The sequence below is a fragment of the Sporosarcina sp. P20a genome (assembly GCF_002743175.1).
Classification (GTDB): domain Bacteria; phylum Bacillota; class Bacilli; order Bacillales_A; family Planococcaceae; genus Sporosarcina.
Genome location: NZ_PDYT01000001.1, coordinates 57,672 through 173,014, shown reverse-complemented (window position 1 = coordinate 173,014; position 115,343 = coordinate 57,672). Strand labels below are relative to the sequence as shown.

Annotated in this window: 112 protein-coding genes (2 of these 112 cut by a window edge); 9 read left to right on the top strand and 103 right to left on the bottom strand. The window is 40.4% G+C overall.

Annotated elements, in window-relative coordinates:
- Both CSV72_RS00845 and CSV72_RS00840 read right to left on the bottom strand, forming a co-directional pair.
- On the bottom strand, nt 1-592 hold the 5' portion of the coding sequence (locus tag CSV72_RS00845; protein WP_099676715.1) for a pseudouridine-5'-phosphate glycosidase. Its footprint begins 320 nt before the window's first position; 592 of the gene's 912 nt are visible here — the first part of the coding sequence; its start codon is at nt 590-592; its stop codon lies off the left edge, out of view.
- Between the two features lie 64 nt (nt 593-656).
- Complete coding sequence (locus tag CSV72_RS00840) at nt 657-1,781, bottom strand: NAD(P)/FAD-dependent oxidoreductase (protein WP_099676714.1); 1,125 nt, start codon at nt 1,779-1,781, stop codon at nt 657-659.
- Between the two features lie 136 nt (nt 1,782-1,917).
- Here CSV72_RS00840 and CSV72_RS00835 point away from each other — a divergent pair, with 136 nt between their 5' ends.
- Nucleotides 1,918-3,012: a branched-chain amino acid aminotransferase gene (locus tag CSV72_RS00835; RefSeq protein WP_099676713.1), complete on the top strand. Its 1,095-nt coding sequence runs from the start codon at nt 1,918-1,920 to the stop codon at nt 3,010-3,012.
- Between the two features lie 51 nt (nt 3,013-3,063).
- On the opposite strand, the gene CSV72_RS00830 is transcribed toward CSV72_RS00835, so the two are convergent.
- The 9 genes from CSV72_RS00830 to CSV72_RS00790 all read right to left on the bottom strand — a co-directional run bounded on the left by CSV72_RS00830 (nt 3,064) and on the right by CSV72_RS00790 (nt 13,343).
- A complete protein-coding gene (locus tag CSV72_RS00830; protein ID WP_099676712.1) occupies nt 3,064-3,861 on the bottom strand; it encodes an ABC transporter ATP-binding protein in 798 nt (265 codons plus the stop codon).
- On the bottom strand, nt 3,836-4,879 hold the full coding sequence (locus CSV72_RS00825; protein ID WP_099676711.1) for an ABC transporter permease: 1,044 nt from the start codon (nt 4,877-4,879) through the stop codon (nt 3,836-3,838). Before CSV72_RS00825 ends, CSV72_RS00830 begins: the two co-directional genes overlap by 26 nt.
- Nucleotides 4,880-4,902: 23 nt before the next feature.
- Nucleotides 4,903-5,913, bottom strand: a complete 1,011-nt coding sequence (locus tag CSV72_RS00820; RefSeq protein ID WP_099676710.1) for an ABC transporter substrate-binding protein — start codon at nt 5,911-5,913, stop codon at nt 4,903-4,905.
- 243 nt (nt 5,914-6,156) lie between these two features.
- Nucleotides 6,157-6,906: an amino acid ABC transporter ATP-binding protein gene (locus CSV72_RS00815; protein WP_099676709.1), complete on the bottom strand. Its 750-nt coding sequence runs from the start codon at nt 6,904-6,906 to the stop codon at nt 6,157-6,159.
- A 12-nt stretch (nt 6,907-6,918) separates the two neighbouring features.
- Nucleotides 6,919-7,578, bottom strand: coding sequence for an amino acid ABC transporter permease (locus CSV72_RS00810; RefSeq protein ID WP_099633265.1), 660 nt, complete (start codon nt 7,576-7,578; stop codon nt 6,919-6,921).
- Between the two features lie 109 nt (nt 7,579-7,687).
- Complete coding sequence (locus CSV72_RS00805) at nt 7,688-8,491, bottom strand: amino acid ABC transporter substrate-binding protein (protein ID WP_099676708.1); 804 nt, start codon at nt 8,489-8,491, stop codon at nt 7,688-7,690.
- A gap of 168 nt (nt 8,492-8,659) precedes the next feature.
- Nucleotides 8,660-10,057: a SpoVR family protein gene (locus CSV72_RS00800; RefSeq protein WP_099676707.1), complete on the bottom strand. Its 1,398-nt coding sequence runs from the start codon at nt 10,055-10,057 to the stop codon at nt 8,660-8,662.
- A complete protein-coding gene (yhbH, locus tag CSV72_RS00795) occupies nt 10,048-11,208 on the bottom strand; it encodes a sporulation protein YhbH (protein WP_099676706.1) in 1,161 nt (386 codons plus the stop codon). Before yhbH ends, CSV72_RS00800 begins: the two co-directional genes overlap by 10 nt.
- Nucleotides 11,209-11,444: 236 nt before the next feature.
- Entirely contained in the window at nt 11,445-13,343 is a 1,899-nt protein-coding gene (locus CSV72_RS00790; RefSeq protein ID WP_369802869.1) for a PrkA family serine protein kinase, read from the bottom strand.
- Nucleotides 13,344-13,504: 161 nt separating this feature from the next.
- Between CSV72_RS00790 and CSV72_RS00785 the strand changes: the two genes are divergently transcribed.
- Complete coding sequence (locus CSV72_RS00785) at nt 13,505-14,368, top strand: YitT family protein (RefSeq protein ID WP_099633260.1); 864 nt, start codon at nt 13,505-13,507, stop codon at nt 14,366-14,368.
- A gap of 38 nt (nt 14,369-14,406) precedes the next feature.
- Here the strand turns inward: CSV72_RS00785 and purU are convergent, their stop codons facing one another.
- The 3 genes from purU to fdhF form a co-directional block, all read right to left on the bottom strand.
- Nucleotides 14,407-15,315, bottom strand: coding sequence for a formyltetrahydrofolate deformylase (gene purU, locus CSV72_RS00780; RefSeq protein WP_099633259.1), 909 nt, complete (start codon nt 15,313-15,315; stop codon nt 14,407-14,409).
- Nucleotides 15,316-15,433: 118 nt separating this feature from the next.
- Complete coding sequence (locus CSV72_RS00775; protein WP_143561138.1) at nt 15,434-15,922, bottom strand: helical membrane plugin domain-containing protein; 489 nt, start codon at nt 15,920-15,922, stop codon at nt 15,434-15,436.
- Between the two features lie 18 nt (nt 15,923-15,940).
- Nucleotides 15,941-18,865, bottom strand: coding sequence for a formate dehydrogenase subunit alpha (fdhF, locus tag CSV72_RS00770; RefSeq protein WP_099676703.1), 2,925 nt, complete (start codon nt 18,863-18,865; stop codon nt 15,941-15,943).
- A 261-nt stretch (nt 18,866-19,126) separates the two neighbouring features.
- Here fdhF and CSV72_RS00765 point away from each other — a divergent pair, with 261 nt between their 5' ends.
- From CSV72_RS00765 to CSV72_RS00755, 3 genes are all read left to right on the top strand, one after another.
- Entirely contained in the window at nt 19,127-19,468 is a 342-nt protein-coding gene (locus CSV72_RS00765; RefSeq protein WP_099633256.1) for a Na-translocating system protein MpsC family protein, read from the top strand.
- Nucleotides 19,469-19,483: 15 nt separating this feature from the next.
- Nucleotides 19,484-20,329, top strand: a complete 846-nt coding sequence (gene fdhD, locus CSV72_RS00760; RefSeq protein ID WP_099633255.1) for a formate dehydrogenase accessory sulfurtransferase FdhD — start codon at nt 19,484-19,486, stop codon at nt 20,327-20,329.
- 178 nt (nt 20,330-20,507) lie between these two features.
- Nucleotides 20,508-21,788, top strand: a complete 1,281-nt coding sequence (locus CSV72_RS00755; protein ID WP_099633254.1) for an L-lactate MFS transporter — start codon at nt 20,508-20,510, stop codon at nt 21,786-21,788.
- Nucleotides 21,789-21,835: 47 nt separating this feature from the next.
- On the opposite strand, the gene ypfJ is transcribed toward CSV72_RS00755, so the two are convergent.
- On the bottom strand, nt 21,836-22,681 hold the full coding sequence (gene ypfJ, locus CSV72_RS00750) for a KPN_02809 family neutral zinc metallopeptidase (protein WP_099676702.1): 846 nt from the start codon (nt 22,679-22,681) through the stop codon (nt 21,836-21,838).
- A 214-nt stretch (nt 22,682-22,895) separates the two neighbouring features.
- Here ypfJ and serC point away from each other — a divergent pair, with 214 nt between their 5' ends.
- Nucleotides 22,896-23,993: a 3-phosphoserine/phosphohydroxythreonine transaminase gene (gene serC, locus CSV72_RS00745; RefSeq protein WP_099676701.1), complete on the top strand. Its 1,098-nt coding sequence runs from the start codon at nt 22,896-22,898 to the stop codon at nt 23,991-23,993.
- A 38-nt stretch (nt 23,994-24,031) separates the two neighbouring features.
- On the opposite strand, the gene CSV72_RS00740 is transcribed toward serC, so the two are convergent.
- The 3 genes from CSV72_RS00740 to CSV72_RS00730 are packed head-to-tail and all read right to left on the bottom strand — an operon-like array spanning nt 24,032 to nt 25,681.
- Nucleotides 24,032-24,883, bottom strand: a complete 852-nt coding sequence (locus CSV72_RS00740; protein ID WP_099676700.1) for an STAS domain-containing protein — start codon at nt 24,881-24,883, stop codon at nt 24,032-24,034.
- Between the two features lie 30 nt (nt 24,884-24,913).
- Nucleotides 24,914-25,381: a hypothetical protein gene (locus CSV72_RS00735; protein ID WP_158232104.1), complete on the bottom strand. Its 468-nt coding sequence runs from the start codon at nt 25,379-25,381 to the stop codon at nt 24,914-24,916.
- 42 nt (nt 25,382-25,423) lie between these two features.
- On the bottom strand, nt 25,424-25,681 hold the full coding sequence (locus tag CSV72_RS00730) for a YqkE family protein (protein ID WP_099676698.1): 258 nt from the start codon (nt 25,679-25,681) through the stop codon (nt 25,424-25,426).
- Nucleotides 25,682-25,807: 126 nt separating this feature from the next.
- Here CSV72_RS00730 and CSV72_RS00725 point away from each other — a divergent pair, with 126 nt between their 5' ends.
- Nucleotides 25,808-26,707, top strand: coding sequence for a hydroxymethylglutaryl-CoA lyase (locus CSV72_RS00725; protein ID WP_099676697.1), 900 nt, complete (start codon nt 25,808-25,810; stop codon nt 26,705-26,707).
- A 19-nt stretch (nt 26,708-26,726) separates the two neighbouring features.
- Nucleotides 26,727-27,653, top strand: coding sequence for an alpha/beta hydrolase (locus CSV72_RS00720; protein ID WP_099676696.1), 927 nt, complete (start codon nt 26,727-26,729; stop codon nt 27,651-27,653).
- A gap of 66 nt (nt 27,654-27,719) precedes the next feature.
- On the opposite strand, the gene CSV72_RS00715 is transcribed toward CSV72_RS00720, so the two are convergent.
- The 6 genes from CSV72_RS00715 to yneA all read right to left on the bottom strand — a co-directional run bounded on the left by CSV72_RS00715 (nt 27,720) and on the right by yneA (nt 32,047).
- Entirely contained in the window at nt 27,720-27,956 is a 237-nt protein-coding gene (locus CSV72_RS00715) for a YneF family protein (RefSeq protein WP_029053123.1), read from the bottom strand.
- Nucleotides 27,957-28,066: 110 nt separating this feature from the next.
- Nucleotides 28,067-28,507, bottom strand: coding sequence for a sporulation inhibitor of replication protein SirA (gene sirA, locus CSV72_RS00710; RefSeq protein ID WP_099633245.1), 441 nt, complete (start codon nt 28,505-28,507; stop codon nt 28,067-28,069).
- Between the two features lie 144 nt (nt 28,508-28,651).
- Entirely contained in the window at nt 28,652-30,658 is a 2,007-nt protein-coding gene (tkt, locus tag CSV72_RS00705; RefSeq protein WP_099676695.1) for a transketolase, read from the bottom strand.
- Nucleotides 30,659-30,766: 108 nt separating this feature from the next.
- Nucleotides 30,767-31,003 carry a DUF896 domain-containing protein gene (locus CSV72_RS00700; protein ID WP_099633243.1) on the bottom strand — a complete coding sequence of 79 codons (237 nt, stop codon included), beginning with the start codon at nt 31,001-31,003 and terminating at the stop codon, nt 30,767-30,769.
- Between the two features lie 67 nt (nt 31,004-31,070).
- Entirely contained in the window at nt 31,071-31,724 is a 654-nt protein-coding gene (locus tag CSV72_RS00695) for a YneB family resolvase-like protein (RefSeq protein WP_099676694.1), read from the bottom strand.
- Nucleotides 31,721-32,047: a cell division suppressor protein YneA gene (gene yneA, locus CSV72_RS00690; protein ID WP_099676693.1), complete on the bottom strand. Its 327-nt coding sequence runs from the start codon at nt 32,045-32,047 to the stop codon at nt 31,721-31,723. The genes CSV72_RS00695 and yneA overlap by 4 nt, the downstream gene beginning before the upstream one ends.
- A 195-nt stretch (nt 32,048-32,242) precedes the next feature.
- On the opposite strand from yneA, the gene lexA reads away from it, so the two are divergent.
- The gene (gene lexA, locus CSV72_RS00685; RefSeq protein ID WP_099633240.1) at nt 32,243-32,863 is read left to right on the top strand and encodes a transcriptional repressor LexA; all 621 of its coding nucleotides are present in this window, start codon (nt 32,243-32,245) and stop codon (nt 32,861-32,863) included.
- A 55-nt stretch (nt 32,864-32,918) separates the two neighbouring features.
- Here lexA and CSV72_RS00680 read toward each other — a convergent pair whose 3' ends face one another.
- From CSV72_RS00680 to flgD, 79 genes are all read right to left on the bottom strand, one after another.
- The gene (locus CSV72_RS00680) at nt 32,919-34,178 is read right to left on the bottom strand and encodes a methionine gamma-lyase family protein (RefSeq protein ID WP_099676692.1); all 1,260 of its coding nucleotides are present in this window, start codon (nt 34,176-34,178) and stop codon (nt 32,919-32,921) included.
- A gap of 94 nt (nt 34,179-34,272) precedes the next feature.
- On the bottom strand, nt 34,273-34,497 hold the full coding sequence (gene hfq, locus CSV72_RS00675) for an RNA chaperone Hfq (RefSeq protein WP_099633238.1): 225 nt from the start codon (nt 34,495-34,497) through the stop codon (nt 34,273-34,275).
- A 40-nt stretch (nt 34,498-34,537) separates the two neighbouring features.
- Nucleotides 34,538-35,470, bottom strand: a complete 933-nt coding sequence (gene miaA, locus CSV72_RS00670; protein WP_099676691.1) for a tRNA (adenosine(37)-N6)-dimethylallyltransferase MiaA — start codon at nt 35,468-35,470, stop codon at nt 34,538-34,540.
- Complete coding sequence (locus CSV72_RS00665) at nt 35,454-36,380, bottom strand: alpha/beta hydrolase (protein WP_099676690.1); 927 nt, start codon at nt 36,378-36,380, stop codon at nt 35,454-35,456. Before CSV72_RS00665 ends, miaA begins: the two co-directional genes overlap by 17 nt.
- Complete coding sequence (locus tag CSV72_RS00660; RefSeq protein ID WP_099676689.1) at nt 36,377-38,017, bottom strand: glycerol-3-phosphate dehydrogenase/oxidase; 1,641 nt, start codon at nt 38,015-38,017, stop codon at nt 36,377-36,379. Before CSV72_RS00660 ends, CSV72_RS00665 begins: the two co-directional genes overlap by 4 nt.
- 27 nt (nt 38,018-38,044) lie before the next feature.
- Complete coding sequence (gene mutL / locus CSV72_RS00655) at nt 38,045-39,871, bottom strand: DNA mismatch repair endonuclease MutL (RefSeq protein WP_099676688.1); 1,827 nt, start codon at nt 39,869-39,871, stop codon at nt 38,045-38,047.
- Between the two features lie 5 nt (nt 39,872-39,876).
- On the bottom strand, nt 39,877-42,444 hold the full coding sequence (mutS, locus tag CSV72_RS00650; protein ID WP_099676687.1) for a DNA mismatch repair protein MutS: 2,568 nt from the start codon (nt 42,442-42,444) through the stop codon (nt 39,877-39,879).
- A gap of 370 nt (nt 42,445-42,814) precedes the next feature.
- A complete protein-coding gene (locus tag CSV72_RS16610) occupies nt 42,815-43,108 on the bottom strand; it encodes an immunoglobulin-like domain-containing protein (protein ID WP_099676686.1) in 294 nt (97 codons plus the stop codon).
- 145 nt (nt 43,109-43,253) lie between these two features.
- Nucleotides 43,254-43,811, bottom strand: a complete 558-nt coding sequence (cotE, locus tag CSV72_RS00640; RefSeq protein ID WP_099676685.1) for an outer spore coat protein CotE — start codon at nt 43,809-43,811, stop codon at nt 43,254-43,256.
- A 120-nt stretch (nt 43,812-43,931) separates the two neighbouring features.
- A complete protein-coding gene (locus CSV72_RS00635; RefSeq protein ID WP_099633230.1) occupies nt 43,932-44,369 on the bottom strand; it encodes a YlbF/YmcA family competence regulator in 438 nt (145 codons plus the stop codon).
- On the bottom strand, nt 44,366-45,913 hold the full coding sequence (gene miaB, locus CSV72_RS00630; RefSeq protein ID WP_099676684.1) for a tRNA (N6-isopentenyl adenosine(37)-C2)-methylthiotransferase MiaB: 1,548 nt from the start codon (nt 45,911-45,913) through the stop codon (nt 44,366-44,368). The genes CSV72_RS00635 and miaB overlap by 4 nt, the downstream gene beginning before the upstream one ends.
- A 149-nt stretch (nt 45,914-46,062) precedes the next feature.
- Nucleotides 46,063-46,332, bottom strand: a complete 270-nt coding sequence (locus CSV72_RS00625) for a stage V sporulation protein S (RefSeq protein WP_099633228.1) — start codon at nt 46,330-46,332, stop codon at nt 46,063-46,065.
- A gap of 92 nt (nt 46,333-46,424) precedes the next feature.
- Entirely contained in the window at nt 46,425-47,222 is a 798-nt protein-coding gene (locus CSV72_RS00620; protein WP_099633227.1) for a TIGR00282 family metallophosphoesterase, read from the bottom strand.
- Between the two features lie 68 nt (nt 47,223-47,290).
- A complete protein-coding gene (rny, locus tag CSV72_RS00615) occupies nt 47,291-48,850 on the bottom strand; it encodes a ribonuclease Y (protein ID WP_099633226.1) in 1,560 nt (519 codons plus the stop codon).
- Nucleotides 48,851-49,398: 548 nt separating this feature from the next.
- Nucleotides 49,399-50,460: a recombinase RecA gene (gene recA / locus CSV72_RS00610; protein WP_099676683.1), complete on the bottom strand. Its 1,062-nt coding sequence runs from the start codon at nt 50,458-50,460 to the stop codon at nt 49,399-49,401.
- Nucleotides 50,461-50,626: 166 nt separating this feature from the next.
- A complete protein-coding gene (locus CSV72_RS00605) occupies nt 50,627-51,883 on the bottom strand; it encodes a competence/damage-inducible protein A (protein WP_099676682.1) in 1,257 nt (418 codons plus the stop codon).
- A 16-nt stretch (nt 51,884-51,899) separates the two neighbouring features.
- Complete coding sequence (pgsA, locus tag CSV72_RS00600; RefSeq protein ID WP_099676681.1) at nt 51,900-52,478, bottom strand: CDP-diacylglycerol--glycerol-3-phosphate 3-phosphatidyltransferase; 579 nt, start codon at nt 52,476-52,478, stop codon at nt 51,900-51,902.
- A 74-nt stretch (nt 52,479-52,552) separates the two neighbouring features.
- Nucleotides 52,553-53,362 (bottom strand): helix-turn-helix domain-containing protein, encoded by an 810-nt coding sequence (locus CSV72_RS00595; protein WP_158232103.1) that lies wholly within the window; start codon nt 53,360-53,362, stop codon nt 52,553-52,555.
- A 28-nt stretch (nt 53,363-53,390) separates the two neighbouring features.
- Nucleotides 53,391-54,185, bottom strand: a complete 795-nt coding sequence (locus CSV72_RS00590; RefSeq protein ID WP_099676679.1) for a DUF3388 domain-containing protein — start codon at nt 54,183-54,185, stop codon at nt 53,391-53,393.
- A gap of 132 nt (nt 54,186-54,317) precedes the next feature.
- Entirely contained in the window at nt 54,318-55,046 is a 729-nt protein-coding gene (gene ymfI, locus CSV72_RS00585; RefSeq protein WP_099676678.1) for an elongation factor P 5-aminopentanone reductase, read from the bottom strand.
- 2 nt (nt 55,047-55,048) lie between these two features.
- A complete protein-coding gene (gene yfmH, locus CSV72_RS00580) occupies nt 55,049-56,344 on the bottom strand; it encodes an EF-P 5-aminopentanol modification-associated protein YfmH (protein ID WP_099676677.1) in 1,296 nt (431 codons plus the stop codon).
- A complete protein-coding gene (yfmF, locus tag CSV72_RS00575; RefSeq protein WP_099676676.1) occupies nt 56,341-57,615 on the bottom strand; it encodes an EF-P 5-aminopentanol modification-associated protein YfmF in 1,275 nt (424 codons plus the stop codon). The genes yfmH and yfmF overlap by 4 nt, the downstream gene beginning before the upstream one ends.
- Before the next feature lie 261 nt (nt 57,616-57,876).
- Complete coding sequence (locus tag CSV72_RS00570; protein ID WP_099676675.1) at nt 57,877-58,830, bottom strand: ABC transporter permease; 954 nt, start codon at nt 58,828-58,830, stop codon at nt 57,877-57,879.
- Between the two features lies 1 nt (nt 58,831).
- Nucleotides 58,832-59,878, bottom strand: a complete 1,047-nt coding sequence (locus tag CSV72_RS00565; RefSeq protein ID WP_099677110.1) for an ABC transporter permease — start codon at nt 59,876-59,878, stop codon at nt 58,832-58,834.
- On the bottom strand, nt 59,868-61,436 hold the full coding sequence (locus CSV72_RS00560; protein WP_099676674.1) for an ABC transporter ATP-binding protein: 1,569 nt from the start codon (nt 61,434-61,436) through the stop codon (nt 59,868-59,870). The genes CSV72_RS00565 and CSV72_RS00560 overlap by 11 nt, the downstream gene beginning before the upstream one ends.
- A gap of 271 nt (nt 61,437-61,707) precedes the next feature.
- On the bottom strand, nt 61,708-62,796 hold the full coding sequence (locus tag CSV72_RS00555; protein WP_099676673.1) for a BMP family lipoprotein: 1,089 nt from the start codon (nt 62,794-62,796) through the stop codon (nt 61,708-61,710).
- A gap of 350 nt (nt 62,797-63,146) precedes the next feature.
- Nucleotides 63,147-65,489, bottom strand: a complete 2,343-nt coding sequence (locus tag CSV72_RS00550; RefSeq protein ID WP_099676672.1) for a DNA translocase FtsK — start codon at nt 65,487-65,489, stop codon at nt 63,147-63,149.
- 88 nt (nt 65,490-65,577) lie between these two features.
- Nucleotides 65,578-67,245 carry a ribonuclease J gene (locus CSV72_RS00545; protein WP_099676671.1) on the bottom strand — a complete coding sequence of 556 codons (1,668 nt, stop codon included), beginning with the start codon at nt 67,243-67,245 and terminating at the stop codon, nt 65,578-65,580.
- 113 nt (nt 67,246-67,358) lie between these two features.
- On the bottom strand, nt 67,359-68,249 hold the full coding sequence (dapA, locus tag CSV72_RS00540) for a 4-hydroxy-tetrahydrodipicolinate synthase (protein WP_233191036.1): 891 nt from the start codon (nt 68,247-68,249) through the stop codon (nt 67,359-67,361).
- 46 nt (nt 68,250-68,295) lie between these two features.
- Complete coding sequence (gene asd / locus CSV72_RS00535) at nt 68,296-69,321, bottom strand: aspartate-semialdehyde dehydrogenase (RefSeq protein ID WP_099676669.1); 1,026 nt, start codon at nt 69,319-69,321, stop codon at nt 68,296-68,298.
- A 117-nt stretch (nt 69,322-69,438) separates the two neighbouring features.
- The gene (locus CSV72_RS00530) at nt 69,439-70,029 is read right to left on the bottom strand and encodes a dipicolinate synthase subunit B (RefSeq protein WP_099669361.1); all 591 of its coding nucleotides are present in this window, start codon (nt 70,027-70,029) and stop codon (nt 69,439-69,441) included.
- Nucleotides 70,002-70,808 carry a hypothetical protein gene (locus CSV72_RS00525; protein ID WP_099676668.1) on the bottom strand — a complete coding sequence of 269 codons (807 nt, stop codon included), beginning with the start codon at nt 70,806-70,808 and terminating at the stop codon, nt 70,002-70,004. The genes CSV72_RS00530 and CSV72_RS00525 overlap by 28 nt, the downstream gene beginning before the upstream one ends.
- The gene (locus CSV72_RS00520) at nt 70,801-71,079 is read right to left on the bottom strand and encodes a YlmC/YmxH family sporulation protein (protein WP_099633208.1); all 279 of its coding nucleotides are present in this window, start codon (nt 71,077-71,079) and stop codon (nt 70,801-70,803) included. The genes CSV72_RS00525 and CSV72_RS00520 overlap by 8 nt, the downstream gene beginning before the upstream one ends.
- A 58-nt stretch (nt 71,080-71,137) precedes the next feature.
- A complete protein-coding gene (locus tag CSV72_RS00515; protein WP_099633207.1) occupies nt 71,138-72,397 on the bottom strand; it encodes a M16 family metallopeptidase in 1,260 nt (419 codons plus the stop codon).
- A gap of 79 nt (nt 72,398-72,476) precedes the next feature.
- Nucleotides 72,477-74,615, bottom strand: coding sequence for a polyribonucleotide nucleotidyltransferase (gene pnp, locus CSV72_RS00510; RefSeq protein ID WP_099676667.1), 2,139 nt, complete (start codon nt 74,613-74,615; stop codon nt 72,477-72,479).
- 139 nt (nt 74,616-74,754) lie between these two features.
- The gene (rpsO, locus tag CSV72_RS00505; protein ID WP_029053162.1) at nt 74,755-75,024 is read right to left on the bottom strand and encodes a 30S ribosomal protein S15; all 270 of its coding nucleotides are present in this window, start codon (nt 75,022-75,024) and stop codon (nt 74,755-74,757) included.
- 131 nt (nt 75,025-75,155) lie between these two features.
- Complete coding sequence (ribF, locus tag CSV72_RS00500; RefSeq protein ID WP_099676666.1) at nt 75,156-76,094, bottom strand: riboflavin biosynthesis protein RibF; 939 nt, start codon at nt 76,092-76,094, stop codon at nt 75,156-75,158.
- A gap of 12 nt (nt 76,095-76,106) precedes the next feature.
- Nucleotides 76,107-77,018, bottom strand: a complete 912-nt coding sequence (gene truB / locus CSV72_RS00495; protein WP_099676665.1) for a tRNA pseudouridine(55) synthase TruB — start codon at nt 77,016-77,018, stop codon at nt 76,107-76,109.
- Between the two features lie 96 nt (nt 77,019-77,114).
- Nucleotides 77,115-77,465: a 30S ribosome-binding factor RbfA gene (gene rbfA / locus CSV72_RS00490; RefSeq protein WP_099633203.1), complete on the bottom strand. Its 351-nt coding sequence runs from the start codon at nt 77,463-77,465 to the stop codon at nt 77,115-77,117.
- A gap of 22 nt (nt 77,466-77,487) precedes the next feature.
- Entirely contained in the window at nt 77,488-77,766 is a 279-nt protein-coding gene (locus CSV72_RS00485) for a DUF503 domain-containing protein (protein WP_099676664.1), read from the bottom strand.
- A complete protein-coding gene (infB, locus tag CSV72_RS00480; RefSeq protein ID WP_099676663.1) occupies nt 77,763-80,051 on the bottom strand; it encodes a translation initiation factor IF-2 in 2,289 nt (762 codons plus the stop codon). The genes CSV72_RS00485 and infB overlap by 4 nt, the downstream gene beginning before the upstream one ends.
- The gene (locus tag CSV72_RS00475; RefSeq protein WP_099633200.1) at nt 80,029-80,379 is read right to left on the bottom strand and encodes a YlxQ family RNA-binding protein; all 351 of its coding nucleotides are present in this window, start codon (nt 80,377-80,379) and stop codon (nt 80,029-80,031) included. Before CSV72_RS00475 ends, infB begins: the two co-directional genes overlap by 23 nt.
- Complete coding sequence (gene rnpM / locus CSV72_RS00470; RefSeq protein ID WP_083036161.1) at nt 80,376-80,654, bottom strand: RNase P modulator RnpM; 279 nt, start codon at nt 80,652-80,654, stop codon at nt 80,376-80,378. The genes CSV72_RS00475 and rnpM overlap by 4 nt, the downstream gene beginning before the upstream one ends.
- Nucleotides 80,655-80,675: 21 nt before the next feature.
- Complete coding sequence (nusA, locus tag CSV72_RS00465; RefSeq protein ID WP_099676662.1) at nt 80,676-81,869, bottom strand: transcription termination factor NusA; 1,194 nt, start codon at nt 81,867-81,869, stop codon at nt 80,676-80,678.
- Nucleotides 81,870-81,952: 83 nt separating this feature from the next.
- Nucleotides 81,953-82,423 (bottom strand): ribosome maturation factor RimP, encoded by a 471-nt coding sequence (gene rimP / locus CSV72_RS00460; RefSeq protein ID WP_085133267.1) that lies wholly within the window; start codon nt 82,421-82,423, stop codon nt 81,953-81,955.
- A gap of 141 nt (nt 82,424-82,564) precedes the next feature.
- Nucleotides 82,565-86,872, bottom strand: a complete 4,308-nt coding sequence (locus tag CSV72_RS00455; RefSeq protein ID WP_099676661.1) for a PolC-type DNA polymerase III — start codon at nt 86,870-86,872, stop codon at nt 82,565-82,567.
- A gap of 64 nt (nt 86,873-86,936) precedes the next feature.
- Entirely contained in the window at nt 86,937-88,631 is a 1,695-nt protein-coding gene (locus CSV72_RS00450; protein ID WP_099677109.1) for a proline--tRNA ligase, read from the bottom strand.
- A 17-nt stretch (nt 88,632-88,648) separates the two neighbouring features.
- On the bottom strand, nt 88,649-89,908 hold the full coding sequence (gene rseP, locus CSV72_RS00445) for an RIP metalloprotease RseP (protein ID WP_099676660.1): 1,260 nt from the start codon (nt 89,906-89,908) through the stop codon (nt 88,649-88,651).
- Between the two features lie 36 nt (nt 89,909-89,944).
- Nucleotides 89,945-91,099, bottom strand: coding sequence for a 1-deoxy-D-xylulose-5-phosphate reductoisomerase (gene dxr / locus CSV72_RS00440; RefSeq protein ID WP_099676659.1), 1,155 nt, complete (start codon nt 91,097-91,099; stop codon nt 89,945-89,947).
- A 19-nt stretch (nt 91,100-91,118) separates the two neighbouring features.
- A complete protein-coding gene (locus CSV72_RS00435; protein WP_099676658.1) occupies nt 91,119-91,913 on the bottom strand; it encodes a phosphatidate cytidylyltransferase in 795 nt (264 codons plus the stop codon).
- Entirely contained in the window at nt 91,910-92,701 is a 792-nt protein-coding gene (locus CSV72_RS00430) for an undecaprenyl pyrophosphate synthase (RefSeq protein ID WP_099676657.1), read from the bottom strand. Before CSV72_RS00430 ends, CSV72_RS00435 begins: the two co-directional genes overlap by 4 nt.
- 132 nt (nt 92,702-92,833) lie before the next feature.
- Nucleotides 92,834-93,391 (bottom strand): ribosome recycling factor, encoded by a 558-nt coding sequence (gene frr / locus CSV72_RS00425; RefSeq protein ID WP_099633193.1) that lies wholly within the window; start codon nt 93,389-93,391, stop codon nt 92,834-92,836.
- Entirely contained in the window at nt 93,388-94,116 is a 729-nt protein-coding gene (gene pyrH / locus CSV72_RS00420; RefSeq protein ID WP_099633192.1) for a UMP kinase, read from the bottom strand. Before pyrH ends, frr begins: the two co-directional genes overlap by 4 nt.
- A gap of 79 nt (nt 94,117-94,195) precedes the next feature.
- On the bottom strand, nt 94,196-95,083 hold the full coding sequence (tsf, locus tag CSV72_RS00415) for a translation elongation factor Ts (RefSeq protein WP_099676656.1): 888 nt from the start codon (nt 95,081-95,083) through the stop codon (nt 94,196-94,198).
- A 98-nt stretch (nt 95,084-95,181) separates the two neighbouring features.
- The gene (gene rpsB, locus CSV72_RS00410) at nt 95,182-95,919 is read right to left on the bottom strand and encodes a 30S ribosomal protein S2 (protein WP_029053181.1); all 738 of its coding nucleotides are present in this window, start codon (nt 95,917-95,919) and stop codon (nt 95,182-95,184) included.
- 153 nt (nt 95,920-96,072) lie between these two features.
- On the bottom strand, nt 96,073-96,585 hold the full coding sequence (locus tag CSV72_RS00405) for a helix-turn-helix domain-containing protein (protein ID WP_099676655.1): 513 nt from the start codon (nt 96,583-96,585) through the stop codon (nt 96,073-96,075).
- Nucleotides 96,586-96,589: 4 nt separating this feature from the next.
- A complete protein-coding gene (locus CSV72_RS16950) occupies nt 96,590-96,886 on the bottom strand; it encodes an RNA polymerase subunit sigma (protein ID WP_233191035.1) in 297 nt (98 codons plus the stop codon).
- Entirely contained in the window at nt 96,883-97,659 is a 777-nt protein-coding gene (locus CSV72_RS00395) for a FliA/WhiG family RNA polymerase sigma factor (protein WP_099633189.1), read from the bottom strand. The genes CSV72_RS16950 and CSV72_RS00395 overlap by 4 nt, the downstream gene beginning before the upstream one ends.
- A 115-nt stretch (nt 97,660-97,774) precedes the next feature.
- Nucleotides 97,775-98,269: a chemotaxis protein CheD gene (locus tag CSV72_RS00390; protein WP_099676654.1), complete on the bottom strand. Its 495-nt coding sequence runs from the start codon at nt 98,267-98,269 to the stop codon at nt 97,775-97,777.
- Nucleotides 98,270-98,902 carry a chemotaxis protein CheC gene (locus CSV72_RS00385; RefSeq protein WP_099676653.1) on the bottom strand — a complete coding sequence of 211 codons (633 nt, stop codon included), beginning with the start codon at nt 98,900-98,902 and terminating at the stop codon, nt 98,270-98,272.
- Nucleotides 98,892-99,359, bottom strand: a complete 468-nt coding sequence (locus CSV72_RS00380; protein WP_099633186.1) for a chemotaxis protein CheW — start codon at nt 99,357-99,359, stop codon at nt 98,892-98,894. Before CSV72_RS00380 ends, CSV72_RS00385 begins: the two co-directional genes overlap by 11 nt.
- A 13-nt stretch (nt 99,360-99,372) precedes the next feature.
- Nucleotides 99,373-101,442, bottom strand: a complete 2,070-nt coding sequence (locus CSV72_RS00375; protein WP_099676652.1) for a chemotaxis protein CheA — start codon at nt 101,440-101,442, stop codon at nt 99,373-99,375.
- Nucleotides 101,443-101,457: 15 nt separating this feature from the next.
- Nucleotides 101,458-102,537, bottom strand: coding sequence for a protein-glutamate methylesterase/protein-glutamine glutaminase (locus tag CSV72_RS00370; RefSeq protein WP_369802868.1), 1,080 nt, complete (start codon nt 102,535-102,537; stop codon nt 101,458-101,460).
- Nucleotides 102,538-102,589: 52 nt separating this feature from the next.
- Nucleotides 102,590-103,456, bottom strand: a complete 867-nt coding sequence (locus CSV72_RS00365) for a MinD/ParA family protein (RefSeq protein ID WP_099676650.1) — start codon at nt 103,454-103,456, stop codon at nt 102,590-102,592.
- Nucleotides 103,449-104,564 carry a flagellar biosynthesis GTPase FlhF gene (gene flhF / locus CSV72_RS00360; RefSeq protein WP_099676649.1) on the bottom strand — a complete coding sequence of 372 codons (1,116 nt, stop codon included), beginning with the start codon at nt 104,562-104,564 and terminating at the stop codon, nt 103,449-103,451. The genes CSV72_RS00365 and flhF overlap by 8 nt, the downstream gene beginning before the upstream one ends.
- Nucleotides 104,564-106,594: a flagellar biosynthesis protein FlhA gene (flhA, locus tag CSV72_RS00355; RefSeq protein ID WP_099676648.1), complete on the bottom strand. Its 2,031-nt coding sequence runs from the start codon at nt 106,592-106,594 to the stop codon at nt 104,564-104,566. The genes flhF and flhA overlap by 1 nt, the downstream gene beginning before the upstream one ends.
- Nucleotides 106,595-106,618: 24 nt before the next feature.
- On the bottom strand, nt 106,619-107,710 hold the full coding sequence (gene flhB / locus CSV72_RS00350) for a flagellar biosynthesis protein FlhB (RefSeq protein WP_099677108.1): 1,092 nt from the start codon (nt 107,708-107,710) through the stop codon (nt 106,619-106,621).
- Nucleotides 107,703-108,479 carry a flagellar biosynthetic protein FliR gene (gene fliR / locus CSV72_RS00345; RefSeq protein ID WP_099676647.1) on the bottom strand — a complete coding sequence of 259 codons (777 nt, stop codon included), beginning with the start codon at nt 108,477-108,479 and terminating at the stop codon, nt 107,703-107,705. Before fliR ends, flhB begins: the two co-directional genes overlap by 8 nt.
- Before the next feature lie 4 nt (nt 108,480-108,483).
- On the bottom strand, nt 108,484-108,753 hold the full coding sequence (fliQ, locus tag CSV72_RS00340; protein WP_099633178.1) for a flagellar biosynthesis protein FliQ: 270 nt from the start codon (nt 108,751-108,753) through the stop codon (nt 108,484-108,486).
- A gap of 12 nt (nt 108,754-108,765) precedes the next feature.
- Nucleotides 108,766-109,431, bottom strand: coding sequence for a flagellar type III secretion system pore protein FliP (gene fliP / locus CSV72_RS00335; protein ID WP_029053195.1), 666 nt, complete (start codon nt 109,429-109,431; stop codon nt 108,766-108,768).
- Complete coding sequence (locus CSV72_RS00330; RefSeq protein WP_099676646.1) at nt 109,424-110,089, bottom strand: flagellar biosynthetic protein FliO; 666 nt, start codon at nt 110,087-110,089, stop codon at nt 109,424-109,426. Before CSV72_RS00330 ends, fliP begins: the two co-directional genes overlap by 8 nt.
- Nucleotides 110,090-110,098: 9 nt before the next feature.
- Nucleotides 110,099-110,461: a response regulator gene (locus tag CSV72_RS00325; RefSeq protein WP_085133244.1), complete on the bottom strand. Its 363-nt coding sequence runs from the start codon at nt 110,459-110,461 to the stop codon at nt 110,099-110,101.
- A gap of 22 nt (nt 110,462-110,483) precedes the next feature.
- The gene (fliY, locus tag CSV72_RS00320; protein WP_099677107.1) at nt 110,484-111,650 is read right to left on the bottom strand and encodes a flagellar motor switch phosphatase FliY; all 1,167 of its coding nucleotides are present in this window, start codon (nt 111,648-111,650) and stop codon (nt 110,484-110,486) included.
- Nucleotides 111,643-112,644 carry a flagellar motor switch protein FliM gene (fliM, locus tag CSV72_RS00315; RefSeq protein ID WP_099676645.1) on the bottom strand — a complete coding sequence of 334 codons (1,002 nt, stop codon included), beginning with the start codon at nt 112,642-112,644 and terminating at the stop codon, nt 111,643-111,645. Before fliM ends, fliY begins: the two co-directional genes overlap by 8 nt.
- A gap of 48 nt (nt 112,645-112,692) precedes the next feature.
- Entirely contained in the window at nt 112,693-113,124 is a 432-nt protein-coding gene (fliL, locus tag CSV72_RS00310; RefSeq protein ID WP_099676644.1) for a flagellar basal body-associated protein FliL, read from the bottom strand.
- A complete protein-coding gene (locus CSV72_RS00305; protein ID WP_099633174.1) occupies nt 113,114-113,338 on the bottom strand; it encodes a flagellar FlbD family protein in 225 nt (74 codons plus the stop codon). Before CSV72_RS00305 ends, fliL begins: the two co-directional genes overlap by 11 nt.
- A 54-nt stretch (nt 113,339-113,392) precedes the next feature.
- Nucleotides 113,393-114,190, bottom strand: coding sequence for a flagellar basal body rod protein FlgG (gene flgG / locus CSV72_RS00300; protein ID WP_099676643.1), 798 nt, complete (start codon nt 114,188-114,190; stop codon nt 113,393-113,395).
- Between the two features lie 85 nt (nt 114,191-114,275).
- Nucleotides 114,276-114,647: a TIGR02530 family flagellar biosynthesis protein gene (locus tag CSV72_RS00295; RefSeq protein WP_099633172.1), complete on the bottom strand. Its 372-nt coding sequence runs from the start codon at nt 114,645-114,647 to the stop codon at nt 114,276-114,278.
- 17 nt (nt 114,648-114,664) lie between these two features.
- Nucleotides 114,665-115,343, bottom strand: partial view of a flagellar hook assembly protein FlgD gene (gene flgD / locus CSV72_RS00290; RefSeq protein ID WP_233191034.1) — the 3' portion only. 11 nt of this gene lie beyond the right edge of the window; 679 of the gene's 690 nt are visible here — the last part of the coding sequence; its start codon lies beyond the right edge, outside the window; it ends in the stop codon at nt 114,665-114,667.

Genomic DNA, 115,343 nt, shown 5'->3' with positions numbered 1-115,343 from the left:
CATGATGTGCACTGCTTCTTGTGTAAAACGCAGGGAATATGTCTGTTTGATAGCCCATTACTGGCACACCTTTTGTTTCCAAATACTCAAGTGTTTTACCGAGATCTAAAATAGATTTCGCTCCTGAACAAACAACTGCTACACTTGTGCGTGCGAACTCTTCAAGATCAGCTGAAATATCCATCGTGTGTTCCACACCCCTATGGACACCACCAATGGCTCCGGTGGTGAATACACGGATTCTCGCCAAGTCTGCAAAGAACATCGAGGCAGCAACCGTCGTTGCACCCGGTTTTTTAGTAGCGATTAAATAACTGATGTCGCGTCTAGATGCTTTGATAACACCCTTGCTGTCTCCGAACCGTTCTAATTCCTCATCAGATAGCCCGATTTTTATTTTACCGTCCATAATGGCAATGGTTGCCGGAACCGCTCCATGATCTCGCACAATTTGCTGAACTTCACGTGCGGCTTTCACATTTTCAGGATACGGCATGCCGTATGTAATAATTGTAGATTCCAATGCGACCAGCGGCTTGCCGTATTTCATCGCTTCTTTCACTTCTTCAGAATACGAAACATATCTTCTCATCAAGAATCTTCCCCTTTACCGTTCAATCCCTATATATTCATACTAATCATTATACACAGTTTATTCAATGCTCTTTGTCGATTATTTGGTCAATAGAGTAGCTTTCCAAATCCCATCCTGTCTCATGATCTAAAACTAGCTCGGATAAAAGCTTGCCAAGAAGAGGTCCTACTGTTAAACCTGATGAACCAAGACCATTGGCAATCCACACCTCCGGATGATCAGGCAATTGACCAATGACCGGCATGAAATTTGGTGTATGTGGACGGATGCCCACACAAACTTCAGCCAATTCCGCCTGACGCAGCTCAGGGGCAATTGGTAACGCATTCGATAATATTTCCAATATACCACCAGCTGTCGGTTGAATATCGAAATCATCTGTATCCTCGTGCGTCGCGCCCGCTACGAATCTGCCGTCTTGGAAAGGTACGAGATACTGAGTGCTCGGTGGCATAATGACCGGCCATTCACCTGACGCCTCATTATTTGATTGTAAATGAAGGATTTGCGCTTTCTGTCCTGCTACTTGTATCTTCTTACCTAACGGCTCTGTAAATTCACTAGCCCAGGCACCTGCCGCTATGATAATTTGATCTCCTTCAATAATTTGCCCATCAACGATAACACCACAAACTTTCCCTTCTTTTATGTACGGTATTGCGGAGCCTTTTATACTTTTCACACCACGTGTAACTGCCACACGTACTAATGCACGAAGTAGCTGATCTCCCTCTACTTTGGCAGCGCCAGAAATACGGACCGCTGCATATTCTTCAGATAACAACGGGAAATAGCTAGCCGCCTGCTCTGTATCCAGTAATTCCACTTCCCCGATCTCGGGAGCGTGTTCTTTTCTTTTATTCAACAACTCGACTTTTTTCTCTAAACGACTTATATCGGTGTGAATCGCCAAGGCACCAACTTTCTTGTATCCTGTTTCCAGCTCGCCCTGTTCTTCCAATGAACGAATGAATTCAGGATAATAGGCAGCTCCAGCTGACGCTAATGCATACCAAGCTTTATTACGGCGCTGAGATGCCCATGGACAAATAATGCCTGCTGCAGCTTTTGTGGCCTGTCCTGGCTCCTGTCTATCGATTAAAACGACTTCTGCATGTTGCATAGACAAGTGATAAGCAGCAGAAGCTCCAACGATTCCAGCACCTACAATTACTATTTTCTTCATGGAAATCTGCTCCTTTTTATAATAGTTTTGAATATCGACAAACTTTCCACTTTATTTTTTCTGAAAAAGCAGTATAATTACACTATTCGAACTAAAGGTTTCGGAATATTCTATATCTTAAGGGGTTTTGATGATTATGACGAGATTACCTATGCAAATTCAACTTGCACAAAATAAAAAAGAAAAGCCAGATCCTAGCACTTTAGTTTTCGGGAAATCATTTACAGACCACATGCTCATTATAGACTATGAGGAAGGCAAAGGTTGGCATAATCATCGCATTACTCCTTACGCTCCTTTAATGCTCGATCCAGCTGCAATCGTTTTGCATTACGGACAAACGGTTTTTGAAGGAATGAAGGCGTATCGTTCTGAAGAAGGAACCATTCGTTTGTTCCGTCCAGATCAAAATATGAAGCGCCTGAATTATTCTCTTGATCGTCTATGTATGCCCCGGATCGATGAAGAGAACGCATTATACGCACTTAATCAGTTGTTGCAAATCGAGCAGGATTGGATTCCTACGCTTGAAGGAACCTCATTATATATCCGCCCATTTGTCATAGCAACAGAAGCTTTCCTAGGTGTAGCACCAGCGAAAAGTTATCAGTTTTACATGATTCTGTCCCCTGTTGGCTCGTACTATAAAGAAGGAATTCATCCTGTGAAAATTCTCGTGGAAAATGAATTCGTCCGTGCTGCAAAAGGTGGAACCGGTAGCGCTAAAACGGCTGGTAACTACGCATCCGCTTTAAAGGCACAGGAGACAGCAGACAACCAAGGCTACTCCCAAGTTTTATGGCTCGATAGCGTCGAGCGTAAATACGTGGAAGAAGTAGGCAGCATGAATATCTTCTTCAAAATCAACGGTGAAGTCGTGACACCCGCAATTAACGGGAGCATCCTTGAAGGAATAACACGAAAATCGATATTGCAATTGCTGAGACACTGGAATATGCCAGTAGCAGAGCGCCAAATCTCGATGGATGAAATAAGATCTGCCTATGAAAGTGGAGAACTGGAAGAAGTATTCGGCACAGGTACAGCTGCTGTTATTTCCCCTGTTGGTGAACTGAATTGGGACGGTTATAAAATGATCATCGGTAACGGTCTAACGGGTGAACTATCTTCTCGTCTTTATAACACGCTAACGAATATTCAAACAGGTAAAGAACAAGATCCATTTGATTGGGTATATGAAATCAAGAAACATATAGCAAGGCTTGCCTAAGACGACAAAAGAGCCCCTGTTTTTCCACAACCGGAAAACAGGGGCTTTTGTTTATACAGAAAGTAAAGCTGCATCACTAGTAAGTTGCTCTCCACGAATGCGTTGAAATTCATCCATCAATTTTGCAATCGTCAAGTGCTGTTTCTGCTCTTCTTCCACTTCTAGGATAATTTGACCTTTATCCATCATAATCAAACGATTTCCAAGGTCGAGTGCCTGTTGCATGTTATGCGTTACCATCAACGTCGTCAGTTGATCTTTCTCAACTAAACGTTTCGTTAAATCGGTAATCAGCTCTGCACGGGACGGGTCAAGCGCTGCTGTATGCTCGTCCAGCAACAATATAGAAGGCTGCGTAAAAGTTGCCATCAACAATGACAATGCTTGACGCTCGCCACCTGACAATAATCCAACATTCGCTGTCATCCGATTTTCGAGATTCAAGTGCAATGTTTCAAGTGATGTACGGAATAAATCTTTTCGTTTCTTATCTACTCCGCGATGCAATGAACGACGCCGGTTACGGGAATAAGCCATTGCCAAATTCTCTTCAATTGTCATAGTAGGTGCTGTACCTGACATCGGATCTTGAAAAACGCGCCCGATCATTTTAGATCGTTTGAACTCTGCCAAACGCGTGACATCTTTATTATCAATATAAATAGAACCAAAATCCGGTGTCAATGCGCCTGATATCATATTCATCATGGTCGATTTCCCTGCACCGTTACTTCCGATCACAGTAACGAAATCACCCGGTTGTAAATGCAAGTTAATCTGGTCAAGCGCTACTTTTTCATCAGGAGTCGATTCATTAAATATTTTATTGACTTGAACCAGCTTCAACAACGCTATGACCTCCTTGTGATGACTTTATTGCCATTCGTTCAGCTTGTCTTTTCGCTTTACGTGATTTTTCCCGTCTCTTTTCAAGAATCTGTGGAATAATCAATGCGGCGATTACAATGACTGCAGTGATCAATTTCATATCACCTGAATCGAGAATTTTCACGCGTAGTGATAGACCGATTACGATACGATAGATGACTGCACCGATAACTACCGCCAACGTGGTGCGGAAAATAGTTTTGGTTCCGAAGATTGCTTCTCCGATAATAACAGAAGCCAATCCGATAATAATCATACCAATTCCCAAGCCGTTATCTGCGAATTTCCCATGTTGTGCGATCAAAGAACCTGAGAAAGCTACTAATGCATTAGAAATTCCCAGTCCGAGAATAACGAGTGTATCTGTATTGGCAGAGAAGCTGCGAATCATTTTTTTATTATCGCCAGTTGCACGGATGGCCAAACCGACTTCGGTTTGCAAGAACCAGTCCGCAATGAATTTAATGATCACGACAACTAAAATCATCAATACTAATGTTCCCCAAGTCGATGGTAAATGTTCCAAGCCGAGACCTGCTAAGAAGCCATTGATTGCTTCATCAATTCCTAGACTACTCCAGAAACCTTGGAACTTACTGAAAATCGTTTCTGAATTTAAAAGCGGAATATTCGGGCGGCCTACTGAACTTTCGGTAGTCAGTCCCATTATCCGAAGATTTATCGAGTAAAGAGCTATCATCATGAGGATTCCGGATAGAAGTGGATTGATTTTTCCTTTGGTATGTAATAAACCTGTTATACATCCAGCAAAAAAGCCGACCAAGATCGCGGTAAGTGTTGCAACAAGTGGATGATAATCAAATACAATCATCGTAGCCGCTACTGCAGCACCTGTTACAAAACTTCCATCCACTGTTAAATCTGGAAAATCAAGCACCCGAAATGTTAAATACACTCCGAGTGCCATGATCGCATAGATGATACCCTGCTCAACTGAGCCAAATACAGCTGAAAACATGCAAGATCATCTCCTAATTGTATTTATTCTGCTACTTCTGCATTCCAATCATCTTGAATCTTCAAGCCGATTGCGTTTGCAGTCTCTTCATTCATCACTAACTTTAAGTTCTGTGGTAATTGAACAGGTAATGATTCAGGCGTTTCTTCACCCGTTAGAATCTTTACTGCCATTTCACCCGCCTCATAGCCGATGTCGTAATACTCAAAGCCGTATGCTCCAAGTCCACCACGTTTCACAGAATCAAATTCACCAACCATCATCGGAATCTTATTGTCGTTCGCAACAGAGATGACCGATTCTAGTGCTGATACTACTGTGTTATCTGTGATGATATAGAATGAATCTACTGAACCGATTAATGATTCAGCTGCTTGTTTTACGTCTGCTGAAGTCGCAACAGATGCTTCTACAACTTCCATATCCATATCTGCAAGAATTTCTTTTACATGATCCACTTGTAAGCGAGAGTTTTGTTCTCCTGAGTTAAAGATCATGCCTACTTTTTTTGCAGCTAAGTTTTCTTTTAAGAATTTCATTGTATTTGGAATAGCATCCGGATGGTTATCAGTAGTTCCTGTAACGTTTCCACCTGGTTCTTCGTTAGATGCAACAAGTTCCGCTGCTACTGCATCCGTAACGGATGTAAAGATGATTGGAATATCTTGTGTCGCACTAGCTGCTGCCTGTGCACTTGGTGTAGAGTTAGCAAATATTAAATCTACGCCTGCGCCTGCTAAGTTGTTGGCAATTGTTGAGTTGGAACTATTATCATTTTGCGCATTTTGCTTGTCATATTCGACATTCAATCCTGCATCTTCAATCGCCTTTTGGAACCCTTCAAACGCCGCATCTAAAGACGGGTGTTCAACAATTTGTGTAACACCAATTATGTATTTTTCTTCAGTGCTTGCTTTGTCATCATTTTTATCATCTGCTACTGAATCAGATGACTCCTTTTTCCCACCACACGCAGCTAGAATGAGCACGATACTGAATAGTGCAGCTACATAAGTCACCCAACGTTTCTTCATGTAAATCCCCCTCAACTATTATCTATTACCGGTTCGAAGTATTCAGAAAAGGTAATAATTATACGTAATCGTACCCTTAACAAAGTTATTCGTCAATGCATTATTCAATATTTTTCGTGAATTCTAACAAGTTTACTAACATTTTGCTGTAATCTTTCATATATTGCAATAATTTCACTAGGAATTGAGTAATCCACAAAAAAAGTAGTGATGCGAGTATTATATTCGCATCACTACTTTTGGTTATTTACTAAACTCGTAATTCAGGAATCTCTTTGTACGCATTTCTTTCGGTGATTTGATCACTTCTTCTGGAGTACCCGATTCAATGATCATTCCGTCGTCCATAAAGATTACATGATTCGCGACACTGCTTGCAAATTCCATTTCATGCGTCACCACAATCATCGTCATATGCTCTTCCGCAAGGTTTTTCATAACTTGCAATACTTCTTTCGTCAATTGCGGATCTAAAGCAGAAGTCGGTTCATCGAATAATAAAATATCCGGATCCATCATCAATGCTCTCGCAATCGCTACACGTTGTTTCTGGCCACCCGAGAGTCGTGAAGGTAATTCATCAGCTTTTGAAGCCAATCCGACTTTCTCAAGTAACTCGATACTTCTATGCCCATAATCGTTAGCTTTTTCTTTCTTCACAAGTTTCGGCGCCAATTCCAAGTTCTGTTTTACAGTTAAATGAGGAAACAGGTTAAATTGTTGAAATACCATTCCCATTTTAGAATTAATTATTTTACTATCTGTAGGGTTTGTGTAAATGCCATCTTTAACTAGGTAATCCCCATCCACTCTAATACTTCCGCCACCGACTTGCTCCAGTTGAATTAAACTTCTCAACATCGTACTTTTTCCAGAACCCGAAGGTCCGATAATTGCCATTACATCATTTTTTTGAACATCAAACGATATATCCTTCAATACTTCCAATGGACCGAATGATTTCTGTAAGTTACGTACTTCAATGAAAGACATAGTTTTCTCTCCTCATTCGTATTGCAGCTTTCTCTCTAAATACTTAAACACTACAGTCAAACCGAATGCTATCAGCAAGTAAATCCCCGCTGCAATGAAGAACGGAATGATTGTGAAGTCTCTGTTTACGACTGTTTGCGCATAGTGTAGCAACTCAGGAACAGCTACCGCATATAAAAGCGCCGTATCTTTTACTAAAGATACCGATTCATTCGCAATTGGCGGTAGCGTAACACGAAACATTTGCGGCAAGATGACTCGCACCGTTGTTTGCCATTTCGATAATCCAAGTACTTGGGAAGCCTCATATTGTCCTTTATCGATGGAAATTAATCCACCACGGAATATTTCAGCAAAGTACGCTGAATAGTTTAAAATGAACGCTATTGTAGCCGCAACAAAACGGTCAAAAACTAAATACTCACCAATTACCGGCAGAAGTGGTAAACCAAATACAAAGAACAATAGCTGTAATAACAAAGGGGTCCCACGCATGACGTATATAAAAGTCTGCGCCAAATAAGAAATTGGTTTAATACTACTTCTTACGGCAAGTGTCAACAAGAATCCGAGTGGAATAGATAAGACGATCGCTATTACAAATAATAGGACAGTCGCTTTAGCTCCTTCCAACATGGGGATCAGCATGGACATAAAATATTCATAACTCATTAGTAAATTCCTCCAAAAAACCATTCAAGGTTTTATGTACTTCTCTTACAATACAAATACCAACGGAAGTCATAATTACAACTTCCGTTGACATCACTTATTCTACTACTCAGCGTAGAACTTTGTCTTCTCCGAACCATTCTGTAGAAATTTCAGCTGAAGTACCATCTTCGTTCATTGTATCCAATGCCTTTTGAAGATTTTCAAGCATTTTTTCATTGCCTTGTTTCACTCCAACGCCATACTCTTCCACTGCCAATGATCCATCAACTTTTGCAAAGACACCTTCTTCATTAGTCATATAGTAATCAATGACGACTTCATCCAGAACAACTGCATCTAGCCGACCAGTTTTTAAATCTGTTAACGCTAGAACATTATCCGCAAATTCTGTAATGTTTTTTAATTTTTCGTGAATCGGGTGGCTTTCTAGTGCTGGCCCAGCTGATGATAATGCTTGCACGCCTACCGTTTTTCCATCTAAATCTTCAATTGCTTTGACATCAGAGTCTACTAACGTCACGATAACTTGATTATTATCCAAATAAGGCTTCGTGAATAGTACTTTTTCTTGACGCTCTTTCGTGATCGTATAGCCGTTCCAAATTAAATCGATTCGTCCACTACTAAGTTCCGTCTCTTTCGTCTTCCAATCGATCGGTTGGAATTTTGCTGTAGAGCCCATATGCTCAGCCGCTGCTGTCGCCATATCAATATCAAAGCCGACTAAATTATTTTTATCGTCACGGAATCCCATAGGTGCGAATTTGTCATCTACACCGATGATAATTTCTTTCGTGTCTCCATTACCGGTTTCCGTTGAAGGCTTTTCACCGCTTGAAGACTTGTCCGAACATCCTGCTAGCACTAGGAATAATGCTGCGAATAATAAAGCAATAGTGGTCTTTTTCATTGGTTTTCCTCTTTTCTTTACTCTTTAGTACGTTAATGAGTTAGTATACTATAAAAATAACATTAGATACACAAAATGAAAAGTAGCAAAGTAAAAAAACTGAAGGCAATCTCCATATTACAGGAGTTGTCTTCAGTCCAAGAATGCGCTATGACTATTCTCTTTTCGTTATTTACTTCTCCTAAACACTTTGTGTCCATCATATGAAAATACTAAAGGCTTGTTCTCAAGTATCGTTTCGATATGCACGATGCGTCCCCAAAGCTGATGTATATGAGGTAAAACATGTTCTAAATATGGCAAATCAAGTTCAGTGTCTTCATAGCGGTGAATAAGATACAGTTCACCATTACGCATATAGTCCCCATCGTCTACTACTATATAAGGAAAACCACCGTTCACTCGCTGTCCAATTAACTGATTCCGGACAGCATCGGTCTGTTTGTCAGAGATTTTGTATTGGTCTTCCTGCTTTTGAAATACATACAGATCCTCTTGTTTGATGAGGTCGTCCGTCAAGTAATTTCGAATGAAGGATGTATCATTTTCGATTTCACGCGCTTCGAATATTTTTTCCCGTCCCGTCATCGCTTCTTCTCCACGTGAAGTGGCTTCTTTAGCTAAAACATCGTAGCGCTTCTCAATATCCTCATACATTTTAACACCGAGATAATACGGATTAATGGAGGTCTTAGAAGGCTGTAGTACACTAGCATTAAGTTTTGCAAACTCAATTGTTTCTGAAGGCGTTAAATCCATTTGTCGGAGGATGGTTTGATGCCAATAAGAAGCCCACCCTTCATTCATGATTTTCGTTTCCAACTGCGGCCAGAAATAGAGCATTTCCTCACGTAACATCGTCAAGATGTCCGATTGCCATTCCGTTAGATTACGACTATTTTCTAGAATAAATAATAAGATGTCCTTTTCTTGTTCCTTCGGATTCTTTTTGTGCATTTCAATCGCTTGCTGCCCGGGAATTGTCCGTTGATCCAGGTCCCATAAATCTTCATATGCTGATCTACGGGGTTGTTGGACAATAAACGGTGCCGGGATGATGTCTCGCATCATACTAGGATCTACATGTTCTTGAATGGCTAATACCGCATCAAGAAACGTTTCCACGCATTTCTTTCCGTAACGTACCTCATAGTCTGCAATTCGTTCGGCTGTAGCCGCCATGCTTTCAACCATGTCTTTACGCGTCTTAGAGAAATAGATATTATTCTTGAAGAAGTCACAATGCGCTAATACATGCGCAATGATTAATTTATTTTGAATTAAACTATTCGTATTCAATAAAAATGCATAACAAGGATTTGAATTTATCACTAGCTCATAGATTTTGCTTAAACCGATATCATATTGCAGCTTCATCTTATGAAATTGTTTACCAAAACTCCAATGTGTGAAACGCGTAGGCATTCCATAGGCACCAAACGTATACAGAATATCCGCTGGGCAAATTTCATACCGCATCTGATAAAAATCGAGTCCAAACCCACTGGCAATCTCCGTGATCTCATCAATTGCATAATATAGTGCCCGTTGATCAGTCAGCGTAATCCCTCCGTTCGCTTTTCGAAAAACTTCTTGAGCGCAAAGTAGACATCGCGATTTTTTTGCAAGATATAATAATTGAATTTGGGATGTTCAATTGATTTATACGCAGACATCAACGTTGACATTCTACGATGTTCATTGACTTCGGCATATCCAAACATATTCGATATCGCCAATAATTCATCCACGTGTTCCAAACACTTCTTATTGTCACTCGTCATATTCTCCCCGTCCGAAAAATGTACAGGATAGATATTATAACTAGTTGGTGGATAAGATTCCTTAATAACTTCCAACGCCTTACTATAGGCAGATGAACATCTGGTCCCGCCACTTTCTCCTTTGTTGAAGAAGTTTTCCTCTGATACTACTTTTGCTTCCGTATGATGCGCAATGAATTCAATTTCTACCGTTTCATACTTTGTCCGTAAAAACTTTGTCATCCAAAAGAAGAAACTTCGTGCCATATACTTCTCAAATTTACCCATTGAACCACTCGTGTCCATCATTGCGATGACAACCGCTTTAGATTGCGGTTTTTCCACGGGATTCCAAGTTTTAAACCGTAGATCATCTCCTAGAATTGGAGCAACTTCAGCTTTTCCTTTCATCGCATTACGTTTTATAGCAGATAATAAAGTCCGTTTTTTATCAATATTACCGATTAGTCCCTTTTTACGGATGTCCGTGAAATCAATATCTTCAATCGTTGTTACTGATTGTTCTTTTTGTTCCAAGTCTGGCAGCTCTAATTCCTTAAAGAACATCTCTTCCAACTCTTCAATCGAGATTTCCGTTTCATAGATATCTTGCCCCGGCTGATCGCCTGCTTCTTTTCCGTCACCTGGCTGCGCCTTCTTTTCTCCTTGCGCCACTACGTCTCCTACCGCACTGTCACCTTCGCCTTGGCCAACGTGCTTGGACTTGTCGTGGTTGTAACGAATTTTAAATTCATCTAGTGAGCGAATTGGAATCTTCACCATGTCTTTTCCATTTGAAAGTATGATGTTCTCTTCACTAATCAAGTCGGGTAAGTTACTTTTTAGTACTTCATTTATTTTATCTAGATGGCGTTGCTGGTCCTGGTGGCCTTTGCGATGGAGAGACCAATTTTCTTCAGTGACAACGAATCGACTTTTCTGGTTTTCTTCCACTCGTATCCCCGCCTATCTTTCGAACAATTTGTTTCCCTATCATATGCGATAGCTATTTGAATATTGACTAAACGGCAACAAAACTAAAAAGAGACCTCATGATTTGAGGTCTCTTGGTTTTGATTTGTATAGGCTTCTATTAGTTCTGGAACCGGGATTTGCTCTTCGGAGGGCGTACCTAGACCCGAGTTGCAATCCCATCATCACGCCAATTCAATTCACAGTACTCATCCAATTTATCGATTTAATAAACTTCCTACGTAACGTAGCAGGTCGTTTGCTGAGATAGAGTTGTAGCCATGTTCGTCTACTAGGCGTGCTACGACTTCGTTCATTTTCTTCAGTTGTGTCTCGTCAGGCGTTGTAGAAGTTGTAGTGATCTTCACGACGTCTTTTAGATCGGTGAAAAGTTTTTTCTGAATCGCTTCACGCAAACGGTCATGAGAGCGATAGTCGAAGCGCTGGTGTTTTCTTGCGTATGCCGAGATGCGAATCAGAATTTCTTCACGGAATGCCTTTTTCGCATTCTCGGAAATTCCAATCTGCTCTTCCAGCGAACGCATCAACTTTTCATCGGGGTTGATTTCTTCCCCAGTTAGCGCGTCTCGTAGTTTGTTTTTATTACAGTATGCTTCAACGTTATCCAAGTAATTATCCATTAATGTTTTGGCAGACTCTTCGTAAGAATAGACGAAAGCTTTCTGGACTTCTTTTTTCGCAATTTCATCATACTCTTTACGCGCCATTGAAATATAGTTCATATACGTGTCACGGTCTTCACTCGAAATGGAAGCGTGTTGATCGAAGCCGTCTTTTAATGAACGCAATACATCTAGTGCATTGATGCTTGGTACTTCTTTTCGGATAATTGCAGAAGAAATACGGTTGATGACGTAGCGTGGATCGATTCCGTCCATGCCTTCATCTATAAATTCGTTCTTCAGTTCTTCCGCATCTGCATCGTTGAAACCTTCGACATTCTGTCCATCATACAAGCGCAATTTCTTCAAGCGATCGATGCCTTGTTTCTTAGATGCTTTCAAACGTGTCAAAACAGAAAAAATAGCAGCCACTCGCAATGCATGCGGCGCAATGTGGACGTGAGCCATATCACTGTCACGAATCATTTTTTCATAAATCTTTTCTTCCGCACTTACTTTTAGATTGTATGGAACTGGTATGACAATCAATCTTGAGTGAAGCGCTTCGTTCTTTTTATTACTAATGAAAGAACGATATTCCGTTTCATTCGTATGCGCAACGATTAGTTCATCTGCACTAATCAATGCAAATCTTCCTGCTTTAAAATTTCCTTCCTGTGTTAAGGACAATAAATGCCAAAGAAACTTTTCATCGAGCTTCAGCATTTCTTGGAACTCCATCATGCCCCGATTCGCTTTATTCAATTCTCCATCAAATCGGTATGCACGTGGATCCGATTCCGAACCATATTCAGCAATAGTGGAGAAGTCTATACTTCCTGTTAAATCAGCGATGTCCTGTGACTTCGGATCGGATGGTGTGAATGTTCCAATGCCGACACGGCGGTCTTCTGAGAAGAGAATGCGTTCCACTACAACATTTTCAATTTCACCCCCGAATTCTTCTTCAAGACGCAATTGATTTAAAGGCGATAAACTACCTTCGATTCTTATGCCATACTCTTCAAAGAATGACTTCCTCAATGATTCCGGAATCAAGTGCAATGGGTCTTCATGCATCGGACATCCTTTGATCGCATACACCGCTCCTTCATCCGTGCGGGAATACGCTTCTAGCCCACGTTTCAACATCGTAACGATAGTAGATTTACCACCACTAACAGGCCCCATCAGTAACAGTACGCGCTTCTTTACATCTAAACGCTTGGCTGCTGGATGAAAATATTCTTCCACTAAACGTTCGATAGACTCTTCCAGACCATATAACTCTTCATCAAAGAAATTATAAATCTTCTTACCGTCTTTCTTTTCAATTCCTGCGCTTTTAATCATTTCATAAATACGGGAATGTGCAGTCTGTGCCACTTCTTTACGCTCTTTAATTAATTCTAGATACTCCAAAAATGTACCTTCCCACTTCAACTGATTTTCTTCTTTGCGATAGTTATGCAACTGACGAATGATATCCAACATATCTCCTCCAATTAGGCTATGATGTATCATCTTATGTTCTGAAAGAGTAAAAGATTCATCATGTCCTTCGGAAGAAAAATTGACAACCTTAGATTTTCACTACTTTCTTTTTAAAGATTCCGTTAAGATAGAATAAATACGTTTGAAAAAAGGGGAGTTTTATGAGCAAACAACATAAAAAGGAAACTGTAGGGCATTTACTTAGACGCTATTTATTCATTTCTATTGGTGTTGTAATTACAGCAGTTGCGTTAGATTTATTTTTAATCCCTAACTCCGTAATTGATGGGGGGATTATCGGGATCGCACTTATATTGAATTTCATTTCTGGAGTACCTTTTGGAATTTTGATTTTGATCTTAAACTTGCCCTTCTTGTTCTTCGGCTATAAACATATCGGCAAGAACTTTTTCTTCTCCTCTTCCTATGCGATTGCTTTGCTTGCGATCGTAGAATTTCCACTAAAAAAACTAGGTCCATTCGTTACAGATTCGTTACTGGCTACAGTCTTTGGAGGATTGTTGCTTGGCGCAGGTGTTGGAACCATCATACGTAATGGCGGGGCGCTAGACGGGACGGAGATTCTCGGCATTTTACTTACAAAGAAAATCCCATACAGTGTCGGAGAATTCGTAATGTTCTTCAACCTCTTCATTTTCGGATGGGCAGGCTTTGTACTCGGACCCGAAAAAGCGATGTACTCGATCATTACATACTATATAGCCTCAAAAGCGATCGACATTGTGATTCAAGGCCTAGACGAGACCAAGGCCGTCTTTATTATCTCCGATGAATACGAAGAACTAGGTGAAGCGATTCGTCTACGACTCGGCCGCAGCATTACAATGCTGCACGGTCGTGGTGGCTATTCTGATAACGAAAAAGACGTCATCTATGTAGTCGTGACAAGACTAGAAATTTCAAAGCTAAAGCAAATCACTACCGACATAGACCCTTCTGCCTTCTTGACCATCATGAACACACAAGAAACACATGGAGCGACCTTCAAGTCACCTATACATTAAAAAAACCGCCACTCATTCGAGTGGCGGTTTCGTGTCTCTTAATGGAAGACAATGGTTTTATTATTCTCTACAATCACTCGATCTTCAAGATGCCACTTCACTGCACGTGCAAGAACACGTCGCTCGATAGTGCGTCCAATCTTCTTCAATTGAACAATATCGTCACGGTGATCTACGCGCTCGATGTCCTGTTCAATGATTGGACCTTCATCTAAATCGTTCGTTACATAGTGTGACGTTGCACCAATCAGTTTTACACCACGTCCAAAAGCTCTTTCGTAAGGACGCGCACCGATGAAGGCCGGCAAGAACGAATGATGAATATTGATAATTTGATTCGGGAAGTGACTAACGAATTCAGGTGTTAGTATTTGCATATAACGCGCTAACACGAGTACGTCCACATCGTATTCTTCCATTAACTTCACTTGCTGTTTCTCTACTTCTTGGCGTATATCTTTGTTCGCCGGAATGTAGTAGAAAGGAATACCAAGTGCTTCGACCATTCCGCGAGCATCTTCATGGTTACTGATAACCACAACGATGTCAGTATTTAAATCACCATTCTGCCATTCCCATAGCAATTCCATTAAGCAATACGGTTCTTTGGAAACAAAGATCGCCGTTCGTTTTAGTTCTACGGCGTACGAAAAGTGATAGTCCATTTCATATTGGTTCGCAATGTCATTAAAATGTTCTTCCATTTCTTCTTTTTTCTCCATTAGATTGTCTAAATGGAATGCGATACGTAAATAGAACATGCCACCTTCTGGATCAGTTGAATATTGGCTGGATTCTACGATATTTGCTTCATATTGTAGCAAAAATGCGGAGACTGCAGATACAATTCCCGGTTTATCTGAGCATTTCACAAGCAGTCTTCCGATGTTTTTCTGTGCTGTAGATTGTTCTTGTAAATGTGTTGCAATTTTACTTTGGGCCGACATATTTTCATCTCCTACAAATAATGTTACGTAATGAATAAGTTCCCCAGCCAGTAAGGCTAGGGAACGTGTAAACGCTTCTCATACAGTATGAAGCAAAGTGATGTTTTTCGCAAAAATCTTACTCAGCAGGTTTTTCTAAACCTCTCCCCATCCCTTTTAAGAAGTTCATACCGAAAGTTAACGCACGATTGATATCAGGATCATTGATAGCTTTCATCAGTTGAAGAACGCCTGTTTTCTGACCATCATCATTCCCTTGCTCTGCTTCCGACAATCCTTTTTGGACACTTTTTGAGAGTTGCTGAATGGTGGCTGGGTCTAATGCAGTTAGAATTCCAGCTCCTGCCATCAAATTATTGAGCAGGTTGGTGACAGGTTCTCTGGATACTTGACCTAACGCTATGCCGGTAATCTTTTCTTTTGAATGAAGCATGGCTTGTAATGCGTCTAGTGCGCCAATCTTATGCAATTCACCTGTGATCTCCATGATTTTCTGCAAAGACTCTTCCTGTTCAGCAATTTGTTTCTGTAGTTCCGCCAACTTATCTTGCTGTATTTCCAATTCGGATCGTTCTGTTCTTTTAATAGAAGTTATGGGTGCCGCCATTGATATTCACCTCACTAGTTATTGATCTGTTAATTGGACATATCCTGGTCGATTCCATTTCCGCTCTACTTCTACACCATTTTGAGGATGGCGTTTCTTATCACGGTGGTTGCTCTTAGGTAGTGGATTGTCTCCTTGCTTCGCGAGCACTTCCATGCGAACTTTTGTCTGCTTGTAAGCGGGTGTATTCGTTCGTTCATCAGTCGCAGGTCCGGTTAGGAAGTTGATAGCAGATTCCTTATCAACAGAATTCATCGGTAAGAATAATTCATTTTTCCGTACCCTATCTGTTACCAATGCAGGTAGTTTCACTGCTCCATACGGAGAAATAAGTCTTACATAAGTACCTGTGACTACTCCACGCTCTTTTGCCAATTCAGGTGAAATCTCAACAAATATATTAGGAACTTTCTCTTGGATACCTTCAGATTTATTCGTCATATTTCCTTCATGGAAATGTTCGAGCATACGGCCATTGTTAATATGAAGATCAAATTCATCAGGGAACTTTACTGGTTCAATCCAATCCGATAATGCAAAGCGTGCTTTCTTGTCTGGGAAATTAAATCCATCTGTATATAGAAGTGGCGTGTTCTTCCCTTCTAGACTTCCCCAAAGGAAACTCCCCCAACCTTCTAACATCTCGTAAGAAGCTTCTCCGAACATAGGACTCAAACTTGTCATCTCAGCAAATATGTCACCTGGATGTGTGTAATTCCAGTTAGCACCTAAGCGATTTGCCACTTCTTGGATGATCCACCAATCTTGGCGAGAGTCACCTTTATTCGGCAATGCTTTATAAAGTCGTTGTACACGGCGCTCCGTATTTGTGAATGTACCGTCTTTTTCAAGTGATGGCACTGCAGGTAAAATGACGTCTGCGTATTGTGCTGTGCGTGAGAAGAAGATATCTTGTACAACAAGGAAATCAAGCTTCGACAGTACATCATGAACATAGTTTGCATTGGAATCCACCAGTGCCATATCTTCTCCTACAATGTACATCCCCTTCATAACACCTTCATCAATCGAGTGAAGCATTTGAATATTATCAAGACCTGGTTTATTTTCTATCTCTACACCATAAGCACGTTCAAATTTCTCTCGTGCTGCATCGTCTGTAATATGCTGATAGCCAGGCAACCAACCAGGCAAGCTCCCCATATCACAGGCACCTTGTACGTTGTTGTGTCCGCGTAATGGATAAGCACCTGCGCCTGGACGACGATAATTTCCTGATGCAAGCAATAGATTAGAAATTGCTGCTGAAGTATCGGAACCGCCTGTATTTTGTGTAACTCCCATTCCCCATAATATGCATGTACCATCTGCATCACGGATCATTTCAGCTGTTTGAATTAATACTTCTTTTGAAACGCCAGTTACTTTTTCTGCATATTCAAGCGTATAGCGATCCAACACTTCATTAAAATCTTCAAAATGAAGTACATTTTCGTCAATGAATTGCTGATCATGCCAGCCTTGGTCGATTAAGTATTTTGTCACTGCCATTAGCCATACTTGATCAGTTCCTTGCTGAGGTGTCATAAAGATATCTGCGCGTTCAGCCATTTCATGCTTTCTGAGGTCAGCTACAATTAACTTTTGACCGTGTAGCTTGTGTGCTCGCTTTACACGTGTAGCAAGAACTGGATGACCTTCTGCAGGATTTGCACCTACAATGATGACCAAGCCTGCTTCGGCAATATCTTTAATCGTGCCAGCGTCTCCACCCATACCTACCGTACGGAATAATCCGTCTGTCGCGGGAGACTGGCAGTAACGAGAACAATTATCTACGTTATTTGTACCAAATACTTGTCGAGCGAATTTTTGAATGACATAGTTCTCTTCATTTGTGATTTTTGACGAGGAGATGACGCCGATTCCGTCTCTGCCATGCTCGTCACGGATTTCACCTAGATTTTTTGCGACTAAATCCAATGCTTCATCCCATGACGCTTCAACAAAGTCGTCACCTTTACGAATAAGAGGCGTTGTGATACGTTCTTCACTATTCACAAAGTCCCAACCAAATTTCCCTTTGACACAAGTAGAAATCTGGTTGACAGGTGCATCGGAAACCGGTTGGATTTTTAATATGGTACGATCTTTTGTCCATACTTCAAATGAACAACCTACTCCACAGAATGTGCAGACAGTTTTCGTTTTATTGATTGTAGATTCTCTCATCGCCGATTCTACATCGGAAATCGCCATGATACTGCTGTAACCTGGTTCTACATCTTTGATCAAATCCACCATAGGCTCCATCAGCTCGTCACTCATTTTAGTCATAAATCCAGCTTCACCAAGCATAGTTTTTTCCATCAGGGCATTACATGGACAAACCGTAATACAATGGCCACAGCCTACGCAAGAAGAATCATTAATCTTCGCTCCGCCATCCCATAGAACAATTGGACGATCACGCTCCCAGTCAATTGAAAGCGTCTCATTCACTTGTAAGTTTTGACACACTTCCACGCACTGACCGCAAGCGATACATTGATTCGGATCGTAACGATAGAATGGATGAGTGAAATCTACTGCATCTTTCGTGCATTTCGGCTCGTATGGATATTTTTGTTCTTCCACTTCCATAAGTGCCACGGTATTATGTACTTTACAGTTCCCATTGTTGTTATCGCAAACGGTACAATAAAGTAAATGGTTCTCTAAAATCCGATCCATTGCTTCCGTTTGTGCTTCCTTTGCACGCGGGGACGCTAATTTAACATCCATGCCGTCGACAGCTTGTGTTGAACAAGCGCGTGTTAATTCACCATTCACTTCGACAATACACGTATCACATGTCTGTATTGGATCGACTTCTGGCAAATAACATATTTGTGGGTGCTCAATCTTATTTGCATTGATAATTTGAATGAGTGTCGACCCTGGTTCGAAGTTAAAAATCTTATCATTGATTGAAATTGACATACAGGCGTCCTCCTTCTCAAATAAAAAATCCACCATAAAAAAACCGTCATTACGGTATTTTTTTATGGTGGAATAGTTTCTTAACAGGACTTGCTAAAGAACCAATCCATACTTACTATTACATGTAGGTTGATGGACTCCTAGCAATCACATACTAGATTTCCATCTGTTATGTATTTAGTATAAAGTAATAAAGCGTATAATACAATGGCTATCCTCAAATAATTAGACTATTCTGTAAATACTACAAGGAAGTGTCCTATGAAGAAAATTCATGAATTTAATGATATCATCCGTAAATTACGAAAAGACTTATTTGGCAAAGGTCCCGAACGAATTCATACAATATTTATCGATAATATGGTGGTCTCTACACTCTACGGTAATTTGACTCCTACAGAGAAATTCATTGCAGGAACGCCAGAGGGAAAAGAAATGGTCCACCGCGCGCGAACTAGCATGATTCAGGCAGTCTATGCAAAAGAGCCGCCAGAAGGATTGGAACAATTAGTCGACGCGAAGTTTCTGCATTTATTCAGCGATTTTAAAATTGATGATGATATTGCGGTTTCAGTATTTTTATTCGATCGATCGATTGACTAAAAGGGAGGAAGAATTATGGAACAGCAACAACAACGATCCATTATTCGATTTCAGGATGGGACAGTCTTTGAAAAAGAAGATTCGGTTGCAGTTGAATACGCAATCACAATTAAACTAAACAACAAAGAATTTGCGACGATTGTATGTACGCCAGAATATATCGAGGATATGACAGTAGGCTTCTTAGCTTCAGAAGGAATAGTACCGAAGTGGGAACAAGTAAAGGACATTCGTCTTGATCTGGAAAATGGCTTTATTTACGTCGATACCGACAAAGCCTATCCATTCTTTGAACAATTGCAAAATAAAAGGTATATCACATCTTGTTGCGGCATGAGCAGACAAGGATTTATCTTTGCAAACGATGCACTGACAGCGAAAAAGATGGACAGTATCTCTGTTAAACTCACACCCGTACAAATATTTTCCTTGATGAATCAAATGGAAGATCAGGCAGAAATGTTCCGACATACCGGCGGTGTTCACAATGCAGCTTTATGTGTACCTGATCAATTGTTGTTATCCCGTATGGATATCGGCCGCCATAATGCGTTAGATAAAATTTATGGGCACTGTCTAAAGAACGATATCTCTGTGCGAGATAAGATCATTGTGTTCAGCGGACGAATCTCCTCCGAAATTTTACTTAAAGTCGCCAAGATCGGTTGTGAAATTGTCCTATCAAAATCTGCACCTACGGAATTAGCTTTGAGCTTAGCAGACGATTTAGGAATAACTACGGTCGGTTTCATACGTGGAGGATCCTTTAACGTATACACACATCCTGAAAGAATCGTTATGGATGACAATTCTCTTTTTCCGACTACAGGAAAAAGTAATATTGACAATCTTGTGAATTGATAATAATATACTCCTTAATCCTAAGTTAGATTCCAGTAATTGTTTAATTATCTTCCTTTCATTTCCACTTCGCGAACTAGTGGACTGTCGACTATTCATTTACTCCACCGACTAGTTAAGAGGTTTGTTTACTGGAATTAGAACTGTGGAAATTTTTTGTTAAAAAGGAGGACTACAAATGAAAAAAACGAAGAACAGATGGTTGATCGCGTTATCTGCAGTAGGTATTCACATTTCCATCGGATCTGTTTATGCCTGGAGTAACTTCACTAATCCACTTATTGAAGAATTTGGATGGACTACAAGCCAAGTACAGCTAACGTTTAGTATAGCCATTTTATTTCTTGGTTTATCAGCTGCTTTTTTAGGTCACTTTGTAGAGAAATATGGTCCAAGAAAAGCAGGATTACTTGCAGCTGTGTTCTTCGGGGTCGGAGTGACAGGTTCCGGACTGGCAGTAGGAATGTCTTCATTACCTTTGCTGTATGTCTTTTACGGTATGCTCGGTGGAATTGGCTTAGGTGTAGGATATATTGCACCTGTTTCTACGCTCGTCAAATGGTTCCCCGACCGCAGAGGGCTAGCTACGGGACTCGCCATCATGGGCTTTGGATTCGCAGCAGCCATCAGTAGTCCAATCATGGAATACTTGATTGTCAACGTTGGTTTACAAAACACTTTTTATATTCTTGGTGTATCGTATTTTCTTATCATGATGCTCTCTTCTCTTTACCTAGAAAAGCCGGAAGAAGGATGGGCACCGCCTGGATTCATTGAAAAAGTTCGTTCAGGTAAAACTGAAGTTAAAGAAGATCTTGCTCAATTGACAGCAAATCAAGCAGTCAAAACAAAACGCTTTTATTATTTATGGCTAATGTTATTTATTAATGTCACGTGTGGTATTGCAATTCTATCCGCTGCCAAACCAATGGCGATTGATAGTATCGGCATGACGACTATTCAAGCAGCAGCATTAGTTGGTGTGCTAGGCATTTTTAACGGGGCCGGAAGACTTGGCTGGGCTGCGATTTCGGATTTTATCGGACGTCCGAATACGTATACTACGTTCTTTGTCATTCAGCTTGTTCTGTTCGCTATTTTACCCTTCACCACAAACGCAATTATTTTCCAAGTCATTCTAGCCGTAATCTATACGTGCTATGGAGGAGGTTTCGCTTCTATTCCGGCATATATTGGTGATATATTCGGAACGAAACAACTTGGAGCCATCCACGGCTATATTTTGACAGCATGGTCTGCTGCTGGTGTGGCAGGGCCGATGTTTGCCGCTTGGATGAAAGATACGACAGGTAGTTACGAGAGTAGCCTACTGTTCTTTGCTAGCTTATTCGCAGTTGCTCTAGTCATTTCCTTACTCATACGAGTGGATATTAAAAGACTACGAAATGAAAAAGAAGGGATCATTCCAGCTGAGCCTGCCATAGCCGCAACAAAATAAAAAAGTCGCGAACGTCACTTTGAAAAACAAAATGACCTTCGCGACTTTTATTTTTCGGTTTGATTAAATGTATCCCCACCATCAATGGTACCTAATTCAAATCCATGTTCAAACCAATAAATTCGTTGTTTTGCTGTACCGTGTGTGAAACTTTCTGGAACAACATACCCTCTTGCACGTTTTTGGATCGTGTCATCACCAACCGCACCCGCGGCAGTGATTGCTTCTTGCAAGTCCCCTTGCTCCAAGTATCCTCGTCCCTTTGCATGATGCGCCCAGACTCCCGCAAAATAATCTGCCTGTAATTCAAATCTCACTAAGTATTTATTAAATTCTTCTTCGCTCATTTTTTGACGTAACGGCATCACTTGATCTGAAATTCCGAGTAATGTTTGCACATGGTGTCCTACTTCGTGAGCTACTACATAGGCCATAGCGAAATCACCAGGTGCTTTAAATGAACTTTGTAATTCATTATAAAATGCTAAATCAATATACAATTTTTGATCACCCGGACAATAAAACGGTCCTGCAGCTGCACTTCCATATCCACAAGCTGTATCCACTTGTCCTGAATATAGAACTAGCGTAGGATTCTCATACTGAATTCCTTGTTGAGCGAATAACTCCGACCAAATGTCTTCTGTATCCGCGAGTACAACCGACACAAAATCTGCCAATTCTTCATCTTGTTCGGTTTCCACGTACGGTTGATCAGGTACTGCTGAACTACTATCTAATAAATCAGTTGGATTTCCACCTAATATAAGAAACAATATAATACCGACAATCCCAAGACCGCCACCACCTAATGCGATCGCACCTCCGCCTCCCCCACTCTTCCCTCTTCGATCCTCAATATTTGAACTTTTTCTGCGTCCACCTGTTTTCATTCTGTCTCCCCCGTTTCGGCTTTATGTGAGCTGAATTTTACATCATTATGTAGATGCTACTTGATTACAATTTACCCATTTCCCCAGCAAAACAAACAAGACGAACATCATCATGAGTTGAGTAATTTATTGCGAATTGGCAGATAGCTATTCCCCATGTATGATTTTTCATATATACTTTACTTTAGGGTTGTAAACTAATGAAGGAGTGAGTTTGTTGAGTAATCAAAAGTCTGTCTATAATTTTAACGCGGGTCCATCCGCTCTTCCACGAGAAGTTCTTGAAAAAGCACAAGCTGAACTAGTGAATTTTAAAGAATCAGGAATGTCTATTATGGAAATGAGTCACCGCAGTGCTACTTATGAACAAGTACATAATCAAGCAATTGAACGCTTACGTTCTTTATTCACAATTCCTGAAAACTATGAAGTACTATTCTTGCAAGGTGGAGCTAGTCTACAATTTGCAATGGTACCGATGAACTTCTTAGCAAAAGGAAAAAAAGCAAGCTATATCATGTCAGGCGCATGGTCAGACAAAGCACTTAAAGAAGCAAAGACAATTGGTGAAGTATACGAAGCTGCTTCTACAAAAAATGCAAATTATAATCGCGTTCCATCTTCAGAAGAAATTACATTTGAAGAAACGGATGCGTACGTGCATATTACATCAAACAACACAATCTTCGGTACACAATTCCATGAGTTCCCTGTCACTGGCAATGTTCCGTTGATCGCTGATATGTCCAGTGATATTCTGTCAAGACCACTAGACGTTAGTAAATTCGGAATGATTTATGCCGGTGCTCAAAAAAATCTCGGACCTTCAGGTGTTACAGTTGCGATTATCCGCAAAGACTTGTTAGATAATGCGAATAGCGCGATTCCAGCTATTTTGAAATATAGTACACATTCGTCTAGCAACTCTTTATATAACACTCCTCCGTCATTTGGTATTTATATGTTGGGTGAAGTGCTTGGTTGGATGCAGCAACAAGGCGGCTTGGAAAAGATCGCAAAGCGCAATGAAGAAAAAGCGAACTTGATCTATGACGTAATTGACAACAGCAATGGTTTCTATACAGGACATGCTGAAAAAGAAAGTCGCTCATTGATGAACATCACGTTCCGTGTAGCGGATGAAGAGCTAGAAAAACAATTCTTACAAGAAGCTAAAGAGGCAGGATTCGTCGGGCTAAATGGTCACCGCTCTGTAGGCGGTTGTCGTGCGTCTGCTTACAACGCAGTACCATTTGAAGCATGTCAGGCGTTACAGCAATTCATGCTTGATTTCCAAGAAAAAAATAAGTGAAATCTAAAAGCCAAGTCACTCATAAGTGACTTGGCTTTTTACTGTTCTACAATAATAAATTCTTTTGAGAATGCTAATTGCAAAGAACTAAATGTTTGGATATTTGTAAAATCTAAACCAAGCTCTGTCGACGCTTGAGCAATTGCCGGTAAGATACCTGTAATGGTGCATTTTGTTCCTAATAGAGATAACACTTTTGTAACTTGAAAAATCTTCTGAGCTACCAGTGTATCAATTACGGTCACTCCCGATAAATCAATGAATAAATGTTCAATGTCAGACTCTAAACTTCTCTCCGGAATACTTTCCAACATAATGCGTGCACGCAGTTCATCCATATCTCCAATTAGCGGTACTACACCAATTTTATCGGTGATTTTAATGATGGGTGAGCTTAACTCATTAATTAAGCTTTGTTGGATATCAAACTTGCTGTTGATATATTCATTATAGGTTTCTGCGAAATTAATATAAATCTGATCAAATGCACTATTGATTGTTTCACTCCAACGCATATAATCTTCTAGTTTAATCTCGTCTACATTGGCCAACTGAAACTCATTTATTAATCGCCAGTATGTTAAACGAAGTTTACTCAAAGCCTCTATAACTTCTTCTATGGGGGTATTGCTGTTGACTCTACTTAGAGCGACAACGGCAGCCCATTTTATTTTGTTCTTTTCAAAGATTTCAGGATCATCGAGTAAACTACTAATGACGGTTAAATTCGTTAATCTATTTTGTTCCCGAAGTGTTTCTTCCATTTCTGGGTGCGCGCTAAGCGAATAAATAGAATCTTTTTCTATTTTTCTCATCGCTAGCCAAGAAGTAGTGATTTCCGGCAATTTTGCTAGTAAATATTCATAAAGCCTAACATCAAGCTGTTTCATCTTACATCCTCCTGGATACGTTCTTCGATCTTATTGAATGTGTATAATTAATTGATTCGCTTCAAAGTCAAAGATATTTAATATGACCCCAAGAACCGTTATGTATTTGTATATAGATTCATAATACATGATGCCATATTCTTTATCATATTGCGCAATAGGATATACATACTGTTCTCCCGAAGGGATGGGCAAGAACTTCCAAGGTCTTGGAGAATCATTGTTTTTTTCCGCATGTGCATCTAATAACATATTATAAAAACTCTTTACCTTTTTTTCGGGAAAGTCATAATATATAACAGGCTCTGTTTTCTCAATAGTTTCTAAATTCTTTTGCACCCAATGAACAATTGGATGCTCAATTGGAGCTGAATGAACGCGCTTCAAAAGATTTTGGGATGTAGGTTCTTTTTGAGTATTTAGTTTATCACAATACGTAATATACAAAAACTTCATTATTCCCTCTCCTTTGCAAAAGGCTTTTAATATAGCACTCATTTTACTAGTACAGCTATTCCCACGTCTATTTAAATAGTACTCTTAATACTTGGTTCCATCATATCCATATTCCTCTAGTAATTCTTCAAAACTTTTATTTTTCTCACGTTCTTTGCGCTCTTGAACACGTTTTTCTTTTTCCTGTTCCAATTTTATTTCTTCTTTTACTTTCATTTCCTGCTTCATTCCTTTTAATTTAGCTAACGTATCATCGCTCATTAAATCCGAAAGTGAAGTTGTAGAATTATCTACTGTATTGTTCTTTTGATTACTCGATGCTTTTCGTTGTTTTTTTGACATAGTAAACACTACTTTCTATTTGATAATTGAGTTGCATTTTATTGTTATTATCCAGTTAATTGTCAAGGGGTATACATTGCCCTTATTCGCTTTAATTACGTACAATAGATTGAGGGAGGGATGTTTATGTATAGCTTACCAAAAAACGTAACGTTAATCGAGGTTGGACCGCGCGATGGCTTACAAAATGAAAAAAACAGTATTCCTACTGATCAAAAATTAGCTTTTATACATTCTTTACAGCAAGCAGGTATACATGAAATGGAAATCACCTCTTTCGTATCGCCAAAGTGGGTACCACAAATGTCAGATTCCAAAGAGATTATGGCACGAGTTAGCAAACAAGGCAGGCAAATTGTTCTCACGCCAAACGCACGTGGTGTTGAGAATGCACTCAAAGCTGGTGCAGATAGCATAGCGGTGTTTGTAGGCGTGAGTGATACATTCAATCAACATAATATCAATCGCTCCACTGCGGAGAGCGTGGAGACGTTGCGACCTATTGTCCATCGGCTCAAAATAGATCAGCGTTTTGTAAGAGCTTGTATTTCAACAGCATTTCACTGTCCATATGAAGGTTTTATTCCACCTGAACAAACTCTGGCACTTTGCAATAAGTTTGTCGATATGGGTGTAGATGAATTAAGTGTGGCAGATACTGACGGTATGGCCAACCCTTTAGCCAGCTATACTTTGTTTCGAGAACTAAAGAAACAGTTTCCAAATATTTTAATTACAGCACACTTCCATGATACCCGTAAACTAGGATTAGCTAATATTTACGCCTCCTTACAAGCAGGTGTTGATCGATTCGATACATCTGCAGGTGGTCTCGGTGGCTGTCCTTTTGCACCTGGCGCTACAGGTAATGTCGCAACGGAGGATGTGTTATATCTTTTGCAGTCAATCGATGTAGAAACAGGGATTGATATGGATAAAATATGTGCAGCAGTAGATGAAGTTGCACCTTATCTGTCACGTCCTATTGAAACAGCGATGTATAGCTTATATAAAAGAAGTAAGTAAAAAGGAAAGGGGGATTTTGGTGAAACGTAGAGTAGTCTATATTGCCGGTATAGCATCAAGTATTATTACAGCGTTTCTCACAGTTTTCGGGATTCTTGTTACTAATCGACTGATGTATTTAAAAACAAAAGACTCGGAATTTATATTGCAACGCGAGATGATTGCTAAGCGCTTTGATCGTCAATGGTTTGAAACCGTAAGAAAAGATGATATTTGGATTCCATCACCTAACGGCTATAACTTACGCGCGATTTTCTTGCGACCTTTAGATACAACGCGAACGGTTGTCATTTGCCATGGCGTAACGGAAAACAAAGTGAATTCCATCAAATATGCACGTCTGTTTGAACGTTTAGGATTTAATTCCGTTATTTTTGATCATAGGCGACATGGCGATTCTGGTGGAAAAACAACAAGTTTTGGATTTTATGAAAAAATGGATTTGAAAGAAGTCGTGACAGCTGTTCGTGAACGTGTTGGTAAGCGCGCTTTGATTGGCATCCATGGAGAATCTATGGGAGCCGCTACTACGCTGTTGTACGCAGGTACGTATGAGGATGAGGCAGATTTCTATATATCTGATTGTCCATTTTCGGATTTCTCAGAGCAACTATTGCATATCATTCGTACAGAGATGCCGTTTAAGACTTCCATGAGCTTGCGAATCGCCAATTTGTTTTTGAAGATTCGTGATGGTTATACTTCTGCGGCTGTTTCACCCCGCGAAGTGATGAAGTTTATTGATAAGCCCGTATTATTCATCCACAGCATGGAAGACACGTTCATTTTGCCTCAAATGACGGAAGAGTTATACGAATTAAAAGAAGGCGATAAAATGATGAAGCTTTTCGCAAAAGGAGCTCATGCCAAATCGTATAATGATAATCCAGATGAATATCTGCAAACGGTTCAAACATTCTTGAGTCGTTTTCGTTTATATTCTTGACAATACTATACAATAGAAAATAAAAAAAGCTCCGTGTTAGCAAATCTGCTAATCACGGAGTTTCACTTATTTTTTTTTAGCTGGCTTGTCTTGAACCTTGTTCATCTGAGCCATCATTTGGTTGATTTTCTTTTGTGAAGGTTTCTGTCCCATTTGCATCATCATCATACGTAACATTTGTTCATTAATTGGCGGATTGTCCTTCAAATAATTCATCATATATTTACGTGCTATGAAAAAGCCGAGAGCTACTCCGCCGATCAAAGCGACGACGATCAATAAAATTGCTATCCATAAAGTCATTACTGCCAAACCCCCCTCATAAAAATAGTTCGATTACATACTACCAAGAAGGATTATACAACATAGCAGCAGTGAATAGCAATGACTGTACGCAAATTGTGCGGAAGTTTTTACATCATCGAATTTTCTAGTATCATGCGTTCAGAGTGTTTAAGTGGTTTGAGCCAGCCGCATTCTTGCTGTTCATTCATCACTGCAAAAAAACGATCAGTTGAAGTGGATAGTGCTACAAATAAATCTAAATCCAACATGCGTGACCCTTGGCAATACACTTGTATACTGTGCGTACCCATTTTGATGAAGACTTCTCCCTTGATTAAGTGTGTCAATCGATATTCATTATGATATGAATCCAATTCATCAAAACTTTTTGCCAAGTTATTTTGAATGATAGTATCTAGTTCCCTTTGATTTAACCGATCACATAAATATTCAATTTCTTGATAGTTCGTAGAAGGACCTACTGTTAGCAACTCAAATAATAATCGTTCACGTCCCATTATGAAGGACTGATACGCTGACTTGATCTTGAAAATTTCATACTTCCTCATAACGAACACCTCCTACTGTCTATCATAGAACTTGTCCCCAGTAAATCGTGTCAGTTTGCGGAAAACTTCATCACTATTATTGTCGTAAAGCTGCGCAAAAAAACACACGGCTCTTTGATAGAAAGAGCCGTGTGTTGTGTATGCTTAGTTATTTAATAGATTTGTCATTTCTTTTACAACATTTTCTACAGTAAAGCCATACTTTTCAATGACTAAGTCGCCTGGCGCACTTGCACCAAATGTATCAATTGCCATGACAGTTCCTTCATCGCCTGAGTATTTATGCCAGCCAAGGGAAGCTCCCATCTCAATCGCTACTCTCTTCTTGATGTTCTTTGGAAGAACAGAATCTTTGTACGCTTGATCCTGTTTCTCAAATAGATCCCATGAAGGCATGGAGACGACAGCGACGTCGATACCTTGTTCTTTAAGAGCTTTCTGTGCTTCAACTGCAAGACTTACTTCCGAGCCACTTGCAAGCAGTAAACCATCCGCTTGCTCTTTAGAAGCAGGTGATATGACATACGCACCTTTTGGTACATATTCCATCGCTAGTTCTTGTGATTTAGGCAATACTTCAAGGTTTTGTCTAGACAAGACTAAGACAGTTGGTGTGTCTTTTGAAGTGGCAGCTATATGCCATGCTGCAGACGTTTCATTTCCATCAGCAGGACGGATGATAGACAATCCAGGCATTGCACGTAATGAAGCCAACTGCTCAACTGGTTCATGAGTAGGTCCGTCTTCTCCGACCGCTACGCTATCATGTGTGAATACATATGTCACAGGTAAGCCCATTAATGCAGACAATCGAATAGCAGGACGTACATAGTCACTAAACACGAAGAATGTTCCACCAAATACTTTCACTCCACCGTGAAGAGTCATGCCGTTTAGAGCAGTCCCCATCGCGAATTCACGAACACCAAACCATATATTACGGCCCGCATAGTCGTCTGCAGTGAAATCACCTGCATTTTTAATCGTCGTCTTGTTTGAACCCGCAAGGTCCGCGCTACCACCAAATAATGCAGGAACTGCTTTCGCTAATGCATTGATTGACTCACCGGATGCTGAACGAGTCGCTACAGAAGCACCTGCTTCATAAACTGGCATTTGTTCTTTTAAATCAGTTGGAAGTTCGTTTGCAATCGCTAATTTAAACTGTGTTGCCAATTCTTTATGTTCGTTTTCGTAGCTTGCGAATAGTTCATTCCATTGATTCTCTGATTGAACACCCAGTTGATCTGTTGCTGAATTAAACCGGCCATAGACTTCTTCTGGAACGTAGAAGTCTTCTTCAAATGTCCACTTGTAATACTCTTTCGTAAGCGCCATTTCATCTTCACCTAACGGTGCACCGTGTGCATCTGCTTTACCAGACTTATTTGGTGATCCGTAACCAATGACAGTTTTCACTTCAATGATTGTCGGTCCGCCTGTATTGCCTTTTGCTTTTTCAATTGCATCTGAAACAGATTTTGTATCATTGCCATCTTCTACGCGTGCATAGTTCCAGCCATATGATTCAAAGCGTTTTCTAATGTTTTCAGAGAACGACATATCTAAATCGCCATCTAAAGAAATATCGTTACTATCATATAGCACGATCAGTTTATTCAATTGAAGGTGGCCTGCCATAGAAATTGCTTCTGCCGCCACACCTTCCATCAAATCTCCATCACCGCAAAGTGCATATGTGTAGTGATCGACAATATCGAAACCGGGCTTGTTATACGTTGCTGCAAGATGTTTTTCAGCCATTGCCATACCAACGGACATACCAATCCCTTGTCCAAGTGGTCCTGTTGTCGCTTCAACTCCTGCAGTGTGTCCATACTCCGGATGTCCAGGTGTCTTTGAATCCCATTGTCTGAAGTTCTTTAAGTCATCAATAGTCAAACCGTAGCCACTTAAGTGCAACAAGCTGTAAAGTAACATGGAGCCGTGTCCTGCTGAAAGTACAAAACGGTCACGATTGAACCATTGTGGGTTTGATGGATTATGGTGTAAATGTTGTGTCCATAGTGTATACGCCATCGGTGCTGCGCCCATCGGTAATCCCGGGTGACCAGAATTTGCTTTTTCAATTGCATCGATTGATAATGTTCGGATTGTCGTTATTGCCAGTTGATCGATTTTTTCGGTCATGCTGTACATCCTTTCCGTCCTGTCTCATATGAGTGTTTTATAGTACATATTCCTTCTCTAGTGTAGTCAATTCTAGAGTTAATTACAATGTTAATCCTTTACCTATCATCAATTTAGCGGCTTTTGATTCGCCCGCGCTAGTTTAACTTTTTCAGGTGTTACATCATTTCCTTCTGGATCTACTACTTTGACCGATTCAATCGTTTCACGCATGCTTGAACGGAATGACTCCAAGTATTCCTTTCTCAACCGCGTCTGTTCTTTTGCTTCCTCGATCGATAATCCTGTTGTTTTCTTTTTATTCGCCAATTCATTAATACGTTTTATTTTCTTTTCTGATAGCATCTTTAAAACCCTCCATAAGTTAGTCGTTTAATAAAATGTAAACAACCTGAAGGAAAAGTGCAACCTATTAGTGTTCTTGTGCTATAAACTCTTTATATCTTCTATGAACCGTCGCTTTACTGACAGCATGGCCAAGTCCATTCAATACCGTTGCAATTTCTTCGTATGTGAGACCTTTGTTGCGGAGCGAGACAATTTCTTCTATTGGTAGTTCAAGCCTTTCACGCCCCGGTCCCTGGTCAATATTCCGCAGATTCTTTGATGGATCATAGCCTCTGTCAACAGCACGCTTCATCCCTCTACGTATTTTTGCATTATGTAGTTTACGTTGATATTCCTCTACGATTGCGAGAATTTCTAGTAACATGGAATCCATTTCATTCAGTTCTATTGTACCGTTTGAATGATTGGTAATCACAGTCGTTTCACTTTTGGCAATTACATGCAATATCGCTACCCTTGCATTCCCTCGCCCTAATCGCGTCTCATCTTGAATGAATACTGCATCCACTGAACCATTTTGGATTTGATCCAACATGGATAGAAGACCTTCACGATCCATATCATACCCACTCTGCCGATCTGTGTAAATTCCAACACAATCATAGGATAACTCAGTAGCTAGCTTTTCTAGTTCTTCCTGCTGCCTTACAATAGACTGCTCTTGTGTTTCTTTTTCCGTACTCACTCGGCAGTATATTACACACTTCTTTTCTGTCATTTAGTTCCCACTCCTATTTCAGCTACCCGGATATCTGTTTGTTTATTAATTTTAACAGGCACACGCAGTAATTCACCTGAAACGATTTGATCGGTAGGCAATTCATTTAATGAACGTACCTGTTCGATCCAGTGAGTGGTCGGTATATCTTCAGAGTAGTTAGAAGCCAGTTGCCAAAGTGTATCTCCTTCATTAACAACGATTTCCATATAGTGATCTTCCTCGGCCATTTTATCGAATTGAACCCAGGCAAATGACACACAAACTATTAATAATACCGCGAAATAATAATTATTTTTAATAAATCCTTTAATAACTTCCATAATAACTCCTCCTCTAATTCGCGCATTCAGAATGCACGTTCGGAATACCTGTTCTTAATTATAAGAGAACATATGATTCCATGTCAAGCAAAATTAGAACCTTTGTTTGATTAGTAATCGAACACATGTTATACTATATTCAAAATAGTGGTTCAGTATTCCATTGCTCGCAAACTAGTAGAAGAGGTGAATCTGTTGAAGAAAATATCAAAGAGACAAGAAGAAATACTTGCTTTCATAAAAGATGAAGTACGTTTAAAAGGTTATCCCCCTTCCGTTCGTGAAATTGGAGAAGCTGTCGGTCTTGCATCAAGTTCCACGGTTCACGGTCACTTATCACGGCTCGAAAGCAAAGGTTTTATACGCAGAGACCCGACAAAACCCCGTGCCATTGAAATTTTAGATCCTGAAGGACTGGACGAGTTAAAAAGCGGCGTTATGCATGTGCCATTGATTGGTAAAGTTACAGCGGGTAATCCAATTACGACGATTGAAAATATTGAAGAGTACTTCCCATTGCCGGATACATTCGGTTCATCAGAGGATGAAATCTTCATGTTGGAGATTGTAGGAGATAGCATGATTGAAGCCGGCATCTTAAACGGAGACCGTGTGATTGTCAGACAAACTCACTCCGCAAGTAATGGTGAAATCGTTGTGGCTATGACAGAAGAAGACGAAGCAACAGTCAAACGTTTCTTTAAAGAGAAAGACTATTTCCGACTCCAACCAGAAAACTCCTCTATGGAGCCAATTATTGTAGATCAAGTTTCTATTCTAGGAAAAGTGATTGGTGTATTCCGTATGATTCATTAATCATCAAAAAAAGTGTATCAAGAAACCTTAATAGGTTCTCGATACACTTTTTTCTTTATACCAACTTTTTTTCAAGCAATTGTTCCATAGAATCTAGTACTGCGGATTTTACATGCTCATAGGTCAATCCACCTTGAATATATGCTGTGTAGGGTGGTCTAATTGGGCCGTCAGCTGTCAATTCGATACTGGAGCCTTGAATAAACGTACCCGCTGCCATTATGACGTCATCGGCATAACCGGGCATATAGGATGGCTCCGGTGCATATTGAGCATTAATTGGTGAGTTTTGCTGGATCATCTGACAGAATGCAATCATTTGTTCAGCGTTTAAAAAATTCACTGATTGGATTAAATCCGTTCGAAGCTCACTGTAATGCGGTGTCGTATCCATACCAAAGCTACCGAAAAATGCCGATGTGAATAGCGCGCCTTTGACCGCCTGACTTACTACGTGTGGTGCTAAGAAGAATCCTTGGTACATCTCTAGTAACGTATCAAGTGAGGCTCCAGCCTCAGCTCCAAGGCCTGGAGAAGTCATTCGATATGCACACTTCTCAACCAAGTCTTTCTTACCTGCTATGTAACCACCTGTTCTGGCAAGTCCGCCGCCTGGATTTTTAATGAGCGAGCCTGCCATCAGATCTGCTCCAACTTCTACGGGCTCTTTCATTTCCACGAATTCTCCATAGCAATTATCTACAAATATCACGACATCTTCTTTGATTTTACGGATTTCCTTAATAATCGCTTCAATTTCATGGATTCTGAATGATGGATTGCTTGAATAGCCTTTCGAACGTTGAATTGCTACGACTTTCGTCTTCGATGAAATCGTCGCTTTGGCTTTCTCGTAATCAACAGAGCCATCGTCTTTCAAATCAATATGCTGATAAGAAATGTGAAAGTCCTCTAGTGAACCCGTATCTTTGCCATTGCCAGAAATGATAGACTCCAACGTATCGTATGGTTTACCTGTAATATAAAGAAGTTCATCACCCGGACGCAATATCCCGAACAAGCTAATTGTAATGGCATGCGTGCCTGAGATAATTTGATTTCTGACAAGACAGTCTTCCGCTCCGAATACATCTGAGTATACTTGTTCCAATACATCACGGCCACTGTCGTCATAACCATAACCTGTAGAGCCGGATAAATGAAAGTCGCTTACCTGATTTTTTTTGAATGCTTGTAAGACTTTTCTTTGGTTAAAAAACGCAATTTCTTCTACGGTCTTCACGTACGGAGCAATTAGTTCTTCCGCTTCTTGTGATTTAATCAGTAATTCATCATTTATGGGTGTTATTTGCATGTGTAGTACCTCATTTCATTTTGTCATATTCTATTTTACCAGATGAAGTGTATATACCAAATGAAAGGCAACAAAAAAACAGGCAAGCGCCTGTTTATAGTTCGTCTTTTAAAATAACTGGTTTTGCAGGGGCATACGTGGAAATCGCATGCTTATAAATAAGCTGTTGCTTACCGTCTGTTTCCAATAGAACCGTATAATTATCATACGACTTGATTAGACCCTTTAGTTGAAAACCATTTAGTAAAAAGATTGTCACAAATGTGTTGTTCTTTCGTAAAGAATTCAAAAACGTATCTTGCATATTTCCTTGTGCCATTCAATTGCCTCCTCGTCCCTGTTATTTAGTTATTCCATACTCACTTCTGAAAATCCTTTATTATCTTACAGGTTGTTTGAAAAATTTCTTCCCCTGACTGATTAGCATCTACCCACTGGACAGGCAATTTATTACGGAAGTAGGTCAGCTGCCTCTTTGCATAATTACGTGTATTTTTCATTACCGCTTCTATTGCCTGCTCTTTTGTCAATTGTCCGTCAAAATAGGAAATCAGTTCTTTATAGCCTATCGCTTGTACAGCTTGAGTGTGCCGAATCCCTTTATTCCAGAGTTGCTGTACTTCTGTAAACAAGCCCGCTTGAACCATTTGTTCCACACGCAAATCAATTCGTTCGTAGAGTAATTCACGGGGAAGATCTAAACCAATAATTACAGAATGATACATCGGCTGATTTCCTTGTTGCTGTTCATGGTCTTGTTTTGTTTGACCCGTTACTTCAAGGATCTCTAGTGCACGCACTAGACGTCTATGATTATTCGGATGGATTTTCTCTGCACTTTTCGCATCCAATTCTGTAAGTTTCGCGTGCAATACATCTGCGCCTTCTAGTTCAAGTTCCCGTTCTATACGTGCTCGCACTTCAGGGTCGGCGGCTTGTTCTGTAAATCGATAATCAAACAAAACGGACTGAACATACATTCCACTGCCGCCAACAATAATAGGTAGTTTCCCACGAGATTGAATATCCGCTATCCATTGTCTCACAGCTAGTTGATATTCCGCTACGGAAAACGATTCTGTTGGTTCTTTTACATCAAAGAAATGGTGTGGAATTCCTTGCATTTCAGAACGATGAATCTTTGCTGTGCCGATATCCAATTCTTTATATACTTGCATAGCATCTCCATTAATGATTTCCCCATTAAACATTTTTGCAAGTGCTATGCTCAGTGCTGTTTTTCCTGAAGCAGTCGGTCCTACTATTGCTAGTACATCAACTGGTAAGTTCATGTCGTTTCATCCATTCCACGATAGTCGTATACACTTGTTTATAGTTGGTTTCCTGAAGCATCTCGTGCCTTCCGCCTTCATAGAGCTGAACAGTAACTTGCTGTTGATTAGCTTTATCGAATTGTTTAGCTACTTTCCACACACCTTTAGCACGGTCACCTACTAAATCATCTGTACCTGAGAGTAATAAAATCGGTAGTTCATTCGGAATATTTAACAAGAATTCAGGCACTTCCATTGAATTCATTCCTTCAAGCAACACACGAAATAGTTGAGAAGTCGGCACGAAACCACATGCCTCATCCTCTTCGTAATCAGCCACACTTTCTACATCGCGCGATAGCCAAGCAAATTCACCTTCATCAGGAAATTGTTTCGGAAAATTGCCGAAGACCAAGTTGTTCAAAAACACATCCGGTTGCTCTTTAGGGAATTTATCTTCCCTATACGCAGCCAACGCAATCGCAGCATGTGCAGTGAACTCAGAATTAGATCCAGTGCCCGATAAGATCACTTTACTAATCGTCTGACTATAAAGCTGGATATAGCGCCTGGCAACGAATGAACCCATGCTATGTCCGAGTAGTACAACGGGAAGTTCCGGGTAATGGAGTTGATAGCATTGATTCACTTCGAATACATCGTCTACCAATTGGTCGAATGTAGCAGACTCACCTATATAGCCGTAAACATGACCATTTTCTATAGCTGTCTTTCCGTGTCCCCTTTGGTCATGCAACGTCACGACATACCCTTGCGACTGCAAGTACTGTGCGAATCTTTTATAGCGTCCGCTATGTTCTGCTAATCCATGAATGATGTGCACACGGCCAATCGGCTCCGTCTCCGGTGTATAACTTGTCCCATACACTTTAGTCCCGTCACGCATTGCTATCCATTGGTCTGTCATGAACTTGCACTTCCCTTCGCTTCCGCAATCGCATTTTGCAAATCATTTTCATGAGTGGCTTTCTCGCTGTCCGTATACTGCAGCAACTTTGCCATATAGTCGGTTACTTGCGTCGCTAATGATTCTACAACATCGATTTGGAAATATAAATCACCTTTTCTACGGATAAAGAAATCACTTGGCGATGTGACCATTTCACAATGAATTCCATATAAGATCTCTGCGCGTAAACTTATCGGCAAATTGTTCTCTTCTACTGAAATCGAGTGGGCGTATTGGAAAACTTCATCACTATTTCTTCCGTAAAATGAAGCAAGACGCGCTCCTTGCTGTGGAGTTAAGCCGAATTTAGGTGCTCTTTCCGCTTGTAGGTCAATAAATTGCTTCAACGCTTCATCGTCTATGAAATCACTTCCTGAAACGGGGATATCCTTCGTTTCACATCGCTTGATAGATGGCTTTACTAGCTGTTCACTAATTCGATCCACTACGACTTCCGCCATCTGACGGTAGCCTGTCAACTTCCCTCCTGCAATCGTTAGCAATCCAGGAACTGCTTCCCATACTTCATCTCTTCGGGAGATTTCAGAGGCATCCTTACCTTCTTGTGCAATCAATGGACGAATTCCTGCCCACGTAGATTCCACATGTTGACGTTGAAGATGAATGCTTGGGAATATTTCACTAACCGCATCGATAATATAATGTATATCCTCTTCTGTCGCAATAGGATGCTGTTTATCATCGGTATAAAATGTATCAGTCGTTCCTATATACGTTTTATTATCCCGTGGAATAGCAAATAACATACGACCGTCCGAGTTATCAAAATAGATTGCTTGTTGCAACGGGAAGATAGATTGATCTACTACGATATGGACACCTTTCGTAATATGCAATTGTTTCGTATGTTTGCTGCTAATTTTCTGCTGCAACTCATCTACCCACGGACCAGATGCGTTGATCACCATAGAAGCCCCTACGGAAAATCGTTCACCGGTTAGTTGATCACTTAAGACTGCTCCAACGATTCGATCTTTCTCAAAGTTGAATTGTTCGCACTTCATATAATTCAAGCAAAGTGCACCTTTTTCTGCCGCTTTCTTCAGTACTTCAATCGTCAAGCGCGCATCATCGGTTTGATACTCCACATAATACCCGCCACCCTTTAAGCGTTCCTTTTTCAGTAATGGTTCAAGTTCAGCTGTTTCTTCTTTCGTCAACATTTCCCGTCGTTCTGCCGGCTTTACACCCGCCAGTAGGTCGTAGGCGAGAAGCCCGACAGAAGTGGAATACTTGCCATACGTTCCTTTTTGATAAATCGGCAATAGCATTGGTCTTGATTTGGTGATGTTACGAGAGTTACGGAAGACAATTTCCCGTTCTTTTCCCGTTTCTGCCACTATTTTCACTTCTAGTTGTTTTAAATAGCGTAAACCGCCATGTATCAGTTTAGTTGAACGGCTAGATGTTCCCGCCGCAAAATCTTGCATATCAACTAGGGCAACCGAAAATCCTCTTGCAGCCGCATCCAATGCGATTCCGGCACCTGTAATCCCTCCACCGACAACTAAAACATCGAATGAAAAGTTTCTCAAGTCCTGAATTCTGCTTGATCTTTCTAATGTAGAAAACATAAAATCGCTCCTCCCTGATGTGCTCTGTTACATCACTCGTTTAAACATTTTCTCTAATTCATACGTTGTAAAATGGATCAATACTGGCCGACCATGCGGACATGTATAAGGATTATGACATGCACCTAGATCAGTCAGTAATCGTTCCATATCTTCTTGCCTTAAGTAATAATTTGCTTTGATTGATTTTTTACAACTCATCATAATGGCGCTTTCCTCACGCAGTTTCTCGACATCGACTTTGCGTTTCTCGAGTACTTGCTCAATCATTTCTTCTATGATCGAGGTAGCTTGTCCTTCAGGGAACCATGAAGGATACTCTTTCACGGTATACGTTGCCGGACCGAATGCCTCCAAAAACACACCGACTTCTTCCAGTGCATCTTTACACTCTTCAATCTTTACTTGCTCGTCAGCTGAGTAATGAAAAACTAGTGGCAAGAGCAATTGCTGCCGTTCACCAGCATCCACTTGTCCAAGCTTCACTTTGAAGTATTCATATTTAATTCGCTCTTGCGCAGCATGCTGATCGATCAAATAAAATCCGTCTTCATTTTGCGCTACTATATATGTTCCATGAACTTGTCCGATCGGTGCAATGGAAGGAAAATGATTCATTTCCTGCTGTTGCTGCTCATAGACAACAGGCTCTTGCGGCACGGATTCTTCCTGCGGTTCAAAAATAGCTTCTGGAAAGACCGTTGTAACTTGCTCTGTAATAGGCTCTTCTACAGGCGCAGCGGAAGACTGTACTTCTTGTCCTTCTAATGGAACCGTTACTTCCGGCCGACGATAAGAAGGTGTCCAAATCGTCTGCTGTTCTGAGTCTCTTTTAACAGGCTTCTCTTTCTTTACAGCGTCAGGAATTATAGTGACTCCTTGAATTGCCTCTCTAATTGCTGCCTTTATCAAAGAAAGTAATTCTCCTTCTTTACTAATACGGATATGACGCTTCGCAGGATGGACGTTGACATCTGTCAAAATGGGATCTGCTGTAATATCAATAACTGCAATCGGAAACCTTCCTATAGGTAAGTACGTATGCATCGCATCGATAGCTGCTTGCGTTCCCGCATAGCTTTTAATCCAACGGCCATTCATCAGAAGTGAAATATAGTTTTTAGATGCGCGTGTCATCTCAGGAAGTGTAATAAAACCCTTCACCTTGAAATCAGCATCTTCTCTTTGAAACGGGATCATCTTACGCGCAACTCCTACACCGTATATATCTGATAATACCCGTAATAAGTCTCCTGAACCCGATGTTCTAAGAACTTCATGATGATCGTGAGTTAACGAAAAGGAAATGTCAGGATGACTTAATGCTAATCGATTTAATAAATCTATTGTATGTCCAAGTTCCGTCTGGATCGTTTTCATATATTTCAAACGTGCGGGTGTATTGAAGAATAAATGTTGTATGAGAAAATCTGTGCCTTTTCGTAATGCTCCCGCTTCATACTTCAGTACTTTACCGCCTTCTATCTCCACTACAGCGCCTTCTACGCCATCAGAAGTCCATAACGATACTTTTGATACTGCTGCAATACTTGCTAAGGCTTCTCCTCGAAACCCAAGCGTACGGATTCGAAACAGATCATGTTCGTTAGTAATTTTACTAGTAGCATGCCTTTCAAAACAGCGGATTGCATCTTCTTCAGACATCCCCTTGCCATTATCGGTCACACGGATCGAAGTCAAGCCCGCCTCCACTAGAGATACTTCAATTTTAGTACTTTGCGCATCAATCGCATTTTCCACCAGTTCTTTAACGATAGAAGCAGGACGTTCCACCACTTCTCCTGCCGCAATTTTATTGGCTAGTGTGTCTTCCATGATGTGAATTTGATTCATCCGCTTCACCCCTTCTTCTCTGTTGTTAGGCGTTCTTTCCACTCCATTATTTTCTGCATGGTTTGCATAGGTGTCATATTCATCAAGTCCACCGCTTCTATTTCATCGAGCAATTTTTGTGTTTCTGCGGCAAGCATAGGCTCGCTGTCCGTTTCAAACAAGGCCAGCTGTTCCGACACAGATGACGCGCCTTTCGTTGTACTATCTTCTTCAAATCGCTGTAACAAGGTTTTTGCACGTCCTACTACATCTGCAGGAAGACCTGCGAGTTCTGCTACATGAATCCCGTAGCTTCGATCGGCTGCTCCAGGTAATACTTTATGCAGGAACACGACTTTACCATTTTGCTCTTTCGCTGCAACGTGTACGTTCAATAAGCGATCTAACACATCTTCCAATTGTGTCAGTTCATGATAATGGGTAGAAAACAGTGTGTTCGCACCAATTTCTTCATGGATATACTCCATCATCGCTTGTGCGAGTGCCATCCCATCATACGTTGAAGTTCCGCGCCCAATCTCGTCAAACAACAATAGACTATGTGAGGACGCATGAGCCAATGCATATTGAGACTCCATCATTTCCATCATGAATGTACTCTGTCCGGACGCCACGTCATCCGCAGCTCCTATACGTGTGAAGATTTGATCTGTGATAGGCAGTATAGCCTTTTCACAAGGGACGAAACAACCGATTTGTGCCATCACTACAGTCAAAGCTACTTGACGCATATACGTACTTTTACCGGACATGTTAGGGCCCGTAATGAGCAACATATTTTCATCTTCAGCTAGCATACAAGAATTTGGGATATATAATGAATGATTCATCATTTTCTCTACGACTGGGTGTCTGCCATTTTGAATGTCGACAGCCTTTCCTGTATGGAATTCTGGTCGGACATATTGATTCTTTTCGGATACCTTAGCAAATGACAGCAAGACATCCAGTTCGCTGATCACAGATGCTAGTTGTTGAATTCGTTGTACATCGCCCTTGACCTGTTCGCGAATCGACTGGAATAAATCTAATTCTAATGTCTGGCTGTCTGCCTCCGCGTTTAGGATCAGTTCTTCTTTTTCTTTCAGCTCCGTCGTTATGTATCGCTCTGCATTCGCGAGTGTCTGCTTACGTTCATAGCGAGATAAGTCAGCTAAATGAATATTGGATTTAGTGATTTCAATATAATACCCAAAAATCCGATTATAGCCTATTTTCAACGTTTTAATTCCGGTCAGTTGTCGCTCTTTTTGCTCAAGTTGCGCTAACCATGTCTTTCCATTACGAGAAGCATTTCGAAGCTCATCTAATTTTTCATGATAGCCGTCCAAAATGAGTCCACCGTCTTTACTAGATATCGGTGGGTTGACTGCAATCGCATCCGTCAACAACTGGAATGTTTCTCCACAAGGGTCCATTCGGTCAGCAAAACGCTGTAACATCGGACGCTTCGATTGTTCAAGCAATTGTTTTAGTTTTGGTATATGTGACAATGAATTTCGTAATTGTGCAAGATCACGTGCACTTGCACTACCCATAGATATCCTGCCGGCAAGGCGTTCTACATCATAAACGTCATGCAATTCTTCTAGTAATTCTTCACGCAAGAAATACTCATCAAGTAAGTTGTTTACAGTTTCTAGACGATCTTCAATCGCTTGTCGCTGCGCCAAAGGCTGGTGAATCCACATCCGTAATTTCCTCGCACCCATCGCTGTAACGGTTTCATCAAGTACCCAGAACAACGTACCTTCTTTTTTGCCTGAACGAATAGTTTGTACAAGCTCTAAATTCCGCATCGAGTTCGCATCAATCGATAACTTAGCATCTTTCTCTATATAGATGAAAGGCCGAATATGACCAAAAACCATCTTTTGCATGCGTAGTAGATACGACTGCAACTTACGGCAAGCTTCCTGCAACTCTTCTGGCAAATGGTCATATGTATCATGACCAATTGATCCCGAATGCTCCGTATTTTCAATTGAAAGCATGATTTCGCGACTTTCGAACAGATCTGCCAAAATAACATGAAGTTGTTGATCAACGATAATTTCCTTCATGTTAAGTGCTTCGATTTCTGCAAGCAGTGTTCGCTCGCTTCCTTCAATTAACTCTACTTTCCCTTCTCCAGTACCGACATCAAGATACGCTAGTGCATAACGTTGATACCCTAAGCTATCGATAGCACCTATAAAATGATTTGCCTCGACATCAATTGTTTTACCTTCTGTTAATGTTCCAGGCGTAATAACTTTAACGACTTCACGTTTAACAATTCCCTTTACGTTGCGTGGGTCTTCCATTTGTTCACATATCGCTACTTTATGACCTTTATGGATTAACGTTTCAATATATCCAGTTGCGGAGTGATAAGGTATACCGCACATTGGTATACGTTCTCGTGCACCGGAATCCCTACTAGTTAACGTAATTTCTAATAATGCAGATGCATTAACGGCATCCTCAAAAAACATCTCATAGAAATCTCCCAAACGGAAGAATAAAAATGCGTCTGTATATTGCTCTTTAATTTTCAAATATTGTTGCATCATTGGTGTATGTTCAGACATGGTAAACCCTCTTTTTCTCGCTCATTTTCTATACATTATACCAAACACCCTAAGAGTTAACGAATCAAAAGGGGTTGATGTAGTTTTAAAAGGTAAATAGACATATATAATCAAATAAAAACGGTATTTAAAAAATATAAACTATCCATGCTTTTGATTAGCTAGGATAGTTTAATCTGTTCTATTCCAATTTTGAGCTATTCTTGTGGTCTTTGTTTAGAAGTCACTGTAAATGGTACAGCGAGTGTTATCGTATAATAGATAGCTATTGGCTTCAAAAATATTTTCACTAGGCGATATGGACCGGGCACAAGTATCAATCCAAGAGTTTTCACTGAAAACAATTGTTGAATTTCCTTGCCTGGTGCAATCAAATTACCCAATTTAGTAAAGTGTGGATTTTCATAAAAACAGAATTAGAATGTGTCAAAGTATACCATTTGTCATTTTTCAATACTTCTATTTGATAATATTCACCATACTCATAAATGCTTTGACTGTCATTCTTTACTATCGTGTGGAATAACGGCATACCTTCCTCATATTGATCTTCTAGAATCGAAAATGTCAGGCCTTGTTCATTCGTCACTAATTTCTGCGCGGGTGAAGGAGCTGTTAGTGTTTGTATTTCATTCTCTTTCGAGCATGCTGTCAGCAGTGTCAAAGCAGATAGGAGTATAAGTCATTTTATCTTCAACATAGGATCACCTCCTATCTAAAGACTACATCTACTAGCGAAAATTCCACTTGACCTGCATCATGTTTTTCTACTTAAAGCAAAATAAAAAAAGCCGGTGAATCTCCGGCTTTTAAAATGGTGAATCTTTACGTTTTGGTGGTTGGTGTGGTCTCTCTTTATTCGGTACTTCATTATCCTTTTTATCCTCCATCACAAGAGAAGAAGATTCTGCTTCAAGTATCGGCCATTCTTCATCATATGGATCGGGATGAATGGTTACAGAAACTTTTGTTTCACCAATCATCTCAACTAATAGTTCTCTTTCAATGGAAATGGAGAAGTTTTGGCCACATTCAGAAATACTGGCTTCTGTACAGTTAGGGTGCTGCAATACCGTGACAATCGTTTCTTCTCTTGCGGATGTCGGCTCATCGCGGTAATGCAAGGCGATCTTATCTTTATAAGGAATCGATTCAGTAAAGACAGACGTCTTGGAATGATCATGATGTGAATACCAAACATTCACGTCAAAACTACCCGTTACTTCTACATGCGCTCCAACTTTCTTTGCTTGTTGCGTGTGATTGATCACCCAGCAACCCAATATGCTGGAGGGGCGATTAGGCGGCTTCAGCAGCTCAGTAGTTTCCGAACGATGCTTCCCTTTGGCAATAACAGCTTTAGTCACAATTTGTCGTAAGTTTTTCAGTTTTCTTCCTCCTTCTTTGGCTTCTATCCATCCTATGCAACAGCAGCCCAGAAATTGAAAAAAATCGGCAAGGAATTTTCTCCTTAGCCGATTTTTTATTTAAGAAAGTGATTTTTTCTGCGTATTCTCTACGTATGATCCTGTTTCACCGCGTAATAGATCGCCGCCAGTAGACTCAATAATTTCATCTGTCACGCTGTTAGCAATTGTATTAGAAACCAATTGAAGTAAATCATTCACTTCGTCTTGAGACTGTTTGAATTCTTGTACCAATGGAATCGCGTCAATTTCACCTTGTACTTGTTCGATTTTCTTTTCAATCGCTTTTAATGCACGTTCTTTTTCGTAGTTTTGGAAATTCACTGCCTGTGTTTGAAGTGATTTCATACTAGCGATTTTTTCACGCACTTTTTGGTTTTCATTGATTTGGGCTTCTGCACGTTTATAAAACTCTACTTCTTCCGTGTTAGCCAACATATGTGCCAAATCACGTGCTTTTTCTATGATTTCTTCTTTTGTAAACTTCTTCTCCATCATCCCATCACCTTTTCTTGTTGGACTACTCCAATGAATTCACCATTGAGTGACCATGATTTTGCTTCTTTAATACGCACTTCTACAATCTGACCAATTACAGAGCGCGGTGCTACAAAATTCACTAATTTACTTTTTTCTGTGTAACCCGCTAGTACATCAGGATTTCTCTTACTTTCCCCTTCAACTAGTACTTTAACAGTTTGTCCTTCGTATGGCTTCATTGCTTCGGCGGACATGTCGTTCACTAGTTTAAGAAGGCGCTGCAAGCGTTCTTTCTTTACTTCCATTGGTATATTGTCCTGCATCTTCGCAGCCGGTGTTCCTTCACGCGGTGAATAAATATATGTGAATGCCATATCAAACCCAACTTCGCGATAGAGCGACATCGTTTCTTGAAACTGTTCTTCTGTCTCATTCGGGAACCCTACAATAATATCCGTTGTGAGTGATAGATTAGGTATTGCAGTTCTGATTTTATCAACTAGTTCCAAATAGCTTTCCCTAGTATATTTGCGCGCCATAATCTTCAACATCTCAGTTGAACCTGATTGTACAGGCAAATGAATATGATCGACCAAGTTTCCACCTTTTGCAAGGACCTCTATCAAGTGATCATCAAAATCGCGAGGGTGACTTGTAGTGAAACGAATTCTTGGGATATCAATTAATCGTAACTCATCCATGAGATCACCTAGACGGTACGTAATATCGTCAAAATCTTTACCGTACGCATTCACATTTTGCCCTAGTAAGGTGATTTCTTTATAGCCTTCTGCAGCCAACTGACGAACTTCTTGAATGATGTCTGCTGGACGTCTGCTACGTTCTTTACCACGCGTATACGGCACGATACAGTACGTACAGAACTTATCACATCCGTACATGATATTAACCCATGCTTTGATCTTACCGTGACGGACTTTTGGCAAGTCCTCAATCACGTCGCCTTCTTTGGACCACACTTCAATAACCATCTCTTTAGACATATACGCTTCATGTAAAATGTTCGGCAAGCGATGAATGTTATGTGTGCCGAAGATCATATCTACTTGATCATACGTTTTTAGGATTTTATTTACAACGGATTCTTCTTGTGACATACAGCCACATACTCCGATTAATAAATCAGGGTTTGTCAGTTTGAGTGGTTTATAATGACCTAATTCACCAAACACTTTATTCTCGGCATTTTCACGGATTGCGCATGTATTGAGCAGTATAACGTCTGCTTCTTTAACATTGTCAGTCGCATCATATCCTAATGCCATAAGAATCCCTGCAATCACTTCCGTATCGTGCTCGTTCATTTGACAGCCAAATGTTCGAATAAAGAACTTACGACCTTGTCCCATTCCTTTAAAGCGTTGATCTATTTGAAAGTTATCGTGATATTCCACTTCTTCTTTCCCGCGTTTTTTTGCGTCTTTTAGAGAAGGCCCGCTATACACAGACTCGAAATATTTGCTATAGTCTTTTTCTATGATGTCTGGTTTCGATTGGTCTTTCGTTGCGAGTCCAGCTTGCAAGCGCTGTTCTTCATTCATTGCAGAAGCCCCTTTCTATTACTTATCGGGAAATAAGCATACCTGTTGTTATTATACTGAACTTTTGTCTGATATGACAGCAAAGGGGAAAAATGTCGCTGGTTTGTCATGAAAAAAAGACCACGAAATTAATCGTGGTCTTCTGTATTCTACTTACGTTCCTTTTTTTCAACGAAAAGTTTGAGCGCCGTTCTAGCTTCCCCGTTGATTTCGATATCGGTGAAGGCTGGCGCGCAAATTAGGTCGCCTCCGCTTGGTGCTACGAATCCTCTTGCGATTGCAATTGCTTTCACTGCTTGATTTAGTGCTCCAGCACCGACTGCCTGGATCTCGGCATAGCCTTGTTCACGAATAACTGCAACCAATGCTCCTGCTACTGAGTTCGGATTTGAGCGAGATGATACTTTCAAGGGACTCACGATATTTCCTCCTTATTTTGCAATGTCTATGGAACGTGTATATTCCATACAACATCCTATGATAGGCAAGGAGGATTTAGACACCTAGATAATTAGTTTTTGAACGGATGATCTTCGTTGATTCGAATCCGCTCAATTTTGAGTGCTTTACCGGTTTTGTCATCCAATTCTACGAACATACCGTTTAACTGTGGTCTTCCACTTTTCGGTACCTCAAAGCGGGTTGGCAAGTTGGTATAGAAGCGATACAACACATCTTCTTTTTTCATTCCTAAAATTTCATCATACGGACCTGTCATACCTGCATCTGTTAAATATGCAGTACCCCCCGGCAATATTCGATCGTCTGCAGTTTGAACATGTGTATGTGTCCCAACAACAACGGAAACTTTTCCATCTAAATGCCAGCCCATCGCAATCTTTTCACTTGTTGCTTCTGCATGGAAATCTACAAAGACTAATGGTGATGTTTGCAAAGCTTCTTCTACTAATTCATCTGCTTTTGCAAATGGATCATCGTGCGGCGGCAAAAATGTACGGCCATGTAAATTAATTACGGAAAGTGTAACGCCATTTTTGGTAATGGACGTCATGCCTTTACCCGGTGCTTGTTCAGAGAAGTTAGCAGGACGAATTAAGTAATCTACTTCATCTATGAAATCATAAATTTCCCGTTGATCCCATGTATGGTTTCCCATTGTGATGACATCTACTCCAGCGTGCAATAAATCATGATAGATGGATTTTGTAATTCCTCTACCTGAAGCAGCATTTTCACCATTCGCGATAATAACGTCTGCTTGATATTTGCGTTTTAAACGCGATAAATAATCAATTACCATTTCTCTTCCCATAGATCCTACGATATCTCCAATAAATATTACTTTCATCTGTAACATCCTCTTTCCAAAATGAAAACAGCTTCCTAACGAACCGGAAGCTGTTTTTTTATTAGGTATTATTTTGCATACTCTACTGCGCGGGTCTCCCGTATGACCGTCACTTTGATATGCCCTGGGTAGTTTAATTCTTCCTCGATTTGTTTTCGTATATCACGTGCTAAGCGATGTGCGGTAATATCATCGATCTGTTCGGGGCGAACAATGATTCGCACTTCCCGTCCTGCCTGAATGGCAAATGACTTCTCTACACCTTCGTATGATTCCGAAATTTCTTCGAGTTTTTGCAGTCGTTTTATATAGTTTTCCAATGTTTCACTACGAGCACCTGGTCTTGCTGCAGATAATGCATCTGCCGCTGCTACAAGTACTGCTATAACAGAAGTAGCTTCTTCGTCACCGTGGTGGGAAGCAATACTGTTAATGACAACTGGATGTTCTTTATATTTCACTGCCAACTCTTTACCAATTTGAACGTGACTACCTTCTACCTCATGGTCGATTGCTTTACCGATATCATGAAGTAAACCAGCACGTCTAGCAAGAGTTACGTCTTCTCCTAGCTCTGCCGCCAGTAAGCCAGTTAAATAGGCTACTTCGATAGAGTGTTTCAAGACGTTCTGTCCATAACTCGTACGGAAGTGCAAACGTCCAAGAATTTTGATCATATCCGGATGCAAGTTGTGAACACCCACATCGAATGTAGTTTGTTCTCCCTTTTCTCGGATTAACTCGTCCACTTCTCTTCTAGACTTGTCCACCATTTCTTCGATACGTGCAGGGTGAATTCGTCCATCTTGAACCAATTTCTCCAAAGCCAATCTTGCTGTCTCTCTACGTACTGGATCAAAACCGGAAAGAATGACTGCTTCTGGTGTATCGTCAATAATTAGATCAATTCCTGTAAGCGTCTCGAGAGTACGAATATTTCGTCCTTCACGACCAATGATGCGACCTTTCATCTCATCATTCGGTAAGTTAACGACGGAAACTGTTGTTTCTGCCACATGATCTGCTGCAAAACGTTGCAATGCCAACGATAGAATCTCACGAGCTTTACGCTCAGATTCTTCTTTAGCTCGTTGCTCCGATTCTTTTGTCATGACAGCAATATCTGTAGAAAGTTCTTCTTCAACATCTTCCAAAATGACGCGCTTTGCCTCATCTCTAGTTAACGAAGAGATTCTTTCCAGTTCAGTCTTCTGTGTAGTAACGAGTTGTTCCGCTTTGCGTTCCATCTCTTCAATATGCTGTTGTCTTTCTAATAGCGCATCTTCTTTGCGCTCTAGACCTGCTTCTCTTTTATTGAGCGCATCATCCTTGCGATCAAGGTTTTCTTCACGCTGTAAGAGACGGTTTTCCTGTTTCTGTAATTCCGTCCTTCTCTCACGGACTTCTGTTTCTGCTTCAATCCGCAGTTCGTGAGTTTCATCTTTCGCTTCTAACAGTGCCTCTTTCTTCACTGACTCCGCTTCACGCTTCGCCTCTTCGACGAGTTGGTTGGCAGTATGCTTGGCACCAGTTACTTTTGAATCATTCACATTTTTCAATATAAAAAAGCTAACAACTGCACCGACGATGAGACTTAGCAAAACGGAGATGAGTATTTCAATACCCATTGAGGTCACCTCCTCCTGCTTATTCTTTTCTTTTCAGTCGGCTTGTATAATCAATTTTGCCACGGCGAATATATTCACTTTACTTGTTACCGGAAATTCCCGGTAATGTCCCGACGATCTGTGAAAACGCCGAAGGCTTAACTTAATCCAACGGGTAGTAGAAAACCTGCTGTTTCGGGACTAATTTTCTATTGATGTCACTACTTTTTACTTAACTTTTCATTTTGCTGAATTAAGTTAAAATCAACATACCGCCAAAAACAATTGATTGGTTTGTTAAATATAGGACGTATATAATACGCCACTTTAATTGTATAGTTGTATTTTTATTGTGTCAAGGAATGATGAAGGAAAAATGAATCTATAGAAGCTTTTTGTTTTTTTGCTCGAGTCTTTCCACTGTACATTTTGGCTTTTCCTTCAAATGTACTTATAATTCCAGAACAGCATGAGGAATGTCATAGTCAAGCTAATTATCTCTAAAATGAAATGAAGTTATTTTATATAAAAAACCGCCAATTGAAAATTGGCGGTTTTGCAAGTATATCTTACTTCTCATCTGAAAGTGTTAGTAAGTCATCCAGCTCATCTTCTTCATCATGTGCTGCGATTACATAGTTTGTAGCATTTAAACCGTATGATTCACGAATCTTGGATGCGATTTCATCACGCATTTTTAGGTTTTCTTTCAAGAATTGTTTCGCGTTTTCACGACCTTGTCCTAGACGCTCGCCTTCATAAGAATACCAAGCACCACTCTTTTGGACTACTTCCAATTCAGAGCCCAAATCCAGAATTTCACCTTCTTTTGAAATTCCTTCACCATACATGATGTCTACTTCTGCTGTACGGAAAGGTGGAGCTACCTTATTTTTCACGACACGGATTCTTGTTTTATTACCCATGATATCGTTAGCTTGCTTGATTGCTTCACCTCTGCGTACTTCAAGACGAACAGAAGCATAGAACTTCAGTGCACGTCCACCTGGTGTTACTTCTGGATTACCGAACATGACGCCTACTTTTTCACGGATCTGGTTAATGAATACTGCAATAGTGTTTGATTTATTAATAGCACCAGAAAGTTTACGCAACGCTTGAGACATCAAACGAGCTTGCAAACCAACGTGTGCGTCACCCATCTCGCCTTCAATTTCAGCTTTCGGTACAAGTGCTGCTACCGAGTCCACTACGACAATATCTACCGCACCTGAACGAACAAGAGCTTCTGCAATTTCCAATGCTTGCTCACCTGTATCTGGCTGTGATAATAGCAACTCATCGATATTTACACCTAACTTTTGTGCATAGACAGGGTCTAATGCGTGTTCTGCATCAATAAATGCAGCAGTACCACCGCTTGCTTGTACTTCTGCAATTGCATGCAACGAAACAGTCGTTTTACCAGAACTCTCTGGTCCATAGATCTCAATGACTCGTCCACGTGGATATCCGCCTATTCCTAACGCCGCATCCAAAGCTAGTGAACCTGACGAAGATGTATCAATTTGAAGATCTGTCTTCTCTCCCATTTTCATGACAGAACCTTTACCGAATTGTTTCTCTATTTGTTTTAGTGCCATATCTAATGCCGCTTTACGATTGCTCAATTACAATTCCTCCTCAAACTCTTTTTCTACTCTTATTATACCTTTTCCAAATGGAATACACAAGATTTAAACGAACGGGTATTCGATAAATTGATTATAGAAATTGAAAAACAAGCGCAAAAGGCTAGGATGAATTGATTTTTGGTAGCTAATTTAATAGCAAAATTTAATACTTCAGTTCTTTTTTCTCTTTTATTTTCTGAATAAGATAATGTAAGGCAAATTGAACAGAACGTTTACGATTTGTATTACGAGAACCTGAAAGCTGAAGCTTATAAGATGTTGTCTTCATACCTTCTGTTGCAATCCCGATCCAAACTGTACCGGGTGGCTGACCATCATGAGGTTCAGGACCTGCAGCTCCTGTCAGACTAACACCAAATGTTGTAGAAAATCTCTCCCTAACGCTTTCAGCCATCGCTTCGGCACACTCTGCACTGACAATCCCATGGTAATCAAGCAATGACGATAAGATACCTAATTGCTCGATTTTCATTTCTTTATTGTATACTACAAGACCGCCCTTTAGTGCATTACCAATTCCCGCTTCTGAACCAAGTTCCGCCATAAACATTCCGGTAGTTAAACTTTCTGCTGCCGAAATAGTCCAGTCATTTTGAAGCAATAATTCAGTCGTTTTGGAAGCCAGCGTATCTTCATCTACACCATAAATAAACTCCCCTACAATTGAACGGATTTCCTGTTCCACAGGTAATATTAACTTCTGAGCATCTTCTTCCGTTTTGGCTTTTGCGGTAATACGCAACTTCACCATACCAGGTGAAGCAAGTGGTGCAATTGTAGGGTTTGTTTGCTTCTCAAGAATGGACTGGATACGCACTTCCAATTCTGATTCGCCAATTCCTTGCAACTTCAAGACCTTGGAAGTGATTACATCTTGTTTTCCGTATACACCAAGCAAGTATGGAATCGCTTCTTGTTCAAACATGGGCTCCATTTCATGAGGAGGGCCCGGTAGTAAAATATACTGTTTACCATTCTTGCCTATCGCTATACCAGGGGCCATACCATTTCGATTTGGCAATACCGTAGATCCTTTTAAAACAAGTGCTTGCTGTTTATTATTCTCCGTCATTACTTTTCCGACTTGAGTAAAATAATCTTCGATGGTTTTCATCGCATCATCGTCAGATACAAGCTCACAACCTAATTCATGTGCAATAGTTTGCTTTGTTAGGTCATCTTTAGTCGGCCCCAGACCGCCACTAAAGATAAGGATATCTGCACGTTTCTGAGCCAGTTGAATGGTTTGTGACAAGCGTGTAGGATTATCTCCCACAACCGTATGGCAATATACATCAATTCCAGCTTCAGCCAATCTAGCAGATATGAACCGCGCGTTGGTATTCGTGATTTGTCCCAATAAAAGTTCAGATCCTACCGCAATTATTTCTGCTTTCATGAATACACTTCACTCCTCACATTGACTCGACTAAAATTTTACGATTTTTAACGAAGTAATCGACACCTGACCATACTGTAAACACTAATGCGATGTACAACATGATTGTTCCGAATGGAATACCAATCGCCTCAAAGAAAATATTATGCAATAAAAGAAATGAGATCGCTAGTAGTTGCGCAACTGTTTTAATTTTACCTAACTGGTTCGCTGCTACTACTTCACCGCCACCTGCTAAAATCAAACGTAAACCTGTCACGGCAAATTCTCTACTAATAATGACGATGACGATCCATGCAGGAGCTGTCCCCATTTCCACTAATAAAATAAAAGCAGCTGAGACTAGTAATTTATCTGCTAACGGATCCAAAAACTTACCCATATTGGTCACTAAGTTGTTTTTTCTAGCTAAGTATCCATCTAGCCAGTCAGTTGTCGAAGCAATGATGAAGATAATCGCGCCCACCAAATGTTCAACAGGCATTTCTACTCCACCTAGTTGAATCATTCCCCATCCAAAGTCCACTGCAAGAAACAGGATGAAAATAGGGATCATAAATACTCTTGAGAGTGTAATTTTATTTGGTAAATTCATTACATGTCCGCCTTTCTAACGGTAAAATCTACTTATAAAGAATAAAATAGTCACCTTTTGAGATGACTATTTTTCTATGGTTTTTTTAACACAATGTTTTGTGGTATGAGATTTGTTGGATAATCTACACGCTGTCCATTGACAGTTAATTCCGCATTTTCGTAATTCCCAACTCGGATTCTCAAACTTTCCACATCATTCGCTTCAATTTCAATTGTTTCGCCTTCTTGTACTACACGAGCACCACCTGGATCAGGCATCCGTTCTTTGCCATCTTGATCCGTTACTGAAATCCAAGATGCACCCGTAGTCTTGACAACGACTTTGATCTTGTCAGGATCAGACAATTTGAATGTAGATGTTTCACCATCAGTAGAAGCGTGTTCAAATGGTTGCTTGGGCTTCTCAACACCTGCCGAATCCTGTTGTGGGTCAGTTACTACTGATGAACCGGGTTCCGATAATTCATCGTCTATAGCCGGTCTTGTTGCTTTGTCTCTTAGCAAAGTATAAACAATAACTAAAATCAGAATGATAAATAGTGCAACAATTATTTTCGGCATTGCTTCTCTTAATTGGTTACTCTGCTTTGAACCCATACTACGTTGCATAGTCGCCGGCACAACTTTTTCCTGTTTTTCTTGTACTCCTGGTTCATACACATCTTGATAAAGACTCAATACTTCATCCGCATCCAAGTCAACTGCTTCTGCATACTGTTTAATAAAAACACGAACGTAGAAAGCACCAGGAATAACTTGAAATTCTTCATTTTCAATTGCTGACAGATAACGTTGTTGAATTTTCGTACTGTCTTGCAAATCCTCTAGCGTCAATCCTTTTGAAATCCTCGCTTCTTTTAAACGAGCACCTATTCCGATCAAATTCAACACCCACCCTAACTCATTTCAATCAATTAAACATATTAAAGCCACCCATAGGGTTACGGTTGGAAATTGGATCATTCTTTTCTAAAATGTCATAATTGATTTCTTGATCCACAGTTGTCCGTAACTCTATGATGATATCAAAATCTTCAATTGTATATTCAGATTGCTTAACAAACATATCCGGATGCTCGACCACTTTAATTGTCGGCAAGCCCATGATTTCACGTACTAATTGCATATGACGTTCGTCAGAGGTTTTTCTTGTCACGATCCCATCAAGTATAAAGATGTTATCGTCTGAGAATTCATCCCCCATCATACTCGTTCTAATCGTTTGTTTAATCATTGTGGAAGACAAAAACACCCATTTTTTATTGGCACAAACACTTGCCGCAACTACGGATTCTGTTTTGCCTACCCGGGGCATCCCGCGGACACCAATTAGCTTATGACCATCTTGTTTGAAAATCTCTGCTAAAAAATCCACTAAGATTCCCAGCTCACTTCTTATAAACTGATAGGTTCTTCGGTCATCGGTACCGCGCTGAATATAATGTCCATGACGAACGGCCAATACATCACGTAGTTTAGGTTCTCTGATCTTGTGGATGACAATTGCATCCATCGTAGAAGCAATCAACTCGAAACGTTTAATTTGCTGATCGTGATCAGTGTGAACGAGCATACCACGGTATCTTCCATCCACCCCATTGATGGTCACAATATCTACTCGCAACATACCAAGTAAGGAAGCAATATCCCCTAGCAACCCAGGCCGATTGACTTGCAACTCATATTCGACATACCATTCTCCCATTCAACACACTCCTTCATAAAACTACTTTTTCCAGAATGCACAAGTATGCACTTAGTTCTATAATAGCGGATAGCCAAAGCGAATAAAAGAAAAAAAGAAAAGGACAACAGGCATTGTCCTTTTCCAAAGGCTTTAAATATACCAGCCACCATTAATTTGAATTATTTCACCTGTCATATAATCTGCTTTGCCACTTAGCATAAATTCGACCATATTCGCTATTTCCTGCGGTGTCCCGACTGACAAAAGTGGTATTTGTTCAAGTACCATCTGACGCTCCTCCGCAGAAAATTCCTGATTCATTCGGGTGTCAATCCAACCTGGCGCAATAGCATTGACCCGTATACCAGAATAAGCTGATTCCTTTGCATATGCTTTGACGAAGGCATGTTGGGCACCTTTGACTGCAGAATACATGACTTCACCTGCAGCCCCCGCACTGCCCCATATTGAGCCGATAAATAGTATATAGGAGACATCTTGCTTGCGTAGTTTTTCGGATAATAGTGCGATTAAACGAGCTGGATTCTGCATATGGACTTGCCATAATTCCGACATTTCCAATTCGCTTGTATCGGATAACAGTTTCACAACTGCTTGACCGTTGGCTACAACAATTGCTTGAACGCTTTGAATGCTAGCCGCTAATTTTTCTGCTGCTTGCTCCACTCTAAAGTCAGCATGCACACTACGGAATTGCTGGTTGGGATACGTCTCTTCTAACTCTGAACGCAATAGATCAAGCTGGTTTTTGTTTGCATTATAATGTAAATACAAAGACCATCCCGCTTCTGCCAGTTGTTTACAGATCACTTCCCCAATTCCGCCGGAGGCCCCTAACACGAGTGCAAAACGCGTCATACTCATTGTGTCTTCGGTGGCATTACTTTGAAGATTGTATAGCTACTGTCATCGGAGAACGTTGCAAATGCTTCTTTTAATTTATCCATCGATAAGTTTTCCAAAGTCGGTACGACATCGAATAAATTCATATCGTTAAATTCATATCGTGTATATTGATTAGCGATAAATTCAATGGAATTCAATGAACGCATAAATTGACCAATTTTCTTTCTACGCATTCTATCCAAATCTTCGTCTTGTACTGGCCAATTTGTTTTTGCATCTTTAATCGTATGACGAATCAGTTCTTCCAAGCGCTCGGGCTCATCTGTATCGGAACCAACCATGGCAAAACCATAGCCTTCTTCCATGGAGAATTCATATGAAAATGATTCATCAACTAAACCTTCCGCGTTCGCTTTTTCATAAAATGCAGACGTGCGACCAAATAGACTATCTAATACGAGGTTTGCCGACAATTCCGTTTCAAGCATTTCTTGGCCCTGTAGATTTGTCTCGGTACACTTCATACCAATATTCAATTTCGGTTTCGAAACATCCATCGTCAATGTACGTTCGGGCACATCCACCCCTTTTGATTCGGACGGGAATTGGCGTTCGATCGCCTCAGGTTTATCGAATGATTTCTGTGCTTGATCTTCTTTAACAAACGCCATCATTTCCTCCGGCTTCACCGCTCCTACGATAAACAGCAACATATTAGACGGGTGATAGAACGTCTCATAACATGTATATAAGTGTTCAGCTGTAATGTCCTGGATAGACTCAACAGTACCCGCAATGTCGATTTTCACTGGGTGGTTTTCATAGAGGTTTTCAATTGTACCGAAATATAATCGCCAATCCGGCTGGTCATCATACATGGTGATTTCCTGTGCAATGATGCCTTTTTCTTTATCGACAGTTTGCTTCGTGAAATATGGTTGTTGAACGAAGTCGAGTAATACTTTTGTATTTTCTTTTAGTTTATTGGTTGCGGAAAATAGATAGGCCGTTCTACCAAATGTTGTATAAGCATTTGCGGAGGCACCATTTAAACTAAACTTCTGAAAAACATCTCCATCTTCTTTTTCAAACATTTTATGCTCAAGAAAATGGGCAATACCATCAGGCACTGTGATGAATTCATCTTTGCCATGCGGTTTGAACGTACGATCAATGGACCCATATTTCGTTGTAAACGTTACAAATGTTTTAGAGAATCCACGTTTTGGTAAAATAACAACCTTCAATCCGTTATCCAGTGTTTCAGTATAAATTTTCTCTTGTAGTTGATCAAAAGTTACTTCTTTCATTTCGAAACATCCTCCTTACCTGACAGCAAATATACAATTTCCAATTGAATTGTATTCGCCATATCTTTTATATCATCCAATGTGACCGATTCCCACTTCTCGATTAATCGCTCAGCAGTGAAGTTCTCGTCTAACTCTTTATATTGATCATAAATCTCAATCTGACTTCGGGCTGAATCGTTTGCACTTAAGATACTATTTTCTAGAAGTGCAATCGTCTGACTTAACTCGACTTCTGTACTCTCACCATTTTGTAGTGCTGTCAGTTGCTCGAGAATTAGTTTGACGGCTTTCTCTTCTAAATCCGCATCAATACCTGCTGTGACGTAGACGATACCGTAATGCGATGCAAATGCACTATTTGCATAGTAAGCCATACTTTCCTTTTCCCTTACATTCATGAATAGTTTACTGTGAGCGAATCCACCAAAAACACCGTTTGTTATTTGCATCTTATGGTAATCAGGATGATGGAATGATACGGGTGTATGGAATCCTAGATGAAGTTTACCTTGTTTCATGTCTTGTTTTTCTCTAACCGTATTCACAGAATCTGACACTTTTACATCGGGTAATTCATTTTGTTTCGCTGCATCTCTAGCTGCAAACGGCAGGAACTGCTTAATTTGCTCAATGATTTCCTTTTCGTCTACATCCCCTACTACATAAATATCAATCAAATCATTATTGATCATATCTTCGTATGTAGCATAAAGACTTTCATTAGTAATTCCAGACACCGCAGCTTCTGTGCCATAAGCCGAGATTGACGCCGGATGATCAGGTCTCATGATTTCAAGCATGCGCTTCTGAGCGAAACGTGTTTTGTCGTCATAAATAGATCGAATCCGATCACGAACATTACGTTTTTCCCTTTCTGTTACATCTGGATCAAATGCATTGTCCGTTACATTTGGATCAAAGACTACAGAACGGATTAATTGCCATAACTGTTTAAAGATATCTTCACCTGCAAAAAATTCATCGTTTACACATTCCGTATAAAGTGAAACCATGTGTTGTGAGCTTCTTTTCGAAACGTCCGTAAATAATACTGTGCCGTATAACTCATCAAGTGCTTTGCGCATTGAACTTAATGTTGGATACTGCTTCGTTGAATCCTCCATCACATTTGCCAATACCGTACGTTCAGAAGCTTTCTTCTGATCCAATGGTGCTTTCCACTTAATTGTCACATTAACTGTTTTGAACTGTTCCGTTTTACGTATATACAAATGTACGCCATCTTGTAATTTTGTTTTATTGAACATACAAACACCTCGTTTACCTTATTATATGTATTCCTAGTCTCACTATACATTTAAGCCTGCCATTTGGAAAATGATACAACTCTTTCTAGTGCTGAGAGCGCCGTTTAACCTCGACAGGCACTGATGGACTTAAAATAAAGGCATATTTACCTTTACTTTCCACTTGGAAGCGACAATTTGGTACTAGTTAATCTTAAAAATTCTAGCAAAACTAGAAAAGCTACCTGAAGAGTATGTGTCTCCAGATAGCTTTTATCACTTTTATCTATTTCCTTTAATGTAAGGTTTACCAAGTGCTTTTGGTGCTTTCGCTTTTCCAAGGAATCCAGCTAGAGCCAGTATAGTTAAAACGTAAGGGAATATATGGAAATAAACTGCTGGAATATCTGCTAGGAAATTAATACTAGAAGAACTAATTGCTAGCGCCTGCGCAAATCCGAAGAATAACGCAGCTCCCATAGCACCCAGTGGGTGCCATTTCCCAAAGATCATCGCTGCTAGGGCCATGAATCCTTGCCCATTAATTGTCGCATGCCCGAAATCATTCGTGATAGTCTGAGAATAAACTGCTCCACCAATACCGGCCAATCCACCAGAAATCAGAACAGCAATATAGCGGATTCTTGTTACTTTGATTCCCATCGTATCTGCCGCCATCGGATGTTCGCCCACCGAGCGAAGACGTAGACCAAATGGCGTCTTGTAAATAACAAACCATGCGATGAACGCAACGGCAATCGCCATAATAGAAGAGCCATAAACTAACTTAAAGAACATAGGGCCGATAATTGGAATATCTTCCAAAAACGGTACGTTGAATCTTGGGATTTTTTGTTGAATGAAATCGGTTTGACCTTTACCAAAAATCATTTTTACTGAGAATAATGCAATAGCTAGTCCTAACATGTTAATTGCAACACCTGAAACTACTTGATCCGCTCGGAACGAGATAGACGCTACAGCATGAAGTGTTGCAAACAAAGCCGAAACGAGCATTGCTACAATTAACGCAATCCAAGGTGTCCACGCACCAAAGGTATCCGCGAAAAATAGGTTGAACAAAATACCAATGAATGCCCCCATAATCATAAGGCCTTCCAATCCGATATTGATGACTCCGGATCGTTCAGAGAACACACCGCCAATTGCTGTAAAAATAAGAGGAGCTGCAGAAGCAATTGTTATAGGTATGATGAAATATAAAACATCTAACATGTCACTTCGCCTCCTTCTTATTACGCAAACGTATGAGTCCTACACGGATGATATATCCGCAGGCAACAAAGAAAATAACCAACGCTATAATGATTGAAACGATTTCTACCGGAATTCCTGCCTCATTTGGCATGTTATTCGCTCCATATTTCAATGAGCCAAATAACGTTGCACCGAAGATAACACCAAGTGGCGTATTCGCTCCAAGCAAGGCTACGGCAATACCATCAAAACCGATCCCTGTAAAGCCGCCCATGGAAGACATGTTACCAAATGTACCAAGTGCCTCCATCGCACCTCCAAGTCCAGCGAACGCACCAGAAATGACCATGGCAAGAACAATATTCTTATTAGCGCTCATCCCTGCATAGCGAGCTGCATGATCATTATACCCAACAGACTTCAATTCATATCCAGTCTTCGTTTTCTCTAATATGAACCACATGACAACCACCATTGCTAATGCTACGAAAATTCCGTAGTGCAATGTGGAGTAGTCCGTTAAATTAGATAAGAACTCTGACCGAAGCGAAGCCGATTCATGGATACGCTCTAATTTGAATCCACCACCGGATAGTGTTTTAATTAATGCATTTACTACGTGTAAGGCAATATAGTTCATCATAATGGTGACAATAACTTCGTGAACTTTCAATGTTGCTTTTAAAATACCCGGTACAAGTCCCCATAGTGCCCCTGCTACTGCAGCAGCTATGAGCGCGAAAGGTAAGTGAATGATTTTCGGAAGATCGAATGCCATTCCTACGTATGCGGCAGCAAACCAACCAACGATCAATTGTCCTTCTACACCAATATTGAAAAGTCCAGATCTAAATGCGAATGCTACTGCAAGACCTGCAAGTAAGTATGGACTGATTTGACGAATGGTTTCGCCGATTGCATAAGAATCACCAAAAATACCATTCCATAACGCTATATAGCCTGTGATTGGATTATAGTCACTGATCAACATCACGATCGCGCCTACCAAGAGTCCTAAAAAAATTGAAATCACTGGGACCAGTATATTGATCATTCTATTTGACATGATGTTCATCACCATCCTTCTCAGCAGCTAGTACTTTTTTCTCAGCAACATCTTTTGAATGGCCTGCCATCATTAACCCTAGTGCTTGTTCGGTTGTTTCTTGAGGGATTACCGTACCTACAATAGTTCCATCATAAATAACCGCGATTTTATCTGAGACGTTCATGACTTCATCCAATTCAAACGTAATGAGTAAAACTGCTTTTCCACTGTCACGTTGTTCAATCAGACGGCGATGAATAAACTCAATTGCCCCAACGTCCAAACCACGTGTAGGTAATGCGGCAATCAGTAAATCCGGATTTCTCATAATTTCCCGTCCGATGATCAGCTTTTGCTGATTCCCTCCGGATAACGCTCTCGCTAATTCGTGTGTACCTTGTGTTCTAACATCGTATTCTTTAATTAATTCTCCCGCTTTTTCATTGATCACTTTATAATTCATGATTCCACCTTTGGATAATGGTTCATGATAATACGATTGCAACGCGGTATTATACGCCACTGAAAAATCTAATATAAGTCCATGCTTGTGGCGGTCTTGTGGAATATGTCCAATCCCGGTTTCAGTAATTTTTCGTGGTTTTTTATTTGTAACATCTTCGTTATTGATGAATATCTTACCGCTCTTCACTTTAGTCAAGCCAGTGATTGCTTCGATTAATTCAGATTGACCGTTACCATCTATGCCGGCAATCCCCACTATTTCACCACGTCGGACAGAGAGATTAAGGCCTTTTAATTTAGCAACACCTCGGTAGTCATTCACTTGTAGATTTTCTATCTTCAATACTTCTTCAGTTGGATTAGATGGGCCTTTTTCCGTTTTAAATGTTACTTGACGTCCTACCATCAACGTCGCCAACTCTTCGGGATTTGTTTTCGATGTGATAACAGTACCGATTCCTTTACCTTTGCGGATGACAGTTACTTTGTCTGAGACGTTCATAATTTCAGCCAATTTATGGGTGATCAAGATGATTGATTTTCCTTCTGCAACGAGTTTTTTCATAATATTCATCAATTCATCAATTTCCTGAGGAGTTAATGATGCGGTCGGTTCATCAAATATTAGGATATCTGCTCCACGATAAAGCGTCTTCAGAATTTCGACACGTTGTTGCATACCTACAGAAATATCTTCTATTTTGGCGTACGGATCAACATCCAGCCCATACATCTTTGAAATTTCAGCAACTTTTTTCGCAGAATCCTTAATGTTGATAATGCCTGATTTAGTTGGCTCACTACCTAAAATAATATTCTCGGTAACCGTTAAATTCTCCACCAACATAAAGTGCTGATGCACCATCCCAATTCCTAGATCATTTGCTACGTTCGGATCAGTGATTGCTACCTTTTCACCATGGACACGAATTTCGCCACCATCCGGTTGATACAAACCAAATAATACGTTCATTAAGGTAGATTTTCCAGCACCGTTTTCACCTAGCAATGCGTGAATCTCGCCTTTCTCCAGTTGTAATGTAATATGATCATTCGCATAGAAATTTCCGAACTTTTTTGAAACATCTAGCATCTCAATTACATAATCCATCCCAATCACTTCCTTGCCCATAATTGAATTCAATAACTTTAAGCAGCACAACTCTTATCTTTAATAATACGTGATAAAGCCTCTATATGAAAAGTTGAAAGCTTTACTATTTCTTAATAAGTAGCCTGCAAATACTATTTAGTATATTTTATTATTAATCTTAGAAATTAATAAAATAAAAGTTCCAGAACAAACACCAAGGAACCTTTATTTTATTAACTTAATGAAATGAAGGCCGGATATGAAACCGGCCTCCATCTGTTTTATGACCTTATTTCTTCTTTTCTACAAACTCAGGTACTTCAATTTCGCCATTTGCAATTTTTTGTGCATGTTCATCAATTTGATCCAATACATCTTGTGGAATTGCGCCACGTGAATCAGCTAGACCTAAACCATCATCTTGAAGGCCATATACTTTTGTTTCCCCACCAGGGAAGTTTCCAGCCATTGAAAGATCAGCAATGTCTTTAACTGCTACGTCAACACGCTTCAACATAGAAGTTAGAGTAATGTTGTCATCTCCAACTTTACCTTCTTCATACTGGTCGGAGTCTACACCAATTACCCAAACGTATGCATCTTTATCTGCTTGCTTACGCTCTTTTGCTTCTGAGAAAACACCGTTACCTGTTCCGCCTGCAGCGTGGAAGATAATATCTACGCCCGAAGAGTACATACGGCCTGCCTCAGCTTTACCAAGTTCCGCTTTATCAAACGCACCTACATATTTTGAATCCACTTTGATTTCAGGCTTAACTGCTTTAACGCCTTCAAGGAATCCAGCTTCGAAGCGTTCGATTACAGGATTGTCCATACCGCCGATAAAACCAATCTTATCTGATTTTGTCATTAATCCAGCTGCTACTCCAGCTAAGTATCCGCCTTCTTGTTCTTTAAAGAGGATGCTAGCTACGTTTGGAGCATCTACTTCACCATCAATAATAGAGAATTGAGTATCTTTTTGTTGCGCTGCAATATCTTCAATTGCATCTTCCATCAAAAAACCTACTCCGTAAATTAAGTTGAAATCACGACGAGCCAAGTTGTTTAGATTAGTTGTATAATCTTCTGGACCAGTTGACTGAAGGTAATCGAATCCACCAGTCCCCTTTTCCCATCCTTGATCTTCCCCGAATTCTTTAACGCCTTTCCATGCAGATTGGTTGAATGATTTATCATCAATTCCTCCAACGTCAGTTACCATAGCAACTGAGAATTCGTTTTTCTCACCGCTACCACCTGTTGCCGGCTTTTCACCCTCGTCGTTTTTGCCCTTATCGTCAGAGCCACATGCTGCTAACATCGTACCTGCGGCTAACACTAAAGACATTGCTAGACCAAACTTTCTTTTTTTCATCAATAATGACCTCCCCTGGCTATTTTTGGTATTATGTCAGGACGCTATACGTCTTATACCCCGATCAACACTACTTTTTACCTAAAAATTCGTTCAAAAAATAATCATTCTTATTAGATTACTTGAAATTCTGTTGCATTACACGTTATGTTATTCATTATACCAGTGGTTGTACTGCATTGTATGATAGCGCTTTCCGTTCCGCCAAATATAGAACGTCACACTCTAACTCAATAGCCTGGAATGATAATTTCCTTCTACCTTCACTATAACATTTACTTAGGTAGAAGGAAATATCTAGCCAAAATCACGAATAACTTTGACTTATCAAAATAAAGACGAACGAATCCTTACATTTCCAGCTCTGACTTAGTGAGTAGTACGTGTCTTGGCTTACTGCCCTCAGGCGGTCCAACGACTCCCCGCGCTTCCATTTGATCCACTATACGTGCAGCTCTTGCATAACCAACTCGGAAACGACGCTGAATCATTGAAACAGAAGCAGTTTGCATATCGACTACCATCTGTACCGCTTCATCATATAAATCATCGGTTTCTTCATGTGGTGCTAACACTTCTACTTCAGTCGGAATCATTTCTTCTTGATATTGAGCTTTTTGCTGTTCGATCACGAAATTCACTACCGCTTCTACCTCTTCATCTGAGACAAATGCGCCTTGAATACGCGTAGGTTTTGAAGCACCAGCTGGCAGGAATAACATATCTCCTCGCCCCAGTAACTTCTCCGCACCGCCACCGTCCAGAATAGTTCTCGAGTCGATCGCTGAAGATACAGCAAATGCAATTCGGGAAGGGATATTAGCCTTGATGATACCCGTGATCACATCAACACTTGGACGCTGAGTAGCGATGATTAAATGAATTCCCGCTGCTCTTGCCATCTGTGCGAGACGTGTGATGGAGTCTTCTACGTCACTTGACGCCACCATCATTAAGTCTGCCAGCTCATCCACTATGACAACTATATATGGCATGCGCGGATGTTTCTCATCGTGATCTTCATTCCATTGTTCAATATGGTTATTATACCCTTCGATGTTTCGCGTGCCGGTATGGGAGAATAACTCATATCTACGTTCCATCTCGGACACAACACGTTGCAATGCTTGCGCTGCTTTTCTCGGATCCGTGACAACAGGCGCCAACAAATGTGGAATGCCATTGAAAACGTTCAACTCTACCATTTTGGGATCGATCATCATCATTTTCACTTCATGTGGCTTCGCCCGCATGATAATACTCATAATGATGCCGTTGACACAAACACTTTTACCGCTACCTGTAGCACCTGCAATTAATACGTGAGGCATTTTATTGAGTTCCGTCATCATGGCTTGTCCCGTCACATCACGTCCTAAACCTACTAGTAACTTGGACTTGGGAGGACTATTCTCCTTAGATTCGAGCACTTCACGTAAACTTACCATTGCTACTGCAGTGTTCGGTACTTCGATTCCCACTGCTGATTTACCAGGGATTGGCGCTTCAATACGAATACCACTAGCTGCCAATGCCAAGGCAATATCGTCCGCTAGACTAACAATGCGACTTACTTTCACACCCGTATCAGGCAGGATTTCATATTTAGTGACGGCTGGTCCTAAATGAACTTGTGTTACCCGTGCCTTGACTCCAAAGCTTAGGAACGTTTTCTCTAGTTTTTTGGCGTTCGCTTGAATTAAATCATATTCTCCAGACTGATCACTTGCTACAGGTGGTTCCAAAAGATTGACGGATGGCAAAATATACGATTCGTTTTCTTGTTCTCCACCCATTACTGGATAATCAACTGCAGGGTCTTTAGGATCAAGAGTTGTGTCCTCTTTAACTTTCGACTGCTTTTGTTGTACCATCTCTGGTTGTGCAGCCTGTTCGATTTTCGCCGTGAAGCTAGAGATAATCGGTTCACTTGCCGGTTCCGGATATTCTTGTACTACTTCCGTTTCAGGTGTCTTTACCGGCTTAGGCTTATTCTTTCTATTGCTTCGCGCACTTTCTTTACGTTTTTCTTCAGGTGACTTAACCGATTTCTTTTCCCTCGCTGCCCACTTCTTCTTTATATCATTCACAAAGATCGGTGTTTGCTCTACTAGAAACGGAATCAAGGCCTTTCCTGTCAGCAAGATGATACCAATGAGCAGTAACAGCACACCAGCCACTGTAGCGCCTGATGAATCTACTAATGAGTAAAACATTGCGAACAGTACAGCGCCCAGCATACCGCCACCCAGCGTCCCTGTTTGGTCATGTATGCCATCATTAGTGATCAGAACCTTCCATGTCTCCTTAAGTGCAGAATTGGACATCAGAACTTTACTTTCGTACAATGTCTGAAATAAATGAACATGACTGAACAACAGCATACTACCTAAAATGAATAAACAACCGATGACGATTCGGTGCTTATATCCGCCAATTTGTCTTTTGATCATGAAAATCAACGCTTGTACAATAATCAAAAATGGCAATGCAACATACCAGTTACCTAATAAAAATCGAGAAAAAGCCGATAAACCTTGGCCAATAATGCCAAATTCAAAGATCATGATTATTGCGATACCAATTAAGACGACACCTAAAATTTCAAACCAGAGCGGTTGCATTTGACTTTGCTGTTTTTTCTGTTGTCTTTTCTTGGCTGGCGCTCTTTTTTTAGCACGTTTCTTCGCCATTTGCTAACCCCCTTTCTGAAAAAAAGATTTCCAGCCGTAAAGGCATGGAAATCCAGTTGTTCTTTAATTCGTCAACAAACAGTATGGATCAGTATTCCATGATGATTGGGATAATCATTGGGCGACGTTTTGTTTGCTGATATAAATACGAACTCAATGTCTCACGGATCTCTTGTTTAATGTTTGTCCATTCAAACGTTTCTTTATTCACATACTTCTCGACAATTTTAGTGATCAGTTTTGTCGCTTCTTCAAATAATTCCTCTGATTCGCGCACATAGACGAAGCCTCTAGAGACGACTTCCGGTCCTGCAGCAATACGTTTTTGCTTTCTGTTCAACGTTACAACGACTGTAAAGATTCCGTCTTGCGATAACAACTTGCGATCACGCAACACGATGTTTCCTACATCGCCTACACCAATACCATCGATCAAAACGTTACCAGCCTGTACTCTGCCTGCCATACGAAGCTTCTCATTCTTAAATTCAACAATATCACCTTTATCCGCAATGAAGATTCGGTTTTTAGGGAGACCAATTTCTTGAGCGAGCTTAGAATGTGCAATCAGCATACGATATTCCCCTTGAATCGGAATAAAGTATTTAGGTTGCATTAAGTTTAACATCATTTTTAAATCTTCAGCAGAACCGTGACCGGAAACGTGTACATTTCGTGTGGACGTTAGTACAGTCGCTCCAGCCTTTGCTAGCTCATTCATCATTTTGTACATGGAAGTTTCCATTACAGGTGATGGCGTAAATGTAATCAATACTGTATCTGAACTTTTGATATTAATTTCTCTATGATGTTTACGGACGATTTTCTCTAAGGCTTCTAGTGGCTCACCTTGGTTACCCGTTACAATAATCACGATATCCTGATCATCATAGCGCTCCATGTCTTTTACTGGAATTACTACATCTTCTTCCACTTGTAAATAGCCTAGTTTTAACCCAACTTCAAAGTAGCTCTCCAAACTTTTACCAACAACCGCAACTTTCTTTTTCTGTGCCGCTGCCTGGTCTAGTACTTGCTGAATTCGAATGAAGTTTGATGCATACAAAGCTACTAGAATTCTTCCTTGCGCTTCATGGAATGTTTTGAATAGACGTTTTTCGATTACAGACTCAGACGTCGTATACCCCGGACGTTCTGCTTCTGTAGAATCGGACATCAAGATAAAGACACCCTCTTCACCAAGTGTAGCCATTTTCGCAAAATCAGGGCGATATTTGCCTTTCGCTGCTTGGTCAAATTTAAACTCTCCTGTATTAACGATGGCACCTTCACTTGTATGGAAGACAATTCCTAAAGAATCCGGAATACTGTGCGTCGTGTAAAAGAATGTCACATGCGTGCGCTTGAAGTTCATCCGACTTTTGCTTGTCACTTCAAAGAAGCGGACATTAGATGGTGCCGGCATTTTCTTCAAATGTTCTTTCGCTAACGCTAATGTCAACTTTGTACCGTAGACAGGAGCTTGTACTTTCTGTAATAAATAAGCGATAGATCCTATTGCATCTTCATGACCATGGGTTAAGAAGATTCCTTTGATCCGATCTTTATTTTCTTCCAGATACGTCATATCAGGTATTACAAAGTCAATACCTAGCATTTCCGTTTCTGGGAACATTAATCCTGAATCCATAACAAATAGTTCATCGTCGACTTCAACGACATACATAGACTTTCCAATTTCCCCTACTCCACCCAGTGGAATCACTCTAATTAATTCATTTTGTATTTTCGTCACATTGTTTCCTCCTATAATCTATTCCCGCCCACAACGACTAAACACCATTATACGAGATAGTAGGCGTTCAGTACAAACAAAAAAAGCCGGAATGGTCGTCCGGCTTTTGTTTATTACAGAATCCGTGTTCTTTTTTCAAATTTTTCAAGCACTTCATCGATTATCGCGGCTTCACTTTCGTTCATTTCTATAAGTGGTAAACGAACGCCACCCGTTGGTACACCTGCTTTTCCTAGCGCGTATTTCACAGGCACAGGATTCGGCTTCGAGAACAACGCTTTGAATACCGGTAATAATGAACGATGGAGGTCAGCGGCTTCTTTTATATTGCCGTTTTGGAACGCTTGAATCATTTTTTGCATTTCATTGCCTACTACATGTGCAGAAACTGAAATAATTCCTCTACCGCCAATTGCAAGCAACGGCAAAGTCAGTCCGTCGTCTCCACTGTATACTTCAAAATCATCAGCAGTTCCTTCAATGATTTCTGCCATCTGCTCCAAATTTCCACTTGCTTCTTTGACTGCTTTAATATTATCTATTTTCGATAATGCAATAACCGTTTCCGGAAGCAAGTTGACAATGGAACGACTTGGAATATTATATAGCAATACAGGCAATGCCGTAACATTAGCAATTTTAGAAAAGTGTGCATACATTCCTTTTTGGTCTGGCTTATTATAGTAAGGTGTCACCAGCATAATTCCGTCAGCCCCTGATAGCTCAGCAGCCTTAGTCAGCTCTATAGATTCGGTAGTATTGTTTGTCCCCGTACCTGCTATCACCGGAATACGCTTATTCACAACCTTTATTACAAAGTCCAGTAATTCCTTCTTCTCTGTAATGGTAAGCGTTGGTGATTCACCAGTCGTACCACTGACGATGACAGAATCTGTCCCATTTGCAATTAAATGCTCAAGTAAGATCGCTGTTTGGGCGTAATCAATCGTGCCATCAGGAGAAAAAGGGGTGACCATTGCTGTCCCTACATTTCCAAGTTGCACATAGATCATTCCTTTACGTTATCATTCATAAATCTACCTACAAAATTTATTTAATAAGAGCCTCGGCGATTTGCACAGAGTTCAATGCAGCACCTTTTAATAAGTTATCGGAGACAATCCAAAGATGGAATCCTTTTGGGTTATCCAAGTCTTTACGAATTCTTCCTACAAATACTTCATCTTTATCTTCTGCATAAAGCGGCATTGGATATAGTTGTGAAGCAGGATCGTCCTGCAAGACGATTCCTGGGGCATTTTCCATCAATGACTGTATATCTTTAACCGTAACGTTATCTTGATCAATTTCAATATAGACGGATTCTGAATGTCCGGATACAACCGGTAATCTGACACAAGTGGCTGCTACCGCCATGTTTTGATCGCCGAATATTTTCTTCGTTTCATTGATCATTTTCAGTTCTTCCAATGTATAGCCCGATTCATCAAATGAATCAATCTGTGGGATCGCGTTGAACGCAATCGGATAATGACGCTTTGCAGAAGCGGATGGTAATACCCTTGCCTCAATTTCACTCCGATCCGTGAATTGCTTGCTTTGTTCTGCTAGTTCTTCAATCGCTTCCACACCAGCACCTGAGACTGCCTGGTAAGTAGATACAATTAGCTTGTTAAGTCCATATTGATCTTTAATAGGCTTCAGTGCTGCTACCATCTGAATTGTAGAACAGTTTGGATTGGCAATGATTCCTGAATGGTTTTTCAACTCTTGTGGATTTACTTCTGGGACAACGAGTGGTGTATTGGGGTCCATGCGGAATGCACTTGTGTTATCAATTACAACCGCCCCGCTTTTCACTGCGTCTTGTGCAAACTTCTCAGAGATATTCCCACCTGCACTAAAGAATGCAATGTCGATACCTTCAAAAGCTTCCGGTGTTGTTTCTTGTACAATGTACGTTTTTCCACCCGCTTTGATTTCGTTGCCCGCAGAACGTTTAGATGCAAGTAGCTTAATAGAAGTGGCAGGGAAATTACGTTCCACCAATTTCTCAAGTATTTTTGTTCCTACAGCTCCGGTCGCGCCGACAATTGCAACATTAACATTCTTCATCTATATCTTCCTTTCAATTATTAACAAGCAATATTAAGGACAGATGGTTATGTCCTTGTCTCGTTAATTGTTATTGAACGAATTATAACATATTTTGCAGAATTTAAAAATCTATTTTCATGCATTGTTATGAATGATTAGTAACGGCTGCAATTGCTTGCTTTCTATTGCGGATGCAACAGTAGCGGGTAGTAATGAGAAATCCGATATTAAAGAGTTCGGTTTTTTTATGCAATCGTCTTGACCAAACGGAATAAAAAAGACATGTTTCATATTCAATAACTTCATGAGATTCATTCCATTAAGCCCTAATGCGTCATTTGTAGAAATACCGAGTACTACTGGTTTACCATTACGCAATGTGGCTTTGGCTGCCATCAAAACAGGTGAGTCAGTAGCGGCATTAGCGAACCTACTCATGGAGTTACCTGTGAGCGGTGAAATCACCATGCAGTCTAGTGGATTGGATGGACCAAATGGTTCGGCTTCGACAATACTTGCCACTACCTTCTCGCCAGTCGCCTCTTCTATTCGTTTAATCCACTCTTCACCTGTACCAAAACGCGTTGCAGCATGAAGAACTGAATGTGTAATGATTGGAACGACAATCGCTCCTTCCTTTTGCAACGAAGCAATCATCGGAAGCAATTGGTCATATGTGCAGTGCGAAGCAGTGATGCCTAATCCGATTCGTTTTCCTTTGAGCATTTAGTTCCCCTTTCATCTATACTTATTCTCAAAATCGCGTCAACCAATACAGCTGCCGCATCCTCGGGAAAGTGCTTCCCGGGCAATTTGAGGTGTATCGTATAGTATTCAGAGGAATCGGAATGCTTTAGGCACCCCGGTGCTGAAGAGACATCGAAAACATGAACAGCACCACTTTGATTTAAATCGAGCCACGGAGCAGGAATAGTGTTTAGTAAGTAGCCGCGTGTGAATTGTGTCGTTTCATTGAGCCGCAGTGTGTTATATCCTAAGATCCCTGCTTCCGCTAGTTGCTCATTAGCACGCGCAGCTATTGTGATAGTAGCCTGTAGTTGTTTTAATATATAGGCAAGTGCTTTTCCTACTCTGCCAAATCCTGCGATGTAAAAATGCTTACCCGCAATCTGTCGTTTAGTTTGTTCATAAAAAACATGAACGAACGCTTCTGCAGTTAATTGAGCATTTCTCCAAATGAATTGTTCATTTTCCAAATAATTCGTATGCGAAATACCTTTATCCGCAAGCTCTTGTCTCCATTCCGCTGAAGTATTACCGGAATAGACAGAAGAGCCTTCTTTCAAATAGTCGACGGGTATGCTTTGTTCCATTAACAATAAAGGAAGTAGAAGATGATCAGGCTTTATATCAATCAGGGTTTGCTTTAACTGTTCATTAAACGTATCAGAATTTATATATTTACTATCAATCCCTAATTCTACTAAAAGTTCATTGGCAATACGCAAACGTTGATCGGTCCCTACTACAAGCCATTTAGTCATACCCTTCCACTTCCTTTCTGTTTAGTTCATGTGTTTTGCCAAATAATATTCGGTCTTCCCCGACCAGCACAATCTCATGCCATGGAATATATTCAATAATATCCTGGTCTTTTTGCCGAAAAAGTGTTTTCCCTAGCTTTTTCCGAATTTCAAATCCAATGATTGCTCCTGATTTGCGGTCGAACAGCAAATCAGTTTCTGCCAAGAAGCCATACCTCATGCCCTCTTCTACTTGAATCAGCTCTTTTTGTGCTAGTTCTGATAATCGCATGGAAGTCCTCCCTCATATAAGATCTCTTTCATCATATGTATGGGAGGTGGGAAGTCGACTAGTTCTGCAATTTTTTTAATTGCTGAATATTTGATTTAGGCGCGATTATCGATATCGCTCGATCACTTGCCAACATTTGCTGTCCAAGTCGATAAACACTTCGTTTTTCAACATTCTCAATGTGTTCGACCACTTCATCTATAGTTTGGTGTTTACCAAGCACTAATTCATTACGGCCGTTTCTGTACATCCGGGATTCAGAGCCTTCCAAACCAAGCACAAAACTGCCTTTAAGTTGTTCTTTGGCATTTCGCAATTCTTTATCTGTTAGACCGTCATGAAGTACTTCTGCGATGACCTGGTCGATTGTACGATACGTCTCTTGAAAGTTTTCAGGAGAGGTGCCACAATATATTACAAAGGAGCCAGCGTTTTCATACGCAGCATAATACGTGTAGACCGAATAGGCTAATCCGCGGTTTTCTCGAACTTCCTGAAACAACCTAGAAGACATCGTTCCGCCAAGGATACTATCAAATAAGCTTAACTCATAAATCTTATCGTGTGTTGAAGGCAAGGAAGGGTAACCAAAGCATACATGGGCTTGTTCAATATCTTTTGCTTTGATGATTTGTTGTGCCGTAAAGTTCGGTACACTTTCATCTAGTATCGAAACAGAGGATTGTTCTTTACCTTGATAGCTTCCAAAGTTTGCTTCTATCAGCTTGATCAAACGTTCATCATAGTTTCCTGCAATCGAAATTACCAAGTTTTCCGGACGATAGTGTTTCACCATGAATTCCTCGACCATTTCTTTCGTAAATGACTTGATTGTTTCAATTCGTCCTCCTACTGGCTTTCCAATTGCATCTTCCGGGAACATTCCAGCCCATAACCTTTCATCTACATCTTCATCCGGCATGTCTTCAACAGAAGATATTTCATCCAGAATGACAGATTTCTCTTTTTCCATCTCTTCTTCTTTGAACTGGGAATGGAAAAACATATCGGATAAAACTGTCAATGCGTATGAGGCATGATGACTTAAAACAGTAGTGTAATAACAGGTCATTTCTTTAGAAGTAAAGGCATTCAAATCGCCTCCAATCTGATCGAATTGTTCAGCAATCATTCGAGCACTTCGTGTATCCGTTCCCTTAAACAGCATGTGTTCAATAAAGTGAGCGATACCCTCTTGCTCTTTTGTTTCATTAGCTGAACCTGCATGCACCCAGATACCAATCGCTACGGACTGTAAATGGGGCATCTTTTCATGGATAATACGTACACCATTTGAACAATTATATTTTTGAATCATAGACTTCACTCCTTATATAAAGTACAAAAAGCCTTCTTCGCCGCAACTTGTGCAGGAAGAGGCTTTTTTGACGTATTGATTACTCTTTGCTAGCTTGTTCTTGTGTTGGTTCTTGTTTTTGCTCTTTTTCTTTTTCTTCTAGAATGACTACTTTTCGTGAAAGATTTACCCGACCTTGTCTGTCGATTTCAATTACTTTTACAAATAGCTCATCATCTAATTTTAATACATCTTCCACTTCTTTCGTACGTGCTTCCTGAATTTCAGAAATATGAAGCAAGCCATCTTTGCCAGGGAAGATTTCCAAGAATGCGCCAAACTTCTCAATACGCTTAACCTTTGCCAAGTAGTACTCGCCTACTTTTGCTTCACGTACGATATTTTCAATCATTTTCTTGGCTTTTTCATTCATTTCAGAGTTTGGTGACGCGATATATATCGTTCCGTCTTGCTCTGTATCGATTTTCACTTGAGTTTCTTCGATAATTTTATTAATTACTTTTCCACCAGGTCCAATTACATCACGAATCTTGTCCGGTTTAATATGGATGACGATAATCTTTGGAGCGTACTCAGATAATTCTTCACGTGTTGAAGAAATTGTAGTCAACATATGATCTAGAATTTTGATACGACCAATTTTTGCTTGTGCAAGAGATTCTTCTAATATCTGACGAGATAATCCGTCGATTTTGATATCCATTTGAAGGGCAGTAATACCATTATTAGTACCTGCTACTTTAAAGTCCATATCACCTAAGTGATCTTCCATTCCTTGAATATCTGACAGAATAGAATAATCTTCATCTTTTTTGATCAATCCCATAGCAATTCCTGCTACTGGAGCTTTAAGTGGTACACCAGCGTCCATCATAGCCATTGTAGAGGCACAGATTGATGCTTGTGAAGAAGAACCATTAGACTCCAATACTTCTGCAACTAGACGCATTGTGTAAGGGAATTCCACTTCATTCGGAAGCATAGGCTGTAATGCCCGCTCTCCTAATGCACCATGACCAATTTCACGACGGCCTGGACCACGAATTGGGCCTGTTTCACCAACACTGAAGTTCGGGAAGTTATAATGATGCATGAAGCGCTTAGACTCATCTGAACCTAAACCATCAATGATTTGATTTTCACCAAGCGCACCTAGTGTACATACACTTAGCACTTGCGTTTGTCCACGTGTGAATAATGCAGAACCATGGGAGCGAGGTAGAAGTCCTGTTTCAGATGATAGTGGACGAATTTCGTCAAGACCACGGCCATCTGGACGAACTTTGTCGACTGTAATTAGACGACGTACTTCATCTTTCACCATTTGCTCTAGAACAGCTTTCACTTGCTTAATTGTAGCATCGTCAGCTTCAGCGTAATGCTCAAGAACCGAAGCTTTCACTTCGTTGATCGCTTCTTCACGTGCATGCTTTTCTTCAGTCTGGATTGCTACCATTAGTTCATTTTCACAACGATCTTTAACTTCTTTGCTGATGTCTGCATCCAGCTCGAATAATTCTATTTCAAACTTCGGTTTGCCGATTTCAACTATAATTTTCTCTTGGAATTCGACTAATTTTTTAATTTGATCGTGACCAAACATAATTGCTTCTAACATGATCTCTTCAGAAACTTCTTTAGCTCCTGCTTCTACCATGTTGATTGCATCTTTTGTTCCTGCAACGACTAAATCAATTTCTGATGTTTCAAGCTGACTCGGTGTAGGGTTGACGATGAATTCTCCATCGATACGACCTACTTGAACGCCTGCAATCGGACCATCAAATGGAATATCCGAGATGGATAAAGCCAAAGATGAACCGATCATTGCTGATATCTCAGATGAACAGTCTTGATCTACTGACATAACAAGTGAAATTACTTGTACATCGTTACGGAAGCCATCAGGGAATAAAGGTCTGATTGGACGGTCAATCAACCGGCTAGTCAGCACTGCATTTTCTGAAGGACGTCCTTCACGCTTGATAAATCCTCCAGGGATCTTACCAACCGAGTACATGCGTTCTTCATAATTCACTGTAAGTGGGAAGAAGTCTAGAGGTTTTGGTTTCTTGGAAGCTGTCACCGTGGAAAGTACTGTTGTTTCGCCATATCGAACGAGCACCGCACCGTTAGCTTGCTTTGCAAGTTGGCCGGCTTCGATTGTAAGCGTACGTCCAGCCCAATCGAGTGTATAAACTTTTTTCTGTTCTGACATTGTAGAACTCCTCTCTATTGTAAAACTGTATACATCTAGTATGTAATTAGTAATAGTGTATCAAAAGTGATACATGTATGCGAAATATTTCATCTTAATTCCATAGAAAAAAGCGGGCAAAGCCCGCTTCTCAGTCTTATTAACGGCGTAAGCCAAGTGATGCAATAAGATCACGGTAACGTTGAACGTTAGTTTCACGAAGATATCTCAATAGACGACGACGTGTACCAACCATTTTGTACAAACCACGACGTGAGTGGTGATCTTTCTTGTGAGTACGTAAGTGGCCGTTCAGGTTATTGATCTCTTCAGTAAGGATAGCAATCTGAACATCAGCAGATCCAGTATCATTTTCATGAGTCTTGAATTCGTTGATCAATTCAGCTTTGCGCTCTTGTGTAATAGCCATCCTTTTCACCTCCTAAATAAAAGTATCCCCGTCTCCCGAGCAAACGTTGGTGACTCGTGTTGCCAAGAAGAGGTTCGTGTATTGAACACTATTGTATCATATCACGGCATTATGTCAGTTGCAACAACCAACTAGTCGTTTAATAAGTCCTTTGCTGTTTGCTTGTCTTTAGCAATTTGTGTTTTTAATGCATCAAGTGAATCGAATTTTTGTTCAGAACGTATACGATACAACCATTCAATCGCCATTTTCTGTCCGTAGAGATCCATATTTACGTCCAGCAGATGCACCTCAGCTGTAGGAATCCGGTGTTCTGGATCATGGAATGTTGGCTTCACACCCATATTGCAGACACCTCGGTACCAAGTATCTCCGATCAGGCAACGTACGGCATATACACCATTGGCAGGAACTATATGTTCCTCAGCAGTTTGGATATTAGCTGTAGGGAAACCTAGCTGACGGCCCCGTTTCTCTCCATGTATCACTTCACCCAATGTACGGAATGGACGACCGAGAAGTACTGCTGCTGCTTCTACATCACCGTTAGATAACAGTCGCCGAATTTCCGTCGACGACACTTTGTTCTCCTGATCGAAGGTCACTTTAGAAATGACAGTTGTTCCATACTTACCCTCCGAAAGCTCTTGCATATCTTTCATCGTCCCAGAACCTTTCGAACCAAACGTAAAATCAAAGCCAGCAGTAACATGTTTGACCTCAAGCTCTTTGATAAAGATATCGATAAATCTTTGCGGTGAAAGACTAGCCAGTTCCCAATCAAAACTGACAATGAATAACGTATCCACACCAAGTGATTCGAGCACTCTGACTTTCTCTTCAATCGGTGTAATATATCCAACGTTTTTTCCTGAAAATAGCTGTGATGGATGGGGATCGAATGTCATGACAGCTGTCTCTATCGATAAATCATTTGCGGTTTTTTTCGCATTGCGAATGACTTCTTGATGTCCTTTATGTACACCGTCAAAAAATCCAATAGCTAAAGAAGATGCATGATGTTGTCGAATGTTTACCGAATCGGGATATCGTAATCTATAGATTTCCATTTCTATCTCTCCTCACTCACTAGCTAGCAACATTTTTTCAGGTTTCATTAACCCAGGTTTTGTTGGATGATTTTGATAGATTGCCAACACACGACCTTCGAACATCATCATGATGGATGGATGATCAATTAGAAGCGGTACCGCGGGAAGCACTTGACCATTCTGTATAGATTCCAATGAAGACTCTTCGATTTCAAGTTGCGGAAATTCAGTCAATACTTCTTCGATCGGACGCAAGATCGTCTGCACTTGATCTAGTTCCATCACTTGTGCCACTTCTGCGAGAGTTTTACAATGTGATTCATCAAAATTCCCGGAAACAGTTCGGACTAACGAATCCATATGTGCTGGATATCCGAGAAGTTCGCCAATTTGTACAGCTAACGTCCGGATATACGTTCCCTTACCACATCGCACTCTAATAGAAAATGTTATTTCTTCACCACTAAAAAATTGATCTTCATTCAATAAATCAATTTGATCGATCTGTACTTTACGTACCGGCCGTTCTACTTCGATGCCTTTCCGCGCATATTCATACAGACGTCTGCCGTTTACTTTTACCGCCGAATACATAGGTGGAATTTGTGTGATTTCCCCCGTTAGTTGCTGTAATACCTCTTCAATTTGGTTCCTCGTGAATTCTTTGTGTGTCAAATCACTCGTTACAGTCTCACCTTGCGCATCTTCGGTTTCCGTGGAGCGCCCTATAGAAACTGTGGCGATATACTCTTTACCTGCATCTGTAATATAAGAAGCGACTTTTGTGGCTCTTCCTATACAGATAGGCAAGACACCTTCTACTTCAGGATCCAAGGTACCTGTATGTCCCACTTTTTTTGTCCGTAATATCTTTCGTAGTTTAAAGACACAGTCATGCGACGTCATACCTTTTTCTTTCCACAAAGGCAGAATACCGTTCATCTTACCCCTTCTTCCTCAATTCATTCAAAAAACTTGCTCTATGTAAGAAGGGAGGAAGTCATGCCGCCTAAGCGACTATGAACTTCCTCCTCGTGTTTATTGTTCGGTTTCGTCATTTACTTTGCGAATCAAGCTTTCAATCCGGTTACCGTAAGCGACTGATTCATCGATCTCGAATTCAATTTCAGGTGTTTTGCGTAAGCGGATTCTCTGACCAATTTCTGATCGGATGAAACCTTTTGCTTTAGAGAGGCCAAGTAAAGAATCTTCCTTTTCTTTATCTGTTCCTAGAACAGAAATAAAGACTTTCGCTTGTTGTAAATCTCCAGTTACATCTACACCAGTCACCGTCACAAATCCGATACGTGGATCTTTTAGTTTTTGGCCGATAATATCGCCCAATTCTTTCTTCATTTGCTCGGCTACACGATTAGCACGCACTGACATGGCAATTCACCTCGTTCTTTGCTCATAAGTAGTCTACTGTACACGTAGTCATTTCCCAATCGGGATTGGATTCAAACAGACGAATCGCACGTCTCACTTCTCGTTCTGCGGCATCTTTGGAAGATGCCACAGAAACTAAAGCAAATGTGGTACGTTGCCATAAGTCCTGATGATCAATTTCAGCAACCGATACATTATAGGAGTTTTTCACCCGATCCCTCATCCGGTTCAAGACGGCTCGTTTGTCTTTTAATGAGGCCGCTGATGGGATGTGGAAAGAACATTCCGCGTAAACAATCATACTCTTTTAATTTCTTCCATTACGTACGCTTCGATGATATCTCCTTCTTTGACATCATTGAATTTTTTAATTGTGATACCACATTCATAACCTTTTGCAACTTCTTTTGCATCATCTTTGAAACGCTTTAATGTATCCAGTTCGCCTTCAAAGACTACAATATTATCGCGCAAAACGCGAACGCCAGCGTCTCTTGTGATTTTACCATCGATTACATAGCTTCCTGCAATCGTTCCAATCTTTGATACTTTAAACGTTTCACGAACTTCCGCTTGACCTATTACCTTCTCCTCATACTCTGGGTCAAGTAAGCCAGTCATAGCTGATTCGATTTCTTCAATCACTTTATAAATGACACGGTGCAGACGAATGTCTACGCCTTCTGCTTCTGCAGCACGTTTTGCATTCGTATCTGGACGTACGTTAAATCCAATAACGATTGCGTTAGATGCAGCTGCCAAAGAAATATCGGACTCATTGATCGCCCCTGCACCTGTGTGGATAATTTTGACGTTAACGCCTTCTACTTCAATCTTCATAAGAGAAGAAGCCATTGCCTCAACCGCACCTTGTACGTCTGCTTTAACAATTAAGTTCAATTCTTTCATTTCGCCTTGTTTCATTTGATCAAACAAGTTATCAAGTGTTACACGTGTTTTCTCCACACGCTGTTCTTGAAGTGCTTCTCCAGCACGTGTTTCACCGATTTGGCGGGCAGTTTTTTCATCTTTAAATACGACGAAACGATCCCCTGCAAACGGAACATCGCTCAACCCTGTAATTTCTACTGGAGTTGAAGGTCCTGCTTCTTTTACGCGTCGACCAAGGTCACTGACCATTGCCCGAACACGACCGTACGTATTTCCGACAACGATTGGATCTCCTACATGTAATGTACCATTTTGTACAAGCAATGTAGCAACAGAACCTTTTCCTTTGTCTAGCTGTGCTTCAATTACAGTACCTCTAGCTCTAATAGAAGTATCAGCAGTAAATTCTCCTACTTCTGCAACTAATAGAATCATTTCAAGTAACTGGTCAATACCTTCACCTTTTAGTGCGGAAATCGGTACGAAAATTGTATCGCCACCCCAGTCTTCTGCAACTAAACCGTGTTCAGTTAATTCTTGCATAACGCGATCAGGATTGGCAGAAGGCTTATCCATTTTATTAACTGCTACAATAATTGGAACTTCTGCTGCTTTCGCATGGTTAATCGCTTCAATTGTTTGTGGCATAACACCATCATCCGCTGCTACAACTAGAATGGTTAAGTCTGTGATTTTCGCACCACGTGCTCTCATCGTTGTAAAAGCTTCGTGACCTGGTGTATCTAGGAATGTGATTTTCTTGCCGCTCGCTGTAATTTGATACGCACCAATATGCTGCGTAATTCCACCCGCTTCACCTTGTGTTACTTTAGTGTTACGAATTGAGTCAAGCAACGTCGTTTTACCATGGTCAACGTGACCCATAATTGTGACAACTGGTGGTCTTTCTGTTAGTTCACCTGGTACTTCTTCTTCCTCTTCAGGATCTTCGAAATAGATTTCCAAGTCAGTTACGTCAATACGGATCTCTTCTTCAACATCAACCTCGTATTCGGCACAAATTAACTCAATTGCATCTTTATCTAATTCTTGGTTAATCGTCGCCATTACACCTAGCATGAACAACTTTTTGATGATCTCAGAAGGTTCTTTACCTAATTTCTTAGCTAGCTCACCTACTGATAATGACTCATAAAAAGTAATTTTATCCGGTAGTGGTACTTCAACCTTTTGTGCTGGTACTGCAGGACGGTATCTACGGCGTCCTTGGTTAATACCGCGCGCTGGTGGTCTTCCACCGCGACCGCCGCCTGGACGTCCGCCTCCGCCAGCTGGACGAGATGAACCCGCACCTTGCCCTTGACGTGGTGGCTGTGTGCTACCCGCTTTTGGAGCTGATGTAGATGGTCCTTGAGGACGTGTTGAAGCTGGGCGATTCGATCCACCTTGGCTACTAGCAGGACGGTTAGTACCTTGTGCTGCGGCTGGTTTATTTGTATTGCTTGGACGATCCGTTCTTTGGTTTGCTGGTTTGCTCGCTGGCTTAACTGTAGTAGTTTTCACCTCAGGCTTTTTCAAGTCTCCGAACTTTTCATCTAATTTTGCAATTGAAACTGGATCCAGTTCTTCCATATGGCTTTTAATCACAATATCACTCTTCAGTAATTCTGCAGCAAGATCTCTACTTGTTTTTCCTATTGATCTGGCATATTCATGTACTTTCATTTTCGTCATTAGCCCACCCCCGATTAAATTCATTGAGAAGCTCGGATAACTTTTTAGCGAATCCTTTATCTGTAAGTGCCAAGACGACTCGAGCTTCTTTTCCAATTGCATGCCCTAGTTCTTCACGGCCTCCAAATACATACTTCTCAACGTTATACGTATTACATTTATTCGTTAATTTTTTCATTGTGTTCTTAGATGCATCACCTGATAGGATGACCAGATGTGCTTCGCCTGAACGAACCGCCTGTACGACTAAATCTTCACCCGTTGCAATTTTACGTGCGCGGGCTGCCATACCAAGTAGTTGATAAATCTTTGTCGGATCTTTTGTCATTTAATTGCCTCTCGACGAATTGCATGCAAAAGGTCTTCATAGATTTGTTCCGGTACTTTGACACCCAATTGATGTTCAATCGAGTGTTGCTTACGTGCTTTTTCTACGGCATCCTCCGTTTTGGAAACATATGTACCGCGGCCTGACTTTTTTCCTGTCAAATCTACGAATACTTCGCCTTCTTTCGTACGGACAATTCGAATCATTTCTTTTTTGGGTAACATGTCACCAGTCGCTGCACATTTACGCAAAGGGATTTTCCGATTGTTCGACATCAGCATGCAATCCTTTCCAAATCAATCTTCTTTTTCTTCATCTGCGTATAAATCAAAATCTTCAACTGATTCAGCTGGTGTTTCTTCTTCATACTCATAAGCTTCCAAGAACTCATCTGTATTAGCCTCTAACTCTTCTAACGGAACTGCAAGAGATTCTTCACGAGGATAGATCCCTAATTCCCTTGCATCTGTTTCACTTTTAATATCAATTTTCCAGCCCGTTAATTTAGCAGCCAATCGTGCATTCTGACCTCTTTTTCCGATAGCTAATGAAAGTTGATAATCTGGAACAACAACCGTAGTGGAACGCTCTTCTTCATTTACTTGTACATCAATTACTTTTGAAGGACTCAAAGCATTTGCCACGAAGATAACCGGGTCTTCAGACCACTCTACGATATCGACCTTTTCGCCATTCAATTCATTCGAAATGGTTTGTACTCGTGCCCCTCTTGAACCTACACAAGAACCTACTGGATCTACTTCTTCGTTTGTTGTGTAAACAGAGATTTTTGAACGGTCTCCCGCTTCACGTGCAATCGACTTAATTTCTACTGTGCCATCATATATTTCAGGCACTTCAAGTTCAAATAAACGCCGTAATAGGCCTGGATGTGTTCTCGATACAAACACTTGCGGTCCACGCGCTGTTCTTTCAACTTTTGTAATGTATACTTTTATGCGATCGTGTGGCGCATATGATTCTGTTTGAATTTGTTCGCTTGACGGTAATACCGCTTCCACTTTTCCTAATCCAACGAATAAGTTTTTCGGATCCATACGCTCTACGATTCCATTTACAATGTCCTCTTCGCGATCAATATACTCTTCATAGATCAAACCACGTTCAGCTTCCCGTACACGTTGTGTTACTACTTGCTTAGCGGTTTGGGCTGCGATTCGTCCGAAATCACGCGGTGTGACTTCTTCTTCAACGATATCGGTCAGTTCATATACTGGATTGATGAGTTGTGCATCTTCCAATGAAATTTGCAAACGCTCATCTTCTACTTCCTCAACTACGTCTTTACGTGAATAGACAGCCATTGTGCCTTTGTTTAAGTTCAAGTCCACACGCACGTTTTGTGCTTGGTTAAAATTTCGTTTGTACGCTGTTACAAGCGCTGCTTCAATTGCATCGACTATTACGTCTCTTGAAATACCTTTTTGCTGCTCAAGAGCTGTCAGTGCGTCGAGTAGCTCACTACTCATGTTCATCACTCCTACATTCCAATTGTTGTTGCTCTTGGTTCATCTGTCGCTAGCGCAAGGCTAGACAGAGTTTCATTTACACTTTAAAAATCAATTGCCAGTCGTGCAAGTGCAATTTTTGTTTTGTCAATTTCTACTAGTACTTTTCTCGTCTTGATACGTATTTCCACTTTTGCATGGTCCGGTCCGTACCCGAGTAAATATCCCTCGAATTCTTTCATTCCATCAATTGGCTCATACGTTTTGATGAACACATATTGGCCCACGGCTTTTTCAAAATCTTCATCTTTTTTCAAAGGTCTTTCCGCCCCGGGAGAAGACACTTCAAGGAAGTAATTTTGCGGAATCGGGTCCACAAGGTCTAGTTCCTCGCTTAATTTATTACTAACAGCCGCACATTGATCTATGTCAATGTTGCCTTCAGGCGTATCGATGTAGACGCGTAGAAACCAATCGCGACCTTCTTTCAAGAACTCAACATCAACCAGTTCAAGACCCAATTCTTCTACGATTGGTCTTGCTAACTGTTCGACTTCCTCTATAATTTTACTCAAATGGTATCCCTCCCGAAATTCAAAATAACAACAGAAAAGAGCGGGAAGCCCCACTCTTTTCCGCAAGACGTATAGCAAAAGTTGTTTTAATCGTATCACAAGGCCTTTTACAATGCAACTGAAGCAACCGCCACAAGCCCATTAGAATAGGGATAGTTGGTTTGCTTCAGGCATTCCTTCCATGCAACCGAGGTTATCCAGATACTCAACTACCGTTTTAGAAACCCGGCCTCTTTTCTGGAAGTCTTCTTTCGATAAAAACTCACCGTCTTTTCTCGCCTCTACAATCGTCTTCGCAACGTTAGTTCCTAGTGAAGGGATCGAGTTAAATGGCGGGATCAGTTTATTGTCTTCAATAAGAAACTGTGTCGCATCCGATTTATAGAGATCGGGTTTCGCAAATGTAAATCCTCTCTCAACCATTTCAAGCGCAATCTCCAAAACAACTACTAAGTTCTTTTCTTTTGGAGGAGCGTCCAATCCTTTGGCATTGATCTCTTTAACTTTCGCTCGAATACTTGCTGACCCTTTACACATCGTCACCAAATCGAAATCAGTCGCTCGAACGGTGAAGTACGTCGCATAATACATAATTGGGTGATGAACTTTGAAGTATGCAATTCGAAGAGCCATTAATACGTATGCCGCGGCGTGAGCTTTCGGGAACATATACTTGATCTTCTTACATGATCCAATGTACCAGCCTGGCACTTTATTCTCTTTCATCGCTTCTTCAAACTCAGGGGTTAGTCCTTTCCCTTTTCGTACAGATTCCATAATCTTAAATGCAAGTGAAGGCTCTAGCCCCTGATAGATCAAATAAACCATAATATCATCACGACAGCCAATTACTTCTGACAGTTGACATGTTTTATTTTGGATTAACTCCTGTGCATTGCCTAGCCATACGTCAGTACCGTGGGACAGTCCGGATATCTGAATCAATTCAGAGAACGTAGACGGTTTCGTTTCTTCCAACATCTGCCGAACAAATCGCGTTCCAAATTCAGGCACGCCAAGTGTCCCCGTTTTGCAGTCAATTTGCTCTTCTGTGACACCAAGAGAAGACGTTCCACTAAACAATTCCATAACGCCTTTATCGTCAGGTGGAATGGTCATCGCATCGATACCTGATAAATCTTCCAACATTTTGATCATCGTCGGATCATCATGACCTAGAATATCTAGTTTCAATAAATTATTATCGATGGAGTGGAAATCAAAATGTGTTGTTTTCCAACTAGATTCAAGATCATTCGCTGGGAATTGAATCGGTGTAAAATCAAAGATGTCCATTGTATCCGGCACAACAATGATACCGCCAGGGTGTTGTCCTGTATTTCGTTTCACGCCTGAACAGCCTTGTACTAGCCGATCAATTTCCGCACCACGCATTTGGATGTCATTGTCATTCATATATCCTCGAACATATCCATATGCAGTTTTTTCAGCGACTGTCCCTATTGTTCCTGCCCGAAACACATAATCTTCTCCAAACAGCTCTTTCGTATAGTTATGTGCATGCGCCTGATACTCACCACTGAAGTTTAAGTCGATATCCGGTACTTTGTCGCCGGCAAACCCTAAGAAGGTTTCAAACGGGATATCCTGACCATCTTTTTTAAACATCGTCTGGCAATTCGGGCATTCTTTATCCGGCAAATCATAACCAGAACCAACTGAACCATCATCAAAAAACTCATATGTTTTACATGATGGACAAACGTAATGTGGCGCTAGCGGATTTACTTCTGTTATCTCCATCATGGTTGCAACAAATGACGAACCAACAGATCCACGCGAACCGACCAAATAGCCGTCGTCTAAAGATTTTTTAACTAGTTTATGCGAAATCAGATAAATAACAGAGAAACCATTATCAATTATAGATGTTAATTCTTTTATGATTCGTGCTTCAACAATCTCCGGCAATGTTTCACCATATATTTGATGCGCCATAGAATAAGTTAGATCGCGTACTTCGTCTTCAGCACCTTCAATTGTCGGTGTGTATAGATCATCTTTGATAGGTTTCACATCACCTACACGCTCTACAATTTTCAACGGATTGTCTATTACGATTTCTTTCGCTATGTCTTCGCCTAAAAACTCAAATTCTTTCAACATTTCATCTGTTGTCCGGAAATGAACTTCAGGTAACGTGTGCCGATTTAACGGGTTTGCCCCACCTTGAGAACGAACAAGAACTTTTCGGTAAGTGGCGTCGGTTTCATTTAGATAATGCACATTCCCCGTTGCACAAACCGGTAAGCCTGTTTTTTTACCAAGTTTGATCATTTTGCGCATAATATCTTCAAGGTTCCACTCATCTCGAATTAAATCAAGTTCTAGTAAATGTGAGTAGACTGGCTTAGGGTGAAGTTCAAGGTAATCATAAAAACTTGCGATTTCCTCTACCTCTTCCATCGGCTTTTGCATTAATCCTTCAAATACTTCCCCTTTATCACAGCCTGAACCTACAATTATTCCCTTTCGATACTTCACAAGTAACGATCGAGGTATACGGGGCACGCGATAGAAAAAGTCCATATGTGAAATTGATACGAGTTTAAATAGATTTTTCAGCCCTTCATTATCTGTTGCCAGCAAAGTACAATGTGAAGGTCGTGAACGCTTGTAAGCATCTCCTTCTCCAATATTCTTATTGAGATCATCAAGCCACTCGATACCTTTTTCTAGCGCCTCTGACAGCAGGCGTAAAAATAGATACGCTGTAGCTTCTGTATCATAAATGGCACGGTGATGCTGAGTTAATTCGATATCGAATTTTTTAGCCAATGTGTTTAATCGGTGATTTCGTAGTTCTGGATAAAGGAAACGGGAAAGCTCCAATGTATCGATGACTGGATAAGCTACTGTTTCTATTTTTGCACGCTTACATGATGCATAGAAGAAGCCCATATCAAACGAAGCATTATGTGCAATCAATACTGCATCCCCGATAAACTCTATAAACTCCGCCATGACGTCTTCCACTTCTGGTGCATTTTCTACCATGTCATCTGTAATACCTGTCAAATTCGTCGTAACGGATGACAACGGATGATGCGGGTTGGCAAAGCGTTCAAATCGATCAATGATTTCTCCATCTTTCACTCGTACAGCTGCAAGCTCGATAATCGTATCGTATACAGCTGACAATCCTGTCGTCTCCACGTCGAATACAACATACGTATCTGTTTCAAGCAAGCGGTGTTGCTCTTCATAGACAATCGGAACACCGTCATCCACCAGATTAATTTCTAAACCAAACAACACTTTAATACCATGTTTTTTACCGGCATTATAAGCATCAGGGAAAGACTGAACGTTCGCATGATCAGTTATCGCAATCGCTGGGTGTCCCCACTTAGCTGCTTGGGCAACTAATGCTGAAGCGGAAACAACTGCATCCATTTGACTCATGGAAGTATGCGCATGTAACTCCACACGTTTCTGTCCATCAGGCGCTTTGTCTTTCCGTTCAATAGTCGGAATAACAGCAATATCTTGTGCCATCATGATTAAGTCCCTGACGAATGTATCGTTCTGGATACCGCCACGAGCTCGTACCCACATACCCTTTTTGAAAGATTTCATAATTTCTGCGTCTTCGTTATCACGCGAAAACATTTTGACTAAGATAGAATCGGTATAATCTGTTACTTTTAGTGTCAATAAAGAACGACCACTTCTTAATTCACGTACTTCTGCATCAAATACAAAGCCTTCTATAATCAAACGTCTTTCTTCATCCTGTATTTCATGGATTGGAACGATTGGCTCGTTAGCTTTGATCGGTGTACCAAGAGCAAGTACTTTATCAGAATCTCCTTGTTCACTTTTCATCGATTCACGTTGTTGTAACTGATGATAGGCTTGCTTGGACAACACATCTTCTTCCTGCTGCTTTTGCGTGAGGAATTGCTGACGCTCTTCTTCAGCATTATGATTTTCAACAATCGAAACATCGAACATATACTTTGGAAAACCGAATTGTTGATAAAGCGTCGATAATAGTTCCACATATTTATTCTTTAATGTCTGACACTCCAAATCACTCGAGCAATTAAGCATTAATTTCTCGCCGTGTATCTTGGGCTTTTGTTCCACTAAACATTGGCGTATAGGAGGAGAAATATCCGCTAACTCATCTATAATAAGCGGCCAATAATCTATAATTAATTGTTCATTCACTTCATTTTTTCTTGCTTCCATTTCAAGATGTACATTCGCTATAGCAGCAAACGATTCATGAACACGTTGTTGCATAATCTGAAATACCTCTATAGGTAGCACTTCATCCAGTGTTATATTGAATTTCCACACTCTTGTTTTCTTCTGTACAGTTACACGATTTAATTCACCGTTTTGAAAATAGGTCATAAACTGATCATCTGTCAGTCCCGTCTGTTGCAGCAAAGTTAAAAACTTTTGAGCGGCATCCATTATATATTCCTCCGTTCTATCGCGAAAAGAAGGGAAGTTCCGTTAACGGACTCCCCTTCTTGGATTAATCTGCACTAAAGAAGGATTGTAGTTTTTCCAACACTTCTTCTTTTTGCCAATCTATTGATTCTCCACTGTGGCGGTACATGACTTCCACAATACCTTCGTCTGCTCTCTTACCAATTATAATGCGGACTGGCAAACCAATCAAGTCCGCATCAGCAAATTTCACACCTGCTCGTTCTGCACGATCGTCATATAATACATCGTATCGATAAGACTCTAGAACTGCATATAACTCATCCGCCAGCTGCGTTTGAATTTCATCTTTAACATTCATTGTAATTAAATGAATGTCAAATGGTGCTAAATGCTTCGGCCATTTCAAGCCTTTTTCATCATTGAACTGCTCGGCAATTGTAGCTAGTAAACGAGAAATTCCGAGACTATAACTTCCCATAATGAAAGGCTTTGTTCTGCCATGTTCATTAAGGAATGTTCCTTTCATTTGCTCACTAAAGACAGTGCCTAGTTTACGGAGATGTCCTACACCTATTCCTTCAGTGAATTTAATCGTACCCATTCCATCAGGAGAAGCATCCCCTTCTTGAACGAAACGGATATCCACATAATCATCAATAGCAAAATCGCGCTCCGGGTTGACGTTCAATAAGTGATAGTCGTCAATATTTGCTCCCGCTACTACATTCACCATTGCTTTAACTGCATGATCTGCATATACCCTTACGCCAATCGGTAGTTTCACAGGACCAATCGAACCGATATGACAGCCTAGTAATTCTTCTATCTGTTGTTCTGTTGCCAATTCCATATGCTTTACATGTAAAAACCGTTTCAATTTATATTCATTGACAGTATGATCGCCTCGACAAACCACCATGACAAAATCATTGTCCACTTTATACACCAATGATTTGATTACACGCTCAGGACTAACTGATAAAAATGTAGCGAGATCTTCAATGGTTCGTTGATTCGGAGTGGAGACTTTTATCATCTCCAACTGTTTTTCATCCGGCATTTCGTAATCTACATGAACTACAGCAAACTCCATATTCGCGGCGTAGGTAGAACTATCGCTATAAGCAATACGATCTTCTCCGTTTTCGGTTAACGCGATGAACTCATGGGAACCTGTTCCACCATCTGATATAACCATGCGAAAATGCATACCAAGGCGGGTTAGCATATTAGTGTATGCTTGCATAACTTCCAAGTACTTTTCATCCAAGCTCTCTTGCGTCGAATGGAATGAATAGGCGTCTTTTCTAATAAATTCTCTGCTATGAAGTAGACCCGCACGCGGCTTTATTTCGTCACGGAACTTTGTTTTAATTTGAAAAATCGTTAATGGTAACTTTTTATACGATCGAACTTCATCACGTAGTAAGTCGATGACTGCTTCCTCATCACTTGAGCTTAATGCCAATTGATTGGTTTGTCTGTCAGCGACGTGAAACATTTCCTTACCGTATGAATCCCACCGTTCAGTTTCTTTTAGAATACTCGAACTCTGCAACGCCGGCAAAGAAATTTCAATACCTTCAATGGCTTCCATTTCTTGACGGATAATCGTTGCAATTTTTCTAAAGACTTTTTGTGCCAGAGTTAAATATGTGTAAACGCCATTGGCATTCTGTCGGATATAGCCTGCCCGCAGCAATAACTGATGCGAACGCATCTCTGTTTCAGATGGATTTTCACGCATTGTGGGTATAAACGTTTTCGATTGTTTCATCATATACTTCCACCTTTTTAGAAGAAAAATCGTTGGATGTCATTCCATGTCACAACAAGCATCAAAACCATTAATAACATGATACCTACAAAATGCACCATACCTTCTTTTTGTTTATCAATCGGTTTGCCCCTTAAACCTTCAAATAGGAAGAACAATAGTCTTCCACCATCTAACGCGGGTAATGGCAGTAAGTTCATGATTCCTAGATTAATACTTAGCACAGCGCCCCAATTCATTAAATTGAAAATACCGTGTTGAGCAACTTCTTCAGTCGCTTTATAGATGCCTACAGGACCGGACAATGCATCTATTGTAAACTGACCTGTAACTAGCATACCTAATAATTCAAAGATCTTCACAGTCCACGTGTATGTCTGTTCAGCACCAAAAACAATGGATTTGATAAACCCTTTTTCCAATGGGCTTGAATACATAACACCAATTTGACCGAATTCCTGTCCAGCATCTTCCACTGTATCAGGTACTACGTCTAAAACAACTTGTTTGCCCGCTCGATCGACTTCTATAGACATCGGGACTCCAGCACTTTTTTGGATCGCTTCAGAAAACTTCAGCCAGGAATCAATCGACTTACCGTCTACTCCTGTGATTAAGTCATCTTTTTTCATTCCAGCCATCTCTGCCGGAGTATCCGGCTTCACTTCCGAAATAATCGGTTCATTGGTTGGTACACCATTCATTAAACCTAGAGCCAAGAATATGAAAAATGCTAAGATGAAATTGAAAAGCGGCCCTGCAAATATTGCCAATGCCCTGCTACCCAATGATTTAGATTCAAACTGACGATCATATGGAGCAATTAATGTTTCTTGCCCTTTTTCGATAATCATAGCCGTTCTGGAAATCTTCAGATGAACAAATTGCCCATCTTCGTCATATCCTTCAATATATAATTCTTTATCCAGATCCGACTTTTCAACTTCCACGTTTAAAATATTCGGATTGGAAACATTTCGATTTAAGTAAATCTTTTCTATTTCGTCTTGTGCATTCAATAATAAACCTACGCGGTAACCCGGCTGTAATTCGACAGTATCGAAATCTTCACCAGCCATCCGCACATATCCCCCTAAAGGCAACAAGCGAATTGTGTATTGCGTTTCACCTTTGCGGATTGCTAAAATTTTAGGTCCCATTCCGATAGCGAACTCTCGAACCATGATGCCAGCCTTCTTAGCAAATAAGAAATGACCAAACTCATGAAATGCTACAAGTGTCCCGAATATTACTATAAACGCAATAACCGTTTCCATTCAGTAACCACCTTCACCGGCTGTGACAGCCTGAAATTAATCTTGATACTTAACTATACCATAGACTCTTTTTCGCGTATCGCGATCTGTCTCCAAAATTTCTTCCAAATTAGGATTTTGAATAGTTTGATGCTGCTGCATCATTTCTTCAATAATTTCTTCGATTTGCATGAAAGAAATATGACCTTCCATGAACAGTTGAACCGCCACTTCATTGGCCGCATTCATCGCTGTAGGCATAGTGCCCCCTTCCCTACCTGCATCATATGCAAGTGACAAGGCTTTAAATCGTTTATAATCCATTTTTTCAAAATGCAATTTACCAATTTCATCGAGACGAAGACGCTTAGCATCGGCCATCGGAATACGATCCGGATAAGTCAGTGCATATTGAATAGGAACACGCATGTCAGGTGAACCTAGTTGCGCCATGACACTTGTATCTTCAAACTCCACCATCGAGTGAATTATACTTTCTTTATGTAGTAGACATTCTATTTTATCATATGGCATCGCAAATAAATGATGTGCTTCTATCACTTCTAATCCTTTGTTCATCATCGTTGCTGAATCGATAGTTAATTTATTACCCATCGACCAGTTTGGATGCGCGAGTGCTTGTTCCACTGTAACGTTCTGAAGTTGATCCCGCGTATAGTCCCTAAAACTCCCACCAGATGCTGTTAATATCAAGTTTGTGATGCGTTTCGGATTTTCACCATTTAATGACTGGAATAATGCAGAGTGCTCACTGTCTACTGGAACAAGTGGGACGTTATGTCGTTTTGCTGCTTCTACGACAAGATTACCTGCTGCTACCAGTGTTTCTTTATTCGCAATAGCTATCGTCATGCCCGCTTTAATCGCCGCAAGTGTCGGTCTCAGTCCTACACTACCGATTACTGAGTTCAACAAGACATCCGCTTCCATTCCTACCGCAGCTTCAATAAGCCCTTCATCACCATGAACGAATTGAACTTCAGGAAACTCATTTTGTAAGCGCATTGCGTCTGCTTCTTCCAAAACAGAAACTAATTTAGGATGAAACTTTGCAATGATTTCACTTACTTTCTGAATGTTTCTTCCTGCCGACATCGCAGTTAATTCAAAGCGATCAGGATGAGCTGCAATAATGCTTAATGTTTGAGTACCGATAGAACCCGTAGCACCAAGCAAATTGATTTTCTTCATATTATGAACTTCCTTTCCATTATCCTATGAATTGAACAAAATGAAGCAATGGGAGTACAAATAGCAAGCTGTCAAATCGGTCCATAATACCACCATGTCCAGGCAACAGCTTCCCCGAATCTTTTACGTTATAGAATCGTTTTAGTGCAGATTCAACTAAGTCTCCCATTTGACCTACAATTGATGCCACTGTTGTAATGATAATAAACGATACGAATGACGTAGCGATAGGGTAGAACATATTATAAATCAACGTAATCACGATCGCAGAAATTATACCCCCAACAAATCCTTCAATCGTTTTATTAGGTGAAATATCCGGCCAGAGTTTTCGTTTACCAATTTTACGTCCAACAAAATACGCACCAGAATCTGTAGACCAGATAATAAGTAACGCATAGCCTATGTACTCTAAACCAAATAAACGAGTTTCAATTAAATAATAGAATCCGATACCGACATACAGCGCACTAATTGCACTGAATGCAATATCTTCGAATGTCCACTTATTTTTCATTACTACAGTATAAACCAATAACAATAATATCAATACATAGATCATTTCAAGTTTCTCTAATTTCAGGACACTTTCTACTTGTTCTGTCCACCTAGATGGAAGTAAAATGACGAGTAGAAGTAACCAAGAGATAAATCCGCCGATAGAAAAAAGGGACATATTACGCATGCGTAATAGTTCGTATAGGCCAATCGTAGATATCGCAAAAACCATCAAAATAAACGGTAATCCACCAACAATAATCAATGGCACAAAAAATGCGAGAGCTACAATAGCCGTGATGATTCTTTGCTTCATCTTTTCTGATCTCCTTCCAAGCTTCCAAAGCGTCGATCCCTCTTTTGGAAATCTTCTATTGCTTGTAAAAAGCAGTCTTCATCATAATCCGGCCATAATACTTCGGTAAAAATGAATTCTGCATAGGCAAGTTGCCATAACATAAAATTAGATAAACGTACTTCACCGCTTGTGCGAATCAGTAGGTCAGGCTCCGGCAAGTGCGCGGTCATTAGTTTGGATCCGATTAAACCTTCATCAATTTCATCTGCTTTTAACGTTCCGCCAGCCACTTCCTCCGCCAATTCTTTCATCGCATGAACTAGTTCCACTCTACTCCCATAATTCATCGCAAAATTCAAAACCAAACCTTGGTTATCTTTCGTTTGTTCCATTGCTTTCCTAATTGCTTTCTCTGTATGGCTCGGAAGCGCATCCATATCTCCGATCATTTCGACTTTAATACCTTTTTCCATCAACTCAGGTAAATACGTATTGAGGAACTCGCCCGGAAGATTCATCAAAAAGTCAATTTCCATCCTCGGTCTCTTCCAATTTTCAGTGGAAAATGCATAGAGAGTGAGTGCCTTCACACCCAAAGCGTTCGCGAAATTAGTAATTTGGCGAACAGTTTTCATTCCCTCATGGTGGCCAGCAATACGTGGCATTTTACGTTGCTTCGCCCATCTTCCATTTCCATCCATGATAATTGCCACATGGTTAGGAATTTGTCTATTTTTAACGGCTTCAATCCGTTCGTCCAGGAATTGAATGTCTACCGTCTTTTTTCGCATTAGTTTTCTAAGCATAGCGTTCCCCCACTTGGCTCAATTCGGATACTCCTACTGACTATCCTACCAAATTGCATGGTAAATAGCATGCAAAAGAAAGAAAAGAGCGTCCTAAAAGTAGGACGCTCCTCCTTATAGAAAGTTCTGTACTCAGATTTCCAAGATTTCATTTTCTTTATCTTTTGCAGTTTGGTCAATCTTTTCGATAAATTCATCTGTCATCTTTTGTACTTGTTCATTGTAACGGCGTAATTCATCTTCAGTAATTTCTGCATCTTTTTCAAGCTTTTTCAAATCTTCGTTGCTATCGCGACGAACATTACGAATCGCTACTTTTGCATCTTCTGCTTCACGCTTTACATCTTTCACCAAATCTTTACGACGTTCTTCTGTAAGTGCAGGTACAGCAAGACGAATAACTGACCCATCGTTAGACGGTGTAATACCGATGTCTGATTTCATGATAGCTTTTTCGATTTCGCTGATTGTAGTCTTGTCATAAGGTTGAACTACTAATAAACGTGGTTCTGGCACGGAAATTCCAGCCATTTGATTTAATGGTGTAGGCGCTCCATAATAAATAACAGAAATTCTGTCTAACAGGCTCGCATTAGCTCTTCCAGCACGGATAGATGCCAATTGTCGTGAATAGGCGCTATGTGCTTTATCCATACGTTCTTTCGTCTGATCCATTACTTCTTTTGTCATTTTTTATTCCTCCTGACGACCGTCCCGATTTTTTCACCAAGTACGGCTTTTTTGATATTACCATTTTCCATAATTGAGAATACTACGAGTGGGATATCATTGTCCATACATAGAGTTGAAGCAGTAGAATCCATAACTTCAAGCCCTTGACTGATCACTTCAAGATAGGACAGTTCTAAGTATTTGGTAGCTGTTGAATCTTTCATCGGATCAGCAGAATACACACCGTCTACGTTGTTCTTCGCCATTAAAATGACATCTGCTTCGATTTCAGCAGCACGTAAAGCAGCGGTAGTATCTGTGGAGAAATAAGGGTTACCAGTTCCTGCCGCAAATATTACCACACGCTTTTTTTCTAAATGACGGATTGCTTTACGGCGTATGTAAGGTTCAGCTACTTGTCTCATATCAATGGAAGACATGACTCGAGTTTCTGGTCCTAGCTTTTCAAGAGCGTCCTGAAGAGCAAGAGAGTTCATAACCGTTGCAAGCATCCCCATGTAGTCAGCTGTTGTCCGGTCCATTCCCATTTCACTTCCGACTTTCCCACGCCAAATGTTTCCGCCACCAACTACTACAGCTACTTCTACACCAAGCTCTACTACTTCTTTCACTTGGTTCGCAACTGATTTAACAACTTCCGGAGATAATCCGTAGCCTTGATCACCAGCTAATGCTTCCCCACTTAATTTTAACACGATGCGCTTATACTTTGGAATACTCATGTTGGCCCTCCTGCAATTTCCTATTCTCAAAAAAGAGGAACACATGATGGATGTGCCCCTCTGTACGATTGGATTATACTTAGTTACCTTTAACTTGGCTCATTACTTCGTCAGCAAAGTTGTCTTCACGCTTTTCAATACCTTCGCCCACTTCATAACGAATGAACTCTACTAATGTTCCGCCAGTTGATTTCACGAAATCGCCAACTTTTTGATCAGAATTCTTAACGAATGCTTGATCCAAGACACAGATTTCCTCGAAATACTTTCCAAGGCGTCCTTCTACCATTTTCGCTACGATGTTTTCTGGCTTACCTTCGTTCAAAGCTTGCTCAGTCAATACGTTACGCTCTTTTTCTACTTCTTCAGCAGATACTTCGTCGCGTGAGATGTATTTAGGGTTCATTGCTGCGATATGCATTGCTACATCTTTCGCTGCATCAGAATCAGTTGAACCTTCAAGAACAGTCAACACAGCAATACGTCCGCCCATATGTAGGTATGGTCCGAAAGCGTCTTGATCTGTTTTCTGACGGATTTCAAAACGGCGAAGAGTAATTTTCTCTCCAATTTTAGCTACCGCGTTTGAAATATGTTCAGACACAGTTAAACCGTTGTCTAATTTCGCTGCGTTTGCTTCTTCTACTGAAGCAGGTTTCGTAGCAAGTAAAAACTCAGAGATTTCCTTAACAAGTGTTTGGAAGCCTTCGTTTTTCGCTACAAAGTCTGTCTCAGCATTCACTTCAAGAATAACTGCTTCGTTACCTTGAACTAAAATGTTTGCGACACCTTCAGCTGCAATACGATCTGCTTTCTTCGCTGCACTTGAAAGGCCTTTTTCACGCATATATTCCATTGCAGCGGCCATATCTCCGTCTACTTTAGTTAATGCTTTTTTGCAGTCCATCATACCTGCGCCTGTTTTTTCACGAAGTTCTTTAACCATTTGGGCTGTAATTGTTGCCATTTGAAAATTCCTCCTATTAGATATCATTTGAAGTTGCTTATTACTTTAAAAAGAGACGATAAGGGGTACGCCACTTATCGTCTCATCATTTACTCATTTCAGTCTGCAGTAACAGTTGCTGTTTCGTTTACTGTTTCAGCTACTTCGTCGTCTTCACCTTGACGGGATTCAATCAAAGCATCTGCCATTTTGCTTGTTAGTAAACGTACTGCGCGGATTGCATCGTCGTTCGCAGGAATGACATAGTCGATTTCGTCCGGATCACAGTTAGTATCAACGATTCCAACGAGTGGAATATTCAATTTGATTGCTTCAGCTACCGCGATACGCTCTTTACGTGGATCCACGATAAAGATTACATCTGGCAAGCCTTTCATGTCACGGATACCGCCTAGGAATTTCACAAGACGTTCGTGTTCTTTATTTAATTGAGAAACTTCTTTTTTAGGAAGTACATCAAATGTGCCATCCTCTTCCATTTTCTCAATAGCTTTCATACGTGCTACACGCTTTTGAATAGTACCGAAGTTAGTCAATGTTCCACCCAACCAACGTTGGTTGATGTAGTACATTCCAGCACGTTCTGCTTCTTCTTTGATTGCTTCTTGTGCTTGTTTCTTCGTACCTACGAAAAGAACTTTACCACCATCAGCACCGACTTGGCGCATGAAGTTGTAAGCTTCCTCTAATTTTTTGACCGTTTTTTGAAGGTCGATGATGTAGATGCCGTTACGCTCCACGAAGATATATTTCTTCATTTTTGGGTTCCAACGACGTGTTTGGTGTCCGAAATGTACACCAGCTTCTAGCAATTGTTTCATTGAGATTACTGACATGTTTAATTCCTCCTATTGGTTTTTTATCCTCCACGTACTTCCAGCGAATAAGTGACCATAATGGCACCCACTCATTCATCCGCACGCGTGTGTAGTAATACCATCTATTAAATTAACACAATTCTACGTTGTTTGCAACTACTGTGTATAATTTTAGTCGAATTTTATTATCAATTCAATTTCTGTCTTACCTTTATTCAACTCTCTTGCAATATCTTCTATTGATTTACCTTCTGCATAGAGCTGTTTTGCTTTTTCTTTGTCGTCAAGCGATTTAGGGGGTAATTCTGCGTTCTTTTCTTTTTCATTCTTTTCGATCGCCACCGTTTTCTGGTAGGAACGCAAAGCAAAATGAACAGGAACCGGATGCAACCTCGGTCTCCGATCAGGCATTTCAGAAGCTTCTGGTATTGATTCCTCTTGCGGCACAGAGTTTGTAGTTTGTTTCACTTGAGCATCTGATCGTTGATTCAGTTGATGAATTAAACGGTCGTTTTCCTCTTTAATTTCTTCGAGATAAGCTAATACGGATTGATCCATTTCTTTCATCAGTCGTTGTTGCTTTTTCTCCAGATTATTGAATTTCGATATTTTCAAGTACAGCAATGTTAGTAGCATAAATCCAATGATTTGTAAGATGAACAAAAGAGCTAGTAATATTCCCATGATATTATCCGCTATAATCAACAAACGAACCTTTAAATGGGTGCTTGGCTAGCTGTTGTTCTTTCTCTTTTTTTTCATGTTTTTGTTGGGACTCATCGCTCGGCTGCTGATCATCTCCATCCAATTTTGCGTATGGAGATGATTCCAAAACGGTTTCCTTACTTTTTAACGCTTGCTTTTCTGTTTGCATATTGGCACTGTCCTGAGCATGTTGAGACTGTTGCTGCTTTTGCTCTGCTATTTTACCTGCCTCAAATGTTTTCGGGATTGCAATTTGAAGTTCAATCGCTTTCAAACTCATAAAATCCCTCCATCTGTAATTTCAGCCGCCAGCAGCGACCGTAACTTAAATAATGCTTTTGAATGTATTTGTGAGATCCTTGATGTAGATAAGCTTAAAATTTCTCCGATTTCTGTTAGCGTCATATCTTCTTGATAAAATAAACTTAGTACCAATTGTTCATTTTCATTTAGTTCTTTTATTTTTGTTATTAAGTCTTCTATTAATTCGCCTTTGACCGCTTGTTGTTCAGGTGTTTTCGTTTGTTCATCCTGCAATACGAAGGTTTGATCGTGATCATCTTCATCATTCATTTTTTCATCGATGGACAATACATTAGCAAAATACTGTTCATGCACGGTTTGATACACTTGATCCGTTGTAATGCCTAAATGATCAGCTACTTCCTCAGGCGTAACCGTTCGCAAGTATGACTGTTCAAGTTTACTAATTTCCTCATCCATTTTCTTGGTTTTTTCTCTCGAAGAGCGTGATAACCAATCTTCTTTTCGTAAACCGTCTATAATCGTACCCCGAATTCGGAATGAGGCATACGTATCAAATTTCAAGTCACGTGATGGATCAAATTTTGTTAACGCGTCGAAAAGCCCTTGATAGCCGAGAGATTTGATTTCATCACGGGATACGTTTTTCGGCAGTCCAGCACTGATTCGTTGAACGTGATAATTCACAAGAGGTGTATACATTCGAACTAGCGTATCACCTGCATCAGGGTCACGATTTTCAATCCATAACTTCCACTGATACCGTTCAGTTACATCTTGATTTGTCATCGAATTCACGCCTTTCCTGTCAGGTTCCTTGCACCAATATCATCTCTTATGTATAAGTATAGCAAATCGCAATAGATAAAGGCGACTAATGCATTAGCCGCCTTCGTTTGCACTGTTAAATTTCCTGTGTTCCAGCATTGACGGTACGAACAGATAGGATATTCGTATCAGGATCAAATTCAATTGTACGTCCGCTTGATCCGCCTGTATCTTCTGCAACAATCGGAATCGAATATCTTTTCAATTCTTTTTTTACCGCTTCTACATTGCGTGGACCGATACGGATCGTATCATTTGAACCGAACTGAAACATTTGCGCTCCGCCAGCAATTTTTGCTTTAATGCTGAAAGGTCTAACTCCTTCTGATTTCAAAAGTTCCAACATAGCATGAATGCCTGTATCTGCGAATTTTGCCACATTCAGTTTTGTCGATTTACCCAACTCACTGTCTGGCAACATAACATGCACCATGCCTGCTATTTTTTTCGAAGAATCATATAGTACTACACCAACACACGAACCCAGTCCTGATGTGCGTATCGTATGAGGTGATTTAGCAATATTCATATCCGCTATCCCTACGCGCACTACTGATTGAACGCTTACCATCTATAAGACACCCAACGAACTGAATATCGTGCGGTAAGATGGCGGGTCGGGTAACAAGAAGAAATGCCCCGCTAAACTCGACATTCCTTGTTCCCCCTCTTGTAATATTTCCGTTTCAATAACGATTACTTCATCACTGTACTGAGATACTTCGATCAGGCCGAAGCTAACAATGGCACCCACCATATCAATACTTAATGAAGGTACAGTTGGGTAGATATTTAAGGAAGTGAAATCAGAAAGTGCAGATAAATAAGAACCTGACAATATATTTCCCAACTCCTGTAGCGCAGAAGCACCCATTCCCAAATCCCCTACATCGTTAATACTAAATGCTACATCACCCGTCAATTTACGAATAAATTGTGTTGCAGATTCAATAGTGAGTACGAAGAACATGGTGCCGGTCACTTCACCTTCTATACGCAAAAAGATACCCGCTACCACTTTTTCAGTACCGCCTGCTAAATCAAACATTTCATCAAATGTAACTAGTTCGACTTTAGGTACACGCATGTCAATTTTCTGACCTAGCAACTGAGATAAAGAAGTTGCAGCATGCGCTGCGCCAATATTCCCGATTTCCTTTAAGACATCTAGATGCATTTCGGTGATGTCATTTTTAGAATCCATCCGTATTCCCCTTCTTTATTGGTTGCAGTACTTTTTCCAAATTCAACATGACCAACAATCGCTTACCAACTTTCGCCACTCCAGAAATGAATTCTGACTCTACAGAACCCACTACTTCCGGTTGAGGGCCTATTGCGCTTGTTGGAACATCCATCACATCATTGGCATCATCTACAATTAAACCGACCTCTGAACCCGCATGCGAAACAATAATAATGCAACTTGTTTCATCAAATTCTTTATACTCCATATCAAAACGTTCACGTAAGTCCACTACCGGTGTCACTACACCACGTAAATTTAATACCCCTTTGACATAAGAAGGCATACGAGGAACTCGTGTAATCGATAGCGATTTCTCGATGGATTCTACAACGTCAAGTCCAATCGCATATTCCTTATTCATCAATTGAAAGACGATCACTTTCATTTCGTTTACTTCTGCTGCTTTTGTCATGTCATCACCTCGATTATTTAATCAATGCATTACAGTCAACAATTAATGCAACTTGACCGTTTCCTAAAATTGTCGCGCCTGAAATCGCAAAGACATTCTGTAAGTATTCGCCGAGTGATTTCAGCACGATTTCCTGTTGACCAATAAATGAATCTACGACTAACCCAGCTAAACTTTCACCTTTACGAACGATGACGATCGATTGAAACTCATCTTCTTCATTGCTTCTATTTTTCATTTCAAATATATCTTTTAAGTCCACCAACGGCACAATTGTTCCACGGAAATCGATTACAGGCTGATTATGCGCATTTAAAATATCAGACTTTTGAATAATGGCAGTTTCGATTATAGATGACAAGGGGATTGCATAAATTTCTTTATCCAACTCTACTAACATTACCGAAATAATAGAAAGAGTAAGAGGTAACTGAACCTGGAATAACGAACCTTTTCCTTCAGTAGAATCGATCGAAATATGTCCGCCAAGAGATTCGATTGTGTTTTTCACTACATCCAGACCCACACCACGACCTGATACATCGGTAATAGAAGCCGCAGTTGAAAATCCTGAGGCTAATATCAATTCCGCTACTTGTTTATTCGTCAAAGAATCGGCAGCTTCAGGACTGACAATCCCCCGTTCAATTGCTTTACCTACTACGCGCTCGCGGTTCACACCCGCTCCATCATCTTCAAGCTCGATAAATACATGGTTACCTGAATGATAGGCGCGCAATGTTACAGTTCCAATCTCTGGCTTGCCATTCGCGATTCGCTCCTCCGGCATTTCGATACCGTGATCTAAAGCATTTCGAATCAAATGCACGAGGGGATCTCCTATTTCGTCGATTACGGTTCGGTCCAACTCTGTTTCAGCGCCGACAATCTCCAAATCAATTTTCTTATTCAGATCACGTGCCAATTGCCGAACCATTTTTGGGAATCTATTGAAGACTGTTTCTACAGGTACCATTCGCATGTTCAAAATGATGTTTTGCAAATCTCCTGATACCCGTGTCATTCTCTCAACGGATTCATTCAATTCAGGGTTATGCAATTCACTGGCAATAGATTGAAGGCGTCCACGATCAATGACAAGTTCTTCAAATAAGTTCATTAAAATATCCAGTCGGTCAATATTCACTCGAATGGTTTTATTAGAATTGGAAGATGTGGCCTTTTTTGTTTTTACAGCTTCCTTAGGTCCTTCTTTAGTTGTCGCAGCTTCCGCAACAGGTACGATTATCGTTTCCACGACTTCCGGTTCTGCATCTTTTGTATTCAATGCAGCTTGTTTATACTTTTGCACGTATTCATCCGTAATGTATGTAATATGTACATCTTCTATTTCAGAAACTTTTAGTACTTTTGCCTTTAGATCATCGGCGTCTTCTTGAGTCAATAGAACAATCGTAAACTTTTGATCAAAATCTTCATTTTCTAATTGTTCTACTGTAGGAACGGTTTTTATGACTTCGCCTGACTTTTCCAAAATCTCAAACGTCATAAATACGCGAGCTACTTTTAACAAGCAATCCTCACGTAAAGTAACTGTAATTTCTAAAGCATTAAAGCCTTGTTCAGCAGATTGGGAAATAACCGTCAATTCAAACTCATCATAATGAATTCCCGTCGAAGTTACGACTTCAATGAAAGCTTCCTCAGTTGTTGCTGCAGGCTCAGTTACTAAATCAAGTGGTTGTCCGGCTTCAATTCGATTAAGAGTGTCCACTAACTTGCTGACGTCTTTTTTTCCGTCTCCACCTGATTCGATGTCTTGTACCATTAATTCAAGATCATCCACTGCTTCAAATACCACATCTAATATTTCTGTTGTAACACTAATCTTTGAGTTTCGAATTGCATCAAGGACGTTCTCCATTTTATGTGTTAAATCTGCGATATCTTCATATCCCATTGTCGCTGACATTCCTTTAAGGGTATGTGCAGCCCTAAATACTTCATTGACAATGGCCAGGTCATCCGGATTATTCTCTAACGCTAGCAACTGTTCACTACAAGCCTGCAAGTGTTCTTTACTTTCTTCGATGAACATATCCAAATATTGACTTACATCCATTGTAAAGCCCCCTAGTTACTTCAAATTTCCTATTATCGCATTTGCGATTTGTTGTACATCTTTAATTTCGTCGCTGAGACCCGCGTCAATTATAGCTTTGGGCATTCCATATACAACGGACGTATTTTTAGATTCCGCTATAGTAATCGTTTTACATGAAGTACGCAATAGTTCCATGCCTTCTTTACCGTCATACCCCATACCTGTCATGATTGCTGTTACATATTCTAGTTCTTTATGTGTTGCCGCTGATTCTAATAACACGTTTACTGCCGGGCGATGTCCAGAACGAGGTGCCTCGTCTCCATCCAATACAATTTGATAGCCTGTTCTCGATTTCACAAACTTCAGATGCAAGCCGCCTGGCGCAATATAAGCCGTTCCATTTTCAATCAGCTCTCCATGTTCAGCTTCTTTGACGACTATTTCACTCAAACCATTCAGTCGTTCAGCTAATGATTTGGTGAATCCAGGTGGCATATGTTGGACAATTAGAATCGGGTATTGGAATTCCGCCGGAAACCTAGTAATAACTTCCTGCAAGGCCCTTGGTCCACCAGTCGATGTACCTATTATAACAAACTTTTTAGCAATAAGTGTATTTTTTTTAGGTATGCTTACTGTTTGTATTGGAAATATCGAAGCACTTCTGTTTTCATTCGCTTGGTTTTGGCTGCTCGTCGTTGTTGTATGACGTTTTTGTGTCGTTGTTATTTGACGCGTAAGTGTTTGAATTACTACATTTGATGCAGCAAATACCTTCTCCACAATTTCTTTTTCGATTTCATGAAGATTCAATGAAATCGAACCACCAGGCTTTGCTATCACGTCGACAGCTCCGTATTCTATTGCCAGAACTGCATTTTCTGTATTATGTTTTGTCGTACTTGATAAAATCACTACAGGGACTGGCATTTGATCCATAATGAACTTTAAAGCTTCCAGTCCATTCATTACAGGCATTTCAATGTCCATTGTAAGAACATCGGGCTGAAGATCGCGCACTTTTTCCACTGCATCTTTACCATTTCTAGCTATGCCGATGACTTCCATCATGGGGTGTTTATTTAACATATCCGAGATTAGCTTCCGCATAAAAGCAGAGTCGTCTACTACGAGAATTCGTTTTTTCTTTGCGGTAATCAAATTACACACGCCCCTTCAGAAAAACGCCTTTGATTTTGTCTATGAATCCAGAGCTTTCAATAGTAGTTCTTGGTTTATTGTTGTGTAAAAATGTATCAGTTATCGCCATCATTCGCTTACTCACTTTTGCATTGGGATATAATTTGACGAAAGGGACCTGTGCTATGACCGCATTCCGTACATGAATATCGTCTGGCAAAAAACCTAAAATGCTCGTTTCCATGAATAAAAACTTTCTAATCGCTAACTGAAGACGTGCGACAGAATCACGCCCATCTTGCTCCTTATGAACACGGTTACTGACTATGTGAATCGTTTTATTCGCACCTTGCAGACAAATGAACTTGATCATTGAATACGCGTCCGTAATAGAGGTAGGCTCTGGTGTCGCAATTAAAATAACCTCGTCCATCGCTAAGATCAAATCAATTGAACTCTTCGTCGCTCCTGCACCCATATCGAATAAAATGACATCATATTCCATCTGCAATAAAGAAAACGCTTCAATCAAGCGGTCAAACATTTGCCCCGACCACTCCACCACATTTTCCAGTCCAGAACCCCCTGCAATAAACGCAAGATTTTCATCGATGGGAGTTACGACTTTCTGTAACTGTTGTTGTTCAGTCAAATAATCTTTTAGATGATACGTGGGTGTAGCCCCAAATAATATATGAATATTTCCCATCCCGATATCCATATCGACAATCAATACTTTCTTTCCTTTCGCTACGAGTGCGTATGAGAAATTAGCAGTGAAATTCGATTTACCTACTCCGCCTTTACCACTGATGACAGCAATTGAGCGAGCTACTTGTCTTTGACTATTCATCATTTTTAGTCGCAGTGCTTCAGCCTGATCACGCACATGAATCACCTACTAATAGAAGATCTACTATCTTTTCCAAACTGGCTTCTGTTAAATCCTCCGGTACCTCTTGCCCATCGGTGAAGTAGGATACGCCTATTCCGTATTTCAGCATTAAATTAATAATCGCCCCAACCGAATTAGTTTCATCTGTTTTGGTAAATATGAATTTTTTGATTGGAAACTGATCAAATTGTCTGATGATCGTATCCATATCCTGTTCTTTTGACGTCGTAGATAACACAAGAAAGGTTTCCATATCTAATGAAAAATCAATGAGTTTTGATAAATCATCGACAAATTTCGCTTCTTTATAATTCCGTCCTGCTGTATCAATAAATATGAGATCGAGATCTTTCAACTTTTCGATCGCTATACGAAAATCTTCTTCGTTATAAGCGATTTCAACTGGCGCCTGAAGCAAATTGGCGTATGTACGCAATTGTTCAATGGCCGCAATTCGATACGTATCAGTCGTAATAAAACCGACTTTCTTTTTTTCTTCCAACAATGCACGTGCAGCGATTTTCGCAATGGTCGTTGTTTTCCCCACTCCAGTCGGGCCTAGTACATTAATAAACTTTTTCTGATAGGATATTCCACCGAAAGGTATGTCGTGAAGACAATCACTAAACCACGCTCTAATCAATTCCATTTGCTGTTCTTCAGTAAAATCGACTTTATCTTGCTTCATTCGATTGAAAACTAGATTGCCAATTTCCATGATATATTCGCTTGCCAGACCTTGCGTCTGTAACTTCTTCAATACGGGTAGTAGTTCATCAGGATATTTTTCAAATGTATGATCCCCTTGCTGTATATCCTTCAGCATTTGCTTGATCTCCCGCATTTCTCGTTGCATACGTTCAACAGACTCTGGCTCCGCAACAGGCGGTTGCACAGAACGAACTTGTGATTCAAATGTACGCTCGGCATTCGTTTTATCATAGCTTGCGACAACTTCTACTGACCGTTTACGAAAAAGACCAAGAAAGCCTTTTGTTTTCGTAACATTTGAACTAAGGATGACAGCATCGTCTCCAAAATCTTCACGGACTTTCCTCATAGCTTCAACCATAGTAGATGCTGTATACTTTTTCATTTTCATTAAATATCTACCACCCCTACACTTTGAACTTCCACTGATGCTTCCAATTCATTATAAGATAGTATAGGTATCTGTGGGAAATACCGCTCCGTTATTTGACGTAAGTACATACGAATGGCAGGTGAACATAAAATTACAGGTGATTGGTCAAGCATAGCTACCCGTTCGACTTCTTGCGCAATTCGTTCCAAGATTATTTGAGATTGTGATGGATCAATGGATAGAAAATTCCCTTGTTCAGTTTGTTGGATACTATCTGCAATGAGTTTCTCTACTTTCCCAGAGACTGTTAATACTTTTAACACCCCATTACCTACAACAAATTGACCAGTAATCTGACGTGCCAGTGATTGTCTGGCGTATTCTGTTAGTACATCCACATCGGACGTGTACTTGGAGTAATCTGCAAGCGTCTCAAAAATGATCGGTAAATTGCGAACCGAAACTTGTTCGTTCAATAATTTAGCAAGCACTTTTTGTATTTCGCCAATTGATAATGGAGTCGGAGTAAGTTCATCGACCAAAATTGGATATGTTTCATGTACGTGATCTACTAGTTGCTTGGTTTCCTGACGTCCAAGTAAATCGGAAGCATTGGCACGAATGACCTCAGTCAAGTGTGTAGATACAACACTTGGTGGATCCACAACTGTGTAACCCATGATTTCCGCTTCTTCTTTCGTATCCTCGGTAATCCATTTCGCTGGCAATCCAAACGAAGGTTCTACAGTATCTATTCCTTCTATTAAATCTTCGCCGCCGGGACTCATAGCTAGATAGTGGTCTAGCAAAAGTTCTCCCCTAGCCATTTCATTTCCCTTAATTTTGATTCGATACTCATTTGGTTGTAATTGAATATTGTCACGGATACGAACAACTGGAATGACGAGTCCAAGTTCTATCGCTAACTGCCGACGAATCATAACGACTCGATCCAGTAAATCCCCTCCCTGCGTTGCATCTACGAGCGGGATAAGGCCATAGCCGAATTCAAACTCAATTGGATCCACATTCAAGAGGTCAACGACATTTTCTGGCCGTTTTAACCCTTCAGTCTCTACATTTTCTTCCATCTCTAATAATTCATCTGGATCTTCATCTTCTTTACGTGACATCATAAACGCACCAATTGCCAGTGCACCCGCTATCGGAATAGTTAATATGTCATTAATCGGTGTGGCAAGACCCAGTAAAAAAATTGTAATGGATGCTACGTAAAGTAATTTAGGCTGTCCTAGTAATTGATTCGTAATGTCTGTCCCTAAGTTTCCTTCTGATGCAGCTCGTGTAACTACGATACCTGTTGCCGTGGAAATTAGTAGTGCTGGTATTTGTGAAACAATACCATCCCCGACAGTAAGTGTAGAAAATTGAAGTGCTGCTTCCGCAAACGGCAATCCCATCTGCACGACACCAATAATCATGCCAACCAATAAGTTGATCATAACAATAATGATCCCGGCAATAGCATCCCCTTTAACGAATTTGGTCGCACCATCCATTGCACCATAGAAATCAGCTTCGTTACTTACTTTTTCACGACGTGTACGTGCTTCTACATCTGAGATCATACCTGCGTTTAAGTCGGCATCAATACTCATTTGCTTACCTGGCATAGCATCGAGAGTAAAACGTGCAGCAACTTCGGAAACACGCTCCGAACCTTTCGTTATAACAATAAACTGAATGATGATTAAAATAACAAAAACGACGAGTCCCACAATAATATTTCCACCGGTAACGAATGTACCAAATGTATCAACTACTCCACCTGCATTACCCTCTGAAAGAATCGCACGTGTTGTGGAAACGTTAAGACCTAGACGGAATAATGTGAGTAATAATAATAGTGATGGAAAGATAGAGAATTGCAATGCTTCCTGCATATTCATCGCAGTTAGTAAAACCATTAACCCAAGTGTAATATTGATAATAATCAAGAAACTTAATAACCAAGGTGGTAACGGGATGACAAGCATCGCTATGATCATAATAACCGCCGCGAGTACTCCTATATCTTTAAACTGCATGCCACCCCTACTTTCTTATTTAACTTATATTTTCTTTTGAATGCGATATACATAGGCTAGAATTTCTGCAATTGCTTTAAAGAACTGCTCAGGTATTCGATCACCAATCTCTATTTCGTCATACATAGCACGTGCTAAAGGTCGATTTTCTACCATCACAATGTCGTGTTCAGCCGCAATCATTTTAATTTTTTGTGCGACAAAATCTGCACCTTTTCCAACGACAATTGGTGAATCCATCTGATCTTCATCATACTTTAACGCAATGGCAAAGTGAGTAGGATTGGTAATCACAACATCCGCTTCAGGAATCTCCTGCATCATCCGGCGCATTGCCATTTCACGCTGACGCTGTCTAATGCGGGATTTGACAAGCGGATCCCCATCCATATTTTTACTTTCATCTTTAATATCTTGTTTAGACATTTTTAGATTCTTTTCATAGTCAAATTTCTGATAAAGAAAATCCAAGATGGAAATGAATAATAATACTAGTGACGCGATAATCCCCATCATTCCGACTAATTTTGCAACAGTCACCAGTGTGACTTGCGGTGTCTTAAATGCCAAGTCGAGCACTTGTCCTAGATTACTCCATACAATAAGTGTTGTAACGGTTCCGATAAAAGAAATTTTTAATATGGATTTTAATAACTCTACAATTGCACGAATAGAAAAAATCCGCTTTAATCCTTTAATTGGATCTATTTTCTTTAAATCAAACTTTAACGTCTCAGCAGTAAATAAGAGACCGAACTGTAGCAGATTCGCTGCAATACTCGCAATAACTGCGATCAACATTATCGGCAATAATATGATTGCCATTTGTTTAATAACGCTTATGTATACTAACATGACTTGTTCTTCATCCAGCGACTTGATTGGAATAAGATGAGTAAAGGATTCTCGGAAAAACACGAAGAAATTATCCCTCATAAAACCTGCGGAAAAGAACATAAATGTAAAAATAGAGAAAAGAACAATTGAAGCTGTTACATCTTGACTTTTTAGTACTTGCCCTTTCTTTCTGGAATCTTCCCGCTTTTTCGGGGTAGCTTTTTCCGTCTTCTCACCGGCAAAAAATTGTAAATTCAGCCTTAGTAACAAGTTAGCCACCTCCAAGCAGTATCATCAGATTTCTCATCGTTACAATCATAATTTCAAACATTTTCTTCATTACGATTATGAAGACACTGGACATTGTCACGATTACCAAGAAACTAACACCAATTTTAATTGGAAATCCAACTACAAAAATATTCAGTTGTGGCACAGCACGAGCGGTTATACCGAGTGCCAAATCGACAAGGAATAACGTAGCTACGACTGGTATCGCCATTTGAAACGCAATTGCAAAGGATTTGGCGAAGGTCAAGACGATAAATTCTGCCATATTAGGACTACCAAAAGGTGGCCACATAGCCGTGATGGGTACAAACTCATAGCTGTAAAATATCCCATCCAAAAGCAAATGATGACCATTTACAACTAATAACAATAACATCGCTAGCGAATTAAGAAATTGTCCAAGCAATGGTGACTGCGCACCCGTTTGAGGATCAATGACGTTCGCAATGGCAAATCCCATCTGAAAGTCAATAAATCCACCAGCCACTTGAATAGCCGACATAATAATAAAAGCGGCAATGCCGATTGATAAGCCGACTACCGCTTCTTTAAGTACAAGTAATATGTATTGACCATCGATCTCTAGTTCAGGCATCGTAATAGAGTAAGACATCATCCAAGCTAATATTGCCCCGAATAGTAACCGTTGCGTAGCTGGGATGGTCTTGTAAGAGAATAATGGCAGCGTCACGAAGAAAGAGGTAACACGAGTTAGGATAAGTAAAAATGCGGGTAAGGATGGAATAAGTTCATTCATTTAATCACCCAACATACCTGGAGAGATTAGAAAAGATTTCGCTGGCATAGCCGGTAACATAGGATAACATCCAAGGTCCAAAAAATATGATAGCAACCATAACCGCTACGATTTTTGGTACGAATGCCAATGTCTGTTCTTGGATTTGTGTAGTTGCCTGAAAAATACTCACGGCAAGTCCTGTCACTAAAGCTACGATTAGGAGAGGTCCTGATGCAAGGAGAATAACCCAAACTGACCGTTCTGCAATGGATATAACAAATTCACTCGTCATTCAAATTCCTCCCTAAAAGCTTTGTAGCAATGACTGGATAATGAGATACCAACCGTCTACTAGAACAAATAATAATATCTTGAACGGTAATGAAATCATAACGGGTGGAAGCATCATCATCCCCATAGACATGAGCACACTAGCAACGATCATATCAATTACGAGAAAAGGAATAAAAATCATAAAACCCATTTGAAATGCAGTCTTAATTTCACTAAGGGCAAACGCTGGCACCATCATAGTAAGCGGAATATCTTCAATTGTATCCGGTCGCTCCATCTGGTTATACCGCATGAATAACTCCAAATCTTTCTGCCTAGTATGTTGACTCATGAATTCTTTAAATGGCACACTGGCCCGCTCGTATGCCTCGTCCAAACTGATTTCTTCATCAAACAAAGGTGTCAATGCTTCTTCATTCACTTGAGATAGCACTGGTGACATGATGAAGAACGTCAGAAATAATGCTAATCCAACCAACACTTGGTTGGGAGGCATTTGCTGTGTAGCTAGCGCCGTCCGTACAAATGACAACACTATGATAATCCTAGCAAACGAAGTCATTAGGATTAAAATTGCTGGTGCAAGTGATAATACCGTTAGTAATAGCAACATCTTAATGGAAGTAGAGACATTGGTGGGATCACTGTCGGAAAACGTGTCCAGAAAATCAACCATCGCGGTCGCTCTCCTTCCGATTTAAACGTTTTAACTGTTCTTTGCGCTCAGTTTTGATTTCGTCCATTTTGGTAGAAAACAATTGACTGAAAGTGGCTTCTTCCGATGGAGAGTGTTCAGCCTTTGAGAAAAACCGTGTATACAGTTGTGAAAGTATACCTTTTTGAACTTCATTGCCTTGGTCATAACGTGCAAGTAGTTCAGCAATTTCATCAGGATCTTCTATTTCTCTTAATAGTTGTACATTTTCACCAACACCTACTACGAAATAATGGTTACCCATTTTCACTAGTTGAATAGACTTATTTTGACCTAACGGAACACCACCCATATTCGTCATAAGTCGATTAGAGTCGAAATTTCTATTGCGTTTGTTCATGAAGCGTAGTAACCACACGAGCAAACCAATTACAAAGGCAAAAGCAAAAAGAGTTCTTATGTAATCTTTTGCTGTAAGTCCTTTAGGTTCGTCCAATTCATTATTATTCACTAATTTATTATCATTCTCTGCAACCGGAGCTTTCTCTTCGCAATCTTTATCTTTTCCAATACAGTCTGATACGCTGACATCAGGATCCGTTTCTGCATGTGCAAATGGTGTGATAGTAAAGCACAGAACGAATAGTAGTAAATACTGAATTACTTGTTTTACATTCATATGCTGCTCTTAGCTCAGCGCTTTGTCGATTGCTTCAATAACACGGTCAGCCTGGAATGGTTTAACGATAAAGTCTTTTGCTCCGGCTTGGATCGCATCTATTACCATTGCCTGTTGCCCCATTGCAGAACACATGATGATGGTCGCAGATGGGTGCGTACTTTTAATTGCTTTTAATGCTGCAATTCCATCCATTTCTGGCATCGTAATATCCATTGTAACCAAGTCTGGTTTCAATTCATTATACTTTTCAATAGCTTGAGCACCGTCCGCTGCCTCTCCTACTACTTCATAATTATTCTTTGTTAAGATATCCTTGATCATCATGCGCATAAATGCCGCGTCATCTACTACTAAAATTCGTTTTCCCATTCATATTCCCTCCAAGTTTCTTTTATCGTAAATTGTTTAATCGATCCATTTGACTTAATATATCCGTAATGCGGACTCCGAAGTTTTCGTCAATGACTACTACTTCCCCTTTTGCAATATAGCGATTATTGACTAATATATCGACAGGCTCCCCTGCCAATTTATCCAGTTCAATAATGGAACCACCAGACATTTCGAGTATTTCTTTAACAGAACGCTTCGTACGTCCTAATTCTACTGTTACTTGAAGTGGTATATCAAGTAGTAAATTTAAATTATTTGATTCTTCCTTATTCAAAGTAGGCGCTTGGAAACTCGCAAACTCTGCTTGCTGGACATGCACTGGAGCTTGCGTCTGACGTGGTGCTGCAGTTTGTTGCATGGGTGGTGCTTGATATACAGGTTGCTGTGCAGGATCCGGTGTATACGCAGGCTTAGGTTCCGAATATTGGGGTTCCGGTGGACTCGGTGGTACTTCTGTCATAGTGGCCGCTTCTTCTTCTCCCATTAATGTAGATACCAATTTTTTACCGAACTCCAGTGGGAACAATTGCATAATATCAGAATCAATCAATTCGCCAACTTTCAAATTGAATGACACGCGGATTAATAAATTATGCGCTGGTATATTTTCGGTTCCCTGATCTATTTGAATATTCATCAAATCAATAGTGGGTGGTGAAATATCTACTTTTTTATTAAAAATGGTAGACATCGAAGTCGCTGAAGACCCCATCATTTGATTCATTGCTTCTTGTACTGCACTCAAATGGATTTCACTTAACTCTTGATTTGGAGTTGTTCCGTCGCCTCCAAGCATTAAGTCTGCAATGATTGCCGCGTCACTTTGTTTAATTACTAACAGATTAACACCACTTAATCCTTCTGTATATTCAACCTTGACGGCTACATATGGATGGACGAAATCATCCTCCAAGTTATCCCGTTGGATCAGCGATAGTTTGGGTGTTGTGATTTCTACTTTTTGTCCCAATAAAGCGGAAAGTGCCGTTGCAGAACTACCGAATGAAATATTACCTACTTCACCTAATGCATCTTGCTCCATTTCGGTCAAGTAATCACTAATATCGATAGTTTCAGATTCAGGTTCATCTGCTTGGGCAGGTTCTAATGTTTCACCCCGTAACAACGCTTCAATCTCTTCCTGTGAGAGAATATTATCACTCATCATCGTCATCCTCTCCCGTATTCAATATTTCCAGTATTTGAACAGCCATACGATTTCGTAACTTCCCTGGCTGTGCTGTGAATTTAGGCTTATCTCCTATCCTTATCGTTAAAGGCTCCTCAATACTTGTATTCAATGAAATCACATCACCAAGCTGCAAATGCAGGAAATCTTCGATAGATATTTGGCCTTTTCCAAGGTCAGCAACTATTGGGAGTGTTGCATTTTTAATACGCCTTTCCAATTGTATGCTTTGCTCAGCGGTTGGTTCTTTTTTATTTGTCTGCATCCAGTACTGCACAGAGAGGTTTGGAATAATTGGTTCCAACACAACGTGAGGGATACACATATTAATCATCCCGCTAGATTCACCAATCATAATATTAAATGAAATAACGATTACAGTTTCGTTAGGTGAAATCATTTGAAGAAATTGAGGATTGACTTCCATCTCTGTTAAATACGGATCAATGTCAATTAGGCCTGACCATGCTTCCCGTAAGCTGTCAAACGAACGTTCAAACAAATTTGTCAAAATCTTCGTTTCAATCTCTGTCATATTATCCGTTTTTCCTGAACTCGATCCAAAACCACCCATAAGTCTCTCCAGCATGGAATAGGCAACATTCGGATTGACTTCCATCAAAATATTCCCTTCAAGCGGGGATACATCAAATATATTGATCAATGTCATATTGGGTATCGAGCTAATGAATTCTTCAAATGGAATCTGATCTACCGACATCACATTAATTTGTACATACGTACGTAGTTGCGCTGAGAAGTACGTCGTTAGTAGTCTAGCGAAGTTTTCATGGATCCTAGTCAAACTTCGAATCTGGTCTTTAGAGAAACGAAGTGCACGCTTAAAGTCATAGACACGTACTTTTCTTGTTTCTTCTTCCTTCTTCATTTCTTCTGCTGACATTTCACCCGTCGATAAAGCAGACAGCAGCGCATCTATTTCATTTTGGGACAATACGTCTCCCGACATAGACCCACCTCCCATAGCGCATACATCTCTAGTAGATCATTCTGGCCGTCACTGGATGATATAAGAGACAATATACACCTTCTGTATTTCACCATCTTGCATCAGCTCGTTCAGCTTTGCTTTTATGGTATCTTCAAATTGCTGTTTCCCCGCTTTTCCTTCAAGATCTTTCGCTGTCATTTCAGACAGTTCTTGAATCGCTAGGTTCTTCACTTGAAAGTCACGTTTCGTCAATTCTTCTGCTGCCTTTTTACTATCTGTCTGGATTTTCAGTGACACACGGACAAAATTACGACCAGACAAGTTCGTTGTGATTTCTTCCATATCTACGGACGACTCAATAATTTCATCAATTGATGGTACTTTTTCTTCTCCGTCACTATCTTTATTGAAATTCAATATCAATACGACCGCCACCACACCGATTAATGTAATACTCACTAAAATAATTAATGAAATCGTCAATAATTTATTCTTCATCTTCTTCATCACCCCGGATATGCGGATTGGATAGCAGCTGGACTGCTTGATAAAATTCAATGATTCGGTTATTTACTTCTTCAGCTGAATCAAGAACGACATACTTTGACCCAGTCGTCAATGTGATTGTCGTGTCTGGAAACGACTCGACTCTCTCTATGTACAATGCATTTAACGTAAACGTCGTTCGATTCAATCTCGTCACTTTAATCATATGTAAGGGGCCAGGCCAAGGCCGGCCCGACCCTCCTTCTCAAACTATGCTATGTTATCGCTTCAAGTTTACTAGTTCTTGTAATATCTCATCTGATGTAGTAATGATCCGTGTGTTGGCTTGGAAACCACGTTGTGCAACGATCATTTCTGTGAATTCTTCGGATAGGTCTACGTTGGACATTTCTAGTGAGCCGGATTTGATAGCACCACGGCCATCTACTAATGGTGCCCCTGTTCCATCTTCTGCTACTCCCGAGTTAGCACTTTCTTGGTACAAATTCCCACCTGTTTTTGTTAAACCACCTGGATTTGAGAATTTGGCTAATGCCACTACATCTTCACCCTCTAAAACACCATTCAGTACATATTTAACTATTCCATCTTGCCCTATTGAAAGAGATGTAGCTTCTAGCGGAACTTCGATTGGTCCCCCACCCTCTGCTGAAAGATATCTTCCATCTCCATCCACAATTTTTCCATCTTTATCGAGATAAAAATTTCCTGCACGAGTATATAGTTTCTCACCATTTCCATCCTCAACTACAAAAAAACCGTCACCTTCAATAGCTAAATCTAGAGTGTTTCCTGTGAATTGAGTAGAACCCGGACTGTGCATTGTATCAATAGCTGCTATTTGCGAACCTAATCCCACTTGTTTAGGATTCACCCCACCTCTCGTATCTCCGGGTCCAGTAGCCCCCGCAACAGTCTGAGAATACAAATCCTTAAAAACCGTACGCCCTTTCTTAAAGCCATACGTATTAACGTTAGCAATATTGTTACCAATTACATCTAATTTCGTTTGGAAGTTCTTTAGGCCAGAAATTCCTGAGTACATTGAGCGAATCATAATAAAGTTTCTCCTCTCGGTTTTAGAGTGCACCGCGTCATTCAGTCGACGGTGCGGTTGGCATCCTGTTAAGGTCCTGCCGTATTTAGCTGAGTAATATCGTGCCATCAATATTTGTAAACAGTTGATCTTTCGCTTCCATGCGGTTCATCGCGGTGATGACGGTTGAGTTTTTCGCACTGACTATGAGTGCGGCTTGATCAGTCAACACAAGTGAGTCACGAATTCCCTTCCTTTTCGCCTCGTCCACTTTTTCTGAGATACGCGCCCATTCTACGTCGGTCATTTGAATGCCACGTTCTTGCATCCGGTCGTTAGCATGTTTACTAATCTTTAATTTCTCTGGCTGCGTCGCTTGCTGTAAGTGTTCAAGAAATGACTGCTTTGATTGTGCTGGTATCTGTCCTTGGCGTATGAGTGGCGGTGATGGAATGCGATGGGCATCAATCTTGTTCATGACATCGCTCCATTCAATTATTCACTAATAGTGGTAAATTGATTACCTTCGATTTTTGTACCGTCTTGTAATACGTAATGAAGACTACCTTCTTTATTTGTAACTGATACAACTTTACCCGTACGTTTGTCTTCGCCTTCCATATAACCTACTGTCTTACCGATCAGCATACTCGCTTGAACTAGACTATTTGGTTGACCAACTACACCCGAACCTGAAGTAGATCCGTTCCCCATTACTTCAGAAATATTTCCAGGGGATAATTCCTTACCATCCGCCATCGTGAAGATGACCGAACCGTCAATATACTTGATCGACTGTATAACACCGGTACCTTCATTAATAATTGGCTTATCGTCTTCACCTTTTTCATCTGAAACTTCATGCCAACGTATTTCTTTTCCCACAAAGCTATTGTACTGAATTAACTGACTCTGATTTTGCGAATCCGCAAATTTCTCAAACGCTTTTGCTAGATTCATTGTTTGTTCCAATGAGGAAAACTGCGCCATCTGAGCGACAAACTCGGTATCTTTCATCGGGTTGGTTGGATCTTGGTTTGCCATCTGAGCAATTAAGATTTTCATGAATGCGTCTTTCCCCATCGTATCGGGTCCAGTCTTGCGTTGGTCTCGCTGCTTATTGACTAAATACATCGAATCTGTAATTGCATTTTTCATTGTTGTGGAATTTGTT

Excerpts from the sequence above, each read along its gene's own strand:
- CSV72_RS00840 (WP_099676714.1), bottom strand. The coding sequence starts at position 1,781 with ATGAAGAAAATAGTAATTGTAGGTGCTGGAATCGTTGGAGCTTCTGCT.
- CSV72_RS00835 (WP_099676713.1), top strand. The coding sequence starts at position 1,918 with ATGACGAGATTACCTATGCAAATTCAACTTGCACAAAATAAAAAAGAA.
- CSV72_RS00825 (WP_099676711.1), bottom strand. The coding sequence starts at position 4,879 with ATGTTTTCAGCTGTATTTGGCTCAGTTGAGCAGGGTATCATCTATGCG.
- CSV72_RS00820 (WP_099676710.1), bottom strand. The coding sequence starts at position 5,913 with ATGAAGAAACGTTGGGTGACTTATGTAGCTGCACTATTCAGTATCGTG.
- CSV72_RS00815 (WP_099676709.1), bottom strand. The coding sequence starts at position 6,906 with ATGTCTTTCATTGAAGTACGTAACTTACAGAAATCATTCGGTCCATTG.
- CSV72_RS00810 (WP_099633265.1), bottom strand. The coding sequence starts at position 7,578 with ATGAGTTATGAATATTTTATGTCCATGCTGATCCCCATGTTGGAAGGA.
- CSV72_RS00805 (WP_099676708.1), bottom strand. The coding sequence starts at position 8,491 with ATGAAAAAGACCACTATTGCTTTATTATTCGCAGCATTATTCCTAGTG.
- CSV72_RS00790 (WP_369802869.1), bottom strand. The coding sequence starts at position 13,343 with ATGTTGGATATCATTCGTCAGTTGCATAACTATCGCAAAGAAGAAAAT.
- CSV72_RS00785 (WP_099633260.1), top strand. The coding sequence starts at position 13,505 with ATGAGCAAACAACATAAAAAGGAAACTGTAGGGCATTTACTTAGACGC.
- purU (WP_099633259.1), bottom strand. The coding sequence starts at position 15,315 with ATGTCGGCCCAAAGTAAAATTGCAACACATTTACAAGAACAATCTACA.
- CSV72_RS00775 (WP_143561138.1), bottom strand. The coding sequence starts at position 15,922 with ATGGCGGCACCCATAACTTCTATTAAAAGAACAGAACGATCCGAATTG.
- fdhF (WP_099676703.1), bottom strand. The coding sequence starts at position 18,865 with ATGTCAATTTCAATCAATGATAAGATTTTTAACTTCGAACCAGGGTCG.
- CSV72_RS00765 (WP_099633256.1), top strand. The coding sequence starts at position 19,127 with ATGAAGAAAATTCATGAATTTAATGATATCATCCGTAAATTACGAAAA.
- fdhD (WP_099633255.1), top strand. The coding sequence starts at position 19,484 with ATGGAACAGCAACAACAACGATCCATTATTCGATTTCAGGATGGGACA.
- CSV72_RS00755 (WP_099633254.1), top strand. The coding sequence starts at position 20,508 with ATGAAAAAAACGAAGAACAGATGGTTGATCGCGTTATCTGCAGTAGGT.
- ypfJ (WP_099676702.1), bottom strand. The coding sequence starts at position 22,681 with ATGAAAACAGGTGGACGCAGAAAAAGTTCAAATATTGAGGATCGAAGA.
- CSV72_RS00740 (WP_099676700.1), bottom strand. The coding sequence starts at position 24,883 with ATGAAACAGCTTGATGTTAGGCTTTATGAATATTTACTAGCAAAATTG.
- CSV72_RS00735 (WP_158232104.1), bottom strand. The coding sequence starts at position 25,381 with ATGAGTGCTATATTAAAAGCCTTTTGCAAAGGAGAGGGAATAATGAAG.
- CSV72_RS00730 (WP_099676698.1), bottom strand. The coding sequence starts at position 25,681 with ATGTCAAAAAAACAACGAAAAGCATCGAGTAATCAAAAGAACAATACA.
- CSV72_RS00725 (WP_099676697.1), top strand. The coding sequence starts at position 25,808 with ATGTATAGCTTACCAAAAAACGTAACGTTAATCGAGGTTGGACCGCGC.
- CSV72_RS00715 (WP_029053123.1), bottom strand. The coding sequence starts at position 27,956 with ATGACTTTATGGATAGCAATTTTATTGATCGTCGTCGCTTTGATCGGC.
- sirA (WP_099633245.1), bottom strand. The coding sequence starts at position 28,507 with ATGAGGAAGTATGAAATTTTCAAGATCAAGTCAGCGTATCAGTCCTTC.
- tkt (WP_099676695.1), bottom strand. The coding sequence starts at position 30,658 with ATGACCGAAAAAATCGATCAACTGGCAATAACGACAATCCGAACATTA.
- CSV72_RS00700 (WP_099633243.1), bottom strand. The coding sequence starts at position 31,003 with ATGCTATCAGAAAAGAAAATAAAACGTATTAATGAATTGGCGAATAAA.
- CSV72_RS00695 (WP_099676694.1), bottom strand. The coding sequence starts at position 31,724 with ATGACAGAAAAGAAGTGTGTAATATACTGCCGAGTGAGTACGGAAAAA.
- yneA (WP_099676693.1), bottom strand. The coding sequence starts at position 32,047 with ATGGAAGTTATTAAAGGATTTATTAAAAATAATTATTATTTCGCGGTA.
- CSV72_RS00680 (WP_099676692.1), bottom strand. The coding sequence starts at position 34,178 with ATGCAAATAACACCCATAAATGATGAATTACTGATTAAATCACAAGAA.
- hfq (WP_099633238.1), bottom strand. The coding sequence starts at position 34,497 with ATGGCACAAGGAAATATGCAAGATACGTTTTTGAATTCTTTACGAAAG.
- miaA (WP_099676691.1), bottom strand. The coding sequence starts at position 35,470 with ATGAACTTACCAGTTGATGTACTAGCAATAGTAGGACCGACTGCTTCA.
- CSV72_RS00665 (WP_099676690.1), bottom strand. The coding sequence starts at position 36,380 with ATGACAGACCAATGGATAGCAATGCGTGACGGGACTAAAGTGTATGGG.
- CSV72_RS00660 (WP_099676689.1), bottom strand. The coding sequence starts at position 38,017 with ATGTTTTCTACATTAGAAAGATCAAGCAGAATTCAGGACTTGAGAAAC.
- mutL (WP_099676688.1), bottom strand. The coding sequence starts at position 39,871 with ATGAATCAAATTCACATCATGGAAGACACACTAGCCAATAAAATTGCG.
- mutS (WP_099676687.1), bottom strand. The coding sequence starts at position 42,444 with ATGTCTGAACATACACCAATGATGCAACAATATTTGAAAATTAAAGAG.
- CSV72_RS00635 (WP_099633230.1), bottom strand. The coding sequence starts at position 44,369 with ATGATGGAGAAGAAGTTTACAAAAGAAGAAATCATAGAAAAAGCACGT.
- miaB (WP_099676684.1), bottom strand. The coding sequence starts at position 45,913 with ATGAATGAAGAACAGCGCTTGCAAGCTGGACTCGCAACGAAAGACCAA.
- CSV72_RS00620 (WP_099633227.1), bottom strand. The coding sequence starts at position 47,222 with ATGAAAGTAATATTTATTGGAGATATCGTAGGATCTATGGGAAGAGAA.
- rny (WP_099633226.1), bottom strand. The coding sequence starts at position 48,850 with ATGGGTATTGAAATACTCATCTCCGTTTTGCTAAGTCTCATCGTCGGT.
- CSV72_RS00605 (WP_099676682.1), bottom strand. The coding sequence starts at position 51,883 with ATGAAAGCAGAAATAATTGCGGTAGGATCTGAACTTTTATTGGGACAA.
- pgsA (WP_099676681.1), bottom strand. The coding sequence starts at position 52,478 with ATGAATTTACCAAATAAAATTACACTCTCAAGAGTATTTATGATCCCT.
- CSV72_RS00590 (WP_099676679.1), bottom strand. The coding sequence starts at position 54,185 with ATGGGAGAATGGTATGTCGAATATGAGTTGCAAGTCAATCGGCCTGGG.
- ymfI (WP_099676678.1), bottom strand. The coding sequence starts at position 55,046 with ATGACGCGTTTTGCACTCGTGTTAGGGGCCTCCGGCGGAATTGGGGAA.
- yfmH (WP_099676677.1), bottom strand. The coding sequence starts at position 56,344 with ATGAAAGAAGTAACTTTTGATCAACTACAAGAGAAAATTTATACTGAA.
- yfmF (WP_099676676.1), bottom strand. The coding sequence starts at position 57,615 with ATGTTCAATAAAACAAAATTACAAGATGGCGTACATTTGTATATACGT.
- CSV72_RS00570 (WP_099676675.1), bottom strand. The coding sequence starts at position 58,830 with ATGTTAGATGTTTTATATTTCATCATACCTATAACAATTGCTTCTGCA.
- CSV72_RS00565 (WP_099677110.1), bottom strand. The coding sequence starts at position 59,878 with ATGTCAAATAGAATGATCAATATACTGGTCCCAGTGATTTCAATTTTT.
- CSV72_RS00560 (WP_099676674.1), bottom strand. The coding sequence starts at position 61,436 with ATGGATTATGTAATTGAGATGCTAGATGTTTCAAAAAAGTTCGGAAAT.
- CSV72_RS00555 (WP_099676673.1), bottom strand. The coding sequence starts at position 62,796 with ATGAAAAAAAGAAAGTTTGGTCTAGCAATGTCTTTAGTGTTAGCCGCA.
- CSV72_RS00550 (WP_099676672.1), bottom strand. The coding sequence starts at position 65,489 with ATGGCGAAGAAACGTGCTAAAAAAAGAGCGCCAGCCAAGAAAAGACAA.
- asd (WP_099676669.1), bottom strand. The coding sequence starts at position 69,321 with ATGAAGAATGTTAATGTTGCAATTGTCGGCGCGACCGGAGCTGTAGGA.
- CSV72_RS00530 (WP_099669361.1), bottom strand. The coding sequence starts at position 70,029 with ATGCTCAAAGGAAAACGAATCGGATTAGGCATCACTGCTTCGCACTGC.
- CSV72_RS00525 (WP_099676668.1), bottom strand. The coding sequence starts at position 70,808 with ATGACTAAATGGCTTGTAGTAGGGACCGATCAACGTTTGCGTATTGCC.
- CSV72_RS00520 (WP_099633208.1), bottom strand. The coding sequence starts at position 71,079 with ATGCGATTATCAGAACTAGCACAAAAAGAGCTGATTCAAGTAGAAGAG.
- CSV72_RS00515 (WP_099633207.1), bottom strand. The coding sequence starts at position 72,397 with ATGATTCAAAAATATAATTGTTCAAATGGTGTACGTATTATCCATGAA.
- pnp (WP_099676667.1), bottom strand. The coding sequence starts at position 74,615 with ATGTCAGAACAGAAAAAAGTTTATACACTCGATTGGGCTGGACGTACG.
- rpsO (WP_029053162.1), bottom strand. The coding sequence starts at position 75,024 with ATGGCTATTACACAAGAGCGCAAAGCTGAATTGATCAACGAATTCAAG.
- ribF (WP_099676666.1), bottom strand. The coding sequence starts at position 76,094 with ATGGAAATCTATAGATTACGATATCCCGATTCGGTAAACATTCGACAA.
- truB (WP_099676665.1), bottom strand. The coding sequence starts at position 77,018 with ATGAACGGTATTCTGCCTTTGTGGAAAGAAAAAGGTATGACGTCGCAT.
- rbfA (WP_099633203.1), bottom strand. The coding sequence starts at position 77,465 with ATGTCAGTGCGTGCTAATCGTGTAGCCGAGCAAATGAAGAAAGAATTG.
- CSV72_RS00485 (WP_099676664.1), bottom strand. The coding sequence starts at position 77,766 with ATGATTGTTTACGCGGAATGTTCTTTCCACATCCCATCAGCGGCCTCA.
- infB (WP_099676663.1), bottom strand. The coding sequence starts at position 80,051 with ATGACGAAAATGAAAGTACATGAATATGCCAGATCAATAGGAAAAACA.
- CSV72_RS00475 (WP_099633200.1), bottom strand. The coding sequence starts at position 80,379 with ATGACAAAAGATCCGACAAAGATTTATCAACTACTTGGTATGGCAGCC.
- rnpM (WP_083036161.1), bottom strand. The coding sequence starts at position 80,654 with ATGTCGAACAATCGGAAAATCCCTTTGCGTAAATGTGCAGCGACTGGT.
- nusA (WP_099676662.1), bottom strand. The coding sequence starts at position 81,869 with ATGAGTAGTGAGCTACTCGACGCACTGACAGCTCTTGAGCAGCAAAAA.
- CSV72_RS00455 (WP_099676661.1), bottom strand. The coding sequence starts at position 86,872 with ATGGATGCCGCTCAAAAGTTTTTAACTTTGCTGCAACAGACGGGACTG.
- CSV72_RS00450 (WP_099677109.1), bottom strand. The coding sequence starts at position 88,631 with ATGAAACAATCGAAAACGTTTATACCCACAATGCGTGAAAATCCATCT.
- rseP (WP_099676660.1), bottom strand. The coding sequence starts at position 89,908 with ATGGAAACGGTTATTGCGTTTATAGTAATATTCGGGACACTTGTAGCA.
- dxr (WP_099676659.1), bottom strand. The coding sequence starts at position 91,099 with ATGAAGAAAATCAATTTGCTTGGTGCTACGGGTTCTATCGGTACTCAA.
- CSV72_RS00435 (WP_099676658.1), bottom strand. The coding sequence starts at position 91,913 with ATGAAGCAAAGAATCATCACGGCTATTGTAGCTCTCGCATTTTTTGTG.
- CSV72_RS00430 (WP_099676657.1), bottom strand. The coding sequence starts at position 92,701 with ATGCTTAGAAAACTAATGCGAAAAAAGACGGTAGACATTCAATTCCTG.
- frr (WP_099633193.1), bottom strand. The coding sequence starts at position 93,391 with ATGACAAAAGAAGTAATGGATCAGACGAAAGAACGTATGGATAAAGCA.
- pyrH (WP_099633192.1), bottom strand. The coding sequence starts at position 94,116 with ATGAGTATTCCAAAGTATAAGCGCATCGTGTTAAAATTAAGTGGGGAA.
- tsf (WP_099676656.1), bottom strand. The coding sequence starts at position 95,083 with ATGGCAACAATTACAGCCCAAATGGTTAAAGAACTTCGTGAAAAAACA.
- rpsB (WP_029053181.1), bottom strand. The coding sequence starts at position 95,919 with ATGTCAGTAATCTCAATGAAACAATTGCTAGAAGCTGGTGTACATTTC.
- CSV72_RS00405 (WP_099676655.1), bottom strand. The coding sequence starts at position 96,585 with ATGGGAATATTACTAGCTCTTTTGTTCATCTTACAAATCATTGGATTT.
- CSV72_RS16950 (WP_233191035.1), bottom strand. The coding sequence starts at position 96,886 with ATGAGTTTGAAAGCGATTGAACTTCAAATTGCAATCCCGAAAACATTT.
- CSV72_RS00395 (WP_099633189.1), bottom strand. The coding sequence starts at position 97,659 with ATGACAAATCAAGATGTAACTGAACGGTATCAGTGGAAGTTATGGATT.
- CSV72_RS00390 (WP_099676654.1), bottom strand. The coding sequence starts at position 98,269 with ATGGTAAGCGTTCAATCAGTAGTGCGCGTAGGGATAGCGGATATGAAT.
- CSV72_RS00385 (WP_099676653.1), bottom strand. The coding sequence starts at position 98,902 with ATGGATTCTAAAAATGACATCACCGAAATGCATCTAGATGTCTTAAAG.
- CSV72_RS00380 (WP_099633186.1), bottom strand. The coding sequence starts at position 99,359 with ATGACAAAAGCAGCAGAAGTAAACGAAATGAAAGTGATCGTCTTTCAA.
- CSV72_RS00375 (WP_099676652.1), bottom strand. The coding sequence starts at position 101,442 with ATGGATGTAAGTCAATATTTGGATATGTTCATCGAAGAAAGTAAAGAA.
- CSV72_RS00370 (WP_369802868.1), bottom strand. The coding sequence starts at position 102,537 with ATGCGGAAGCTAATCTCGGATATGTTAAATAAACACCCCATGATGGAA.
- flhF (WP_099676649.1), bottom strand. The coding sequence starts at position 104,564 with ATGAAAATGAAAAAGTATACAGCATCTACTATGGTTGAAGCTATGAGG.
- flhA (WP_099676648.1), bottom strand. The coding sequence starts at position 106,594 with ATGCAGTTTAAAGATATAGGAGTACTCGCGGCGGTTATTATGATCATA.
- fliR (WP_099676647.1), bottom strand. The coding sequence starts at position 108,479 with ATGAATGAACTTATTCCATCCTTACCCGCATTTTTACTTATCCTAACT.
- fliQ (WP_099633178.1), bottom strand. The coding sequence starts at position 108,753 with ATGACGAGTGAATTTGTTATATCCATTGCAGAACGGTCAGTTTGGGTT.
- fliP (WP_029053195.1), bottom strand. The coding sequence starts at position 109,431 with ATGGTTGATTTTCTGGACACGTTTTCCGACAGTGATCCCACCAATGTC.
- CSV72_RS00330 (WP_099676646.1), bottom strand. The coding sequence starts at position 110,089 with ATGAATGTAAAACAAGTAATTCAGTATTTACTACTATTCGTTCTGTGC.
- CSV72_RS00325 (WP_085133244.1), bottom strand. The coding sequence starts at position 110,461 with ATGGGAAAACGAATTTTAGTAGTAGATGACGCGGCATTTATGCGCATG.
- fliY (WP_099677107.1), bottom strand. The coding sequence starts at position 111,650 with ATGAGTGATAATATTCTCTCACAGGAAGAGATTGAAGCGTTGTTACGG.
- fliM (WP_099676645.1), bottom strand. The coding sequence starts at position 112,644 with ATGTCGGGAGACGTATTGTCCCAAAATGAAATAGATGCGCTGCTGTCT.
- fliL (WP_099676644.1), bottom strand. The coding sequence starts at position 113,124 with ATGAAGAATAAATTATTGACGATTTCATTAATTATTTTAGTGAGTATT.
- CSV72_RS00305 (WP_099633174.1), bottom strand. The coding sequence starts at position 113,338 with ATGATTAAAGTGACGAGATTGAATCGAACGACGTTTACGTTAAATGCA.
- flgG (WP_099676643.1), bottom strand. The coding sequence starts at position 114,190 with ATGATTCGCTCAATGTACTCAGGAATTTCTGGCCTAAAGAACTTCCAA.
- CSV72_RS00295 (WP_099633172.1), bottom strand. The coding sequence starts at position 114,647 with ATGAACAAGATTGATGCCCATCGCATTCCATCACCGCCACTCATACGC.